The organism is Veillonella parvula, from assembly GCF_024461875.1.
GTDB classification, from domain to species: domain Bacteria; phylum Bacillota; class Negativicutes; order Veillonellales; family Veillonellaceae; genus Veillonella; species Veillonella parvula_I.
On record NZ_JANGAL010000003.1, the window covers coordinates 1 to 115,343 of the forward strand.

Annotated in this window: 101 protein-coding genes, 1 tRNA gene, 1 pseudogene, 2 CRISPR repeat arrays and 1 riboswitch (1 of these 106 running past the window's edge); of the genes and pseudogenes, 87 read left to right on the forward strand and 16 right to left on the reverse strand. The window is 38.2% G+C overall.

The window, feature by feature from the left end; all coding sequences use genetic code 11:
- From NE668_RS05860 to NE668_RS05910, 11 genes are all read left to right on the forward strand, one after another.
- A partial coding sequence (locus NE668_RS05860) for a hypothetical protein (protein WP_256196189.1) occupies positions 1-213 on the forward strand: 213 nt, incomplete at its 5' end.
- Between the two features lie 90 nt (positions 214-303).
- Positions 304-1,569, forward strand: a complete 1,266-nt coding sequence (hydF, locus tag NE668_RS05865) for a [FeFe] hydrogenase H-cluster maturation GTPase HydF (protein WP_227037194.1) — start codon at positions 304-306, stop codon at positions 1,567-1,569.
- A gap of 223 nt (positions 1,570-1,792) precedes the next feature.
- Positions 1,793-2,314, forward strand: a complete 522-nt coding sequence (locus NE668_RS05870; RefSeq protein ID WP_004694397.1) for a DUF4446 family protein — start codon at positions 1,793-1,795, stop codon at positions 2,312-2,314.
- A gap of 9 nt (positions 2,315-2,323) precedes the next feature.
- The gene (locus NE668_RS05875; protein WP_077707865.1) at positions 2,324-3,280 is read left to right on the forward strand and encodes a M23 family metallopeptidase; all 957 of its coding nucleotides are present in this window, start codon (positions 2,324-2,326) and stop codon (positions 3,278-3,280) included.
- Positions 3,281-3,409: 129 nt separating this feature from the next.
- Positions 3,410-3,988 carry a cob(I)yrinic acid a,c-diamide adenosyltransferase gene (locus tag NE668_RS05880; RefSeq protein ID WP_004694402.1) on the forward strand — a complete coding sequence of 193 codons (579 nt, stop codon included), beginning with the start codon at positions 3,410-3,412 and terminating at the stop codon, positions 3,986-3,988.
- Between the two features lie 29 nt (positions 3,989-4,017).
- Positions 4,018-5,157 carry a hypothetical protein gene (locus NE668_RS05885; RefSeq protein ID WP_227037438.1) on the forward strand — a complete coding sequence of 380 codons (1,140 nt, stop codon included), beginning with the start codon at positions 4,018-4,020 and terminating at the stop codon, positions 5,155-5,157.
- 83 nt (positions 5,158-5,240) lie between these two features.
- Positions 5,241-5,618, forward strand: a complete 378-nt coding sequence (locus NE668_RS05890; protein ID WP_004694406.1) for a GerW family sporulation protein — start codon at positions 5,241-5,243, stop codon at positions 5,616-5,618.
- A gap of 280 nt (positions 5,619-5,898) precedes the next feature.
- The gene (locus tag NE668_RS05895; RefSeq protein WP_004698051.1) at positions 5,899-6,357 is read left to right on the forward strand and encodes an OmpH family outer membrane protein; all 459 of its coding nucleotides are present in this window, start codon (positions 5,899-5,901) and stop codon (positions 6,355-6,357) included.
- Positions 6,358-6,632: 275 nt separating this feature from the next.
- Positions 6,633-7,157: a nitroreductase family protein gene (locus NE668_RS05900; protein WP_227037195.1), complete on the forward strand. Its 525-nt coding sequence runs from the start codon at positions 6,633-6,635 to the stop codon at positions 7,155-7,157.
- 369 nt (positions 7,158-7,526) lie between these two features.
- Positions 7,527-7,928, forward strand: coding sequence for a hypothetical protein (locus NE668_RS05905; protein WP_227037196.1), 402 nt, complete (start codon positions 7,527-7,529; stop codon positions 7,926-7,928).
- Between the two features lie 65 nt (positions 7,929-7,993).
- Complete coding sequence (locus NE668_RS05910) at positions 7,994-8,665, forward strand: hypothetical protein (protein WP_227037197.1); 672 nt, start codon at positions 7,994-7,996, stop codon at positions 8,663-8,665.
- Between the two features lie 33 nt (positions 8,666-8,698).
- Here NE668_RS05910 and NE668_RS05915 read toward each other — a convergent pair whose 3' ends face one another.
- From NE668_RS05915 to NE668_RS05925, 3 genes are all read right to left on the reverse strand, one after another.
- A complete protein-coding gene (locus NE668_RS05915; protein WP_004694414.1) occupies positions 8,699-8,986 on the reverse strand; it encodes a cupin domain-containing protein in 288 nt (95 codons plus the stop codon).
- A gap of 233 nt (positions 8,987-9,219) precedes the next feature.
- Positions 9,220-9,885 (reverse strand): hypothetical protein, encoded by a 666-nt coding sequence (locus NE668_RS05920; protein WP_227037198.1) that lies wholly within the window; start codon positions 9,883-9,885, stop codon positions 9,220-9,222.
- A 1-nt stretch (position 9,886) separates the two neighbouring features.
- Positions 9,887-10,843 carry a DUF1858 domain-containing protein gene (locus tag NE668_RS05925; protein WP_004694418.1) on the reverse strand — a complete coding sequence of 319 codons (957 nt, stop codon included), beginning with the start codon at positions 10,841-10,843 and terminating at the stop codon, positions 9,887-9,889.
- A gap of 394 nt (positions 10,844-11,237) precedes the next feature.
- On the opposite strand from NE668_RS05925, the gene sfsA reads away from it, so the two are divergent.
- From sfsA to NE668_RS05995, 14 genes are all read left to right on the forward strand, one after another.
- Positions 11,238-12,503, forward strand: coding sequence for a DNA/RNA nuclease SfsA (gene sfsA, locus NE668_RS05930; protein ID WP_227037199.1), 1,266 nt, complete (start codon positions 11,238-11,240; stop codon positions 12,501-12,503).
- 222 nt (positions 12,504-12,725) lie between these two features.
- Entirely contained in the window at positions 12,726-13,529 is an 804-nt protein-coding gene (locus NE668_RS05935) for a hypothetical protein (protein ID WP_227037200.1), read from the forward strand.
- Between the two features lie 170 nt (positions 13,530-13,699).
- On the forward strand, positions 13,700-16,168 hold the full coding sequence (gyrA, locus tag NE668_RS05940; protein WP_227037201.1) for a DNA gyrase subunit A: 2,469 nt from the start codon (positions 13,700-13,702) through the stop codon (positions 16,166-16,168).
- Positions 16,169-16,246: 78 nt separating this feature from the next.
- Positions 16,247-16,618, forward strand: a complete 372-nt coding sequence (locus NE668_RS05945) for a hypothetical protein (RefSeq protein WP_227037202.1) — start codon at positions 16,247-16,249, stop codon at positions 16,616-16,618.
- Between the two features lie 284 nt (positions 16,619-16,902).
- On the forward strand, positions 16,903-17,946 hold the full coding sequence (locus NE668_RS05950; RefSeq protein WP_227037203.1) for a Fic family protein: 1,044 nt from the start codon (positions 16,903-16,905) through the stop codon (positions 17,944-17,946).
- A 94-nt stretch (positions 17,947-18,040) separates the two neighbouring features.
- On the forward strand, positions 18,041-18,415 hold the full coding sequence (locus NE668_RS05955) for a surface-adhesin E family protein (protein ID WP_227037204.1): 375 nt from the start codon (positions 18,041-18,043) through the stop codon (positions 18,413-18,415).
- A gap of 437 nt (positions 18,416-18,852) precedes the next feature.
- A complete protein-coding gene (locus NE668_RS05960; RefSeq protein ID WP_227037205.1) occupies positions 18,853-20,283 on the forward strand; it encodes a [FeFe] hydrogenase, group A in 1,431 nt (476 codons plus the stop codon).
- 488 nt (positions 20,284-20,771) lie between these two features.
- Positions 20,772-21,920 carry a glycoside hydrolase family 3 N-terminal domain-containing protein gene (locus tag NE668_RS05965; protein WP_227037206.1) on the forward strand — a complete coding sequence of 383 codons (1,149 nt, stop codon included), beginning with the start codon at positions 20,772-20,774 and terminating at the stop codon, positions 21,918-21,920.
- 467 nt (positions 21,921-22,387) lie between these two features.
- Positions 22,388-23,452, forward strand: coding sequence for an AAA family ATPase (locus NE668_RS05970; RefSeq protein WP_227037207.1), 1,065 nt, complete (start codon positions 22,388-22,390; stop codon positions 23,450-23,452).
- A gap of 293 nt (positions 23,453-23,745) precedes the next feature.
- A complete protein-coding gene (locus NE668_RS05975; protein ID WP_227037208.1) occupies positions 23,746-24,612 on the forward strand; it encodes a sigma-70 family RNA polymerase sigma factor in 867 nt (288 codons plus the stop codon).
- A 319-nt stretch (positions 24,613-24,931) separates the two neighbouring features.
- Positions 24,932-25,540, forward strand: coding sequence for a hypothetical protein (locus tag NE668_RS05980; protein ID WP_227037209.1), 609 nt, complete (start codon positions 24,932-24,934; stop codon positions 25,538-25,540).
- Positions 25,541-25,821: 281 nt separating this feature from the next.
- Positions 25,822-27,204: an SNIPE associated domain-containing protein gene (locus tag NE668_RS05985; RefSeq protein WP_227037210.1), complete on the forward strand. Its 1,383-nt coding sequence runs from the start codon at positions 25,822-25,824 to the stop codon at positions 27,202-27,204.
- Between the two features lie 99 nt (positions 27,205-27,303).
- Complete coding sequence (locus NE668_RS05990) at positions 27,304-29,106, forward strand: P-loop NTPase fold protein (RefSeq protein WP_227037211.1); 1,803 nt, start codon at positions 27,304-27,306, stop codon at positions 29,104-29,106.
- Between the two features lie 72 nt (positions 29,107-29,178).
- Positions 29,179-29,895 carry a hypothetical protein gene (locus NE668_RS05995; RefSeq protein WP_256196206.1) on the forward strand — a complete coding sequence of 239 codons (717 nt, stop codon included), beginning with the start codon at positions 29,179-29,181 and terminating at the stop codon, positions 29,893-29,895.
- 110 nt (positions 29,896-30,005) lie between these two features.
- Here the strand turns inward: NE668_RS05995 and NE668_RS06000 are convergent, their stop codons facing one another.
- The 5 genes from NE668_RS06000 to NE668_RS06020 form a co-directional block, all read right to left on the reverse strand.
- On the reverse strand, positions 30,006-31,076 hold the full coding sequence (locus NE668_RS06000; protein WP_227037213.1) for a DUF4917 family protein: 1,071 nt from the start codon (positions 31,074-31,076) through the stop codon (positions 30,006-30,008).
- A 153-nt stretch (positions 31,077-31,229) separates the two neighbouring features.
- Positions 31,230-31,394: a hypothetical protein gene (locus NE668_RS06005; RefSeq protein ID WP_165850987.1), complete on the reverse strand. Its 165-nt coding sequence runs from the start codon at positions 31,392-31,394 to the stop codon at positions 31,230-31,232.
- Positions 31,395-31,399: 5 nt separating this feature from the next.
- Positions 31,400-32,704: a cytosine permease gene (locus NE668_RS06010; protein WP_227037214.1), complete on the reverse strand. Its 1,305-nt coding sequence runs from the start codon at positions 32,702-32,704 to the stop codon at positions 31,400-31,402.
- A 366-nt stretch (positions 32,705-33,070) separates the two neighbouring features.
- Entirely contained in the window at positions 33,071-33,535 is a 465-nt protein-coding gene (locus NE668_RS06015) for a YjiG family protein (protein WP_120055145.1), read from the reverse strand.
- On the reverse strand, positions 33,522-34,202 hold the full coding sequence (locus NE668_RS06020) for a nucleoside recognition domain-containing protein (RefSeq protein ID WP_120055143.1): 681 nt from the start codon (positions 34,200-34,202) through the stop codon (positions 33,522-33,524). The genes NE668_RS06015 and NE668_RS06020 overlap by 14 nt, the downstream gene beginning before the upstream one ends.
- A 198-nt stretch (positions 34,203-34,400) precedes the next feature.
- On the opposite strand from NE668_RS06020, the gene NE668_RS06025 reads away from it, so the two are divergent.
- The 4 genes from NE668_RS06025 (at position 34,401) to dcuC (ending at position 39,301) form a co-directional block, all read left to right on the forward strand.
- Entirely contained in the window at positions 34,401-35,507 is a 1,107-nt protein-coding gene (locus NE668_RS06025; RefSeq protein ID WP_227037215.1) for an amidohydrolase, read from the forward strand.
- Between the two features lie 375 nt (positions 35,508-35,882).
- Positions 35,883-36,569: an IclR family transcriptional regulator gene (locus NE668_RS06030; protein ID WP_227037440.1), complete on the forward strand. Its 687-nt coding sequence runs from the start codon at positions 35,883-35,885 to the stop codon at positions 36,567-36,569.
- Between the two features lie 180 nt (positions 36,570-36,749).
- Complete coding sequence (locus NE668_RS06035) at positions 36,750-37,910, forward strand: M20 family metallopeptidase (protein WP_227037216.1); 1,161 nt, start codon at positions 36,750-36,752, stop codon at positions 37,908-37,910.
- Between the two features lie 29 nt (positions 37,911-37,939).
- Positions 37,940-39,301 (forward strand): C4-dicarboxylate transporter DcuC, encoded by a 1,362-nt coding sequence (gene dcuC, locus NE668_RS06040; protein ID WP_227037217.1) that lies wholly within the window; start codon positions 37,940-37,942, stop codon positions 39,299-39,301.
- 654 nt (positions 39,302-39,955) lie between these two features.
- Here the strand turns inward: dcuC and NE668_RS06045 are convergent.
- Positions 39,956-41,374 carry a sodium:solute symporter family protein gene (locus NE668_RS06045; protein WP_227037218.1) on the reverse strand — a complete coding sequence of 473 codons (1,419 nt, stop codon included), beginning with the start codon at positions 41,372-41,374 and terminating at the stop codon, positions 39,956-39,958.
- A 273-nt stretch (positions 41,375-41,647) separates the two neighbouring features.
- Between NE668_RS06045 and NE668_RS06050 the strand changes: the two genes are divergently transcribed.
- The 10 genes from NE668_RS06050 to NE668_RS06095 all read left to right on the forward strand — a co-directional run bounded on the left by NE668_RS06050 (position 41,648) and on the right by NE668_RS06095 (position 56,734).
- On the forward strand, positions 41,648-42,220 hold the full coding sequence (locus tag NE668_RS06050; RefSeq protein ID WP_227037219.1) for a hypothetical protein: 573 nt from the start codon (positions 41,648-41,650) through the stop codon (positions 42,218-42,220).
- Between the two features lie 8 nt (positions 42,221-42,228).
- Positions 42,229-42,798 carry a hypothetical protein gene (locus tag NE668_RS06055; RefSeq protein WP_227037220.1) on the forward strand — a complete coding sequence of 190 codons (570 nt, stop codon included), beginning with the start codon at positions 42,229-42,231 and terminating at the stop codon, positions 42,796-42,798.
- A 1,096-nt stretch (positions 42,799-43,894) separates the two neighbouring features.
- Entirely contained in the window at positions 43,895-45,115 is a 1,221-nt protein-coding gene (locus tag NE668_RS06060) for a hypothetical protein (protein ID WP_038125637.1), read from the forward strand.
- A 35-nt stretch (positions 45,116-45,150) separates the two neighbouring features.
- Positions 45,151-45,726 carry a hypothetical protein gene (locus NE668_RS06065; protein ID WP_004694483.1) on the forward strand — a complete coding sequence of 192 codons (576 nt, stop codon included), beginning with the start codon at positions 45,151-45,153 and terminating at the stop codon, positions 45,724-45,726.
- Positions 45,727-46,145: 419 nt separating this feature from the next.
- Positions 46,146-50,333 (forward strand): type II CRISPR RNA-guided endonuclease Cas9, encoded by a 4,188-nt coding sequence (gene cas9, locus NE668_RS06070; protein WP_227037221.1) that lies wholly within the window; start codon positions 46,146-46,148, stop codon positions 50,331-50,333.
- A 28-nt stretch (positions 50,334-50,361) separates the two neighbouring features.
- Positions 50,362-51,237 (forward strand): type II CRISPR-associated endonuclease Cas1, encoded by an 876-nt coding sequence (gene cas1, locus NE668_RS06075; RefSeq protein ID WP_123138222.1) that lies wholly within the window; start codon positions 50,362-50,364, stop codon positions 51,235-51,237.
- Positions 51,238-51,241: 4 nt separating this feature from the next.
- Positions 51,242-51,547 carry a CRISPR-associated endonuclease Cas2 gene (cas2, locus tag NE668_RS06080; RefSeq protein ID WP_024061233.1) on the forward strand — a complete coding sequence of 102 codons (306 nt, stop codon included), beginning with the start codon at positions 51,242-51,244 and terminating at the stop codon, positions 51,545-51,547.
- Complete coding sequence (gene csn2, locus NE668_RS06085; RefSeq protein ID WP_024061234.1) at positions 51,544-52,218, forward strand: type II-A CRISPR-associated protein Csn2; 675 nt, start codon at positions 51,544-51,546, stop codon at positions 52,216-52,218. Before cas2 (NE668_RS06080) ends, csn2 begins: the two co-directional genes overlap by 4 nt.
- Positions 52,219-52,282: 64 nt before the next feature.
- Positions 52,283-53,837: direct repeats of the CRISPR family, unit length 36 nt; unit sequence GTTTGAGAGTAGTGTAATTCTGTAAACCTCTAAAAC.
- A gap of 640 nt (positions 53,838-54,477) precedes the next feature.
- Positions 54,478-55,737 carry a hypothetical protein gene (locus NE668_RS06090; RefSeq protein ID WP_227037223.1) on the forward strand — a complete coding sequence of 420 codons (1,260 nt, stop codon included), beginning with the start codon at positions 54,478-54,480 and terminating at the stop codon, positions 55,735-55,737.
- A 460-nt stretch (positions 55,738-56,197) separates the two neighbouring features.
- Positions 56,198-56,734 carry a flavin reductase gene (locus NE668_RS06095; RefSeq protein WP_024061238.1) on the forward strand — a complete coding sequence of 179 codons (537 nt, stop codon included), beginning with the start codon at positions 56,198-56,200 and terminating at the stop codon, positions 56,732-56,734.
- 205 nt (positions 56,735-56,939) lie between these two features.
- Here NE668_RS06095 and NE668_RS06100 read toward each other — a convergent pair whose 3' ends face one another.
- Complete coding sequence (locus NE668_RS06100) at positions 56,940-58,274, reverse strand: hypothetical protein (protein ID WP_227037224.1); 1,335 nt, start codon at positions 58,272-58,274, stop codon at positions 56,940-56,942.
- A gap of 298 nt (positions 58,275-58,572) precedes the next feature.
- Between NE668_RS06100 and NE668_RS06105 the strand changes: the two genes are divergently transcribed.
- The 7 genes from NE668_RS06105 (at position 58,573) to NE668_RS06135 (ending at position 63,830) form a co-directional block, all read left to right on the forward strand.
- Complete coding sequence (locus tag NE668_RS06105; protein ID WP_256196221.1) at positions 58,573-58,821, forward strand: hypothetical protein; 249 nt, start codon at positions 58,573-58,575, stop codon at positions 58,819-58,821.
- Between the two features lie 376 nt (positions 58,822-59,197).
- Positions 59,198-59,641 carry a hypothetical protein gene (locus tag NE668_RS06110; protein WP_174892421.1) on the forward strand — a complete coding sequence of 148 codons (444 nt, stop codon included), beginning with the start codon at positions 59,198-59,200 and terminating at the stop codon, positions 59,639-59,641.
- Positions 59,641-60,240: a DNA-3-methyladenine glycosylase I gene (locus tag NE668_RS06115; RefSeq protein WP_227037227.1), complete on the forward strand. Its 600-nt coding sequence runs from the start codon at positions 59,641-59,643 to the stop codon at positions 60,238-60,240. The genes NE668_RS06110 and NE668_RS06115 overlap by 1 nt, the downstream gene beginning before the upstream one ends.
- Positions 60,241-60,692: 452 nt before the next feature.
- Positions 60,693-61,409, forward strand: a complete 717-nt coding sequence (locus NE668_RS06120; protein WP_227037228.1) for a DUF554 domain-containing protein — start codon at positions 60,693-60,695, stop codon at positions 61,407-61,409.
- A gap of 402 nt (positions 61,410-61,811) precedes the next feature.
- Complete coding sequence (locus NE668_RS06125; RefSeq protein WP_004694508.1) at positions 61,812-62,132, forward strand: HigA family addiction module antitoxin; 321 nt, start codon at positions 61,812-61,814, stop codon at positions 62,130-62,132.
- Positions 62,133-62,218: 86 nt separating this feature from the next.
- Positions 62,219-62,572, forward strand: a complete 354-nt coding sequence (locus NE668_RS06130; RefSeq protein ID WP_004694510.1) for a Spx/MgsR family RNA polymerase-binding regulatory protein — start codon at positions 62,219-62,221, stop codon at positions 62,570-62,572.
- A gap of 484 nt (positions 62,573-63,056) precedes the next feature.
- Positions 63,057-63,830 carry a hypothetical protein gene (locus NE668_RS06135; protein WP_077707822.1) on the forward strand — a complete coding sequence of 258 codons (774 nt, stop codon included), beginning with the start codon at positions 63,057-63,059 and terminating at the stop codon, positions 63,828-63,830.
- Between the two features lie 108 nt (positions 63,831-63,938).
- Here the strand turns inward: NE668_RS06135 and pgtP are convergent, their stop codons facing one another.
- The gene (pgtP, locus tag NE668_RS06140) at positions 63,939-65,261 is read right to left on the reverse strand and encodes a phosphoglycerate transporter protein PgtP (RefSeq protein WP_012864979.1); all 1,323 of its coding nucleotides are present in this window, start codon (positions 65,259-65,261) and stop codon (positions 63,939-63,941) included.
- 513 nt (positions 65,262-65,774) lie between these two features.
- On the opposite strand from pgtP, the gene NE668_RS06145 reads away from it, so the two are divergent.
- Positions 65,775-65,978, forward strand: coding sequence for a hypothetical protein (locus NE668_RS06145; protein WP_227037229.1), 204 nt, complete (start codon positions 65,775-65,777; stop codon positions 65,976-65,978).
- Between the two features lie 279 nt (positions 65,979-66,257).
- On the opposite strand, the gene NE668_RS06150 is transcribed toward NE668_RS06145, so the two are convergent.
- Positions 66,258-66,848 (reverse strand): nitroreductase, encoded by a 591-nt coding sequence (locus tag NE668_RS06150; RefSeq protein ID WP_205112617.1) that lies wholly within the window; start codon positions 66,846-66,848, stop codon positions 66,258-66,260.
- 380 nt (positions 66,849-67,228) lie between these two features.
- Between NE668_RS06150 and NE668_RS06155 the strand changes: the two genes are divergently transcribed.
- The 11 genes from NE668_RS06155 to NE668_RS06205 all read left to right on the forward strand — a co-directional run bounded on the left by NE668_RS06155 (position 67,229) and on the right by NE668_RS06205 (position 79,698).
- Entirely contained in the window at positions 67,229-67,747 is a 519-nt protein-coding gene (locus NE668_RS06155; RefSeq protein WP_008714655.1) for a MarR family winged helix-turn-helix transcriptional regulator, read from the forward strand.
- 154 nt (positions 67,748-67,901) lie between these two features.
- Positions 67,902-68,300 carry a hypothetical protein gene (locus NE668_RS06160; RefSeq protein ID WP_021148759.1) on the forward strand — a complete coding sequence of 133 codons (399 nt, stop codon included), beginning with the start codon at positions 67,902-67,904 and terminating at the stop codon, positions 68,298-68,300.
- Positions 68,301-68,389: 89 nt separating this feature from the next.
- Entirely contained in the window at positions 68,390-69,160 is a 771-nt protein-coding gene (locus tag NE668_RS06165) for a carboxymuconolactone decarboxylase family protein (RefSeq protein WP_008714656.1), read from the forward strand.
- Between the two features lie 9 nt (positions 69,161-69,169).
- The gene (locus NE668_RS06170; RefSeq protein ID WP_004698228.1) at positions 69,170-69,796 is read left to right on the forward strand and encodes a site-2 protease family protein; all 627 of its coding nucleotides are present in this window, start codon (positions 69,170-69,172) and stop codon (positions 69,794-69,796) included.
- A 343-nt stretch (positions 69,797-70,139) separates the two neighbouring features.
- Positions 70,140-70,373: a (2Fe-2S)-binding protein gene (locus NE668_RS06175; protein ID WP_004694527.1), complete on the forward strand. Its 234-nt coding sequence runs from the start codon at positions 70,140-70,142 to the stop codon at positions 70,371-70,373.
- A 284-nt stretch (positions 70,374-70,657) separates the two neighbouring features.
- Positions 70,658-71,806 carry a glycoside hydrolase family 3 N-terminal domain-containing protein gene (locus tag NE668_RS06180; protein WP_227037230.1) on the forward strand — a complete coding sequence of 383 codons (1,149 nt, stop codon included), beginning with the start codon at positions 70,658-70,660 and terminating at the stop codon, positions 71,804-71,806.
- Between the two features lie 254 nt (positions 71,807-72,060).
- Positions 72,061-73,212 (forward strand): lactaldehyde reductase, encoded by a 1,152-nt coding sequence (fucO, locus tag NE668_RS06185; protein ID WP_004694531.1) that lies wholly within the window; start codon positions 72,061-72,063, stop codon positions 73,210-73,212.
- Positions 73,213-73,510: 298 nt separating this feature from the next.
- Positions 73,511-75,055 (forward strand): ClC family H(+)/Cl(-) exchange transporter, encoded by a 1,545-nt coding sequence (locus NE668_RS06190; RefSeq protein WP_008602026.1) that lies wholly within the window; start codon positions 73,511-73,513, stop codon positions 75,053-75,055.
- Between the two features lie 52 nt (positions 75,056-75,107).
- Positions 75,108-75,557 carry a GNAT family N-acetyltransferase gene (locus NE668_RS06195; RefSeq protein ID WP_008602029.1) on the forward strand — a complete coding sequence of 150 codons (450 nt, stop codon included), beginning with the start codon at positions 75,108-75,110 and terminating at the stop codon, positions 75,555-75,557.
- Positions 75,558-75,582: 25 nt separating this feature from the next.
- Positions 75,583-76,377 (forward strand): sulfite exporter TauE/SafE family protein, encoded by a 795-nt coding sequence (locus tag NE668_RS06200; protein ID WP_008602031.1) that lies wholly within the window; start codon positions 75,583-75,585, stop codon positions 76,375-76,377.
- A 498-nt stretch (positions 76,378-76,875) separates the two neighbouring features.
- Positions 76,876-79,698: an FAD-binding and (Fe-S)-binding domain-containing protein gene (locus NE668_RS06205; protein ID WP_227037231.1), complete on the forward strand. Its 2,823-nt coding sequence runs from the start codon at positions 76,876-76,878 to the stop codon at positions 79,696-79,698.
- 284 nt (positions 79,699-79,982) lie between these two features.
- Here the strand turns inward: NE668_RS06205 and NE668_RS06210 are convergent, their stop codons facing one another.
- Positions 79,983-80,090 (reverse strand): type I toxin-antitoxin system Fst family toxin, encoded by a 108-nt coding sequence (locus NE668_RS06210; RefSeq protein WP_227037232.1) that lies wholly within the window; start codon positions 80,088-80,090, stop codon positions 79,983-79,985.
- Positions 80,091-80,175: 85 nt separating this feature from the next.
- On the opposite strand from NE668_RS06210, the gene NE668_RS06215 reads away from it, so the two are divergent.
- Positions 80,176-80,823: a tetratricopeptide repeat protein gene (locus tag NE668_RS06215; protein ID WP_227037233.1), complete on the forward strand. Its 648-nt coding sequence runs from the start codon at positions 80,176-80,178 to the stop codon at positions 80,821-80,823.
- 184 nt (positions 80,824-81,007) lie between these two features.
- The gene (locus NE668_RS06220; protein WP_227037234.1) at positions 81,008-81,907 is read left to right on the forward strand and encodes a DUF3829 domain-containing protein; all 900 of its coding nucleotides are present in this window, start codon (positions 81,008-81,010) and stop codon (positions 81,905-81,907) included.
- Between the two features lie 90 nt (positions 81,908-81,997).
- On the opposite strand, the gene rarD is transcribed toward NE668_RS06220, so the two are convergent.
- Positions 81,998-82,894, reverse strand: a complete 897-nt coding sequence (gene rarD, locus NE668_RS06225) for an EamA family transporter RarD (protein ID WP_227037235.1) — start codon at positions 82,892-82,894, stop codon at positions 81,998-82,000.
- Between the two features lie 160 nt (positions 82,895-83,054).
- A riboswitch (cobalamin riboswitch) is annotated at positions 83,055-83,230 on the forward strand.
- Between the two features lie 290 nt (positions 83,231-83,520).
- Here rarD and NE668_RS06230 point away from each other — a divergent pair.
- From NE668_RS06230 to NE668_RS06260, 7 genes are all read left to right on the forward strand, one after another.
- The gene (locus NE668_RS06230; protein WP_227037236.1) at positions 83,521-85,683 is read left to right on the forward strand and encodes a methylmalonyl-CoA mutase family protein; all 2,163 of its coding nucleotides are present in this window, start codon (positions 83,521-83,523) and stop codon (positions 85,681-85,683) included.
- A 4-nt stretch (positions 85,684-85,687) separates the two neighbouring features.
- Positions 85,688-87,877: a methylmalonyl-CoA mutase gene (scpA, locus tag NE668_RS06235; protein WP_004694550.1), complete on the forward strand. Its 2,190-nt coding sequence runs from the start codon at positions 85,688-85,690 to the stop codon at positions 87,875-87,877.
- Complete coding sequence (gene meaB / locus NE668_RS06240) at positions 87,870-89,123, forward strand: methylmalonyl Co-A mutase-associated GTPase MeaB (protein ID WP_004694551.1); 1,254 nt, start codon at positions 87,870-87,872, stop codon at positions 89,121-89,123. The genes scpA and meaB overlap by 8 nt, the downstream gene beginning before the upstream one ends.
- A 360-nt stretch (positions 89,124-89,483) precedes the next feature.
- On the forward strand, positions 89,484-89,741 hold the full coding sequence (locus NE668_RS06245; protein WP_004698152.1) for a hypothetical protein: 258 nt from the start codon (positions 89,484-89,486) through the stop codon (positions 89,739-89,741).
- A 253-nt stretch (positions 89,742-89,994) separates the two neighbouring features.
- Positions 89,995-90,600 carry a MotA/TolQ/ExbB proton channel family protein gene (locus tag NE668_RS06250; protein ID WP_227037237.1) on the forward strand — a complete coding sequence of 202 codons (606 nt, stop codon included), beginning with the start codon at positions 89,995-89,997 and terminating at the stop codon, positions 90,598-90,600.
- On the forward strand, positions 90,597-91,001 hold the full coding sequence (locus tag NE668_RS06255; RefSeq protein WP_227037238.1) for an ExbD/TolR family protein: 405 nt from the start codon (positions 90,597-90,599) through the stop codon (positions 90,999-91,001). Before NE668_RS06250 ends, NE668_RS06255 begins: the two co-directional genes overlap by 4 nt.
- A 4-nt stretch (positions 91,002-91,005) precedes the next feature.
- Positions 91,006-91,836, forward strand: a complete 831-nt coding sequence (locus NE668_RS06260) for a hypothetical protein (RefSeq protein ID WP_227037239.1) — start codon at positions 91,006-91,008, stop codon at positions 91,834-91,836.
- Positions 91,837-91,903: 67 nt separating this feature from the next.
- On the opposite strand, the gene NE668_RS06265 is transcribed toward NE668_RS06260, so the two are convergent.
- The gene (locus NE668_RS06265) at positions 91,904-92,314 is read right to left on the reverse strand and encodes a CAAX protease (RefSeq protein WP_227037240.1); all 411 of its coding nucleotides are present in this window, start codon (positions 92,312-92,314) and stop codon (positions 91,904-91,906) included.
- A gap of 180 nt (positions 92,315-92,494) precedes the next feature.
- Between NE668_RS06265 and NE668_RS06270 the strand changes: the two genes are divergently transcribed.
- The 8 genes from NE668_RS06270 to NE668_RS06305 all read left to right on the forward strand — a co-directional run bounded on the left by NE668_RS06270 (position 92,495) and on the right by NE668_RS06305 (position 102,277).
- Positions 92,495-93,442, forward strand: coding sequence for a zinc metalloprotease HtpX (locus tag NE668_RS06270; RefSeq protein WP_004698199.1), 948 nt, complete (start codon positions 92,495-92,497; stop codon positions 93,440-93,442).
- 146 nt (positions 93,443-93,588) lie between these two features.
- Positions 93,589-94,884 carry an adenylosuccinate lyase gene (purB, locus tag NE668_RS06275; protein ID WP_227037241.1) on the forward strand — a complete coding sequence of 432 codons (1,296 nt, stop codon included), beginning with the start codon at positions 93,589-93,591 and terminating at the stop codon, positions 94,882-94,884.
- A 230-nt stretch (positions 94,885-95,114) separates the two neighbouring features.
- Complete coding sequence (locus tag NE668_RS06280) at positions 95,115-96,290, forward strand: MFS transporter (protein WP_227037242.1); 1,176 nt, start codon at positions 95,115-95,117, stop codon at positions 96,288-96,290.
- Between the two features lie 191 nt (positions 96,291-96,481).
- Entirely contained in the window at positions 96,482-97,765 is a 1,284-nt protein-coding gene (locus NE668_RS06285; protein WP_008602060.1) for an adenylosuccinate synthase, read from the forward strand.
- A 539-nt stretch (positions 97,766-98,304) separates the two neighbouring features.
- Complete coding sequence (locus tag NE668_RS06290; RefSeq protein WP_004694570.1) at positions 98,305-98,649, forward strand: ArsR/SmtB family transcription factor; 345 nt, start codon at positions 98,305-98,307, stop codon at positions 98,647-98,649.
- Between the two features lie 2 nt (positions 98,650-98,651).
- The gene (dinB, locus tag NE668_RS06295) at positions 98,652-100,124 is read left to right on the forward strand and encodes a DNA polymerase IV (protein ID WP_227037243.1); all 1,473 of its coding nucleotides are present in this window, start codon (positions 98,652-98,654) and stop codon (positions 100,122-100,124) included.
- Between the two features lie 88 nt (positions 100,125-100,212).
- Positions 100,213-100,497 carry a hypothetical protein gene (locus tag NE668_RS06300; protein ID WP_004694573.1) on the forward strand — a complete coding sequence of 95 codons (285 nt, stop codon included), beginning with the start codon at positions 100,213-100,215 and terminating at the stop codon, positions 100,495-100,497.
- A 316-nt stretch (positions 100,498-100,813) separates the two neighbouring features.
- A complete protein-coding gene (locus NE668_RS06305) occupies positions 100,814-102,277 on the forward strand; it encodes a catalase (protein WP_004694575.1) in 1,464 nt (487 codons plus the stop codon).
- Positions 102,278-102,430: 153 nt separating this feature from the next.
- Here NE668_RS06305 and NE668_RS06310 read toward each other — a convergent pair whose 3' ends face one another.
- Positions 102,431-103,312 (reverse strand): hypothetical protein, encoded by an 882-nt coding sequence (locus NE668_RS06310; protein ID WP_227037244.1) that lies wholly within the window; start codon positions 103,310-103,312, stop codon positions 102,431-102,433.
- A 269-nt stretch (positions 103,313-103,581) separates the two neighbouring features.
- On the opposite strand from NE668_RS06310, the gene NE668_RS06315 reads away from it, so the two are divergent.
- From NE668_RS06315 to NE668_RS06370, 12 genes and pseudogenes are all read left to right on the forward strand, one after another.
- Positions 103,582-104,580 (forward strand): 5'-nucleotidase, lipoprotein e(P4) family, encoded by a 999-nt coding sequence (locus NE668_RS06315; protein ID WP_227037245.1) that lies wholly within the window; start codon positions 103,582-103,584, stop codon positions 104,578-104,580.
- Positions 104,581-104,631: 51 nt separating this feature from the next.
- A tRNA-Arg gene (locus tag NE668_RS06320) sits at positions 104,632-104,708 on the forward strand.
- A gap of 466 nt (positions 104,709-105,174) precedes the next feature.
- Positions 105,175-106,331: a CRISPR direct-repeat array (repeat unit 36 nt; unit sequence GTTTTAGTACTCTGTAATTTTTCGCTATGATAAAAC).
- Positions 106,332-106,474: 143 nt separating this feature from the next.
- The gene (gene cas9, locus NE668_RS06325) at positions 106,475-109,669 is read left to right on the forward strand and encodes a type II CRISPR RNA-guided endonuclease Cas9 (RefSeq protein ID WP_227037246.1); all 3,195 of its coding nucleotides are present in this window, start codon (positions 106,475-106,477) and stop codon (positions 109,667-109,669) included.
- A 20-nt stretch (positions 109,670-109,689) separates the two neighbouring features.
- Positions 109,690-110,586, forward strand: coding sequence for a type II CRISPR-associated endonuclease Cas1 (gene cas1 / locus NE668_RS06330; RefSeq protein WP_174892397.1), 897 nt, complete (start codon positions 109,690-109,692; stop codon positions 110,584-110,586).
- 47 nt (positions 110,587-110,633) lie between these two features.
- Entirely contained in the window at positions 110,634-110,927 is a 294-nt protein-coding gene (cas2, locus tag NE668_RS06335) for a CRISPR-associated endonuclease Cas2 (RefSeq protein ID WP_060918928.1), read from the forward strand.
- 9 nt (positions 110,928-110,936) lie between these two features.
- Positions 110,937-111,845 carry a hypothetical protein gene (locus tag NE668_RS06340; protein WP_174892396.1) on the forward strand — a complete coding sequence of 303 codons (909 nt, stop codon included), beginning with the start codon at positions 110,937-110,939 and terminating at the stop codon, positions 111,843-111,845.
- Between the two features lie 38 nt (positions 111,846-111,883).
- Positions 111,884-112,714, forward strand: coding sequence for a DUF6630 family protein (locus NE668_RS06345; protein ID WP_227037247.1), 831 nt, complete (start codon positions 111,884-111,886; stop codon positions 112,712-112,714).
- A 61-nt stretch (positions 112,715-112,775) separates the two neighbouring features.
- Positions 112,776-113,591 (forward strand): annotated as a pseudogene (locus tag NE668_RS06350) (DUF2262 domain-containing protein).
- Positions 113,592-113,611: 20 nt separating this feature from the next.
- Positions 113,612-114,043: a hypothetical protein gene (locus tag NE668_RS06355; RefSeq protein ID WP_227037248.1), complete on the forward strand. Its 432-nt coding sequence runs from the start codon at positions 113,612-113,614 to the stop codon at positions 114,041-114,043.
- 71 nt (positions 114,044-114,114) lie between these two features.
- The gene (locus tag NE668_RS06360) at positions 114,115-114,621 is read left to right on the forward strand and encodes a hypothetical protein (RefSeq protein WP_227037249.1); all 507 of its coding nucleotides are present in this window, start codon (positions 114,115-114,117) and stop codon (positions 114,619-114,621) included.
- Positions 114,622-114,657: 36 nt separating this feature from the next.
- Positions 114,658-115,200: a hypothetical protein gene (locus tag NE668_RS06365; protein WP_227037250.1), complete on the forward strand. Its 543-nt coding sequence runs from the start codon at positions 114,658-114,660 to the stop codon at positions 115,198-115,200.
- A gap of 72 nt (positions 115,201-115,272) precedes the next feature.
- A protein-coding gene (locus tag NE668_RS06370; protein WP_227037251.1) for a hypothetical protein crosses the window boundary here: on the forward strand, positions 115,273-115,343 show its start. The gene runs 736 nt beyond the window's last position; only the first 71 of its 807 coding nucleotides appear in the window; the start codon lies at positions 115,273-115,275; its stop codon lies beyond the right edge, outside the window.

Genomic DNA, 115,343 nt, shown 5'->3' on the forward strand with positions numbered 1-115,343 from the left:
AAAGCAAAAGCAAAAGCAAAAGCAAAAGCAAAAGCAAAAGCAAAAGCAAAAGCAATAGCCGTAACACCAACAATAATAGTAACGATAATAGTAACAACAATAACAATAATAACAGCTATAGCAATTGCAATAGTCGTAATAGTAATAATAACAATCTGCAGTAAAAGTGTAGTCTACGGGCTGCGCTTTTACTGTATTCTAAAGAGATTATAATAAATAATATGATAAGTTATTAGATAATTTATCAGAAGCTTTATAATATATTTTGTAATATATGTGAAGGTTAAGTAACAAGGATAGGTTATGGAACAAACACCTAAGGCAAACCGCATACATATTGCCTTTTTTGGCCGTTGTAATGCTGGTAAGTCTACATTGATCAATATGTTAACTGATCAGCCTGTATCGTTAGTATCCGATGTGGCAGGGACTACAACAGATCCTGTAAGCAAAGCTATGGAAATCTTACCACTTGGCCCTGTGGTGATTACTGATACTGCTGGTATAGATGATACAACTGAATTAGGTGCATTGCGCATGGAGAAAACCGAAGAGGTCGTGAAAAAGATTAACTTGGCTGTTTATGTGCTTCGCACCGATGAAGAGCCAACCTCCGACGATATGCACTGGTTAGGTCTTTTGAAACAAAATAATGTACCTGTTGCACTTTTCATTAATGAGATTAATGCGGTGCCAAACAATTTAACGGAGTCTAAAGCTAGTGTAGGTAGAGATATACTGGGAGAGCGTTATATAGCAGAGCATACGGGTTTATCTGATTTGGTTACTGTCATTGGCTCTGCTGACTTCACATCTGATGCGAAACGATTAGAGTTGCTTGATCTACTCGGTGGGCTAACACCACTTGATGTAGAAGGGGAGCAAACTCTTTTACAAGGTTTAGTTGAAGAGGGGGATACAATCATTCTTGTATGTCCTATCGACAGTGCCGCACCAAAGGGGCGACTCATCTTGCCACAGGTACAGACTATCCGAGAAATTCTCGATCATAAAGGCCTAGCTTTAGTCTGCCAAACAGAAGAATTACCGGCTATGATTCACTCGCTTAAGAATCCCCCTAAAATGGTAATCTGTGACTCCCAAGCGTTTGATCGGGTTGATGAGTTAACACCTGATTCGATTCCGTTGACGTCTTTTTCTATTTTGATGGCGCGGTTCAAGGGAAAATTACAGGATTTAGTAGCTGGTGTTAAGGCTATTAAGAATTTGAAAGCTGGTTCCAAGGTACTTATCAGTGAAGGTTGTACACATCGTCGTCAATGTGATGATATTGGGACTGTAAAAATACCTAATCTTTTAAAGAAGCAAGGCCATACAGATTTACAGTTAGAATTCACTAGTGGGGGAGCATTCCCTAAGGATGTATCACAGTATGATTTGATCATCCACTGTGGTGCTTGTATGCTAACACGCCGTGAGGTGTTACGTCGTATAGAATGCGCTGTTGTACAAGGTACACCCATTGTAAATTACGGTGTACTCATAGCAGCTCTACATGGTATACTAGAACGAGCAATAAGCCCATTTGTTGACGAACTAGAGGGCTGATAAATAGCCTAATAAATATCATTGAAATATGTATGTAACACATACATTTAGATATACATTACATGCTTGTTATATACATTGTTATATAGGTATCGTTTATCTATATTAGATATATTAAATATTAGATATATTAAATTAAATTGCATGCAGTCATTTAACTTTCACAATAGGAGTGGTATAATTAACTGTTGGAGTTTTGATGATTGTATAGGAAGGAAAATACATGTTCGAATCGATTCAACCGTGGATAGGCATGGTTACCATCGTTCTTGTTATAGTGTTATTCGTATATTGTGTAATCTTACACATCCGTTTAGGTAGCTTGAAAAAGAAATACGATTTCTTTATGCAAGGGGAGCATGGTGCGAGCCTAGAGCGTAAATTATCTGTAGAGGTCAGTGAAATTCGCGATGCTGCGAAGGGCCTTGAGTCCTTGTTATCCGAGCAAGTGGCGATCCGCAATATTCAGAGTAATACGATACAAAAAATTGGCTTTATTAAGTATAATGCCTTTGAAAATATCGGAAATGATTTGTCCTTTGCGCTTACCTTGCTAGATGGCAACAATAATGGTATCTGTATCTCTAGTATTTACGGTCGTAGCGAATCTCGTATTTTTAGTAAACCTATTGTGAAAGGTAAAAGTTTAGTAAGTCTTTCACAAGAAGAATTAGAAAGTTTGAACGAAGCGTTGGGTGAGCGTACTAATGAGGAAGCGTTGACGAGCGCTATCGTTTCGAAATAAGGAAGTTTTATGTTGAAAATACCGGCATTCATTTCAAACAAAGTTGAAAGAAATGGTGACAACTGCATATTGACATTAACTACCAAGCAAGCGAAACTCGTTGCCATTATTGGTTCCGTAGTATTGGTCTTGGCATTGGTACTCGGTATTTGGGGCATCGTGCGCCAAGCTGAGATTGTGCAATTACGTCAACAAACGCAATTGCAATCGGAACAGTTGAAATTGTTACAACAAAAAACAGAAGTTCTGGATAAGAAAATTCAAAACTTAAATCAAATTAGTGAAGAGAATAAGCAAATGCTGAAGGGCGCTGAATCTGGCACACCAGCTCAAGGTGGCGGGGATGGTAGCGACCCAAAGCAGGAAGCCGCTGATAATAGTGAAGCACAGACGTTAACAGCGGCACAATTATCGGCTCGACTATCCAAAATGGATAAGGAAGCACAAAAATTGCTTGTTAGTTTCTATACGATGCGCAATATCCTTCGCGATGGTGGCGCACAAGATTTGATGGCATTACAATCCATCAACTTCTCCGCTGGTTCTGGTGGTGCTGTGAATAGTACGACACCTAGTATTTGGCCAAGTAAGGGCGTTATTACATCTCCATTTGGTAGCCGTGTTGACCCTGTTACGGGTGCTATTGGTGCATTCCATGAAGGTATCGATATTGCCGATGACTATGGTTCCCAAATCGTGGCTACTGCGGCAGGGGTGGTAACCTTTGCAGGGTATACAAGCGGCGGTTATGGTAACCTCGTTGAAATCGATCATGGCAATGGCTTTGTTACCCGTTATGGCCATAATAGTGCCGTATTGGTAACGGTAGGGATGAGCGTGAAACAAGGTCAAACCATAGCCTTGATGGGTAGTACTGGTAAAAGTACGGGTGCCCACGTTCATTACGAGGTACGCCTTAATAATACGCCTGTAGATCCTATGATTTTCTTACCAATTAGCAATTAGAAATATAAAAGCTTATATAAGACCTAAAAAGAACTTGTTATGCGTGCATATGTGCTCATAGCAAGTTCTTTTTCTTTCCTTTTGTATATATATATTGTAAAATAAAAGTATATGAATGGAGGTATATCTATGAAGGCCTATGTACAAGTTTATACCGGCGAAGGCAAGGGCAAAACAACTGCCGCAATCGGCCTAGCCATTCGTGCCATCGGCGCTGGCAAGAAAGTCCTCTTCTTACAATTTATGAAATCTAAAGTATATAGTGAGCATACTATTTTACCTACCTTAACAAATTTAACATTAGAAACTGTGGGCAAGCCATTCTTTATCATCAAAGAAGGCATGAAGAGTAAGGATGAACTTGCTAAATGGGGCGATGAAGTCGTTGTCTTTGAGTCTGGTAATCCTCCGAAAGATTATGTGGCTCTCATCGAAAAAGGCTATGAACGTGCACTCGCTGCGATCAGCAGTGGTGAGTACGACCTCGTTGTACTTGATGAGTACAATATGGCTCTCTTCTTTGAACTCATTACATGGGATAAAACTAAAGCTTTACTCGATGCTCGTCATCCAGAAACGGAACTCGTATTTACGGGCCGTGGGGCGCCTCAAGAATTAATTGATGAGGCCGATCTCGTAACGGAGATGAAAGAGATTAAACATTACTACCTGCAAGGCGTAATGGCTCGAAAAGGCATTGAAAACTAATCATAGGAACACCTAAGGAGGTGATGTGGTTGAGTACAGTGGCTATTGTGGCCCTCGTTATTGTGGCCATCATTGTAGCACTCATCTTGACTATCCTACTGGCACCAATCACATATAGCATCGAAATTGATGGGCGGACGCCATATCGTGGCGAGCTGCGTATCAAATGGCTGTGGCGCGTATTTTCACTCCACTTAGCGTACATTCAAAATAAACCATTTTTTAAGGAATTATACGTTTTAGGTGTACTTAAGATCGGTCCTGTGAAAGACTATGAACAATGGCTTGAAAATCGTGTAGATGAAGAATATCAAAAGGTAATGGATGATGACGGCGACATATCACAAGCAGAAGCTTTTGCAAAGGCTATGCAAGGAGGCGGACAAGGTCCAACTGCAAGCTCTAGCGGCACAAGCTTTGATGATTTGAAGAGCGCCCAAGGCTCCGATACAATTTTTGATGATGATGAATCACCAGGAGCGGGGAGCGCACCTAGGGCAAAGGAGCGCATTGAGCGACCTGATGCGGCTTCTAAGGATATGGATGCACAAGCTCGTGCTGAGCGGTATGATTCGATACAACAAGATTCAACGGCTCATATTCAAGATGATGATGAAGTAGTAAGTCATGTTACTTTCAATAGTGACGGATCTATCAAGGAAAAGGTATTTACAAAGGTAAATGATATTAAAACGACTGTGAAACAACGTTTTGGAAAGCCTGATCCCAATGATCCGGTAGCATCATTCAAGTCTGAAATTCCTACATTCTGGTTCATGAAACACTTGAGAAATACAGAGTTGTGGCGTCAGATATTCCTTGTGTCGAAACGATGCTATAACCACTCTAAACCACGTGATATGGTTATAGAGGGCCGATTTGGTATTGGTGATCCGTATCGGATGGGGCTTATTGCATCTATGTTGTATAGCATTTGGCCTGAGCAAGCAGAGTCTATTGAGATAGATTATGTGAACTGGGTAGCTGAAGGCAGCGGCCATATTAAAGGTCGTATGATTCTTGCCGTATTGGCGTGGTATGGTACTAGATTTTTGGTATCTAGACCTATGCGTTCCCTATTGGGTGAAAGTGCTCGTGTCTTCTGGGTTAAACGGAAGGAAGCAAAGCAGCTAGAAAAGCTAAAAGCCGAACAGGGTCAAACAGCGTAAGGATATATAAAGTCAATTGAGTATATGAGCTGTATTATTATAGCTATAATAATAATACTTTCACAAAAAGCGGAGGTACTGTGATGGAGAACAGTAATGTAAAAGAGAATTTGGAAGTCCTATTCGAGAAGTTTAAAAATATGATTAAAGTGGAAACTGTAGTTGGTGAAGCTGTGCAAATCGGCGACACTACGCTCGTTCCATTCGTTGACGTAACCTTTGGCTTCGGTACTGGTACAAACCACTGCACAGCCAATAAAAATCAAGAATCTGGCGGCGGTGGCGGTGGTGCCAAGATGGAACCAAGTGCAATCCTTGTTATTAAAGGTGACCGCATCGAATTGTTCAACATTAAGGGCAATCCTTACAGCAGCAGCTTTGATCGCCTTATCGGTTTGGTACCTGATCTCGTATCCAAATTGAAATCCGATAAATACATCTATTTAAATGATGAACAATAATTCGGTGAATAATAAACCATTATTTGATGACAAATTATAAATAATTGGTGAAAGTTGAAATGCCCACATGTGTGTTCTGAATATGTCTGTATTGACTGCTTTAAGGGTCTCAGAGTATGCTTGTGGGTATTATTTTAAGTTCTAATAACTTTCATAAGTAGTTCATAGGGCTTTATTATGCTATTTATCATAGTCTTGTGAAATTTAGCAAGATTTGCTATAGTAAAAATAGTACACTATTGGATTGTATAGTGACACTTTTAATCGAGGAGGATTTCAGATGAAATTATCTAAAAAATTGACTACCTTAGCTATCGTTGGTGCTATGTCTGCTACTGCTGCAGTAGCAAGTGCTGCTAACATTGGCTTAGTAAATATGAGCCAAGTAGTAAATAGCTACCCTGGCTATGGTGCATTAGATATGAAAATGCAACAAGTAGACGCTCAATACCGTCCACAAATTGAAAAAAAAGTACAAGAAATTGAAAAGATTAAAGACTCTGCACAAGCAGAAGCAGAATTCAACAAAACTGTAGCTCCATTGCTTCAAAAAGAAAACGAAGAAATCAATAAAATTGCTCAACCTATGATGCAAGCAATTCACAACACTGTTGAAGCTATTCGCGTTGAAAAACAAATGGACGTAGTATTGGATGATCCATACACTATTCGTGCTGCTGATGCTAACAGCAAAATCGAAAACATTACTAACGAAGTAATTAGCCGTCTTAAAAAATAATAAGCACGAAACCCCCTAACTGAGGTATCAGCTAGGGGGTTATTTTTTGTATAAGATACTTACTGTTTAACATATATTCTGTCTTGTCTATATACTGTCTAAACGTTACAGTCTAGTTTATGCATTCTTGGTAGAAATAAGTACACTTGGTAGAAGTGGTACAGGATTTTTTCTGGTACATAGCGAACTATTATACTATGAGGATTATATAAAGGATTATATAGGAATTTTCATTAAAATACATTTTAATAAATCCGATAAAGGAGTGAGATTTAATGAAAGATTTTAAAGCGTTAGCCACAGAGCGGTATTCGGTTCGGAAGTTCGATGCTCGACCAGTGGAACAGGAGAAGGTAGATATGTTACTAGCAGTTGCTCGATTAGCACCTACGGCACATAATTATCAGCCACAACGACTGCTCGTGTTAAATACAGAAGATAGCTTAGATAAGCTGAAAGATTGCACTAATGGTCACTTCAATGCACCGTTGGCAATTATCGTTTGTTACGATAATACGGTGAGTTGGAAGCGAGAATACGATGATGCGGATATGGGGGTTGTAGATGCTAGCATTGTGGGATCCCATATTATGTTTACCGTAGCCGATATCGGTCTAGGTACAACGTGGGTTGCTCACTTTGATCCTGCTAAAGTACGCAAGGCATATAACTTGCCTAATAATATCATCCCTGTAGCCATCTTCCCAATTGGTTACCCTCATCCAGACTGTGTTCCTGCACCGGGGCATATAAAACGATATGAGCTTACTATATTTGTTAAATATAATTCTTTTGATTAAATACTGTAAATTTACAACTTATTATAAATATTATAGAAAGTGCTATTTTTGCATAATTATAGAAAATAAAAAATAGGAGTTAGTTGATTAAATAATATCAGCTATCTCCTATTTTTATTATTTTTTAAAAATGAAAAATTAATGAAGTTTTTAAAGCTGATTTAACCATTATTTAGTGATAAATGATATACTAACCATAATAATTAGAAGGGGCGGATATTTATGTATAAGCGATTTTTTGTTAGGTGTTTCTTTTTGACATGTATATTAAGTTCCATTTCTTTCATATCATATGCAGTGTCATTATATGATTTACAACATTCAAATCAATATAAATTATTGTATTCTGATGAAAGTAGAGATTTGTATATGAATTTAAGTTCTATACAGAGCTTACGTTACAATCCACCTTATTATACATTAAAATATCAAACATATTTAATTGATTATAATGAGAGTAGTATTACTTCATCTGATTTTATTGCTAATTATAATTATAATAATTCAATTGAAGGTATTGTTAGGACTCTAAATGTAATAAATCTATCTTTTAATGAGGCAAAATTAGCTTTAAAAAGAGCTAAACTTAAGGATTCTGGTATCATAGGTACTTATAAACTTAATAAAGTATATAGCTTTGACGGTAGTGTAAAGGTAGATTTTAATATTTTAGATGATATTAAATATAAACAATTAGATTATAGCTATGCTAATCCATTTTATATAGGCGCTGCATATGCTTTTGAAAAAGCATATAATAAAGTTTTTTAATTATTATCCTATTTAGGGTATAAGTGTTATATCAAATTAATGATTAAAAAATAAAGGAGCTATTTATGAAAAAGTTAATAGTTATTACTTTGGGAATATTGACTTTAGGTGCTACTGTATTTGCTAATAGTTCTAATGATAATAGTAAAATTGAATTAAGTCATTATGTTGCCAATAATACTCCAGAAATACAATCTAGTCAAAATAAAACTATTTTATCTACATTATCACTAATCGATCAAGAAAGAGCTTTATCAGAATATAAAAAAGGAAAGAAACATTATTATGATTTAGGTAGTAAGGCACCTGGTGGGTTATCTGCATTATTCAAGTCACCAACATTGTTTGTCATAGCGACACCTTATAGTCTTTATCGACATGAGGTGTATGAAGAAAAGCAAAAGTTTATTCCTTTTACTGATGAAGAAAGGGAGGATTTAATTAATCGTAGAGAAGTCTATATTCAAACATATTCTAATCCTTACATGGGTATTCCTACATTAATTGAAAATATGGTTATAAAAAAGGGCGATAAAGTTTATCCTGGACGTCCAGTCGAATTAAACTCTAATAAATATGGGCAGTTATTACGTGAAGGATACTCAAATATATATGCTTTTGATATAGATCTTTTCAATGGTACTGATATGGATTTAATTGCTATTAATGCATCTAATGATAATCAAATTACTATTCATATAACTGCAGAAACATATAAAAAATATCAATGGTATTGATGTTAAATAAAAAGGAGCGCTAAGCGCTCCTTTTTATTCTGGTTTATGAATGAGGTTTACAACGAATTCGCTGTCTTCTACGAGTGTAGCTTGGATGTAGTTGTCGCCGTTAAATTCCAATACTTGGCCTGGTACAAGTACATGCTCTTCAGTTTCATTAAGGAACACTTGTACTTTACCTTTTACAACTGTAAAGATGACATTAGCTTCAGGGTGGTTATGTTTTTCCACCTTTTCACCAGCCTTGCCGCCTTTTTTTACGATTACATAGTTAGGACCTTGGAATAATAAACCTAATTCTTGATTAACTGTGCCTGCCATAATGGACCTCCTAGTTCTAATTTTTATATTGAAAGTTTAATGTAATACATACTATGTTGTATATCTATCTTATAATTGTATTATAAATGATATTGTTTATCAATTCTGTGCTTATGGCTACAGTTTCGAAAATAGTTAAGCTATTGTATAATTTATATAAAAATAGGTATGAAAAAAGGAGCGTAAGTTACGCTCCTTTTTCAGTACATATATCTGAGAGTAGATAGTTTATATTATTTTTTACGAATGGTATATAAACGTGTGCCGTTTTCTTCTGTCGTTACAAGTTCAAATGCTGGATCGATAGCTTTTACAAAGGCCTCGAACCATGTTTGGTAAGCTAATGCCATGAACTTAGGGTCAACGCCCGCTGTACGCCAGTAGCCTGCTTGTAATCTGTGGTCGCCAACCCAGGTAAATTCTTCTGGACTTTCAGAAACCACTTGGTCACCACCATCGCAAGGCATGCCATTTACGTAGAAGTTTTGTAACGCATTGTAAATCGCTGGTGCAGTGTGTTCTTCAAGGTTATCTTGAGCCACAACACCACATGCTTGGCCTTGTACTGCAAAGGCATCTAGAATAGCGGTTACTACGTGTACTGCTTCATCGCCGGAATTTGTGTCGAGCATATCTTTGATGAAAGCTGCTTCACGAACGGAAGCAATATTGATTTGGTTAGCTAACCAGCCGTGAATATTGCCATGGTCGATGATGTTTTCCAAGGGAATGCTTGGATTAATTGGCTCGCCGTATGTATCTACGGAGATGGAGTGTAGTTCCTCCGCCAAATCATCAACAACTTTAGAAGTTTTTTCTAAAATCAAATTTTCACGCTCAACGAGCAATTGAATTTTGTGATATAACCAGTAATGGATGTGACCTAAGAATGCGGACATATTAAGCTCCTTTTCGTGCTGTTTCTAATTTCTCTACTAAATCGTATACATTAAAACCGTGGATTTCTGCGGCTTGCCATAATGGCTCAGCTGTTGCAGATGGGCAACCTAGGCAGCCCATACCAATACCTTGTAATACAGGTACAACATGTGGGTAGGTTTCAACGATGTCGCGAATAATTGTGTCTGGAGTGATAGGGGAACCTGCTTCGAGACGTGGTGCTTCTACTTCAGGATCGTTACCTTGACCAGGCAAGAACACAGCTGGTTCTTCGGATTTGCTTTCAGCTGGAGCCCCTTCAAGGTCGCCCAATACAGCTGCTTTGAAAGCCTCTAAACCAATGCGGTCGATGAATTCGCCCATGCGTTCGATTTGTGCGTTTTCTTTATAGTATGCGATGATTCGATCAACTAATGCAAGAGCTTCTTTTTCTGTTTTAACTTCTGCGATGAGGTCGCCGATGCGAGGATGCGCACCGCCGCTACCGCCAGCGTATACATTCCAACCGTCTACAGTACCGATAACGCCCACATCTTTCATGCGGCTTTCAGTACAAGAGTTTGGACAACCGGACACGCCGATTTTCATTTTACTTGGCATTTCAAGAGATAAATATTTGCGTTCAATTTGCATGCCAAGGTGTACGCTGTCTTGTTTAGCACGTTTACAGAAGGTAGTACCTGGGCAGATTTTTACGCTGCGCACGCGGTTGGACACAGTGTACGCTGGCTCCATGCCAAGCATTTCCCATGCTTTATCTACGTCTTCTGCTTTCAAATTCGTAATCATAATGCGTTGGCTGCCAGTTAATTTAAGAACAGCGCCGAACTCATTCGCTACGTCGATATATTTTTGTAATTGATCTGGTTGAATGAAACCTGCAGGAACGCGAGGTGTAATTGCATAACGGCGTTGACCGTTTTTTATGCGTTGTAAATTTGCTGCAATTTGTGCCATATTAAATCCTTTCTCGAGCCCTCTCTGCGGAGAATAGTGGCTAAAACTACTTAGTTAATCTATAAAACTCTTTATATATTAATTATTTACGCCCTAGGGTTTTGTGAAAGCTTCGCACATATATACGGACAAGTGGGATGAGATCAACTAGGCGATGCCTCATCAAAACCCGGCGTAATGATCAGTATGGGTATTTAGAATACTGACCCGACGCTCTTAGTATAAACCATTTTAACAAACAATAATGTAACTCAAGCTACAAAAATAGAACTTTTTTAATATTAATTATTGATTGTTTACTAACTATCATTATATACGATACTGTTTACAGATGAAACCCAAGGTTACATATCGTATAATAGACATATAGAGTGTTCTTGATGTAGGAGAAACGATGAAAGTCCTTTACGATACTATTTTAAAAGCAACATATATAGGTCGCCCGAACCGTTTTGTGGTGACTTTAGATTTGAATGGTGAAAGTGTACTCGCTCATTTGCCAAATCCTGGTCGCATGTGGGAGCTCTTGTTTACGGGGGTAACGATGTACATCGTGCCTCACGATAAACCGGATGCGAAGACGAAATATCGCGTGGTAGGCATCGAGCGCGATGGCGTTGTTATCATGCTCGATACAAACTACAGCAACGATGTGGCGCAACATTTGATTGAAAATAAATGTATCCCTGGTTGGGAGGAGTGGCGCGTAGTGAGACGGGAATATACGGTTAAACTACATGGCACATCATCTCGATTTGACTTGCTCCTCACCAATGATAAGGGGGATGAGTTTTTACTAGAGGTTAAGTCGTGTACCTTGTTCTCTAAGATGGGAGCCATGTTCCCTGATGCTATTACAGAGCGAGGCCGCAAGCATTTATTGCATCTGAAAGAATTACAAAATGAAGGCTACCACACGGGTGTTCTATTCCTCGTACAATGGGATCAAGCGCAGTGGTTCTTGCCAGATTATCATACGGATTTGGAATTTGCTAAAACCTTTAAAGAGGTGGCACCTTCATTAGATTGGAAAGCTGTGGCTGTGGCGTGGGATGAGACTTTCACCATGCCTACGGTGACACATGAATGTTCCTATCCAAGTAGTATCCTCGACACAGAGGCTCATGATAGTGGTGTGTATGTGATGGTCATGTACCTCAATCACGACCTAGATCTCGAAATCGGTTCTAAAGGGATGATGCATTTCAAACCTGGTTACTATATGTATGTTGGTTCCGCGAAGGCAAATTTAACGAAACGCATTGAACGTCATAAACGAAAACGGAAGAAAATGCATTGGCATCTAGATTACTTCCGCGGTCACTGTGAAATGATAGCGGGCTTGCCGATTCGTACTAGTGGGCGGCCGCAGGCTATGACAACTTCTGCTCAGGAACGGCGTAAAGGTAAACTCTCTGACGATGATTCCGCTGCTCGTGAAAGTGCAGATGTAGATCTAACCAAAATCGACGTAGAATGTGCTCTTGCTGATGCGGTGCGAGCTATTGCGGAATGGAATGTACCGAACTTTGGGTGTAGCGACTGTGACTGCAATAGCCATCTATTCGGAATGAGCGAAAATCCGATACACAATCAATTCTTTATGAATGTAATAGAAAATTACAGGATGAATATGCTAGATGAACTAGTTAATAGGTAATTATTATTGATGGGGCCCGAGAACTATATACGTAATTAATTAAAAAGTGCTATTACCTATCTCTTCGCTCCATAGTGACCTAAGTCGCTCATCAATAGGTAATAGCACTTTTTAAAACACTAGCTATAGAGGTGTCCCATCAATAATAATATAGTCCTATCCATAGTTATCCCAGCATATTCATTCTATAGTTTCTACAAAGAGAGAGGGGAGGTTTTGTGTATGAGGTTGTTTAGGTATGTGTTGTTAGGTATCGTTGGTGTTTGTAGTGTTGTGTTGAGTGGTTGTTCTTTCATTTGGACGACGGAGAATGGTGATCCTGCTACACCAGAGGATATCAAGTCTAGCGTGGAGAAGGAGTTTGCTGTTGTGCATCCGAATCTTGTTCTCCAGTCGTCTGTGGTGGAGAAGGAGAAGCCATTCCAGCGAAATGTGTATGTGTTTTATGATGAAAGTAATGGTATTTCCTTTACTACAAATTCTGTAGTCAAGCGGCCAACATTGCCGGCCCCTGGTGGCGAGCGAAAAAATGATGCGGATTTTGCGTATTCACAAGCGTATTTAGTTCATTTGAATGGTTCGTTAGTGGAACGTGCTAAGCAGTATGGCATACGGATGGCGACGCACGAGGAAGCCTTGGAGCTAGCTAAGTCTAAAGCGACACGTGTAGCAGGTACTAATAAGATATCTCTATTCACATATGATGAGATTATCTTTGTAGACGAATCTGTAAAGGGTGGAGATATTCTAACCTTTATGAAATCTATATATAGCCTGTATAAACCGCAAGACAACCCAGCGTTATTGCACCCTCGTTCTGATAGAAGCGTAGGCTTTTATTATCTACCAAAAGGAGAAGCGGACAAAACAAAAGCTAAGTATTTGATCGCCTTTCGATTTATGGCAAAAAATGATTGGAAAGAAACCATGCTAACAGGTATTGGTAGTACTGGTAACGACACTTCGGCTGTAGAACGAGATTTTGTTAGCATTTTAGATCATATGATACAACATGCGGCTCATTGAATAAGAGATAGAGGTTACTATATTTTATAGAATTAATTACAGCTATGCAACAGTTGTACAATTGGGCCATGTAATGGGAAGGAACTTTTACAAAATATAGCGTTATATACGCAAAAATGCTATAATTATATGATGAATTAGTATCAGTGTTAGTAAAATGAGGTGAGATTGTGGCAGACCAACAATGGTCCCACGGGAATATTCATCCCGTTCAGATTGATAAAGAAATGAAGAATGCGTACATCGATTATGCAATGTCCGTAATCGTTATGCGTGCGCTTCCAGATGTGCGCGATGGCTTGAAACCAGTACATCGTCGTATTTTGTATGCGATGCACGAAACAGGCATGACGCCAAATAAACCGTACAAGAAATCCGCTCGTATCGTCGGTGACGTACTCGGTAAGTATCATCCACATGGTGATAGCTCCGTTTACGATGCGACGGTTCGTTTGGCACAGGATTTTAATACGCGCTACCTTTTGGTTGACGGTCACGGTAACTTTGGCTCCATCGACGGCGATAGTGCCGCTGCGATGCGTTATACCGAAGTACGTATGGCGAAGATTACAACGGAAATGCTTGCCGATATCGACAAGGAAACTGTTGATTTCATGCCGAACTATGATGAAAGCTTGCAAGAACCAACTGTATTGCCAGCGATGATTCCTAATCTTCTCATCAATGGTTCCAGCGGTATCGCCGTAGGGATGGCGACAAATATTCCACCACATAACCTCAACGAGGTATGTAATGGCCTAGCGATGCTCATCGACAATCCGGATGTGACTGTAGATGAATTGATGACTGCTATTAAGGGTCCAGACTTTCCGACTGGTGCACTCATTCTGGGCCGAGAAGGCATCAAAAAAGCGTATTCCACAGGTCGTGGTAGCGTTAAAATGCGTGCTCGTGCAACCATCGAAGAGATGTCTAAGGGCAAGCATAAAATCGTAGTGACTGAGATTCCGTACCAAGTGAATAAGGCTCGCGTTATCGAAACAATTGCGAACTTGAGCCGTGACAAGGTTATTGATGGCATCACAGCACTTCGTGATGAATCTGACCGCCAAGGTATGCGCATCGTTATCGAATTGCGGGCTGATGTGCAACCAGACATCGTACTTAACAAATTATATAAACACACTCAACTTCAAGAAACATTCGGCGTGATTATGCTAGCCCTTGTGGACGGTCATCCTCGCGTATTGAATTTGAAAGAAGTATTGGGTTACTACTTAGATCATCGTCTAGATGTTATCGTACGCCGCACTCAATTCGAGCTTAATAAAGCCGAAGCGCGTGCTCATATCTTGGAAGGCTTGTTAATCGCCCTCGACTACATCGATGAAGTGATTGCTACCATCCGCAGTTCCCAAACTGACGAAATTGCACGCAATGCATTGATGCAAAAATTCGGGCTTTCAGAAAAACAAGCGGTAGCCATCCTCGACATGCGTTTACGCCGTTTAACAGGCTTGGAACGCGAGAAAATCGAAGAGGAATACAAGGAATTATTGGCATTAATCGAAGATTTGAAAGCTATCTTGGCTAGTGAAGCGCGTCAACGTCAAATCATTAAAGACGAACTCGATGATATGAAGAAAAAATACGGCGATCCTCGTCGTTCTGAAATCACCATCGATACGTCCGACCTTGATGTAGAAGACCTCATCGCTGACGAAGAAATGGTTATTACCTTGACTAAACAAGGTTACATCAAACGCATGAACGCGAACGTATATCGCAACCAACATAAAGGCGGCGCTGGCGTTATCGGCATGAAGACGAAGGAAGATGATTATGTAACGCAAATTATGCATGTGCGGACCCATAATACATTGTTATTCTTCACATCTGCAGGCCGTGCATATCGCCTCAAGGCGTACGAAGTGCCAGAAGCAGGCTCCCGCAACTCTCGCGGTACTGCTATGGTTAACGTATTGCCACTCGCAGTAGGCGAATCCGTTACGACTATGATTGACCTTGAACGGGTCCATGAAGATGTAAATTTATTCATGGTCACTGAGTTCGGCGTTGTAAAACGTACAGCTATTGAAGAATACCGCAATATCCGTCGTTCTGGCCTCAATGCAATTAACCTCGACGAAGGTGATCGCTTGATTTCCGTTAATGTAACGACTGGCAACCAAGATATCTTGATTGGCACTAAGTTGGGTATCGCTATTCGCTTCAGCGAGCACGATGTGCGCCTCATGAAACGGGCGGCTCACGGCGTGCGCGGCATTAAATTGAATGCAGGCGACGTAGTTGTAGGCGCTGGTGTTCTTAATACTGATGAAAGTGAAGCACAAGTGTTTACTATCTCTGAAGAAGGTTTTGGTAAACGCAATGATGCGGAAGCTTATACATTGCAAAAACGCGGTGGTAAAGGCTCTAAGAACTTCAAGATTACAAACAAAACCGGTGATGTAGTAGCCGTAGAGGTTGTTCATAACGATGACGAAGTCATGCTTATTTCTGAGCAAGGTAAAATCATCCGCTTCAATATGAATGACATCGCTGTGAAGAAGGGCAAAGCTATCTCTGGTGTGAAAACACAAAACCTCGACGAAGGTGATAAGGTAGCTAGTATTGCTGTTATTCCAGGCGCTGAAATCGAAGAAGAAGTAGAATAATATAAAATACTATATAACTATTAAGTAACCATGGGCGACCATCTTAGATGGTCGCCTCTAGTGTTGAGGAGTTTAAAAATGAAAAAATGGTTAGCTGCTATGTTTGCAGCAGGGGTTTTCTTTGTAGGTGGCTTTAGTCAAGCTAGTGCTGCTGACTGGTACTATATCGATGCTGATGCTGACGATGCGGCATGGTTTATTGACAACTCTTCTGTATATAAAACAGATGATGCGGCTACAGTACTTGTTAAAATTAACAATGTTGAAGGCTTTACATATATCTACACAGTACGAATCGATCGTAAAGAAAAAACATGGACAGAACTTGATACAACAGTATATAGCAATGCTGGTATAGCATTGTTATCCAGTAAACAAGCACAAAAACCTACGAAAATTGAACCGGATACCATGGGGGCGGAAGTTATGCAGGCCCTATGGGGAAAATAATCCAACAATTTAATAGAAGCTGATATTCGCTCTGTCTATTTAGATACTCAGAACGTATAAGTAGCCCCGAACTATCCTGAAAGCCTCCATAGTGACCTAAGTCGGTTTCAGGATATTCGGGGCTTTCTATATTATTAGTACTCTTACAGGGCGAATATCAGCTTTCAAATCTGTTGGATTACACAAGGTAGAGGAATAGAGAATTATTTATTCCCTTATTTTATGGTATAATTTAAGGGAATAGTTTTATTTATAAGGGATTAGAGCGGAATGGAGGTGTGTGTATGCGTCGTTTTGAGTATGGTCAGATTCAATCTTTGTCGTGGGATATGGATATTTTGAGTCTTATTGCGGGGATTTATCGGGCAAATGGCAAGGAGGAGGTTTTGCTTTCACAGAGTCCTGCCATATTAGACTCGCTTGTAGAGTTGGCAAAGGTACAGAGTACAGAGGCTTCAAATGCGATTGAAGGGATTGTGACGACGAGTACACGTCTCCGGCAGTTAGTGGCTGACAAGACGATACCGCGAAATCGGGATGAGCAGGAAATCATGGGATATCGTGATGCATTGAATGTTATCCATGAGAGTTATGATTCCATATCGTTGTCTCGGAACCATATTTTACAGTTGCACAAGATTTTGTATAATTATCAGTTTAATGTTCGTAGTGGGCAGTTAAAGAGCGTACAGAATTATATTAGTGCTACGTATCCAGATGGTCGAACAGAGGTATTATTTACTCCGCTAGCACCTTATGAAACGGCGGAGGCTCTCGATCAGATTTGCGCGGAATATAATCGGGTTGTAGGTAATGGCGAGGTGGAACCACTTCTAGCGATTCCCATTTTTATTCATGACTTTTTATGTATTCACCCTTTTAATGATGGGAACGGTCGCATGAGTCGATTGTTGACGACGTTATTGTTGTATCGCAGTGGCTTTATGGTTGGTAAATATGTGTCCTTAGAGGCTAAAATTGCAGCAAATAAGGACATGTATTATGCGGCTTTACGCGAGTCTAGTGGTGCGTGGTATGGTGAAAGCTCCTGTCCTACGGCTTTCATTCGGTATTGGTTACAAATGTTATTGGCCGCTTATCATGATTTTGAGGACCGCAGTGCTTTGCTAGTAAATAGCGGTTCTGCGATGAATCAGGTGCAAGCTGCCATCGATAGGCATTTAGGGGCTTTCACAAAGCAAGATATTAGAGAATGGTGTCCAAATATCAGCGATAGTGCTATTGAAGGCGCAATACGTTCTCTTGTGAAGGCTGGTCGTATTCAGCGTAAAGGTGGCGGCCGTTCGACCTATTATGTGAAGCTTTAAGATTCGAGTCCATAAGTTTATTTTTCATAAAATATTTAGTTTTTCCTTATATACTAGTTTGTATATTTTTGTATTTTCTTTGAGAGGTATTAATATGAAAAAAACATTGGCAGCTGTTTTGGCAGCAGGCGCATTATTAATCTGCGGTATTGGTAGTGTTGATGCGGCTAATTGGTATACAGTAGGCACTGATAGCAATGGTGTTACTTGGTCTATCGACAATGATTCTGTTAAAAAAGATGATAAAAAAGCGGTAATGGATATTAAAGCGATGGACTACGAAGGGTACCACTACATCGTGACTGAAGAGTTCAATCATAAAAAACGGGAAGTTAAGGATCTTAAGGTGACTCTTTATAACCCACAAGGTTATGTTGTGAAAGAGGAACAAGTTAATAAAAATAGCCGTAAAGTTGAGCCAGGTACGCCTGCGTACGCTGTATTCCAACTTATTTGGGGCGGTAAATAATTGAATCCTACAGATGAGTATAATATTGATTAGTACAGGCTTGTCTAGATTGAATGATTTTGTGAAAGTTTCACTGGCGCACGTTCTTTAGAAGAACGTGCGTTTTTTATGTATAATATAATTTTGTTTTAGCTTTTATAGTATTAACAATTAAGCCATTAGTTTTTATAGCGCTATAAGTAAGTCACTTATTAAGGCACGTTAGTTAACGCTCTTAAGATAGATGAATTATTCATCTTTCTATGGTAAAATGTGATTTATATTACACTTTTTTGGAGATTTTGTGCAAAAGTGTAACAATTCTACATAGTATAAACTTTCACCATATCGTATACTATAGGTAAGATGCAGAAGTATGGCTTGGGCGCAGTGCTCCGTAGTTTAGCATATTTCGCCCCAATAGGTTTGGTAGTTATAGTTTGTTAGAGGAGGTCCTCATGTCTCAATACGAATTTATCGATAAACGCGTGCCGATTGCACTCGACAATCCATCCATTTATCACGACATTTCCAAGTGTAAAAACTGTACGTTATGCCGTCGCGCTTGTGCGGATGTAATGAGCGTTCTTGATTACTACGACCTTGATGCAAACGGCGATGTGCCTGTATGTATCCATTGCGGTCAATGTGCGGCAGCATGCCCATTCGACTCCATGCATGCTAAATCCGAGCTTGAAAAGGTAAAAGCAGCCCTTGCTGATCCTGAAAAAATCGTTGTAATCCAAACAGCTCCAGCAGTTCGTGTATCCATCGGTGAAGGTTTTGGTTATGAACCAGGTACATTCTTGGAAGGCAAAATGGTTGGTGCCTTGCGTAAACTTGGTGCAGACTATGTAGTAGATACTAACTTTGGTGCGGACTTAACCATCATGGAGGAAGCATCCGAGCTTGTAGAACGCCTTAAAAATGGCGGTCAAATTCCTCAGTTTACAAGCTGTTGCCCAGCGTGGGTACGCTTTGCGGAAATCTATTTCCCTGAATTGATTCCTAACTTGTCTTCCACACGTTCTTGTATCGCTATGGAAGCGGCTATGATTAAAACGTACTTTGCAGAGAAAAAAGGCATCGATCCTCGTAAGATCGTATCCGTATCTGTAAACCCTTGTACGGCTAAAAAAGCAGAAACGAAACGGGAAGAAGAAAATGCAGCGGCTCGTTACCACAATGACGAATCTCTTGGCATGGACACAGATATTTCCATCACAACTCGTGAATTCATCCGTTGGATTCAAGAGGAACATATTGAATTCAACACAGTAGAAGAATCTCAATTCGACGACTTAATCGGCATGGAAACTGGCGCATCCATCATCTTCGGTAACACAGGTGGTGTTATGGAAGCGGCGATGCGTACGGCTTATAAGCTCATCACTGATAAAGAGCCACCTCCATACGCGTTGACTCACCTTGAAGACGTTCGCGGTATGGAAGGCGTAAAAGAGGCAACTGTTCAATTGGGTGATGACGTAACATTGTCCGTTGCCGTTGTTCACGGTGGTAAAAATACACGTGACTTCTTGAATGCATTGAAAGACAGCGGTAAACACTACGACTTCATCGAAGTTATGGCGTGCCCAGGTGGCTGTATTGGTGGCGGTGGCCAACCGCGCACTAAATTGCCGCAAGCCGTGAAAACTAAAGAAGCTCGTATCGGCGGTCTTTACGAAGCTGATGAAAACTACAAATGGGTTGCGTCCTATGAAAATGAAGAAATCCAAACATTGTACAAAGATTTCTTAGGCGAACCATTGGGCCATAAGGCACACGAACTTTTACACACACACTACACAAACCGCAGCGCGGTTCTTGGTACTCGTAAAGACGTAACACCTGAAACATGTCCAACATCCCCTAAATTCAAAGGCTAATGATAGCCGATTGTTTAAATATGGTGCAAGTTGGTGTTGACTATGTACCAGTAAACAAAGAAAAATTTAAAGGTTAATAATAGTCGATTACTTAAACAGTAGGCTGTTACGGCAACTCAATGTTTATAAACATATAGTAGCGTTAGCTGTTTAGGGTATAACAACATAAAATAGAAAATCCTACGGGTCATGAGTGACTTGATACTCACGTAGCCTTTTGTTACAGTGCGGTCACTTTTTAAACGATTCGTAGGATTTTTTTATATAATTATTCAAAATTCACATATTTTTACTGTATAACTTTATTATAATAATTCAGTATAAAAAAAATTATTTTATTATGAGGAAAAGATGAATCATTTAGTGTATAATATAAAAATATACTGTACGGATCAAGAGGGGACTTATGGGTGTTGCATTGGGAGAGCAACATAGAAAGCCCATAATATTCATAATATTGCGTAAGCATTAAGGAGCTTTTAGGAGAGATGAACCAGTTTTTTCGGCGGGTCCTGAGTGGCCTTGCCTTACTAGTTGCTGTCGTTGGTACAACTGGATGCCAACATGAGAGTCAGGCAGAACAAGAAACGGTACGAACCGTATCGTACCGTGCCGTCCTGGAGTCCAACAAACCCGTGTCTGAAAAGGTGGACACTTGGATTGCGGCCATGTCCCAAGAGGATAAGGTAGGGCAGCTGATGATGATCAGCCTTCATGGTAGTACGATAGGACAATCTCAAAAGGATGTGATTCGAAAATACCGTGTCAGTGGCGTTATGTTAACGAATGAAAATCTTATTAATAAGAACCAAGTGAAAACTTTCACCAGCGATATCATGCAAACGGCGATAACCTCTAGCATGGTGACACCTTATATTGCGGTGCATCGTGATCGTATATTGCATGGGAATGAAAGTTTCTTGCGGTTGCCGAAGCCCAATCGATGGGGGCAATTGCCTATGGATCGTATCATTAATTTGGCCACGCGATCTGCTATTGAAATGCGGGATATGGGCTTTAACTTGGTTATTGGGCCTAATGCTAACCTTGGCGTACCGAATATGTCCTATACATCTGACCCCACGTGGGCAGGTCATATAAACCTTGCCATGGTGGAGCGTTACCAAATTAATCATATGTGGTCCGCTTATAACTACTTTCCGGCGGTGACCTTAGGGGATGCGTCCTTTGTGTCAGCTAATGAGGCGAAAGCGTATCTCAGCAATAATGATGTGGCCGTCTTTAAACGTCTCATTGCGCAGACGACGGCGAATAGCTATATGCTTGTGATGAGTCACATCCAGATTCCCGCTATCGATAATGAACACTTGGCGAGTTCCTCTAAGCCGATTATAGACGGTTGGCTTCGCAAGGAGCTCGGTTATAAGGGTATCGTTATGACGGACCGTATCGATGTGGGTGCGTTGCAATCCAATCAAAAGATAGGCGATTACGCTGTGGCTTCCATTTTGGCGGGCAGTGACCTCATTCTTGTTGATGCGGATACGATTCATATCGATGAAGTCCATCGTGCGCTGACGCAAGCGGTGGCGGATGGAACGATTTCGACCGAGCGTCTCAATGAATCGATTAAGCGCATCTTATTGATGAAAATGCAAACGCAAATTGATCCATAAGATATTTAGGAATATTAGATTTTGTAATTAGGAATTTACGAATTAGATATTTATAAGTTAGATATTTACTATTAAGAAACTTAGTATAAGAAAATTCAGTAACAATTTAATATGCTTTACATGCAAATGACGTGCTATACCTTTTAGGTAGCACGTCATTTTTAACATATATGGATTAAACTATATAGATTAAAATATATAGTTTAATATGTATAGCTTATCTTATCTTATAATGTATAACTTATATAACCATGCCTTATAGGATATATTGATATCAAAGGTATCTGGGAATAAAGTAATCAAAAGGCCTTTTATGATGGTAAGATAACACGTATCGCATAAAAGCTCTGATTTGATGCGTAAAAAAATTAACATAATAAAAAGCTATGTTAACTATATGAAAAAAAGTTTAATAATGATTTAAAATTATGATATAATAATTTCCGTAAATAGTTGGAGGTGAGTATATGAATTTTGTGGGACGTGCTGAAATTATAGAGCGTATCCAGTCCCGAATTGCAATGGGCCAAATGAGTTTATGTGTTGTATATGGTCCTCATCGCAGTGGTAAATCCTATGTGGCTTCGCAACTTGTACGCCGTCATAAGGCGATATACTTGGCGGGGCGCATGGCCAATGAATCAGTCCATGTAGCTGATATAAATAGAGCTCTTGAGGCACGTTTTGTTCCTGCTAATGCTCAAGATACATTCGAGCCTGTAGAGAGTTTGCAGCAGGCCTTTGTAAGACTTTTTGAAAGTAGTGTGAAAATACCTCAGACTGTGGTGATTGATGATTATCCATTCTTGGTGGAAGCAGTTCCTCAGTTTCCCATTCACTTGCGTGATTTATTAGATACCTATAAAGATACGAGCCGTTTAAACATCATTTTGATGGCGAATGGCATGGAACAGCTCGATGGCCGCATCATTGGCGATCGTAGCCTTATTGGGCCTTTCGTGTCTGAATATCTCGAGGTGAAACCATTTTCCTTAGTGGATATGAAATCCTTGGGCCTTCACTATGCAAAGGACGATTTGCGCACCGTCTTTGCTGTAACAGGTGGTTTGCCTGCCTATGTGCAATACTTTGATAATGGTGAAAGCATCGATACGAATATTATTAATTTGTTCTTCTCAGTAACGGGAGCTCTCTTTGAAGAAACACAGTATATCTTGCATCGAGATATGAAAAATATAACCGGTGCCAATGCTATTTTAACGGGCCTTGCTAGATTGGAAAGACCGTACTACGTGGAGCTTTTACAAGAAAGCCAAATTAAAAGTGGTACGTTCACATCTCGTTTGAACGATCTCATCTCTATGGGGCTCGTGGGCCGCATTCAGGCAAGTAACCGTGGGAACGCGAAGTACGCGGATTACCATTTCACGAATAGTATGTTCCATTTCTGGTACCGCTATGTATATAAATACTGGGGCGATATCGTGCGCGGTTATGGCGCTGATGTATATTATAATCATGTAAAACCGCAGCTAAAGGACTTTGTTCAAGCCGCGTGTATTGCGATGTAATCAGACAATTTCAGATTGAATACTATTACTTAAAGATTGAATACTATTACCCAATGATAGTATATATTTCCTCTAAAAAATGACACCACATTGTGTATGTGGTGTCATTTTTAGTAATAATATATTTTCAGCAATTACCCTTTGAATCTCATACTTATGATGTACTATGGATGAAAATTAAGGCTCAAGTATAACAGAATATAGGGAAATTCCAAGGAATTGCCGATTTGTCAAAACACTCATTCCGCGGTATTGTGTACATAAGCGCTATGCCATGGCAGGAAAGGGGATTTATGTTATATACAAACGAAGAACCTTTAGTACAAAAAACATGTATTAAAACTGCAAACTTACAACATGATAACTATCAGTCAAAAAAATTAGAAACACAGGCATTACCATCTCATTCTTTATTATCGAAAGCTGATGAGTCTAGCCGAAGTATTCCAGAGAAATTGAAATTACAGACCCTCGTCTGTGGTCATCAAGTCTTATCGTCCTTGTCAGACAAGAGTCTCGTGTCCATTTGTCAAAAGCCAAATATGAGGATTCAGACGGTAGGGTATCAACCGTGGTCCGTTGATGAGCTTCGTCATGATGCGGCACAAATTGAGCTCTGTCGTAGGTATCGACCGCTCATCTTGCACTATACTAATCGCATGGGAAACCGTGAGTTCCGCGAGGACGTAGAGAGCTATCTTTGGGCCATCCTCATAGAATCGATTTATAGCTTTGATTTGGAAGGGCCCGTACCGTTCCCAGGCTTTGTGAAAGCTGGCATCATGTACGGTTATATGAGGTACTGGAAGCGGGAACGATTGCGTTATCGCCGTGAAATTCACATCCCAGATCGCACCACCGATGATGGAGAAGTCGCCTTTGGTATGGATATCTTCGCATCTGGCGAGAATGTGGCGGATATGGTGATGAGTGCCGACGAAGAGCATAGACTGCGAGCGCGCCTCGTGTGGGCCTTAGGCAGACTGTCTCCTGACCAACGAGACCTACTGCGCCGTGTCTACGGTGAGTGCCAAAGCTTGGTATCGGTTAGTGAAGAATTGAACTGTAGTCGTCAAGCTATTCAACGGCGCCACGAACGAGCCATTCGGAAGCTGCGCAGGTATTTGAGTACGGACTTTACAGACGTGCGTGTGCATTAGTTATTATAATTTAATTTCTTATTTATATCCTATATATTGCATATTTCTTTTAATCTCGATTAACGAATATACATAAAATATGCAATTCTCAATTTAAATGAGAAAATAATGACACATCAAGGTATATATAACTTTTACAAGATCATAAAGTCTTTAAATATACATAAATTTCTATAGTTTTGTATATATATTTACAAATTATACAGGCTGATATACAATTAAGTCAGCAGCAGATTAAAGCATGCTAATCTGCTTTCACAGAACACGTGTTCATTGTATTGTTGAAAGGAATGTTCCTGATTAGATTGGAGAGGATTCCATGGCAATAGATGATAAACTAACAGATTTGATGGCCGCTCGGCTATCTAAGGGAGAAGATTTGGATTTGATCTATACGAATCCAAAGAATCACATTGTTTGTTTTATTCCTACCTATCAACCTAGTGGTGGGGACAGTACGAAGTGTTATTTTGTGGATGGACGGGAAGAAATGGTCTATCTGCCGATGCGCACGATCACGCGAGAGTTGGCGATGCAGGAAGGGCTGAGACCCAATTACATCATGACCAGCGATGGTCGACGCAGCAGTTATACCGCACCTAAGACCTATGGTCCGCATCTAACCTTTGCTCATATTAAATGTCGCCGCCCTATCGGCAAGGACGTAGTGTACGGCCTCTTTAACGTGGCTATACCCTATGAATATATCGTTACGGAAGGTCCAGAACCCGATACGAGCTATATTCATGTGGCGGACTTTGCACCCATCTTGGTGTACCAATCCCCACGTCATGTCAAACACAAACTGAATGAAGCGATGCTAGAACACTGCAACTACGTGCGAAAAATGCTAGCCCGCATCAAACTTAGCCAAAACTCTCAAGTCGTGGCCGAACTATTTATCGCCTGGAGAGACCTAACGAGATAACTCGTTGGGTGGTGAAAGTAGAAATAGGAGGGTGGAGAGAAATCTAGAAAAGGAGGATAGGCGTATAAGAAAATAAATAGAACTGCGGGAGCAGATAAATTATTGAAAATAAGTTACATATGGCACCTCAATAGAGCTACCTTATATAAGGTGGCTCTATTTTCATATGTTTTTCATTATTTGCATAATTTGTGATATAATATACATAAAATTATATTGATGCAGGGATTACTTCTTATCTACAATTTTGTATTATTTATTGGTATTTTGGGGGAAATATTATGGATAATAATGGAGAAAAAAGATTTATTGTAGGAGATATTGCTGTTTTCTTAATGGCTGCCATTAGTGTAGTTTGGCCGATTATGCTTATTGGGGTTGCAATATTGTTACTTGCTAGATATCATCGATGGGCGATGGTTGAAAATGAAATTTACAAAGAGCATATTTTAAATCAAACTCTTATTCAGAATATAGAAGCCAATCAATCAAAATTGGCTACATTGGAAGAGACTATTGAAAGAGAAAAGGCCAAAATAGAGCATGATATTGAAGCACGTATTAGTGAAAAGAGTACTGAGCTTAATCAGTTGTCCTCTGAAATATCAAAAGTTAAAAAGGAACTAAAAAATAAAAAGCTAGAGGTTGAAAATCTAGAGCCTTTAGTAACAGTAGTTAATATAGATACGGAAGGACTTGAACTTGCTACATCTCAGGAACTAAAAAATATATTATCTAAATATAAGTTAGAAGAAGCTGAATTAGTAAAAAATAATACAGCTGTAGATGCGCTTATTAACGATGATAAAAAGTTTGTAAATAATCAAATACGTCAGATTTTACGTTCATTTAATGCTGAATGTGATTTAGCTATATCGAATGTTACACTTAAAAATATTGATACTATGAGGAGTAAAATCCTAAGATCCTATGAAACTCTAAATAAAATTTATAAATCTGATGGAGTACAAATTACAAAAGATTTTCTTGAAAATAAGTTACAACAATTAATTACAGCTCACGCATATCAAGAAAAGTTAGAGGATGAGCGAGAACAAAAGAGAATTATACAAGAACAATTAAAAGAAGAAGAAAAAGTCCGTCGTGAAATTGAACGTGAAAAAGCAAAAATTGAGAAAGATGAAATTCAATTTAAAAATGAAATTTCTAAGCTAATGAAATACTTACAAAAGACTGATAATGAAGTAGAAAAGACCTTATACATTGATAAGATTAAAGAATGTGAAGAAAAACTTTCTGAGCTTGAAACTGTTAAATCTGATGTATTAAATCGAGAAAAGAATACACGTGCTGGTTTTGTTTATATTATCTCTAATATTGGTTCATTTGGGGAAAATATTTTTAAAATTGGTATGACTAGACGTTTGGAACCTATGGATAGAATTAAGGAGTTAAGTAGTGCATCTGTGCCATTTGAATTTGATGTTCATGCATTAATTTTTTCAGATGATGCACCTACATTAGAATCTATTTTACATAATACCTTTAGAGAATATGAGGTAAATAAAGTAAATCATAGAAAAGAATTTTTCTCTATTCCGCTTGATAAAATTGAAAAAGTTGTGACAGAACATCATAATGCAACTGTACAATGGACTTATGATGCGGCTGCAGAAGAATATAGAGAATCTCTGGCTCAATAAGATATTTTGGGAAAATTAATTATTATAAATAGCTCTACAATAAAAGTTTATACTTATGTAGAGCTTTTATTTATAGCATTATGATTTTTGGAGAGACCTATGAATGATCAACAAATATTATCAGTAATTAAGGATTATATTCAGAATCGTGGCATTAACCAAGCCTTGATGATTAATGGCGAATGGGGATGTGGCAAAAGTTATTTTGTAAAAAATAGTGTAAAAGAATATTTGCGAAAAAATGGCATTTTAGATAATAAAAACTATATAGTATTCTCCTTATATGGGATTAATAATTTAGTTGACTTTAAAACTTCATTTTACGACAAAATTTTTATTAATCAATATTTAGGAGAGTCTAATAAAGCACAGAAAACAAAAAATATTTGTGAACGATTATTTAATTCGGTCTCTAGTACAATCGATACAAGTGCTATTGGAGTACCAGTAAAGATAAATTTAGCCGAATTAATACATAAGAGTGATCTCGTACAATTAGAGAAGTGTATTTTTGTATTTGATGATATTGAACGTTGTGAATTATCTGCTACTGAGTTATGGGGATTTATAAATAAGTTGACAGAGAATAGAGGTATTCCTGTAATTACTGTAGCAAACGAGAATAAAATTTTAGAGAAAGATTCAGAAAATGACAATTATCAAACAGAGAAAGAGAAAGCCGTTTATTGTACTCTTGCATTTTCTTATGAAATAGCTAATATTTTTGATGAATTAGTAAATGAATACGAAGAAAAAGATATCAGAGAATATATATTAAGTAATAAAGAAATTATATTAGAGGAAATTTTTAGACGACAACCTAATAATATTAGGACTCTAAAATTTGTGCTAGCCGTTTTAGTCAATTTATTGAGAGAAATTTATAACTTGGAGAATAAGTCTTTCTTAGAACATAGTGAATTGTATGATAGATTCTTAAAATATATTGTCTTAAGAGCTATACAATATAAAGTTGATCCTAAAGAAGAAATTGATTGGAGAAAAGAGAATTTTGGATTTATTTCTTGGGTAGATGATCCAGATACTCCCGAAAACATAATATGGGGGTTTAAATTTATAGATATTTATATTAATAGCTCATATTTAGATAATCAGTTGTTAAGAGACGCTTATGAAAATGAATTGAAGCTATATGAAGATGCTTTTTTGGCATTTAATCATTTAGCAGACTGGACTCAATATTGTGATGAGCAAGTTTGCGAATGGTTAAATCAATTAAAGGATGAAGTAAAAAATTATAAATATAAAACCTCAATGCTTAGACAAATTTTATGGCGTGTTGCATCGATAAAGCACTATACAACGTTACAATATGATTTTGAAAGCTTTGTTGAGGACATTAAAATAGCATTTTATAGTGACAATGAAATAACCAGAGATATATTGTTACAACAAAATAAAGATGATAGTGTTTATAAAACATATGAAGAGCTTATTAGTCCTTTAGTTAAAATTGCTGATGAGAATTATAGACAACGGTTGGAAAAATTAAATCTATTTAAGTATTTATCTAGCAATCATATGTCAAATATGGAGCTATTAAAATATATACATTCTAATATAAATGAGTATTATAATGCCAAAGAATTCGCCAAATATCTAGGCACAATAGATGAGTTAAAAGGATATTTTATGAGTGCAAGTGAATGTGACATAGATTCTTTTCGAGGCATAATTCGAACAGTGTATTTGCAGATACTTAATATCGGCCAATTTTTGGGGGCTGATAAACCCTATTTAGAAGAAATACTGGTAATAGTTAAAAGCAAGATAGAAAAAGAAAAATATGGAGCGATTATGAAATTCAATTTAGACTGTTTAGTTCATGATTTAAAAAATGCAATACAGGTCTTAAGTTCTAGTTCTAATAATGTTAGATAAATTAAGAAAATCTGTTCAAACTTTATAGTATACAGTCAGTAAAAGTTAGTGATTTATAGTGGATGAAAATATGTGGTGTTAGGAGAAGATAAATTGAGAGATAATATAACTGAAAAAATAATTGATTTTGCTCTTGGTATTTTGGATTTGACTGCTACTGGTGGTATTCCAATATTAAGCTCTATTAAAGAAACAGCCAAATTTATAAAAGATATACCTAATGAGATTTTTTTAATAAAATTAGATTGTTTTATTAAAGCTCTTACTTCAAATGATGAAAAAGGTGTTATATCTTTTAAAAAAATGTATAGAAAAAAATACTTTGATAATGAAGATGTACGATTAGAACATATAAAATGGCTTATGATTAAGATTGACTCATTCAATGAAGAAAAAAAGGCAGAATGGATGGGGATACTATTTAAACAGTATATCGAGGAGAAATTAGATTGGAAACGATTTTGTGTTTTTGTTAATGCACTTGAGTTTTTATTAGTTCAAGATATAGAAACCTTATTATCTTGTAAATTTGAAGAATCGGAATATAATATAGACTTAGATTTAAAAGGAATCTATGAGCAAGCTAAAAACGGAGTAATTGAAGAAAAGAATAATTCTATATTTTTACAATCAATAGAGATTGATAAAGGAATTTATTTGCGATTGCTATCAGTTGGGTTAGCTAGTATTAGTGGAGCGACATTAAGTTTAGTGCAAATGCCTGATATTATAAAGGTACCATTAGATAAAGATTTAGAGTTAATGATAAGGATTTTATCTAATTTCTAGGTTTACATTTAAATACTGATAACAATAGTAACTTATTATTTCTATTGATTATAAAATCAATACGAAAGGTTATATCATCGTATACCTTTGTATTAAGTATTTTATTATTTTTAGTCCGGATTATAGTTTAGCCAGCATCCTTCGTCATCAGCATTAAAGAAGTGTATATCAGTATTATTATTTATATTAGTAATTCTCTCAATTATCTTGGTACATTCAGCATTTATTATATAATCTTCTTTGTGTCCTTTGTGAATAGAAATAAATATCTTAAAGGGATCACTATTATCTTTTAGTATTTGTTTTAAAATGTGTTCATCATTTTCACTTAGTGACCAGCCATAACACACAATATTTTTGGGGAGATTTGGTAGGATTTTTTTATATACATATGTTAAATAGTAATTTTTATATATACCCTTTACTTTTTCATTAGACGAACCTTCACAAATGAATAGTGGATAAAGTTGCGCTGTACTTTCCCAAATATTTAAAATTTCTTGTAAAAGTGTATTGCCTTCAGAGCAACGAATTTTTTGCTCCTCTCCATTGGAATCTACACAAAGTACAATATTTCCATGGGGATAATATAACTTGGTTTTATAGCCATATCTTGTATTTATAACATCTTCATTAAAAGCCAAATTATGTCTACTTGTACTAGCATTTCGGAAAGAGTCTATGAAATCTGTCTTATTTGAAAGAATAATATAATACACTAACAAATCATAATTAAGGTTAATGATGTAGTCGAATTGATTTAAAAACTTATTGAGCTTTAATATACCATTAGATTCGTCCTGTGTTATTGATAGTTCGGTATAATTAGGATGTACACTTCTAATAGTTTCTATTAAGGCAGTTTTTATCTGCTTACTAGATGTAGAAATAGAATTATTAATTATGGGCAGTTGCGATATTAAAATATCAGGTAGAGAAAGTGCATTATTTATTTTTTGTGTTATATCCAGTTGATTTAAAATAGCCTCAAAATTTGAGGTACCAATTTGGGAGAATATTCTTGCAATTTCAGGTGATAGGTATCCTAGTTCCTCAGCTTTTAAAAATAGGTTATTATAATTAAAACTATCTGATAGTGATATACTAGCACCATTCCCTACTATTAGTGCTGTCTCGTTGAAGTCCATACCGGCTGTAAGTTCAGAATATTTTTCTAACATTTTACAAGTCCTTTTATATTAATAATTAGATTTATGACTACTTTTTAGTTGCTAAGAGTTTACTTTAAAAAGAGCCTTTCTTTATTAACTTTACTGTTATAAAAGGAAGGTTCTTTTTATAATATGAGGATGAGGAACTTTTATATTAGTTAATTACGGCTGCCATTTTGAATATCCAAATCCCATCATAATAATGCTCACCACGAGCATGCCGTTACCAAGGGTAATGGCACTTTCACTTGTGGCTAGACAGGTAATAAAGGATCCGATGCCCATAATGATTGTACCTAGTATAGCAGATAGTTTATGAATTGCCATGATAATCACCCTTTGCTTTCACTAACAACATTAGGTTTAACAATATACGTAATGACTGCGTACAGTAAAGCACCGATTACAATCCCGTTCAGCGAAGCCAATCCGAATGGTATGAATTTAACACAGACTAATGCGATGGCCCATGTGATCCATGGAACTAGATTCCATTTTTTGAAAGTCGCTTTGTTGTAATCGATATATTTTCCACGATGAACCAGGTAAAAGTCCGCTAAGATAATACCGCATAGTGGCGGAACGATGATGCCTAATGTACTTAAGAATACAAAGAGAGAGTCGATTTTATACGGCTGCGTCATTGTTGCTAATGCAGAGATTGCAATGAGTACGGCTAGCATAATATTTCGGTTTAGTTTGAAAGAGTTTGCTAGGTTCAATGATGTGGAATAGAGGTTCGCACCATTTGTTGTGAAGATATTTGTAGTCAACAATAATAAGCTTGGGAAAACGAGTCCAAAGCTTAATAGTACGTTGATTAAGTCACCATCATTCATAGCAACGCCTGCGATAGCACCGCAGCTGATCATCAAGGTATTGCCACCCAATAGACCAATTGTGCTCGCTGTAATAACGTCTTTCTTGCTTTTACCATAGCGCATAATATCAGCGATACATGTGGCAGTAGATAAAATCCATGTGCCGATAACGATGGTAATGCCTGAAAGTAAATCGATAGGTTGTAATGGCACATAGTTAAATAATTCTTGCCAACCACCGATTGTTTGAACCGAGCGAGCCGCCGTTCCTAGGGAAAGGAATACGATGGACGGAATCGCAATATAGCCGAATACGGCGAGAGATTTAATGCCGAGAACTGCAAAGATACCCATAATAACGGCGCTGAGCATCATAGCAATGACTTCGCCCGTATAGGAGAGGTTGAATACTTGAGCAATAAAATGTCCATATAAAGCCGCTTGAATAGTGTACCAACCTAGATTGACGATAGGTACGAAGAGAGAGGCAATTCTAGATCCTTCCTGACCGAAACTGTATCGAGTCAAAAGGGCAAAGGTAAGGCCTGTTTTATAGGCGATTACACTCACTAGTCCTGCGATGATACATAAGAAAATATTTCCTAGAATCATGGCTAATAGTAATTCGTTGAAAGTCAGCCCCGCAGCTAATCCGCCACCAGCCATCATACTAGTAACAAGAAAAACGAACCCAGTCCAAACGATGGTGAGAGAAAAGCAGGACTTTCTTGCCTCTAATGGGACAGGCTCTCTAGAGTACTCATTATCTGTGTTTGTATTAACTGGTTCTACAAACTCTAATTTCTCCTTACTCATACATCTATACTCCTTTACGTAATAAAAAAACTACCATGATGTGTTTAAGATTTATATAAGCATGGTAGTAAAGACCTATTATGTAGCGTAAATATAGTGAATTCTTCTAATAAAGGATAGATATTTAATTTGTCATAAACGAATGGTATTTGTCTTCATTAAAACATACGGGGAATGAATATTCAATATGTATACTATGCATATTGAGCAATGTTGAGAATAAGACATATTCTATATTTTAATAGTGATATAGATATTTGGTATTTTGTTAAAAGAATAAAGGCAGTACTATTATATTTCATATTAGTACTGCCTTTTGGTTTGTTTCAGTTATTGTATTAGTTAAAGTATTCTATTGTCTTGATATTATACAAATGCTTTCATAATAACCATGGAAATCAATGCATTTACAACGCTGATAGTCATAAGCATTGGCCAATATTTTTTAGGTACTTCAACTACACCTAGTAATCGGCCCATGTATTGGATTTGGGAGCCCATTAAGAGTAGAGCTGGAGCCAAAATAGTCACTTGTATCATATCAATCGTATTGTTAGAAAGCAAGTTAACTGCAACGCCGATACCAGCAGAGTAGGATAACCACGCTGTTAACAAGATTGTTACGCTTTCACCTGGAAGACCAAATAGAGCCATTGCAGGAGCAAATAGGTTACCTAAAAATGCCATGATACCTAAGATGCGTAATAGCTCGGCAAGTGTGTATGCCATCAATACGTTTGGTAATAAGTTTTGAGTGGCTAGCGTAAAGCCTTTTCGTGCACCACGAATAAATATATCAAATGGATTGTTTGTTTCTTTATTGTTGCTCATCTTTGAAATCTCCCTTGAATACTGTATTAAGTGCGATTCGACATACGGCACCACCAAAGAACTTCATAACAAATACTACGATGAGTGGAAGGATAATTGGTACTGTTAAGTACGCAAAAATAGCAGATCCAATGGCTACGTAGTTGTTAATCATGCCCGCACCGCTATACTGCCATGCCGTCATAATTGTTAATTCTTTACGGTTAACTAGATTGTTGTCATAAAGGTCTTTGGTAATCGCTGCACCTGCATCTGTACTTTGTAAGTCCGTAATCATTGCAAGGCCAGTTAATCCAGGGATACCTAAAATAGGTTTCAATAATGGAGTCATTAATTTATGGGCTGCACGGATTGCACCGTAATGTTCTAAAATCTCAAGTACACCCAATGCCAACATAACTGTTGGTGTTAAGCCCAAGGCAAAGAGGAAACCTGCGCGAGCGCTGACGCCGCCTTCCCCAATAAAGGTATTTTTTGCAGGGTTGACCATGGTACCAAATTTACCAGAAACAGTCGCAAAGTCTAATGCAGAGAGCCATTTAAAACCTTCTACATTGTTAAGTAATCCTGAGAAGAATAGGACTGCTACAGCTAATGCAATATAGCAACCGACAGTCACCTTCTTAGTAAATTGAGTATAGTTTTTCTCATTGTTAGGGTCACTCATGATTTTCAACCTCCTACATAAAACATATAGAGTTATATGATTTATAATTATATAGTAGAGATAATAAATAGTGCAAGAATATCATTTATAAAAGTTATATATATTATTAAAAGTTTTTATTTCAACTGATTTAAAAGCAGATATTTGTGTAGTATAATTAATGTGTTAGACGCTATTCTATAGAAAGAGGTGTTGGCGATGAGTGAAGTATTAAATTTCTATAATTATTTACATACAATTCCTGAAGAAGGTTTTCAAGAGTTCAAGACTTCCGTATTTTTAGCAGAAAAATTGGAAAGTTACGGCTACGATGTAACACGTAAAGTGGGCGGAGAAACGGGCATTATCGGTATCTATGATAGCGGTAGATCTGGTCCTGTGGTAGCGCTTCGTGCCGATATGGATGCGCTTGGTCATATTATCGATGGCAAACATGTATCTCGTCATACTTGTGGTCATGATGGACATATGTCAATGCTGTTGGCTGCGGCTCAAATTATTAAAGAAAAGCAATTAGTAAAACGTGGTAAGTTAAAGATTTTATTTCAACCCGCGGAAGAGCTAGGTTCTGGTGCGAATAGCATGATTAGGGGTGGAGCTATTGATGATGTAGAATACATCTTTGGTGCGCATGTGCGTCCATTTGAAGAAGCAGAAAATGGGCAGGCTAGCCCTGCGATTCATTATGCATCCTCTTGCCGTATGGTCATTGCTTTTCATGGCAAGCCAGCTCATGGTGCTCGCCCTCATTTAGGGATTAATGCTTTGGATGCAGCGGCTCAAGCGGTTAATGCAGTTAATGCTATCCATTTAAAACCAACTGATAATTATAGTGTTAAGGCGACTCGTTTCCTTTGTGACTCTGGCGTAACGAATGCGATTCCAGCGAAAGCGGTTGTTACATGGGATTTACGTGCACAATATAATAAAACGATGGATGAGCTTTGTGCTAAGTTTTTACCAGCTATTGAAGGGGCAGCTGCTTCTATCGGTGCGACTGTTGAGGTTTTGGATTCCTTCCGTATTCCTGCGGCTGAGTTAAATGACGAGGCAACGGCTCTATTAGCTGACTCTATATCTTCTATTCTTGGTAAAAGCAACTGCATTGATCCAATTTACACACCAGGTGGGGAAGATTTCTTCTTCTACACTGTGGAAAAGCCAAGCTTGAAAGCAGGTTTCTTTGGGCTTGGGTGTAATTTGCGTCCAGGTTTGCATCATCCTGACATGAGTTTTGATACAAGTGCCTTAGAAGATGGTGTTTCTATTTGGATCGATTTAGTAGAACGGCTATTAGGAGAATAAGTGTTTATTGCTAAACTTGGAGAAACACATGAGGTTTAATTCGGTTGTAGGGATAATACTTAAAGCTTGGCTATACTGCAATCTTTCTATAAAATTTTAGTTATATTAAAAGAGCCATTAACACAATACGGTGGATTGTGTTAATGGTTCTTTTTGGTGGTAGTGAAATTACGACTTATGCATCTTAGTCATTTTTAAATTCTTTATGAATGTGTTATTGTTATGTTTGTAATGACTTAGTTGCACTATATGTCTTTCAGAGGCATCAAAAGAGATCTAACAGATTATGTATATTGTTAAATTTATCATTAGTTTTAGTAGAATATAGAAACGTATTAAACGGTAATAATCTAGTATGTTTCTTTGGATATGAATATGGTTCAATCAATAGAGCGTGGTATAGAGATACTCAAGTTATTAGAGGTGGGCCCGCTTGGTGTGACCGAGTTGGCGAATGCGACGGCGTTGCCCAAGGCTACTGTACATCGGTTGCTCAAGACATTTGAAGCTCATCATTGGGTTGAGTTTAATAGGGCCAAGAAGTATCAGTTGTCTTGGGGTATTTTGCCGATGGCAAAGTCTTTTCTTACGTCCTTGGATGTGCGAGCTATTGCGCAGCCCTATATGGTAGCAATCCGCGATCAGTTGCAGCAGTCCGTGAATTTGTTCTTGGCGCAGGGCGATTATCGCATTTGTATCGAGCGTGTTGCGGCGGACAAGCCGTTGCGTCACGATATCAAGATCGGCACGGTGTACCCTATCTTTAAAGGGGCGGCAGGCAAGATTTTCGGTGCCTATTTGGCGGATTTTAAGGATACTAATATGAGTGCTGGTGAAAGTGCCCAAATTCGTCATGATGGGTATGTGGTGACTCGCGGCAATCGAGTACCTGATGCGGCATCTATCGCAGTGCCTATCTTCTCCTTTGGTAATAAGCTTGAGGCGGTGATGACTATCTCTGGTCCTATAGGGGACTACACGGAAGAGCGTGTCAAAGAGTATCTATCAGTCATGATGGAATTAGGTCAAACCATTTCCAAACACATGGGGGCGACCTTATAAATTTATTTTTTTTCTTAATTTATGGAATGATGTTCCATTATACGGAACAAATATTAATGTATTAATAGACTAATAATAGAAAGATAGATAAAAAATAGGTTATTAGATACAGGTTTTATAAGGCTTGTATTTGTAGTTATATGAATTTATGTTTTTATAGTGTGTATGTTGGAGGTAGAAATGAGTCAGCTTTTACAAGAGATTGAAGCATTAAGAAAGCCTATGAAGGAGTTAAACGATTTCATTTTTGATCATCCTGAGCTCGGAAATGAAGAGTTTAAAGCTCATGAGTTGTTGACAAATTTATTAGAGAAGGAAGGGTTCATCGTAGACCGTGAGGTGAGTGGTCTTAAGACTGCCTTTAGAGCGGTGTACCACGTAAACGGTGGCGGTCCTAAAATCGGTTTGCTTTGCGAGTACGATGCCCTTGAAGGCTTGGGGCATGCGTGTGGCCATAATTTGCAAGGTCCATCTATTTGCACGGCGGCAATCGCTTTGAAACGCACGTTGCAAGCACCTTGCACATTGGTTGTGTACGGTACGCCTGCAGAGGAAACGGCGAGCGGCAAGCTTGTTATGGCTCGTGAAGGCGTGTTTGACGATTTAGATCTCGCTTTCATGATGCATGGCAGCGATACGACCACGGTAGACGGCAAGTCTTTGGCGCTAAATCTCGTTAATATCAAGTTCCACGGCAAGTCTGCTCACGCGGCGATTGCCCCAGAGAAGGGTATCAGCGCGTTAGATGCGGTGTTGTTGTTCTTTAACGGCATGGAGTACTTGCGCGAGCACGTACCGACTGAGGTTCGCATGCACGGCATTATCACTGACGGTGGCAAAGCCGCGAACATCGTACCTGATTATGCGTGTACCCAATGGTATATTCGTTCCTCTAGTCGCATTCGTCTCGACGAGGTTGTGGCTCGTGTGAAAGACGTGGCGCAAGGTGCGGCTTTACAGGTGGGCGCTACGATGGAATGGGAAGAGGTTAAGGCGTACGACAACAAAGTCAATGTACAGACCTTGAACGATATACTTTTAAAAAATGCAGAAAAGGTAGGTGCCCCAGAGATTTCCGAGCCTCGTAAGGTGACAGGATCCACCGATTTCTCTAGTGTTACGTTCCGCGTGCCAGGTGCATGCTTGCGTGTGAAATTCGTAGGTAAGGGTGTGACGAGTCATTCTCAAGAATGGTTAGATAATGGTAAAAGCCAACTCGCAGAGGATGCTATCATGTATGGCGCGAAGGGCATAGCTTTATCCGTGGAGGAAATCCTTGAAACACCGGGCTTGCTAGAAAAAATCCAAGAGGATTTCAAACAAGCAAAGGAAAACTTTTAAGTATTGTGTTGTGAATGGAGGGAACATGTATGAATTTATTAGTTTGTTTATTGGTTATAGCCATAACGGGAACACTGGTTATTAAGAAGTTTAAAGCACAAACTGTATTGTTATTGGGCGGTCTCATTATGATGTTTGCCGCGTACTTGCTTGGCTATACAACATCTTTTGTAGAAGCAAAAAAGGCTACAGGGGTTCTTTTCTTTGATGCATTTGAATTTATTAATATTACTACTGCTAAAGATGCGGCGAACCTTGGCCTCGTGATCATGACTTGTACTGGTTTCGCGAAGTACATGGACCACATTGGTGCTAGCTCTCGCCTTGTTGTAACAGCCATTAAACCACTTGGTAAAATGAAATCTGCATACCTAGTAATGGCGCTTACATTTATTCTAAATATGTTCATGTCCCTTGTAATTCCAAGTGCTTCTGGCCTTGCAATGCTTATGATGGTGACAATCTTCCCAATTCTTGTACGCTTAGGTGTTAGTCCTGTAGGTGCTGCAGCGGCTGTTGCTACAGGTCACTTGCTCGACATCGGTCCTGCCTCTGCCACTACATTGCTCGTATCCAAAATAGTAAACATGCCTGTTCATGAGTACTTTGTAGATTATCAGTTGAAAGTATATATTATCTGTGGTTTAATGGCTGCTATTGCTCATTTCGTATGGCAAAAATACTTGGATAAAAAGTCTGGCCATGTTCCTACGGAATATGTGGAGGCTCATAAATCTGATGACCTCGAAGTTGGTCCATTACCATATATATTCTTACCATTGTTGCCATTAATCTTTATCCTTGGCTTCAGTGAATATGGTATTCAAGGTGTTAAGATGAATGTAAACCTTGCGATGTTCCTTAGTTTGTTTATCGCCATGGGTTGTGAACTTATCCGTCATCGCGACTTCCGTAAAATGGCGGCTAGCATCCAAACCTTCTTCAAAGGTATGGGCGACCAATTTGCTAACACTGTAACATTGATTGTTGCAGGTGAAACGTTTGCTTTCGGATTAACTTCTTTGGGCATCGTAAAAGAATTCGTTGCTGCTATCCAAGGCCTTGCTATTTCTGCTGATGTAGTAGGTGTTATTGTATCTACAATTATTACAGGTTTAAGTATCGTAATGGGCTCTGGCGTTGCATCTATGTTTGCATTTGCTCCATTGGTTCCAAATTTTGCAGCTGACCTAGGTGGTAATGCGACAACAATCCTTCTCGGTATGCAAAATGCAGCGAGCGTAGGCCGCCTACTCAGCCCAATTAGTGCCGTTATGATTGCTGTAGCTGGTATTGCAAATATCTCTAGCTTCGACCTTGTAAAACGTACAAGTGTGCCTGTAATCGTTACCTTCATTACAAGTACAATTGCTATCTGGATTATTCACTAATTTGAAGTTGGTAATTTATAAATAAATAAGAAAATAGATAAAGGCTCTACCTTATTTTGAACCGCACCCCAAAAATTGTGTCCAATTTTGGGGTGCAGTTCATTGGTTTAATTCTCTAGGAGTTTTTCTTATATTTATCTATATATCCCTATTATTCGTTCCTTATTGTATCGTATATTAGTTCGTTCTATAATAGACCTAGGATAGTTAGATGAGGTTGGGCCTCTCTTCGTTTTTGAAGGGAGGGATAAGCCTATGAGTGATTATGAAGTAATCATGCTCCTGTTACAAGTAATGGCTATTGTCATTGCTTTTGGGGCTTTAATAGCACTTATTTGTCTAGGAAAAGACAAATAGCCCTTCATTTCCACTAATCTGGAGATTAGTATAAAACGAAAAGGCCATTTCTCAAAATCTTATATTTTCCGAGATGAGCCTGACGTAGCTACTCGTCTGACTATCTTCTTATATTATAGTAAGGTTATGATATATCGTCAAATTGTGATGAATGTGTGTATGGCATACAGTTTGATGATGGTATTGTAAAATGAGAAAACTCCTATTGGCTTTCACCGATAGGAGTTTTTGGTTTTATAATTGTAATTTTATAGCACTTTTAAGTCTATTATTAAGTTACAGATTATAATAAATTGATTATATTTCTTTTACATCATCAGGTATAGCCGGAGGAGCCGGTGGTTTACCCATGGCTCTTTCAATGAACACCACAGCCACAAAGACGATAAGGCTGACGATGGAACCGAAGATGATGGACATGATGCCATATGGGTTGCCAACGAATTCCCAGTATACGCCTGCGATGGAGCCGAGCACGATGGACCAAATGCCAGCGCCAGCTGTTGCATTTTTCCAAGTGAGGCCAAGTAGGAATGCAGCGAATGGGCCAGCGGATCTCATGGTGAAAGCAAATACGAGCATCGGAATGATAGCTTTGCTTACGAGGGAGATGATGATGGCGATGATGCCGAGGAATAGTACGCACAGACGGCTGTAATTTGTGAGCTGAGCATCAGTGAGTCTTTTACCAAAATGATGTTCCACAATATCCTTGGTAAATACTGTTGCGGCACCTAAGAGGTCGCCTGCGCCTGATGAAAGCGTAGCCGAAACGACCGCAGCCATAACGAAGCCTGCCATTACAGGAGGCATGAGGTTAAGCGCTACCGTTGCCACCGCATTGTTCGCTTCGATGTTCGGAAACTCAGCCAATGCTACGAGGCCTAAAACCGCAGGAACAAAGGCGAAAAGAGCCATGATAATGCCACAAATGATAGAACCGAGAACGGCCGTCCTTTCGTCCTTCGCTGCAAAGTACCGTTGAACGGATTCTTGGCCGGTGGAGAAGGTCATGAAGTACATGATAATGAGGCCGATGATGGTTTTCCAACCAACCTTTGTGAAGCCTAGCTGTTCAGGTGGCAATTTCGCCACTACCGATTCCCAACCGCCCACATTGTGCAATACGAATGGCACCGCGAGGGAGAAGCCCCCAACGAGAACGAAGAAATGGATAACGTCCGTCATCGTAACGCTCCACATACCGCCGGACATGGTGTAAATTACGAGTACCGCGCCACAGATGAGGATGGCGAGTTCTGTTGAAAGTCCGGTGAGAACGCTAATAATGGTTGCAGTTGCTGTAATCTGTACGCCTGCTAGTGTAATCGTTGCCAGCATGGACAGAATAGAAGTAATGAGATGGCTAGACGCGCCGAAACGACGGCCGATGATCTCTGGTACTGTTGTTGCCATGGCACGCCGCAAGAGTGGTGCGATGAAAGCAACGAGAATAACACCAATCCCTGCAGATACGACATACCAACCTGCAGATAAACCCCAAGAACCATACGCTTTTGCTGCTACACCTACGGTGCTCCCACCACCGATTTCTGTAGCTGCTAATGTACCTGCCGTCATAAGAACCCCAATACGACGACCTGCGAGTAGATAGTCAGTACTATCTTTTACACGAATATGACAATATATGCCGACTAATAAATTCAGTAATAAATAGGCGCAAACAATAACCCAAATAATAGTCAGAGAATCCATATGACACCTCCAAAAATTTACACTATCTAGAGATTCATACTAAATCACCCTTACTACTTGCGGTGCATATATCAAGTATAGTTTAATTATCCATAAAAACTGGGGAAAATACAAAGAGGAGTTTCTTGGAACGTTGGAGAATGTATATATATTAGGAACTAAAATATAAAATTATTAATCATAGGCACAGCCTTATTTACATAGTATACTTATGCTAATAAGACTGTGCTTATTTTATTGAGAGACAAGATTCATTTTTTGAGAGAGGTTTTTATGATTCAACGTATTTTGATGCTAGCTCTTGTGTTGCTGGCTTTCACCATGCCTACAGAGGCAATTACATTTCAGGAGCTGAAGACGTCACCACAGTTTAAGCTTGTTTATTCTCAGTCGATGAATGGGCCCATAGAGAGTGGTGGCTTGTATATCTATTTAAACACTTATTCGATTGAGGCCCTACGCTATGCACCGCCACAGTATTCCTTGCGCGGGACTTACTATATTGTGATGGATACGTCTTATCAATCTATCATCAATGAGAGACAGCTCACCGTGGATTATGATACTAACTATTCGTTAGCGACACTTATTCATTCGTCTCGTATCATGAATCCGAGCCCGTCTATGCTGGCTTTGATTGAGGCTAGTGAAAGTAAGTCTGGTTTAGCTATGACAGGGGTAGATGTAGCGAGATATACATTTGATGGGGCGACAAAGTCAATGCATTATGTAAACGATACGCGTAAGGTCCCACTTAACCGTAATAATACTATTATATATGATATAGCGGATGCTATGTTTGTATCTGTATATCAGCAGCATTTTGATGATATTGTGGCCCAATGAGGTGGATGATGAAACGCATATATTTACTTTCACTATGGTTACTAAGCTGCCTCGTGTTGCCAATGCAAATCCAAGCCGTATCACAAGCTGACTTATTAAACGCAGAACGATTTGAACACATCGATTCGAGTGCTGACTCTGGAAGAGGAGATGGAAAATATTTGGATCTTTCATCTGTTAAGTCTGTAACGGCGCCGAATGGCCATCGTCGTATTGAAGCCGTCATTTATGTTTCCATGCCTGCTGCGAATATGATTCAAGGACTTTCAGTACAATACGATTACCAAATGGATCGTTCTTTGTGCCATTTGATTAATGATCATGATAGAAGTTTAAAACAAGGTGATAAGACCCCATATATCTCTATTTGGCGTGCAAAGCAAGGAAGTTCAGGAATTACAGGGACCGTTAATGATGGCGGTACCTATTACAATAATGGACAAATTCGCCAACAACGTATATATGCAGAAAATCTAAAAGCTATGATTCTACCTGCTGAATTTGGTGATGAAAAATATAAATTGCCTAATTTGATCTATAAAAAGATCTTTGGACTATCTTATGATGATGAGTTGTAATATTTATGTATGGCACTAGAGTGGTTAAAACAGTGAATAAACATAGATTAAAGATAAAACTTGTTTTTGGACTCCTAATAAAGCTTGTACTTTTACTTATTTGGGGAATCTCTATTTGGGCTTTCTATACATTGCTCTATGATCGATATGTATTAGAAGCATATCCATTAAGGGATTATTTGCCAGTATTGATATTTACCTTTGGGAATATTTGGGTTTTACCGTGGCTTATTTTGTGGCATGAGAAACTATATCCAGCGTTTGATAAACCAAAAATTTATTATAGAGTGAAAGCTTGGTACTTTTCTTTGAAAGACCAATCTTTAGTGGGGACATTTATCTTTTATAGTATAGATTTTGTTATAAAGCTAGGGATATTAATGTATGGCACTATTATTGTTTTAGCTATTGTTATTTTTGTGTTTCTTACCTGGCTCCGATTCTGATTATTATTGGACTGATATTTCATTAGCTTTTGAAAGCTCCTAAATACGCATATTAGATTTCTGATATATTTTTAACTTATTTACATAATGTAAAAGCCAAGCTATTCATAGTTAGGAATAACTTGGCTTTTATTAGTTTATTCGTATATTTTTATAATATAATGCTTATTGTATCGCATATTAGTTCGTTCTATAATAGACTTAGGATAGTTAGGCGAGGTTGGGCCTCTCTTCGTTTTTGAAGGGAGGGTTGCTTATGAGTGGTTATAAAATCATTATGATTATCCTTGGGATTTTATCAGTCATGATATCCTTTGGAGCACTTGTGGCGCTTATTTGTCTAGAAATAGCAAAATAGCCCTTCGTTTCTTCGGAAATTAGATAAAACGAAAAGGCCATTTCTACATGTTATTTGTTTGTGAGATGAGCCTGACGTCACTACTCGTCTGACTATCTACTTATATTATAGGGATAAAGGGATATATCGTCAAATGGAGATAAACCTTATATATACCAATTATAGATATATCATACATATACTAAATTATAAAATTATTAATAATAGGCACAGCCTTGTTTACATAGTATACTTATGCTAATAAGGTTGTGCTTATTTATGTTGTAATGTGAGAGAAAAAAGAGAGGGTTTTATGTTACGTAAAAGTTTGATTATCATGGCTGTACTAGCTGCTTTCACCATGAATGTAAGCGCTGTACAGATAGAAGTGCCAGCAGGACAGCCACCTATACCAGGAGCAGATGCGAATATCCCTGCCAATGCCTATGAAAACTATCGGGCCGGTAGCTTGAGCAATGTAGGAGCTAGTGATGTTATAAAATTACATTCTGAATCTAAAAAACGCATGGACATGTATGTAACTGACTGGGGACTAACACGAGATGAAGTCAATCAGATAGCAAGCGATTCGGAGAAGTTGATGGACTTACTTGTTAATGAGTCTGCAGTTGTGTTGTTGCATGATGAGCGTAATAACATTCGGGCATCTGTTCCTGGACTACTATTAGCAAGTAAGTATTACCCAAAACGCAGTGATGGTGAACGTTTATCTATTGTAAGAGAGAATTCCATATTTTTTGCGATTGGTACAAAACAGAATTATGATGATGCATTAGGCAAATTAAAATCAGAGCGAAAAGGGGAGTTTACATATCCGGGTATCACACATGGTAAATGGGCTATTGAAACTGAGTCTTTCGGTGAGAATACGCCTGCTATGGTTGCTGTAGTTGGTTTATTTAATCAACCGAATCAAGAATATATGGTAGGTCTTAGCTACAAAAATCAGCCTGTTACCGGCAAGCTCGAGCATGTTATGAGTAATTATGTAATTCCGTCGATTCGATCGTTAGATGACATGGATCATTATAGTGAAAGTATTCAATGGGATAATTTCACATATCGTATTCCTAAAGGGCTCAAACTAATAGCACAGAAATCGTTAAAGGACTCTGCCGAAATGAGAGACTATCGTGGATCAGGTATCCGACTTATTGTAGCTAAGAAACCTGTAAAAGTAGATGATAAATATATCTATTCATTTATTGACGAGATTTCGGAAATAAAGCCAGAAAGTCAAATCATAGGTGATGCACCTATTCAATCAGCATCTGTTTGGAATAATGGCGTTCCTAGTCTTTTAGTAGATAACTATCAACCAGGAAAAACGTCTTTAATGCATCGATTCTTACGTGATGACAAGAATGTATATATAATGAGCTTAGTTTATATTGATGGGGCTACGCCATATTCTCATATTCAGCTGCGTAATACGGTAGAATATTCTGATTTTGCAAATGTTGAGACACTGCGGAATAAAGTAATCCGTATGCAAAGTAAAGATAAAATGTAATTCAGTTGTTTATAAGATCGTTCAGGAGAGAGAACATGAAAAGAAAATACATGATTACGGGGCTTGTTATCGGCCTGCAATTGGTAAGTGGTTATAGTTATGTGACAGATGCAAGTTGGTTGAGCAAAACGTGGGATCGCCTTGAAACAAATGCAGCGAAACAGTCTTACGATTGGCCGAAAGCTGAGCAGTATACTCATTATGCGGGAGGACAACTTGTAGGTGCTAACTTACCAGACGAGGATATGATGGTTCTTGGTGTTTCATTAGGTAATACCTTTGATAGTGTGAAAGCAAGTTTGGGGCAGCCTACTAAAGAAACTAGTAGAGGACTCACCTATGGTGGTGTTACCTTTGGGAGTTTTAAAATGGATGGTGTAGAGTCAGTTGTTACCTATATGATGATCGAGAATCGTGATGCCACAACACATAGAGGCATTGCCGTAGGCGACTCCATGCGAAAAGTCCTTAATGTATACGGTAGACCTGATTTAGTAGACTCTAATAATCGATGGTTTTATGGGAAATATCGCTATCGTACGGATATGATGCATGGCATACAATTTGAACAAAAAGGCGATAAAGTAAGTAAAATTATGATTTATAGATAATTATATTAGAATAAAAGAGACGAAAAAGCCGAGCTACGTTAAATTTTGAGTAGCTCGGCTTTACTTATAAACATAACTATTTATTAACTTTTATGTACTCGATTATGAGTATAATTATAAGATTTATGAAAAACATATGAATTAATTTATTGTTTTATGCTAAAATGAAGTTAATTATACGGTGTTTGGCGACTTATAGATTATATATCACGTTTAAATAGTAAATTTTGGCAATAAAAAACTCAATTCCGAAGAATTGAGAGTAGGTGCCCTACGTCGGGCAGCCCGAAGGCATTGTAAATTAATTTGTATTTGAACTCGTAATGTAATTCTGTAAACCTCCAAAACTAGTTGGATTAATTATAGTATAGTTAAGCATTTGATGAATGTCAATTATTAATTTCCAAAGGAGAGGACTTATGGAAACGCAAGCATCGAACCAACTTATTTCAAGTCATTTGAAAGGATATCCAATTAAAGATTATTTTGTGGGGTTAGATATTGGTACAAGCTCAGTGGGCTGGGCAGTAACCAATAAGGCCTATGAGTTGCTGAAATTTCGATCTCATAAAATGTGGGGAAGTCGTTTGTTTGATGAGGGAGAATCCGCTGTAGCACGTCGTGGATTCCGGTCCATGCGTCGTCGTTTGGAACGTCGTAAATTACGCTTAAAACTATTAGAAGAATTGTTTGCTGATGCTATGGCACAGGTGGATCCTACATTCTTTATGCGCCTTCGTGAAAGTAAGTACCACTATGAGGATAAAACGACCGGTCATAGTTCAAAACATATTTTGTTTATCGATAAAAACTATAATGATCAAGATTATTTTAAAGAGTATCCTACTGTTTATCATTTGCGTTCAGAATTGATGAAATCTGGTACTGATGATATTCGCAAACTATTTTTAGCTGTACATCATATTTTAAAATATCGTGGTAACTTCCTTTATGAAGGGGCTACATTTGACTCTAATGCTTCAACGCTTGATGATGTTATTAAACAAGCTTTAGAAAATATTACATTTAATTGCTTTGATTGTAATTCTGCTATTAGCTCTATAGGGCAAATCCTTATGGAGGCTGGAAAAACAAAATCTGACAAAGCAAAGGCCATAGAACGTCTTGTTGATACATATATAATTACTGATGAAGTGGATATTTCTGGTAAAACTCAAAAAGAACAGGTCAAGGAGGATAAAAAAAGACTTAAATCATTTGCTAATTTGGTGTTAGGTTTATCTGCAAGTCTTACTGACTTATTCGGCTCTGTAGAGGATTTAGATGAAGATCTTAAAAAGTTACAAATTATAGGAGATACATATGATGAGAGACGTGATGACCTAGCTAAAGTTTGGGGGGACGAGATTCATATTATTGATGATTGTAAATCTGTATATGATGCTATTATCCTAATGTCTATTAAAGAACCTGGCCTTACTATTTCTGAATCTAAGGTAAAAGCTTTCAACAAGCATAAAGATGATTTAGCTATATTGAAATCTTTACTAAAGTCGGATAGAAGCATTTACAATACAATGTTCAAAGTTGATGAAAAAGGTCTACACAACTATGTGCATTATATTAAACAAGGTCGTACTGAGGAAACTAGTTGTAACCGTGAAGATTTTTATAAATACACTAAGAAAATAGTAGAAGGACTATCTGATTCTAAGGATAAAGAATATATTCTTAGTGAAATTGAATTACAAACGTTATTGCCATTACAGCGGATTAAAGATAATGGTGTTATTCCATATCAATTACATTTGGAAGAGCTTAAAACTATTCTTGATACATGTAAATCTAAATTCCCATTCTTAAATGTAGTGGCAGATGGTTATTCTGTAGCAGATAAACTCATTAAAATGCTAGAGTTTCGCATTCCGTATTACGTAGGGCCTTTAAATACTCATCATAATGTAGATAACGGTGGTTTTGCTTGGGCGGTTCGTAAAGCGTCTGGACGAGTAACTCCGTGGAATTTTGATGATAAAATTGATCGGGAGAAATCAGCAGCAGCTTTTATCAAAAACCTTACTAATAAATGCACCTACCTTTTGGGTGAGGATGTGCTGCCCAAATCATCACTTTTGTATAGTAAGTTTATGTTGCTTAACGAACTTAATAATGTACGTATTGATGGTAAACCATTAGAGACAAAGGTAAAAGCGCATCTTATTAAGGCCGTATTTAAGCAAGACCATAAAAAAATGACCAAAAATCGGATAGAGCAGTTTTTAAAAGATAATGGTTATATTTCAAAAACTCATAAACATGAGATTACAGGTCTTGATGGAGAAATTAAAAATGATTTAGCCTCTTATCGTGATATGGTTCGTATTCTTGGGACTAATTTTGATGTATCTATGGCTGAAGACATTATTGCGGATATAACTATCTTTGGTGAAAGTAAGAAAATGTTGCGAGAAACATTGCGTAATAAATTTTCTTCGCGCCTTGATGATGAAGCTATCAAAAAATTGTCAAAATTAAGATATCGAGATTGGGGCCGTCTTTCTAAGAAATTACTAAATGGTATCGATGGTTGTGATAAGATTGGAGACGGTACTTCTGTAACCATTATAGAAGCAATGCGTGATTTTAGCTATAACTTAATGGAACTATTAGGCGATAAATTTTCCTTTATGGAACGTATTCAAGAAATAAATGCTAAATTAACAGAAGATCAAATCGTGAACCCTCATGATATTATCGATGATTTAGCGCTTTCACCTGCTGTTAAACGTGCGGTATGGCAAGCATTGCGCATCGTTGATGAGGTTGTACATATTAAAAAAGCTTTACCGGCTCGTATCTTTGTAGAAGTAACACGGTCAAATAAAGCGGAGAAAAAGAAAAAAGATTCCCGCCAAAAACGATTATCAGATTTATATGCAGCGATAAAAAAAGATGATGCATTATTAAGCGGACTTACGAACGAAGAGTTTGGAGGGCTAAAATCAGGACTAGCTAAATATGATGATGCGGCGTTAAGAAGTAAAAAGCTTTATTTATACTACACTCAAATGGGCCGCTGTGCTTATACTGGTGAAGTTATAGATTTAAGTCAGTTAAATACAGATAACTATGATATTGATCATATTTATCCTCGTAGCCTTACCAAGGATGATAGTTTTGATAACTTAGTGTTATGTAAACGAACTGCAAATGCTCAAAAATCAGATACATATCCAATTAGTAAAGAAATTCAAAAGGCACAAAAGGCATTCTGGATATTCTTAAAACAACAAGGTCTTATTAGTGAACGGAAATATGAGCGTCTTACTCGCATTACACCACTTACAGCTGATGATTTAAGTGGCTTTATTGCTCGTCAACTAGTAGAAACTAATCAATCTGTTAAGGCTGCTACAACATTGTTGCGTCGTCTTTACCCGGATATTGATGTAGTCTTTGTAAAAGCTGAGAATGTAACGGATTTCCGCCATGATAATAACTTTATTAAGGTCCGCTCATTAAACCATCATCATCACGCTAAAGATGCATATTTAAATATCGTAGTAGGTAATGTGTACCATGAGAAATTTACACGTAACTTCCGTGCATTTTTCAAAAAGAATGGGGCTAATCGCACATATAATCTGGCGAAGATGTTCAACTATGACGTCAAATGTACTAATGCTAAAGCTTGGGATGTAAAAACAAGCATGGATACAGTTAACAAAATGATGACTAGTAATGATGTTCGTGTTACGAAACGATTGCTAGAACAATCTGGTGCCTTAGCTGATGCAACTGTATATAAAGCCACTGTCGCAGCGAAGGCTAAAGATGGCGCTTATATTGGAATGAAAACAAAATCCAGCGTATTTGCAGATGTAACTAAATATGGTGGCATGACAAAAATTAAGAATGCCTATTCTATTATTGTTCAATATATTGGTAAAAAGGGAGAAGTTGTTAAAGAGATTGTGCCACTACCGATTTATTTAACAAATCGAAATATAACAGATCAAGATTTGATTGATTATGTAGCCTCTATCACTCCACAAGCGAAAGATATCTCTATTATTTATAGAAAGCTATGTATTAATCAACTTGTTAAGGTTAATGGGTTCTATTACTATTTGGGCGGGAAGACTAATAGTAAATTCTGTATTGATAATGCGATTCAAGTCATTGTTTCAAATGAATGGATTCCATACCTCAAAGTGCTTGAGAAGTTTAATAATATGAGAAAAGATAATAAGGATTTGAAGGCAAATGTTGTATCAACAAGAGCTCTTGATAATAAGCATACGATAGAGGTTAGAATCGTAGAAGAGAAAAATATAGAGTTCTTTGATTACTTGGTAAGTAAACTTAAAATGCCTATATATCAAAAGATGAAAGGGAATAAAGCAGATGAATTATCAGAAAAGGGATATGGTTTATTTAAAAAAATGTCTTTAGAAGAACAGAGTATTCATTTGATAGAGCTTTTAAACTTATTAACAAATCAAAAAACTACTTTTGAAGTTAAGCCTTTAGGAATAACAGCATCTAGATCAACTGTGGGGAGTAAAATAAGTAATCAAGATGAATTTAAAGTTATCAATGAATCCATTACAGGATTATATTCTAATGAAGTAACTATAGTTTAAAACGAATGTGTTAGTATTAGGGGTTATTATGAGTTGGCGTACGGTAGTCATAAGTAGTCGTTCTAAGTTAGATTTTAAAATGAATTACATGATTATTCGCAAAGACTTTGAGACGACTAAGGTATATATTGATGAAATATATATGCTGATTGTTGAATCTACGGCGGTGAGTCTCACCGCCGTACTACTAAACGAGTTGATTAAGAAAAAAGTGGCTATTGTGTTTTGTGATGAGAAACGGAATCCAGCCAGTGAGCTTCTTCCGTTACATGGTAGTCACAATAGTAGTAAACGATGTTTTGAACAGGCTGAATGGTCTAAAGAGTTGAAAGCTTCTATATGGACAGAAATTGTACGACGTAAGATTATGAATCAAGCAGAGCTATTACAGCATCAGGAGTTAGTTGAAGCAGATTTACTATACCAATATCTTGATGAGTTGACTCTAAATGATGAAACTCAACGTGAGGGGCATGCTGCAAAAGTATATTTTAATGCTTTGTTTGGAAAATCATTTTCTCGTGAACAGGATAATGCTATTAATGCAGCACTGAATTATGGATATGCGATATTGCTTTCTGCGGTAAATCGAGAGATTTTATCGTTAGGTTATATTACTCAGCTAGGTCTTAATCATTGTAATCAATTTAATCCGTATAATTTAGGTTCTGATTTGATGGAACCGTTGAGAGGCTTTGTTGATGCGGTTGTTATCAAGTCGATACCTACAGAATTTAATCGAGATGTTAAATTGTCACTTATAGAATTACTATCTGAAGATGTAAAAATTAATGATACTATTCAGACATTTAGTGTTGCTATTCGCATTTACTGTAAAAGTGTATTTGATGCATTGCGGAATCAAGATGCTTCAGAGATTAGGTTTATAGAATATGAGCTATAGATTTATGAGAATACTAGTGATGTTTGATCTACCGACGTCGACTTCGGAAGATAGAAAAGAATATAGGAATTTTAGAAAGTATTTAATTGTATCAGGATTCCTCATGTTACAAGAATCTGTGTACTCAAAATTAGTTCTTAATACAACTAGTGCCAACATTATAATGGACCATGTACGTAAAAATAAGCCACCTAGTGGTAGCTTGTTTATGTTAACTGTTACAGAAAAACAGTTTTCAAGAATGGAGATTGTAGTAGGAGATAAGCAAAGTGAGGTTATAGACTCAACGGAGAGGGTGCTCGTGATATGAAATTAATGTATCAAGATTCTATATTGGACTTTGAGATATTTCATGATAAGGTAACCGTTATATCTTTTGAAGATTGTAAAGCTTTTCGACATATGGTTACAGAGCTCGATATACAGTGTGATGGTGGTGAAGGGCCTTGGATCTTAAACGATAATAATAAAGCTTTTAGTATAGATAAGTATAGCCATATGATACTTAATCCATTATATGTAGATGTAAATAGTAAAACTTTATTAACTAAATTACAAAACCAACTATCTAAAGACGCTTTATTGATGACTGAAGAGGTAGCGGATATTGTAAATCGACTTCATGCCTTTTACTATTCTTTAGAATTTGGATATCCTTTATCAATCCAACATAAACTTGAAATTGGTACTGCTGAACTTATTAAGTTAGGTAGCTTTAACTTTGAGTTTAATCGTACAGGGGATATTATGGATTTCATGTCCTACATAGAAGTGGTTGATACATTATTATCTCCCATGGTATATATTATGGTAAATCTAGATTTAGTTTTAAATGATGATGAGATTAATGCATTTTATCACAACATGTTGAGTAGACAATTACGATTAGTTTGTTTAACGACAGGATCTTTTGTTAAAGAAAATCTTGATAAAAGTCTTATTAATGGGTATATTTTAGATAATGATTTTTGTGTTATTTAAGGAGTATACAGAATTACACCTGGTGGTAGCCCGAGTTACTCTTGAGCCTCAAATTTAATTTGGGGTTTGAGAGTAGTGTAATTCTGTAAACCTCTAAAACTTCTATGATGAATTAGAATATAAAGCCTGTGTTTGAGAGTAGTGTAATTCTGTAAACCTCTAAAACTATTGTCTTTTAATTCTTCCATGTCTAAAGAGTTTGAGAGTAGTGTAATTCTGTAAACCTCTAAAACTCACATATTGGATTAAGTATTAACGATGTAGTTTGAGAGTAGTGTAATTCTGTAAACCTCTAAAACATAAAAAAGAGGTGAGATCGTGGCAGCTAAGTTTGAGAGTAGTGTAATTCTGTAAACCTCTAAAACTTTCTTTCTTTTCCAATGTCTCTAGAATGTGTTTGAGAGTAGTGTAATTCTGTAAACCTCTAAAACGATATTTTGTGCGAATTCACCCGGACTATCGTTTGAGAGTAGTGTAATTCTGTAAACCTCTAAAACCACCCCCTTTTCTATTTGATATACTTGCGAGTTTGAGAGTAGTGTAATTCTGTAAACCTCTAAAACTAAAGTAGAGGTGATGCAATGCTAAAAGCAGTTTGAGAGTAGTGTAATTCTGTAAACCTCTAAAACATCACTCTTATTCACATAATGTACATCGCTGTTTGAGAGTAGTGTAATTCTGTAAACCTCTAAAACCTGCCGTTGTGGCTCTTACACCAACACCTTGTTTGAGAGTAGTGTAATTCTGTAAACCTCTAAAACCATCTGTTCACGTTCATGAAATGTGCCACGGTTTGAGAGTAGTGTAATTCTGTAAACCTCTAAAACAAACTTTGGAGTGAACACCTTGTATGGTTCGTTTGAGAGTAGTGTAATTCTGTAAACCTCTAAAACCGCCATATCCTTTTTGTAACCATACATGGAGTTTGAGAGTAGTGTAATTCTGTAAACCTCTAAAACTGGAACATATGTGAAATGTCCACAGTCCTTGTTTGAGAGTAGTGTAATTCTGTAAACCTCTAAAACGAACTTGATGCGGTTAAGGCAAGATTATCTGTTTGAGAGTAGTGTAATTCTGTAAACCTCTAAAACTAATAGGTTCTTTTCAATCTGCAGTCTTTGGTTTGAGAGTAGTGTAATTCTGTAAACCTCTAAAACGTTGGCTTCATCAGATACATAACCACTAATGTTTGAGAGTAGTGTAATTCTGTAAACCTCTAAAACGCTGTATATCATTCATATTGTTATTTCCCCGTTTGAGAGTAGTGTAATTCTGTAAACCTCTAAAACCCCTTATCATACTGATATCCGACTGCATTCGTTTGAGAGTAGTGTAATTCTGTAAACCTCTAAAACTCATTAATGAGGAATAAGCTCAAATCTGTAGTTTGAGAGTAGTGTAATTCTGTAAACCTCTAAAACTCCGTAGAAGTGCTGAAAGGGCTGCCTGATGTTTGAGAGTAGTGTAATTCTGTAAACCTCTAAAACTGAAATAATTAGACACCCTTTACCTAACGCGTTTGAGAGTAGTGTAATTCTGTAAACCTCTAAAATGCGATTGGGATTATGCAAAACTAGCAGAGGGTTTGAGAGTAGTGTGATTCTGTAAACCTCTAAAACGAGCAAATTAGATCCTTCTTTAAAGATTTGGTTTGAGAGTAATGTAATTAGAATTTAGTAGATTATAAATTTGTGAAATGACATAAAAAGCCGAGCTACCTTGTTTTAGTAGCTCGGCTTTATTTGTTAATTTATATATTTATATAATATGATGCTTATTGTATCGTATATTAGTTCGCTCTATAATAGATTTAGGATAGTTAGACGAGGTTGGGACTCTCTTCGTTTTTGAAGGGAGGGATAAGTCTATGAGCGATTATGAAATAATCATGCTCCTGTTACAAGTAATGGCTATTGTTATTGCTTTTGGGGCTTTAATAGCACTTATTTGCCTTACAAGAAGCAAATAGCCCTCCGTTGCCTAGTGTAACTAGATAACTGAAAGGCCATTTCCTAATGTTTTACTGATTTAGAGATGAGCCTGACGGCACTACTCGTCTGACTATCTACCTATATTATAGGGATAAAGATTTATATCGTCAAATTGAGATAAACCTTATAAATATCAATATAGGTAAATCCTATATACTAAATTATAAAATTATAAAATTATTAATCATAGGCACAGCCTTATCTGCATAGTATACTTATGTTAACAAGGTTGTGCTTATTTATTTTATAAAAATTGAGAGAGGGTACTATGTTACGTAAAAGTGTAATTATGATGGCACTAGCAACTGCTTTCACCATAAATGTAAGTGCTGTACAGATTGAAGTGCCAGCCGGACAGCCACCTATGCCTGGGGCGGATGCGAGTATTCCTGCTAATGCGTATGAAGATTATCGACATATTAATAAGGTGGCGGAGCAAGAGGTAGAGTCATATATTCAATTTGTAGAATCGAAGTCTGTAAATCCGGCATCGAAACTGGATAAGTTATATCGAGAACGGTCTGGTTTTGTTAAGGCTTCGGAGCTTGCAGATTATTCGCAGTCTACAGTTGTGTTGCTTCATGAAGGGGATAAGAATATCAGATTATCCGTACCAAATGTTAGCTTACGGGGTGATGTTGTAGAGTCTCCATCCGGAAAACAAGGGCCCTTGTTTGCTGTTCGAAGCCTTAGTGCGTTTTTAGTTGTCGGTCCACCGCATGCTAAAGAGCTTAATAAATATTCTGAAAGTAAAGGAAAATATATGTATCCAGGATTACGGAACACATCTTGGAAGCTCATGTCAAATAATGCCCATGTAATGTATACGGAATTTACACCAAATGATACAAATACATCTTATGGCATTACCTATGGCGGTTGGGTAAATACAGAGGATCCATATCAAGATAAAGCGCCTGAAGTGGTGATGAGTAATTATATTATTCCATCTATCGAATCATTATCTGGATTAGATGCTTATACTAATATTGAGCATTGGGGTAATTTTAACTATCGTATTCCTAAAACGGCTAAGCTCATCAGTGAAACTGTGGAAGACGAGACATATGATGTAAGAACCTATGAGGATACAGGATTTAAAATGCGGGTAATACGTAGCTTAATCAAGAAAGAAAAGCCAGATGTAACGATTATTAAGATCCCAACATTTTATTTTTTACATAAATATAATGATTTAGACACACCTACACAGTATGCAGTAGTATGGAACAATGGGATTGCAGGCTCTTTAGTTGATTCCTATAAGCCTAATAGTGAATCCTATCTTCGTCATGTTGTGAGAGATTCTGTATACGTTTACAGTTATCGTATTAATTATGATGAAAGTAAAACATCTTATACACATAAACAACTGAGAGATATGATCGAATATGTGGGCTTTGATGATGCGGCAAGATTACGAAAAGAGCCACAATGGCGAGAAGAAGGGTCTTATAAGGAGAAACTTGAAGAGAGCCCAGTATTTATACCGTGGTATATGGAATGGATTAATATATTAACTCAATAAGAAATGTAGTTTTAAAGTTTTTATGGTGTAAGCGATTACCGCCAGCTTTTAATTCATAGAATTAGCTCGGCTTTTATTATTGTATTCATATATTTGTATAATATAATACTTATTGTATCGTATATTAGTTCGCTATATAATAAGCATAGGATAGTTAGACGAGGTTGGGCCTCTCTTCGTCATCGAAGGGAGGGATAAGCCTATGAGTGATTATGAAATAATCATGCTCTTATTACAGGTGATAACTGTGGTTATTGCTTTTGGAGCTTTAATAGCGCTTATTTGTCTCACAAAAGACAAATAGCCCTTCGTTATCTTAGATGATTCGATAACTGAAAGGCCATTTCTCAAGCTTTTTTGTTTTCAGAGATGAGCCTGACGGTATGACTCGTCTGACTATCTACCTATATTATAGGGGTAAAGATTTATATCGTCAAATTGAGATAAACTGGAGGTTCTTATGAAAGCATTTGAAACAAAGGATTATAAAGCTTTTACCATGTTTGAGAATCGTTGGGCTCTTGTTACGGCTGGAATGCTTGATGATTTTAATACATGTACGGTTAGTTGGGGCAGTATGGGCAACATATGGGGCCCTAATGGTGGCGATATATCCACTGTGACGGTGTACATCCATCCAGCGCGTTACACTCAAGAGTTTATGGCTAAATATGATACTTTTACAGTTAGTTTCTTCCCTGAAAGCTATCACAAGGCTCTTGGTTATTTAGGTTCTCATTCTGGCCGCGACGAAAATAAGGTGGCAAATTCTGGCCTAACACCAGTTGTGGCAGGCGATGGGGTAACTTTCAAAGAAGCAGAGTTAACTTTTGTATGTAAAAAGCTATATGAACACCAATTCGATGAAGCCTATTTGGCAGAAAAGGTAAAAGATTATTACGCATCTAATCCTGCTGTATATACACAAGCTGGGCATGATCGTTGGGAACCACATTATATGTACATTGGCGAAGTAGTTGACGCCATAGAGGACTAGTCTGTCCACATAACAAATGAAGACATACATACAATTCTTTGGGATACCGTGAATGCTGCATCTTAACTAAGTATATTTTAGTTTTCTAGTACTAAAAAAGTCGAGCTTCTATCGTTTAGTTGCTCGACTTTTGTTAGTTAATTTATATATTTGTATAATATAATGCTTATGAAAGCTATTTTATAATGGTGTTGATATAAATCGTCTATGCTTCTGGAAATAGAACGTGTTCTTGCATTTTAAAACTAGGATTATTGGTAGAGTCAAAGAACTCAATCATATTTCGTAATTTTTGAACCTCTTTAGCATGTAAAAAACTTGGATAAAAGATGATATAGGTAAAGCTATAGGTCCCATCATAGGAGTTAAAGGTTAGGATGTGATCATCCTTATTAGGTTCATAGCTGTGTATGGATAGACCAGGGATGTTATTGTTCCATACAACTGAGTAATTGATATAGTCTGATGCTGATGGATGGTAACGGTAAATATCCCAGAACGTATTTAAATCAGTTTTAAAATTGTAATGACCGTTTATAACAAGTTCGTGCGCATATGGGTTTCTAGGAACATTGTCAGTAGAAACAAAGAATGTTATATCTCCTTTTTTGTAGTATCTAATATCTTGGTGTTCAGAGCCCTTACTTTCACCTTCGTATATGGCGTCTTTTGGTACGCGGTATTGTACACCGTTTAAGCTTTCTATGCGTGAATATTGATTTAATTCATTTAGGTTTTGTACAGAGGGAAGCACATAATTAGCCAATAATTTATCTGTAGGAACCTTGTTCAGGACGGGGTTGTTATCATAATAGACAAATCCTGCGTGATATAAGGGATGACGCATGTTATAGCCCTTAAATTTAAAATTGATCGTGTCGATGGTGAGCGTTGTTTTTTTACCGTTTTTAAAGTGTGGCATCTTCATGCTATCCCAAGTGCTGTAGGTAACAGTAGGATATGAAAATACAGTGCCCTTTATATCAGAAATCTGTTTGGAGGACTTTCGTTTCGCATTGTCTTGCAAGAAATTACGGACGTCTTTGTCTGTTAGCTTTTCATAAGCTATTTTGGTGTTGCGCCAGTCGTAATCTTTAAAATCTGCGTAGTCAATTTCTAAATTGAGACTTCCATTATTGGTTAACACTCGATAGTCCTCAATGGTTCGACTTGGATTTTGGTAACGTCCTATATGATAATCACTTTTTATGCCCGCTACTGGGAATGAAAGGCGAATTTGGTTGTATTGATCATGAACGGAAATGACCGTATTATGGTAATTTTGACCGCGATATGTAGAGGCTGCTTTAGTATACTCAATTTCGTTTTTATTAATACCGTTAGCCTTGTCCGTTAACTTTAATGTTTTCACATAGTTTGCTACATCCTTTTCAATATCAGGGTTCGTGGTTTGGTAATTTATGTAGGCATCCTTGGAAAACTTAGAATCTGCACCAGGAATATTAACATCGATGGCTCCTATTGGGGATAATATAGTGCTCATGATGAAAGCACACGCTAATAGTGGTAGTTTAGTCATGGTGGTATCTCCCGTTTACATTTCTATATTTATTAGTATTGTAGTAATCCGTAGGTTATGTCATTAAGTATAATTATATAACTAAATGAATATATTTTTAAGTGACATGGAAACGTGTTTTGTTTACATTCTACTACTCCCTATGGGGCATGAGTGCTTTTTTTATAGGTATTGTAGCGTTAGGTTCTGATTTCAGTGTGATTATGTTAATATTAGGTCTATAGGTTATTTGTAGTTTGAGAGGTTAGGAGAGAAACGTGATGAGCTCACTTATGGGGGCATCAAATTTGGACATTCTTTGATGCAAGATAGTCGTCCTATCGTATGGTATATGATTGTCAGCAATCGTGATGCCGTGACTGCCCGTGGCATTGCTGTTGGCGATTCCTTGAAAAAAGTGATGGACATCTATGGCCGTCCTGATTTTATAGACTTTAATAATCGATGGTTCTATGGATATCTACGCTATAACAGTGACAATATTGTAGGTATATTTTTCGAGCACAATGGCAGCAAGGTGACGAAAATTATTATTAGTGACAACTAAACTGCTTTTATTAGTGAAAGTCTTAATACATACATGCAGCCCTTTATCTATTAAAATGGATAAAGGGCTTTTTAGAGTGATAAAATAGAGCGGATGGCTTATATAGTGACTTCTTTTGTTAATCAGTACTATAAATAGTGTAAATTGATAAAATTTTTATAAAATATAATCCCACAAGAACTGCAAAATCTGATATAATATTAATATGAAAATTGATGTATGTAAGGACTAAAAAATGGTGTGTATGAAGTGATTTTCTAACCTAGAAAATCGCTATGTCCTTGGTATTCAGTCGATATAATCGGAATGTCGTATATATGAAATGACTACGCAAATGCGTAGTTTTTATTATTTTTTGTTTGGTGTAGGTAGTCCCATGAGTGTAGTGAAGCCCTTATTATGGCTATTAGAACCGTATATCGTATACAAAGCCTATTTGTGGGGGGCCCGTTTCATGGCACAACCCTTCACGTGGGAAGGCGAATTAGATTGGTTTGCTTTTATGCTAACCCTATTGCTCGTCATTGATGTGGTGGCGTTGCCCTTGGTGATCTTCTATTGCCCTGGTTTGAATCCTGGGGTACGTGTTCCAGACTGGATTCGCCGTTTAGGAACGCCTATTTACACCGTCCATAATTGGCTTGATAGTAAAGTAGGTGGCGACACATCTACACCGATTGTATGGCTTCGTAAAGCTTTGCATTCCTTGCTTTTATTCATTTATTATTTAGTGCCATTTTATGTGGGGGGGCATCTCGTAATGGGCCTCGTAGTAGCGCTCATGTATGACGTCCTCGTCTGGGCGCATGGAGGTGTGTGATGACGACTTGTGAATGGCCGACGACGCCTTTATATCAGGATTACCACGATTACGAGTGGGGCCGACCAATTCATGATGACCAACATCAATTTGAACATCTTTGTCTTGAAAGTCTCCAATGTGGTCTCAGTTGGCTTACGATTTTGAATAAACGAAACATCATTCGAGAATGCTTTGATCATTTTGATATTGATGCGGTGGCTGCTTATGGTGAAAGCGATATTAAACGCATCATGCAGACGAAGGGGATGCTTAAGCATCGTCCTAAAATTGAAGCTATTATCAATAATGCTGCTGCTTTTAAACGTATTCAATCTGAATTTGGTTCGTTTTGTAACTATATTTGGGGATTTACCAATCATAAAACGATTATTTATGAAAATCATCCAGAAGGTCATTTTCCTACAAAGAATGGTTTATCTACGCGGATTAGTAAAGACTTAAAGCAGCGGGGCTTTAAGTTTGTAGGTCCTGTTACGATTTATTCGCATCTACAAGCTAGTGGCCTCATCAATGATCACGGTAAAGACTGCCCTTGCTTTAAGGAGATTAATAAAACAGCAGATATCGTACGGTTACCTGTAGACGATGAAGCATAAGGGAGATAAGTATAAATTAGTTAACAATAGTTTTTGTGCATACTTGTGTTTACATAATTGAATTTGTTGTTATGTGGAATTGGGTGTACACTAAAGTCGATGAGGCGATAGCGACTCATCTCATGTCGGCCCGCTTTATATATAAACACATATACTCTCTCTCTCCTAAGCGGGTCTATCATTAGTTCTCTCTCAACGCTATAAACTATACAGAGCCTCTATCTTTATTGGATAGAGGCTTTTTGCTGTATATAATGCTATAAGAGGAGCAATGCTGTAGTATGGAGACCTATAGTAGCATTAATCAGGCTATATGTATGGGCCTAAAAAAAACTTTAATTAATCCATTTTCAACTATATATTTTATACCATATAAATTGATTTGTTTCGATATAGTTGTTATACTGAAGTAAATTGATAGTGTTACTTTCACAATTAAAGAAGGGAAATATATGATTGGTTTGGGAACGGCCATTAATGTTGGCCTCATTATAGCTGGCAGCCTATGTGGCCTCGCGTTTGGTCGCTTTATGAAAGAAAATTTAAAGCAAACGCTCATGATTGTGAGCGGTATTATCGTGCTTCTCCTCGGTATGAGCGGGGCCATGCAGTATATGCTCGTCATTGTCAATAGATCTCTACAAACAACGGGCCCTCTATTGATGATTATTAGCATGGTTGTAGGTGCCGTTATTGGCGAAATTATCGACCTTAATCATTGGATTACTGTATTTGGTGACTGGGTGAAAGCTCGCACTGGCAATGCGGGTGATCCAAAGTTTACGCACGCCTTTATCACGGCATCTTTGACGTTTACCGTAGGTGCTATGGGTGTACTTGGTTCCATTCAAGATGGCCTTACTGGAAATTATCAGACATTACTTTTAAAAGGCATCCTCGACGGCATCATCGTTATGGTTATGGTATCCTCTATGGGGAAAGGGGCGCTGTTCTCCTTTATTCCAGTAGGTATTACGCAATGGCTCATTACGGCTATGGCACATATTGCGGCGCCGTTGATGACACCTAGTGCTATCGATAATTTATCCTATGTCGGATCTATTCTAATTTTCTGCGTTGGTATCGACCTCATCTGGCCTGGTAAAGTACGTATTGCAAACCTTCTGCCAGCCATCTTCGTGGCAATGGGACTTACATTTTTGCTATAACTAGTATTATAAATAATACATAGATTTTTATAAGAGACCTATATTCTCTCAACCTTTAATATGTATTTTATACATGATACGGTCGAGGATGTAGGTTTTTTTACTTTTTAAAATTAATTTAGTTGAAGTGGGAATTAATGATAGTTTTAATTCAATTATAACGATAGGGTAAATTGATTACATTCCGAAATAGGTGGCCAATAGAGTCATCGCGAGTGTAGGATTTAGATAATGTTTTATAGAATCTTTTTACCAAAATTGTTTGTAGAATAATTTTAATTTTATGTATAGTTATTATTCAAGTATATGTTATTGAATTATACCTGTTAAACAGGTATAATCAAAGGAGAGATTCTATGATTATCGGATTTGTAGATTATCATTAATAGAGAGGAAATTAATATGGAAAAGTTTATTCCTACACCTACCATTAGTGAAATATTAAAAGAAGAGTTTATGGATCCATTAGGACTATCTGCATATCGATTGGCTAAGGATATACATGTGCCTGTTTCACGGATTCAAGAAATATTGAATGGTACACGATCTATTTCAGCAGATACATCGTTGCGTTTAGCGAAATACTTTGGTGTTTCGGAAGGGTATTTCTTGCGTTTACAGATGGATGTTGATTTGCGTACAGCAAAACTTAGTGAAGGGATGGATGAAGTATTATCCTCTATTACACATTGTGCTTCATTAGAACCCGTAGACTGTCAATAAGAGATTGATAGTTTTCGATGTGTTTGGTACAATTATCTTAAATTAGTAAGTTGTTACAACATTGAATATTGATATAAGGAGAACCTATGTTATTCGTTGAATATCCTAAATGCACAACATGCAAAAAAGCAAAGAAATTCTTAGATGATCACAAAATTAAGTACACAGATCGTGACATCAAGTCCGAAAATCCTACAGCAGAGGAAATCGCTGCTTGGTATCCACAATCTGGCAAGGATTTGAAAGCATTCTTTAATACTTCTGGTATGATTTACCGTGAACAACAATTAAAGGATAAATTGCCGAACCTTAGTGAAGAAGAAAAACTAGCTTTATTAGCATCTAATGGCATGCTTGTAAAACGTCCTATCTTGGTTCTTGAAGACAAAGTACTCGTTGGATTTAAAGAAGCAGAATGGGTTGAGGCGTTGAAGCTCTAATTTCATATTAGTTAACCGAAAGAACAGGTCCCTAAAAGCCTCCATAGCGAGCTAAGTCGTTTTTAGGGACCTGTTCTTTCTACTTTTTTAATAAAGAAATTAGAGCTCACAACTAGGACCTATTAAAATAGCCTACAAAGCGAGCTAAGTCGTTTTTAGAGATAGGTCCGTTCCTTTTTTATACAATATGAAATTAGAGTAACAACTGGGGCTCTCATTTATCAAAAATTTTGATTTGTATATAACTTATATATTTTGTATAATATTTACACAATAGATATACCCCTATGGGTACTATAAAAATTTAGAATAGAAACAAAAGGTACTTCAGATCGGTAGTTGATTACTATTAGGTTAATATTAGTACGATATTAACACAAGATTAGTGTCATATTGCATGGGTGTACCTTACTATTTAATAAATTGTTTTGTATTTTATTTCCGGATTAAGTAAGGCCGGTATCTCATTTATAGAGAGGTCTATATGAAGTTTTTACAGTCTTTATCAGCGCAGGTTTCTCTGCGTACGCAGGGGGCTATTTTGGCACTCGGCTTGTTATTTATTATATTAGATGCGCTTACGGAGCCTATGAACCCAGCTATTGATTTGGCGTGGGTAACGGTCATCATTTGTGGCTTGCCATTGCTCATTAACAGCGTGCAAAGTATTTTGGATCATTTAGAGATTCATGCTAATTTTCTCATCGTGATAGCCATGGTGGCGCTTATTGCGATTGGAGATTACCATACGGCGGCTTATGTAGGACTCATCGTACATGGTGGCTTTTTCTTAGAGCAGCTTATTACGGGTGACGTACATTATACATTGGATGATGATATGTTGCCGACCATGCCTACACAGCTTGTAGCCTTGCGTCAGGGCATTAACAATTATTCATCTGTTATTGTTGTGGCTGTTATGTTGCTTTCCATGGGTTCCTATGCATTGACGCAGAACTTTATGCATACCATTACATTGCTAGTTATCCTTTGCCCATGCTCTTTGGAACTCGTTCTTGTGGCACTCATGATGGGTTCTCTCGTAGATGAAAACTCTCCAACAGCGGGGCTTTCAAAAGAGGCAAAACAATGCCATTTGGGCCTACTTATCGTGTCCATAATGTTCCACGTTGCCATCATCGGTGCTGGTGTGTTAGGATCTATCAATCCAGTAACAGCTGCTGCATTACATGGCTTGGCTCGACTTGGTCTCGTGTATAATTTGAAAGTATTAAACGGTTCCTTGTGCGTCGCATAAATAATTAAACTCCCCTAGTAATCATAAGTATTACTAGGGGAGTTTTGTATATACAACAGTGAGTTGTACAGTACGTATTTATACATTACGTATTATACAGTACGTATTCTATTGTTGTCCTTTGTCTCCAAGGGTGAGGAGTAGGAATACGATGGATAGGATACATGCACCAACGAGGGCAATGAAACCACCATCCCAACCGTAGAGGTCAACCATGAGACCCATGAAAGCACCAGCACCGGCAGAACCGATGAGGTAACCAAGAAGGCCTGTAAGGCCAGTAGCTCCACCTGTTGCTACGCGTGGCACCATATCTGCTGCTTGAAGGCCAATCATCATAACAGGACCGTAGATGAGGAAGCCGATAGCGATGAGTGCTAAGTTATCGATGAGAATATTGCCTGCAGGGTTAAACCAGTACACGAGAATCGCCAAGATAACGAATAGCATGAAGCAAATTGTAGCTGGAGCACGACGGCCGCGGAATACGCGGTCACTCAAGTAACCACTTACGAGCATGCCTGGAATACCAGCCCATTCGTATAAGAAGTAAGCCCAACGGGAACCTTCTTTTGTGAAGCCTTTCACAGCGGTTAAATAGGTCGGTGCCCAGCTAACTACGCCGTAACGGATGAAGTATACAAAAATGTTTGCAATCGCAAGATACCATAAGTATTTATTATGCAAAATATATTTGTAGAAGATTTCTTTGAAAGTACTTTTTTCTTCATTTGCTGTATGTGTATGAACTACTTCATGTTTGTATTCTTCGATAGGCGGTAAGCCACAAGATTGAGGCGTATCTTTCAACAATACAAAGGTAATAATCGCTAACACGATAGAGATAAGGGCAGGGAAGAAAAAGATACTATGCCATGTACCGAATAGGTAGATGCCAAGCGTAGCAAGAGGAGCGATAATGCCGCCACCTAGGTTGTGGGACACGTTCCACCAAGACCACCAAGCACCGCGTTCGGAACGGGAGAACCAAGTTACCATGTTTTTCGCATATGGAGGGTAGCCCATACCTTGGAACCAACCGTTTAATAAGGCAAGAACACACATGATAGGAATACTGCTCATAACACCTGGTAAGGTGCCGAATAATAACATAACTAAAGCACTAAGCAATAGACCTACTGTGGAGAAGTATTTTGGGTTAGAGCGGTCAGACGCATTACCCATAACAAATTTACTTACGCCGTAAGCTACGGATAAGATGGTCATAACTATACCAAGATCCGCTTTGGTGTAGCCGTACTCAGCAATCATGTACGGAACAGCTAAACTAAAGTTTTGACGGATCAAATAGAATGTAGCATAACCAATAAATGTACCTGCAAAGACTTCGCGACGAAGACGTTTGTAGGTGGAATCGATTTGCGCCTCAGGTAAACGTTCAATATGAGGAGCAGGAGAGAAAATCGACATCGTTACACATCCTTTCTACAACATGTCATTTGTAATAATACCATGTTGGGTATGTAGTCGACTATACTTAATTTTCTATTATAATAAATAGTTATTAGGAAACTGCATTATGGATAGCATTGATTAGGGTGAAATAGTATTGAATAGATTGAGAATCATCAGAATATCTTTTATGTAAAAATCATTAAATTTGCGAATATATATATGAGTAACTGTTCATACATTTGTGTAATGAGGCTATGCATGAATAATATAGCCTCAATAGATCCAGTATCTATCTGTGTTTTTTAATATATATGAATGATTGTACATATTTTGTTATTGACACAAATATACCCATATGGGTATAACATAACCATAAGATATACCCCTATGGGTATAAAACAATAAAAATGGTAAACAGAACGATACATAACATGTTTGCCCTTAAGGTGTTATATACATGAACGCATGTATGTAGACCATAATTAATGTGTACATATCATTATATATAAGCTTTCACAGGAGGTAATTATGGAACGGTGGAGCAAAATAGCAGAATGGTTCGATTTGAATCGTGAAAAGATTACATTAGTAGCCGGCGGTATCGGCGTAGTATTTAGTGTATTAGGTGTTCGTTTAGGCTTGCCCTTCGACTGGGCTTGGTTCACAATAGTATTGTGTGGCCTTCCTATCGTGTGGGGGCCCTTGTTCATAACGGAGGGAGCCTTCTCGTAGTTGCAAACTCTGCATTACTGTTGCGTTGGGCTTACAAATCTAATTACATAGTAGATGATGATCATTCCGTTCTCATGAACGCAGCTCGTAAACGTGTGTTTGAGGCTTAATAGTAGTTCATTATAAATATCAGTAAGGAGTGTGTGTATCGATTTGATTACTAAATCGATGAGCGTTAAAAAATAATATAGTCAATAAAAAGCGCTATCTATCCCTAAGGAAACTCAAATAGAGTTGTGGGATAGATAGCGCTTTTGTTTTATATATTATGAGTCTCAATTAATCAATGTATGTTACAGGATAGCCTTTTGGCTCGATTTCGCGGCGATTAAGGCCATTTGGTAGGTCTGGATAGCCGATAGCGAGGCTAGCGTAGACTTTTTCGTCTTCGCTAAGACCTAGTTCACGCATTTTAGCTTGGATGCGTTCATTATCTTGAAGATGACGGATTTGGTTAACCCAGCAACTACCAAGGTCAAGTTCATTGCAAGCAAGCATCATATTTTGCATAGCACAAGATACATCAGCAAAGTTATTAGCATAGTTTGCTTTACTAGCTAATACGATGAGCACAGGTGCATTATAGTGGAATACAAATTTGCCTTCGGCGGACATCTTAATGATATTCACCATGTAAGGTAAAGTATTTTCTGTAATCGGCATTTTGCCGTATTCTTCTTGAATGAGTGTTACTAGTTCTTGAAGCACATCTTGGTTTGTAATGACCATGAAATGTGTTAATTGTGTATTACCGCCGGATGGAGCGCGGCGACCAGCGTCGAGTACTTGGTCAATAAGTTCTCGAGATACTTGATCTGCTTTAAATTTACGTGTACTATGACGAGTTTTGATGCACTCTAAGGTGTTCATATAGGCCTCCTATTATAAGTTAGCTTTGATATAGAATTTCTTTTATTATACTACAAGGAAGGACCTAGTAGGGGGCGTATTTTTACTAAGTCATTTATTAGGAGACGGTCCTGCAACGAAAAAAGATTTCATTGAAAACAGAAGTTATAACTTTCTAATTTGATATCAAATAGACTTATAAATAAAGTAACAATTTTATGGTATGATTTTTACCCATAAATTCTATAGAAGTGCCTAATTCTTAACGAATAAGAAAATAAATATTAATTAATTGACAAATTTAAAAATATCTGTTCAAAGTAGGCTTTTTGCGTTGACTGTTTACCGTAAAATTGTGTACAATTAATTAGTAGACAATTGTGTGCATATGGAGGTAGAATATGGCAGAAATTGGTGTACTCGAAGGGTACAAACATAAAGAAGATGTTCCTGATTCAGAATATTTAAGATTGGAAAATCAATTGAGCTTTCCACTTTATGTAGTGGCGAAGGAAATTGTTAATGCATATCGTAATCACTTAGATCCTTTAAATTTGACATATACTCAATACATCGTAATGATGGCATTGTGGCAATATGGTGATTTATCAGTTAAGGAATTGGGCCAAGTATTGCGCCTTGATTCCGGTACATTAACACCACTTTTAAAGAAATTAGAAGCCAAAGCATTTTTGAAACGTAAACGTAGTCGTCAAGATGAACGCGTAGTTATGGTAACCCTTACTGATACGGGCAAAGAATTACGTGATGTAGCTGTTCATATACCACGCCGCTTGGCTGAAGCGTCAGGTCCAATTTTTGATGTAGAAGAGACACGTCAATTGCGTATGTTGCTCAATAAATTACTAGAAGCAATCGATAATGCAAACGCAAAAACAGCAGAGAACATGAAGGGCTAATTTGATACAACCTCATATGCATATATTCTGTAACCTTGGAAATCTAAAAATTTTATTAAAAATGTGATATACTATACCTATAGCGTATTGTATTCAGGTCATGTGAGAGTATGACTGATTCGTGATTTGCCCTCGTGGCACAAAGGAGAGCATTATGAATAAAAATTTATTAGGTGCATTTGTATTAGCCGGTACATTATTAGTAGGTGGTGTTGCAAACGCAGCAAACTGGAATGGGTTAGCTAACTATCCAGAGGTTCCAAATAGTGCAAATGGTACAGAAACGTATTTCTTTGATAAAGCATCTGAGTTTAAAGGTATCGATAGCAGCCGTAACCATGTATTTGGTGTTAATGTAATTAATATGCATAATAACCAATACGGGGAAGCTACATTGTTCAAATATCTTGTTCATCCAAGCTTACATACTGTATATCGTTACGCTCCAGATGGTCAAGTTTACCAAATTCAACCTGGAACAAATGAGTTCAATATGTTCATGGCTGCTTGGAAAGAAGTATACGGCACAACTTTCGAATTCCCAGCGTTATAATTTGATGGCCCGTATCGTAATAATTACATAACTATTGCTGGTGAAAGCTCCTTTTGGGCTTTCACCAGTGTTGTTTATGGAGGTTTTTTATGTCTAAATCTGAATTTGCTCAAGCCTACACTGAGCGTATGTTCCCTGATATTGCAGCCCCAGCAGGTTATATTGATCCAGAGTTTGAAGTATTGTTTGATAATTTTGCCTTTGATGAAGTCATCACCGAAGAAGGCCGTAATGTACCGGCAAAAGATCGCTTCTTAGCCATTCTTGCAACATTAGTAGGCGCCTCTGCTGTTGATGAATATGCATTAATGCTACCGGCAGCATTAAACTTTGGTCTTATTCCTGATGAAGTGGTAGAGCTCATTTATCAAGCGGTACCCTATCTTGGCATCGGACGTGTGCGCCCATTCTTTAAGGTGACCAATAAGATTTTTGACTATCGAGGAGAAGCTATTGTTGATCCATCTCGTAGCACGATTACTGGCGAGTCTCGTCTTGAAAAAGGCGTAGAAAAGCAAGTGGAAATCTTTGGCGAGCCTATGCGTAATTCTTACCAAGAAGGGCCAGAAGATATTCGTCACATCAACAAATGGCTTGCCAATATGTTCGGCGATTACTATACGCGTAAAGGCCTTAGCGTGGCTCATCGTGAAATGATTACTTTCTGCTTCCTTGCGGCTCAAGGTGGCTGTGAAGCTCAACTCAAGGCTCATGTAGAGGGTAATTTGAACGTAGGGAACAGCAAACAATATTTGATTAACATCGCATCCCAATGCGTGCCGTATATCGGCTATCCTCGTACCTTGAATGCCCTTCGTTGCATTCAAGAAGGTTACACCGCATGGGAAGCTAAACAATAAAGGAGTTCTATGTTTGATTTAAATCCAGTTCAGATATTAGCAAGTATTCCTGCTATTATGATCGTTTTTTCTATCTTTGGATATGCAGAGGCGAAGGTAGCAACTTGGTTTGGTGATCCAACGCCGCGTCTGGCGGGACGCCTCACATTGTCACCAATGGCGCACCTTGATCTAATTGGTACCATCTGTATTATTCTTGTTGGCTTCGGTTGGGCAAAACCTATGTCAATTAATCCATCTTACTTTAAAGATCCACGACGTGATATAAGCTTGCTTGCTTTTGCAGGTCCTGTGGCAGGTCTTATAGCAGGCTTCATATTCACCTTTATATATATGCTTCTTGGAAAATTAGGCCTCATGGAGTCCCAAGGTCTTGCCATGGTTATGCAATATATTATTTTATATAGTATTGGCTTATCAATCTTCTGTTTGATTCCGTTCCCACCATTGCCTGGTTTTAATATTATCTTGCCGTGGTTGCCTACAGAGTGGCAGATGAGATATTACCAATTAGGGATGCTTAATTTATTATTCTTTATCATCCTTATTAACACACCCATTATTTCCATGGTTATTCGTCCATTACAACAAACGATATTTAAAATCTACTTTGCCATTATTGGGCTCATACTATAATTATATTTTGTGAAAGTTTCTACCATAAAGATAATATCTTTATGGTAGTTTTTTTATAGTTTATAGATAGATTTAGCTTATCTTTACATATAATGTATTTGTAAATTTTTTTCGTTTTTTATAGTAACAATTTTACTTTTGACTGTTCTTTGGATTTTATATTAAAAACTATCGATATAGTTCCTCAATTGTGTTATAATAAATACAGAAATCGTAAATTTTCGATATAGCAATATTATAGTGCATCACTAGATATTGTTGATATAGTAAATCGATACACTAAATCGATACACTAAATTGATACTGTATATAGATATTCAAGTGAATAAATGAGGAATTACATATGAATTTTGAAGAAAATCAAGTGCCAGAGGCGATTCTGGACAAGCTTACAAAGGTGTGCACATGTCGTAGTATTACGCGCAAAACGATTAAAGAAGCCATTTTAGATGGTGCTCATACATTTCCACAAGTAAAAGAAGCAACTCGTGCTGGCACGGGCGCTTGCGGTGGCAAAGGCTGTGGACCTCGTATCGTAAAGCTCTTAGCGGAAATGAAAGAGCAAGGCAAAATTTAATTTGCAAAATGTAACATACACATTTTACACATCCAAAATGTAAGATACATAGTTTATACTCTAAAATGTAAACTATAATGTTTACACAACAAAAATGAAACATATAAAGATTGTTATTTGATTCTCTCAATGGATATACCCGTTGGGTTTTCGAGTAACAATCTTTTTGTTTTGTAAGATGCATGTACTATACTGCTGCTTGTCGTGTATTGATTATGTTGGGCTCGTTTATATTTTTTGATATACTATACATATTACTTTTTAGAGATTTAAGGGAGGTATGCATGTTTCGACGTTTCGTAGCAGCCATTATGATTGGTGCATTAGCAGTCACAACGGGTTGCGGTTTACATAATCCATTTACTTCAAAGGCAGAGCCTGTGACCTATGAGTCCGTGGCACAAAGCGAGCTTTCACCAGAGCAAAAGGTGGACAAGTTAGTGGCTAATATGTCCGATGCAGACAAGGTGGGCCAATTGTTGATGATTGGCATTCACGGCAAGACGTTGAATGATGATGCTAAATTCATGCTCAACGAGTACCGCGTGGGGGGCATCATTTTGTTTGATCGAAATATGGAGTCCAAGGATCAAGTTAAAACGCTCATTGCAGATATTAATAAGGCTGGTAAAAGCGCCGGTTTAACGCCATTGTTCCTCGGCATCGACCAAGAGGGCGGTGCAGTAGCGCGCATGGATGATAAGCTCATCAAGGTTCCTCCCGCTGAGGAGGTAGGCAAAATGCCCGTTGAGCAAGCTGTATCCTTGGCAAAACAGTCTGGTGCAGAACTAAAAGACTTGGGCTTTAACATTAACTTTGCTCCTGTGGCGGACTTAGGATTAACCTATGGTCGCTCTTATAGTACGAGCCCTGATGAGGTCGTTCGCTATGCAGGCGCCGTTGGCAAGGCTTACGATGAAGCGGGCTTGTGGTATTCCTATAAGCACTTTCCGGGCATTGGTAAGATCGATGTAGACTTGCACGCGGATACAAGCATCGTTCCTGTATCTAAAGAAACATTGCTTTCAGAGGACACAAAGGTATTTATAGACCTCATCAAACAGTCTAAACCAAATACCTATACAATCATGGTGTCTCATGCGATGTACCCACAAATCGATCCAGACCATCCTGCTAGTTTATCGAAAGCAATCATTACCGATTGGTTGCGCAAGGACATAGGCTATAATGGTGTTGTGGTAACGGACGATATGGACATGGGTGCCCTCGCAAAACACTATACCTTTGGTGATATGGCAGTGCAATCCATCCTCGCCGGCAGTGATATCTTGCTCGTATGTCACGAATACGAACACATGCAAGAGGCTTATAACGGTCTTATGAAAGCCGTGAAAGACGGTCGTATCTCGAAAGAACGACTCGACGAATCGGTGAAACGGATTTTGCTTATGAAAATGAATAAAATTTCTTAGAATTTCTTATTTTAAGGAAGGAATTTTAAGAGTATATCACGAATATAGACAGTGGAAATACTATTCATGGACGGCGAATCTGAGTTGACACTTAATGGAGACAAACTTTAGAATCGTTACAATAGAAAAATATATAGTGTATACATAACGTGCTATCAAGGATTTTATTAAACCGATAGAGAATTAATAAGTAAAGTGATTCTCTGTCGGTTTATTTTTTTATTGTATAGTTTGTTTTGTTAGGAGTGAAGTATATGGCTCGCAGAATAATGTTGAACGGTACGTCCTATTTTGGACAAGGCGCGATTCAGGAGATTGTGAACGAAATTAAGAATCGCCATTTCAAAAAAGCCCTCGTTACATCTACGCCAGATTTATTTGAATTTAAAGTGGCTACAAAGGTTACGGATTTGCTTGATGCGGCAGGTATTGCTTATGAAGTCTACGACGGTATCAAACCAAATCCTACCATCGAAAACGTAACGGCTGGTGTTGAGGCTTGTAAAGCGGCTGGCGCCGATGTTATCGTTGCTGTTGGTGGCGGTAGCCCGATCGATACAAGCAAGGCGATTGCTACTATTATTACGAACCCTGAGTTCGCCGATGTACGCAGCCTTGAAGGTTTAGCGCCTACTAAGAATCCGTGCTTGCCAATCATCGCTGTTACTACTACATCTGGTACGGCTGCAGAGGTTACTATCAACTACGTTATTACAGACGTTGAAAAGAACCGCAAATTCGTTTGCGTTGATCCTCATGACATCCCAATCGTTGCCATCGTGGATCCTGATATGTCCGCGTCTATGCCAACAGGCCTTTGCGCTGCCACAGGTATGGATGCCCTCGTACACGCCGTAGAAGGTTATATCACAAAAGGTGCGTGGGAGCTAACTGATATGCTCCATTTGAAAGCTATAGAAATTATTGGTCGTTCCTTGCGTAGCGCTGTGGCTGGCGATTATGCAGGCCGTGAAGCCATGTCTTTAGGTCAATACATCGCGGGTATGGGCTTCTCCAACGTTGGCCTCGGCATCGTTCACTCCATGGCTCATCCATTGAGTGCTGTGTACGATATCCCTCATGGTAAGGCTTGTGCGATGCTGTTAACAGCAGTATTGAAATTCAATGCCCCTGCTACAGGTGAAAAATATCGTGAAATCGCTCGCGTTATGGGCGTTCCTAATGTAGATGCTATGGATGAAGCAACCTATCGTCAAGCGGCTATCGACGTAATTCAGAAATTAGCTGATGACGTAGGTATTCCTAAATCTCTTAGCGAAGCAGGCGTAAAACGGGAAGACATTCCATTCCTCGCTGAATCTGCTTTCAACGATGCATGTACTCCTGGTAACCCACGGGATGCCTCTTTAGAAGAAATAATCGGCATCTATGAATCCATATTCTAATTAGCGTCTTTACATATTTCAAATGCCTCCGAATGTGTAAAGAAAATACATTTACACACTTGCTTAACAAAACTAGCCATCTCTTTTTAGAGGTGGCTAGCTTTGTGTTTAAAGCGCTATCTATTGTTTTGTGATTCAGACCTTTGATCTCGTGTTCCGTGAGAAAGCTATTTTTATACGTAATCCTTTCTTGAAAATGGTGGTTTACATAAGTATACTAAGGATATGAATGCATAGTTCGTGTAGACCTATGTCGGCAGAGGAACGGTTGGTTTTGGTCACTGCTAAGGAGGATGTTATGAAATTATGGAAATTTAATAAGCGTAGTTCTACCTTGGCAGATATGTCCATGAATCGAGTGCTCTTAACGGAACTCATTGCAAAGGGTGCTCTTGTTGGGGTGATTGCAGGTTTTTTTGGGGCATCATATCGCTATTTGATACTTGAATCAGAGCATATCAGGTGGCATTTGATGGATGGTATTACTATGGAATGGGCCATAGGTTGGCTTGTGGTAATGGTCATTTTTGCGTTTATTGTAGATCGATTGCTCGCATGGGCCCCATTGTCTGGTGGTTCTGGTATCCCGCAAATTGAAGGGGAGATGTTAGGTCTCTTTGATATGAAGCCCTATCGGACGCTAGTATCTAAAATGATTGGTGGCGTACTGACCGGCTTTGCAGGATTTTCCGTAGGTCGTGAAGGGCCAGCCGTACAGATTGGCGGCTCTGCTGGGAAGATTGTGTCCTACTGGATGAATTCGGGACTACGAGAACAGCGTATTTTGACATCCGCAGGTGCTGGGGCAGGCTTAACAGCTGCCTTTAGTGCGCCCGTATCGGGGGCGATGTTCGTCTTTGAAGAGGTACATAAAAGCTTTTATCCGTATCTCGTTGTACCAACCTTCGTGGCAACTTTGATTTCTAACTATATTACAGTTAGTATCTTTGGACTTACACCAGCGCTGGGCTTTACGGTGACCTCAGGGGTTCCTCTTGAATATTTCCCGATACTACTCATGGTTGGTGTTATCATGGGGCTATGTGGTGTGTTATTTTGCCGTATGATTTTTGCTTTCAAGAGGTTCTTTGACTGGCTCAAATGTTCTCGATTCTTGAAATTAGCCCTTACCTTTGTGGCAGTGGCAGCCATTGGCTTTGATTCGCAGCTCCTCTTGGGTGGGGGCAATGACCTTGTGGGTCAGCTTGCCTTTCAATCTCATGGCGTATTGCTCTTAGGTGGCATCGTATTAGGCAAGATTTTACTTACCACCTTCTGCTATGGCAGTGGTGCTCAAGGGGGCATATTTTTGCCCATGCTCGTAATTGGTGCTGCAACAGGTGCTTTTTGTGAAAGCTTACTTTCAACCTTAGGACTTATTTCTCCTGATTTTGTACCACAGTTCGTTATCTGTGCCATGGGAGGTATGTTAGCGGCCGCTATGCGGACCCCAATTTTGGCGATTTTGCTCGTTCTTGAAATGACGGATAGTTTCTCTAATATTTATGCTATCGGTATCGTTACGCTCGTGGCCTATCTTGTGGCGGAGCTTTTAAAAGAACCGCCGATTTACGATTCCTTGTTGCAAGCCATGAGTGGTCAAAGCAATCTAGAATCTGTACAAACCTTCTTTCAAACGAAGGTGCCTGTGGTGGCAAACTATACGGATGTACAGCTACAAGACTTGGCATTGCCAGATGGTACATTGATCGTAAGTATTCGCCGTAATGGTACCTACATTGTGCCATTAGGCGATGTAAAACTCGAACCAGGGGATGAATTACAAGTCTCTTGTGAGCGTGGCCGATTGAAAGCGGCTAAGGAGTTTTTCCAATCAAATTAGTCATTATATCTAAAGCTAATCGTTGATTCGTGGTATATATTAGGAGTAGTTTATGAAAATTGTGAAAGCTACTGAGTCAGATGTATTGGATCTGTACCGTTTGCAATTGCTTACATTTGAAAGCGAAGCGGAGATGATTGGAAGTCGAATGGTTCCTGCATTGATGGAGTCGGAAGAGGAGTTTAACGCTACTTTCACCCAATGGCATACCTATAAACTAGTAGATGATGGGGGAAGAATCATCGGAGGTATTCGCTATCAATATGACGATGGCGTGGTAGAGGTCGGTCGCTTGATGGTGCATCCAAACTATCGGCAACAAGGGTTGGCTCGGAAGTTATTAGTTTTCGTAGATGAACAATGCAGTCAAGACCGGCGTGTATTATATACATGTACGAAAAGCTGGATCAATATAAAGTTATATACAAAAATGGGGTATAAAGCCGTTAGAGAAATACAGGATGAAACGGGATTATCTTTTGTATATATGGAGAAACAATAATTCAAACGGCATGGGAGGTCTTAATGTGATTGATAATATAGTGGTATTCTATATATTCTTTACCATAGTTGGCTTTTTAGCAGCTATGATTGGTACCATCATCGGTGCCGGTGGAGGACTTGTTTTTGTGCCTCTTTTTATGTATTGGTTCCCTGAGTGGTCTCCGTCCATGATTGTAGGGACGTCACTCTTTTCTGTTATGTGTAATGCTATTTCTGGATCTATAGCATATCTGAAACAAAAAAAGGTATACATTAACGCTGCTATTGTCTTTAGTTTAGCTACCTTCCCAGGCGCTATTTTAGGGGCCCAAATGTCTGGATGGTTCTCCGGTAAGGGATTTATGTTTGCCTTTGGATGCTTTATGCTGTGTGCATCTGTATTGATTGGTTTTAAAAATTTTAGAAAAGGGGAACGAAAGGAAGAGTCTCTGACTCTTGAGCAGTTGAGCTATAGCAAACCTATCGGTATTAGTATTAGCTTTTTTGTTGGCTTTATTTCGAGTATCTTTGGTATCGGTGGTGGCCTCATCCATGTGCCGGCTTTGATTTATCTCATGGGCTTTCCTACCCATATGGCAACGGCTACAAGTCAATCTATTCTCGCCGTATCAACAACGGTGGGGGTTATTACACATTTAATTGAAAGCCACATCATATTTAGTATTGCTATCCCTACTAGTATTGGCGCTATCTTTGGTGCTCAAGTAGGTGCTCGTATTGCAAAACGTCTCAAAGCAAAAGCTATCCTCGCCCTCATGAGCATAGCTGTCTTTGCATTGGCGGTACGCCTCATTCTTAAATCTGGTATTTTGGGATAATATGGTTTTATAATTAATCTATCTTTAATAAGCATAATTTAGTAAAGCTCTCTAATGGTGATTCGTAAGCGTTTATCATTAGAGGACTTTCTGTATTTTCAGCATTTTATAAAAGGGTATAACTAAAAGTCATAGAGAACTATAAATGAGAATGAAAAATTTAAAATATATAAATCATACTATTTTTATGCATAATGTTAGTAATGTATTTACTATAGAATTATAGGTAGTACGAATCGTTATTTAGAGAGGTTTTAGCATATAATTACTGACTATATCTATACATGCTTAATAAATAAGGATTCTTGATTGTATATGAGGAAAAATGGGTACATGATAATGCTAATGAGATGTACTTTCAACTGAGGAAATAAAAAGGTAATGCATATCGATTTTTATTAGAAGAGATATAAATTATGCATAATTATAGTGAGGAGAATGAGAACGGCGTATACTAAAAGTAATAGATTCCTTAAGAAAGGATAGGAGGAAATAGAAGTGAGTACACTTATTAGAGATTATGAACGTTTTGCCAAGGAGGCAAATGAGATTTGTAAAGGTCGCGTATACACCGATCATTTACGTCGTTATGCATATGGCGTTGATGCGTCTTGCTATAGCTATTTACCAAAGGTAGTTGTTAAAGCTGAAGATGAACGAGAAGTAAGACGACTTATTCGTTTGTGTCAACAATGTGGGACACCATTTACATTCCGTGCGGCCGGCTCCTCCTTGTCTGGTCAATGCTCCAGTGAAGATGTGCTCATCGTATGTAATGATGGCTTCAAGAAAATGGAAGTTATCGATGATGGGAAAGCCTTGAAATGTGAATGTGGTGTTATCGGTTCCGATGCGAATGATTTATTGAAACCGTACAACCGCAAAATTGGTCCAGATCCTGCAACGCTTGCCACCGCATTAGTGGGCGGTATTTTGAATAATAACTCCTCTGGTATGTGCTGTGGTACGGCGCAAAACTCTTATAAAACAATTCGGTCCATTCGCGTTGTATTACTAGATGGCTCCATCCTTGATACGTCTGACCAAAAGAGCATTGATCAATTCCTTAAAGAAAAACCTCAAATGGTAGAGGATATCTTACAATTGCGCAAGGATATCTTGGCCGATGAAGAATTGACACACTTGATTCATCACAAGTACAAAATCAAAAATACCACAGGTTACGGCTTGAACTCCCTTGTTGATTTCGAAGATATTATCGATATCATCAACCACTTGTTCATCGGTTCTGAAGGTACATTGGGCTTCGTATCTGAAATCGTGTACAATACTGTTGAAGACGTACCTTACAAAGGTTGCGGTCTCATGTTCTTTAAAACATTGAACGATGCATCTCTTGCGGTTGTAGCATTGGCTAATATGGGTCGCGATAAGGTTGTAGCTGCGGAAATGATGGACTATCAATCCCTTAAGGCCGTTCAATCGCTAGATAATGTGCCTGAATTTGTTCGTGAAGTTCCTGAAGGTACAAGTGCTATCTTGTTCCAAACTGAAAGTTACTCCAAAGAAATTGTCGATGAAAACTTAGCTTTCATTAAAGACAAATTGAAAGATATTCCAACGGCTATCCCAAGTCTTTACTCTCAAGATCCTAAAGAATACGATTCCTGGTGGGCAATCCGTAAAGGTATCTTGCCAATCGTTGGTGGTCAACGTAGAAAAGGCACCACTGTTATTACAGAAGACGTATGCTTCCAAATCGAAGATTTCACGAAGGGTATCGAAATGCTTACCGAATTATTTCACAAATACGATTTCGTAGATGGTGGTGTAATCTTCGGCCATGCGTTATCTGGTAATGTTCACTTTAACATTACGCCTGATTTCAGCGATCCTAAAGATACTAAGAACTTTGGCGATTTGGTAAAAGAAATGTCCGAACGCGTTTCTGGCTTTGGTGGTTCTTTGAAAGCTGAACATGGTACAGGCCGCATGGTTGCACCGTTCATTGAAATGGAATGGGGCCGTAAAGCATACGAAATCAACCGTCGTATTAAAGCTATCTTTGACCCTGAACGCATCTTGAATCCTGATGTTATCATTACTGATGACCCAGATGTGTATAAGAAAAACCTTAAAGCTCAATGTGTTATTGATGATGCTTTCACAATCTGTATGGAATGCGGTTTCTGTGAAAAACATTGTCCAAGCCGCAATTTAACATTGACTCCTCGTCAACGTATTGCATTATTGCGCGAAACGAAACGCCTTGAAAACGAAGGTAATTTCACATTGGCTGCGGAGCTTAAAAAAGGCTATGAATACTTTGGTGTAGATACTTGTGCTGCGTGCTCCATGTGTAAAGGCCTTTGCCCACTCAGCATCGATACGGCTCAAATTGCATTATCCATGCGTCGCATCGATCCTCCAGCACCAGAATTGGCTAAGAAGATTTACGATAATTTCCCTACTACACTTCAAATGGCTCGTGCCGGCGTAAGTCTCGAAGGTATTGCCGGTTCTATCGTTACGCAAAAAGCGATTTCCAAGATTACAGAAGGCTTACATGGTGTAACTGGTATTACTCCGTACATTCCTAAGACTACGCCTAAGGCCAACCGTTACAGATTGAGAAGCCGCATTAAACCGACTAATTTTGAAAAGGTTGTATACTTTAGTACCTGTGCGAACCGTGCGTTCAAACCTAATCAAGGTTATGACGATGAACGTAGCTTGCAACAAGTAGTGGAAAGCCTTTGCAACAAGGCCCATATCGATATTATCTACCCTGAACATATCGAAAACCTCTGCTGTGGCTTGAGCTTTGAAAACTACGATGACGTTCATGAGCGTGCTGTGAAAGACTTACACGATGCATTGATGAAAGCATCTCAAAATGGTAAATACCCAATCGTGATTGACCATAGTGCATGCTTTAATCATGCATTCAAACATATGCCAGACTTAGAAATCAACGATATTTCTGAATTCTTGTGCAAATACGTTGTGCCTCATCTCGACATTGAAAAATGCGATGAACGCGTAATTGTACACAAACAATGTAAGATCAAATCCTTGAATAAATCTCAATATATTGAAGATTTGGCTCGTCTATGCACAGACCATGTATTCAACATTAAATCCTTTGCATGTGATGGCTTTGCTGGTCAAAAAGGGTTCTTCACACCAGAACTCAACAAATGTGCTACCAAAGACCTTGCAGCTGAAATCGCTGAATACGGTGCAACACTAGGCGTAAGCTCCAGCTCCACCTGTGAAATCGGCCTTGGCGAAAACGGCGGCATCCCATTCATTGGTGTTGCATTCCTATTGGACCGTTGCTCTAAGGCTAAGAAATAAGTCTTGTATATCTATTGCTATTTACGTTAATGTTGCTAGTAGTTTACACTAAGGTTACTAGTAGGTTGGGTTAAAGTAACTGGTAGTTTATGTTAATGTTGCTTTAATATTGCTCGTAAATTATGTTAAAACTACTAATAGTTTTTAGGAGTTTTATGAGATTTATTGCTAATTCTTTATTTTTCTAAGAAATGTGGTATACTAAACGTAGGTAGTAGAGTGTATGAAATTACCTGCAATATAACCAAAAAAAAGGACGAGTGGCAGCTCGTCCTTTTTCTTGCTTATTTTTTGTTTTTATTGTTAAGCCAGTAGCTGTAGGTAGTTACAACTAAGGCAACAATAATAGGGGCAAGCAAGGTGCCCCAGAGTGCATAAAACAGCTCCTGCAATATACCACCTCCTTTCGGGAGGTATTTTATATTATATCATCATGCTATGGAGTCTTGTATATAATTAATGATTGGAGAATTTCTAATGAAGAAGGTTGTGCTTTTCTTTCTTTTAATAACAGCCCTTACGGGATGTGGATTGAATCAAAATACGAATAGTAATAAAACAGAATCAAATGCAACTAGTTCTGCTACTGCAACTGGTTTCTCTACATCTGCTGCGGGAAACAGCCAAGCGACTACCAAGCAAGATGACCATCTAATTACAGCAAAGCAAGCCTTATCTGCTGGTGAGTACACGAAAGCCATAGACGAAGCTACAGCATCCATTAAGAATAACGCTAATAATGCAGAAGCCTATTCTGTACGTGGCTTTGCAACAGCATTAAACGGTGATGCGACTAAAGGTTTGACAGATACTAAAAAGGCTTATGATTTAGACCCTAATAATGTGGCCAATTACTATAATATGGCTATGGTTTATAAGCTACAAGGTCAGTTAAACGATTCTAAACAATGGTTTGAAAAGGTATTGGAAAAGGACCCTAGTAACACCTGGTCTGTGTATGGTATTGCTACCATTTATGCAGACAAAGGGGAAGATACTAAGGCCCTTGATTGGCTAGAAAAGGCTATAAAAATTGATCCTTCTGTAAAAGCTGTTGCAGCCGAACAAGACCATTTTGAACGCTTTCACAATAATAGGCGATTTAAAACATTGGTTGGGTTATAGTTTTTAAATCTATTGAGCAATTAATAATACTATTAGAGTAGAAATGATGTTTCCTGATTCTATTAGTCGCTTGACAAAATTGATACATGACTTTTATATATTAATCCTATTCATAAAAATCATATTAGTATATAATTAATATGTATAAATTAGGTTGTGTATTGATGAAAGGAGAGGATTCATCATGAAACCATTTGGTAAAAGGGTAGTAATGGCTGTGTTGTGTGCGGCGACATTGACATCCCCATTTTTTTTGAGCGGTTGTAGTATGTCAGAGTTATGGCAGGGTACTGAACAGAGCCGTAAGGAAATTGCGCAACGGTCTGAGCAGGATCAGGTGCAGTTATTTAATCAATATGTGAAAGCTGTAAGTCGATACAATCGCATGGCTGTCATGTTTGATTATGCGAATACGCCAACTCTTAATGAGTTAAAAGCGGGGCAGCATTTAACTGTATTTAGTGCACCAAACTTTAAGCAGCTACAAAAAGAATTAGAAGAGGCTAAGCAAGCAGGTATTCCGTATGATGAAATGAAGGAGCCTTTAGATAAGTTGCTTTCAAAATTGAACGAAATTACACCGGTAGCGGAAGAACTCGATGCATATTATAAATCTAAAGGGTATACCACAGATAATTATGCTAAGGAGCAACAATTAGGCCCTAAATATGTTCAATTGTATGAACAATTTGTTCCTATTTATGCTGATTTTGATAATGTTATGCATAAAATCAATACAGACCGTTTGCAACAACGGTTGCAACAATTGCGTGATGCAGGCAAGAAAAATGCTGCTGCAGCACAAGAGGTTCATTTGCGACTTACTGCGGTCCTGGAAAAGATCGATAGTGAAAAACAACTAGACGTAAATGCTATCAATCAAGAGTTGCAATCTATTGGTGATGTATCAAATGGTATTACTAGTCCTAAATATGATTCTGTTAAAACCTCTGTAAACTCTACAATTGGTGCAATCCGTACCTATATGGGTTCAAAACAAGATAATGACTATAATCGTATGATTGAGGCCTATAACCATTACATTTCTAATCTGAATACGACCAATATGAATGAGTTAGATTAAAATAAGTTAGATTAATACGTTTATATAAAAGAAAGCTGTATCAAATGAGAATGTCATTTGATACAGCTTTTTAGTTGATTAGTAGATGTATTACTTTTTAAGGCTAATGCGCGTTGTAATTTGGCTTGATAAGGAGAATAATACTAAGGCTATCCAGATACAACCGAAGGCGATTATCTGTGGTGTGCCAAAGCTTTCACCAAAGTAAAAGATGGCTAGCAACAAGGCAATGGTAGGGGATACATATTGCAAGAAGCCTAGTAGGTTGAGCGGCAATAGCTGCGCACCATAGGAGAATAGCACCAATGGGACAGATGTAGTTAGACCGCAGGCTATGAGCAACATGGTCGTATACCAGTCTGTGCCGAAATAGGACCACACGGTATTATCGACCATGGTCGTATATAGTAAGGCTAGCGGTGTTAATAGCCAGGCCTCAAAGGCGATGCTCGTAAAGGGAGAGATGAGTAGTTTCTTTTTTACGGCCCCATAGAGACCGAAGGAAACGGCGAGAATCATCGATACTAATGGCAAGGATCCCACTTGATAGGTGAGTAAGGCGATGCCGATGGTAGCGATGAGGACACTCAGCTTTTTCGGTATAGATAGAACCTCTTTAAATAGGATGATACCTAATACTACATTGAAGAGTGGGTTGATGTAATAGCCAAGGCTCGTGTTCATAACTTGATTATTAGCGATGGCCCAAATGTAGGTGAACCAGTTTACACTGATGATGACTGCCGCAACTAAAAGTAGGAATAGTTGTGAACGTTGTTCTTTTAGTAATTGAAAGTCCTTTTTGAATTGTTTAAAGTGTAGGCCAAATACAACGATAGCCATGCAAACACCTGACCAGATAATGCGCTGTGCCAGTATATTATACGGTGAAACATGGTTTAATAATGCCCAATATAGAGGGAGTAAGCCCCAAATTATATAACAACTAAGGGCTGTGATTAACCCTTTTTTACTTGTATGCTCCATAATGCCTCCTCGTGATAGTATTTATTATATCACTGATTCTCAAGTCATGCGTTTTAGTTATTGCATATGATTTTCAGTTATAACTTTGATTTTGGCACTTATGATTAAATGTTATGTTCATTGACTTTGTGCATATTGTTACACTATATTGGACTTAGAACAACGAATATAGAGAATAGGTGTCGCAAGACTTAATAGAGAAATCGGTATAAGCCGATGCGGTCCCGCCACTGTAAGGATGAGTCTGCTTTCATACATGTCACTGGAGTAATCTGGGAAGGCGAAAGCGAGGTGATGATCCCGAGCCAGGAGAACTGCCTATTTGATAATCACCGTTATGTACCTACGAGCGATAGGAAGGGGATTGGGGTATGCTGGCTACAGTATTTTTTAGTGTACCTTTCAATAAGAAACCTTACGTGTCACTTTAGGTGGCACGTTTTTTATTGCCCTTAGAGTGGATGTTGAGTATAGGAATCAGGTTTTATAGATATTAAACAGATGGACACATTTTGAGGTTGATGTGGTCCAATAAGATAAAGCTCGAGTGATTCATATATCTAACAATTCGCAGGTACGGTGCGCTGTTTCTCGGTATGGTTTCGAGTTGAAAAGGAGGCACATATATGTCTGACAAAAAGACTTCAAAGGATGCTGAACGCGATTTATTAGCACCTGTATCCTTTGATGAGTTTAAGAAACCTACGTATGAACAATGGCAGGCCGAGGTTGAAAAAGCGTTAAAAGGTGGCGACTTCCATAAGAAGATGTTCACTAAAACCTATGAGGGAATTACGTTACAACCAATTTACACGCCTGCATTGCATGGAGAAAAAATTCCAAAGGGTGTATACCCTGGGGCAGGTGAGTTCCTACGTGGCACAAAGGCAAGTGGTTATATTAAAGACTCTTGGGGCGTATCCCAATATGTAGATGAATCCTTTCCTAAGGATGCTAATCATGCAAGTTTATACGAAATTGTAAAAGGTGGCACCATTCACAATATTCGCCTTGATGAAGCAACACGCCATGATCAAGATGTGCAAGTAGGCGCAGCTGTTGGTATCGGCGGTACGTCTCTGTCTACTATGGATGATTGTAGCCAATTGATTGAGCGTTTTAATTTAAAGGAAAATCCTTTATACATTGAAACAGGTGCTTCTGCAGCTATCTTGCTCGGTATGTTAGCCGCTACGGTGAAAGGCTCTAAAAAACAAACCTCTGACTTAAAAGGTCTCGTTGGTGCAGACCCTATTGGTGTTTGGGCTAAAGATGGTACATTGCATATGTCTTTAGATACAGCCTTTGATGAAATGGCACATACTGTTGTATGGGCTAAAGAACAAGCTCCAGAGCTTAAAACTGTACTTGTATCTGGCGATGTATACGCTAATGGTGGCGCTAATGATGTACAAGAGGTTGCGTATGCATTGGCAACAGCAGTTTGTTATGTTCGTCAATTAGCACAAAGGAACATCGATATCCATACTATTGCTAAAAGCATGATGTTTACATTCTCCTTGGGTGCAAACTTCTTCATGGAAATTGCTAAATTACGTGCATTACGTGTGCTTTGGGCGCGCATTATGGAGGCCTTCGGTGCAGAAGAAGCTGACCGTGCCGTTCATGTACACGGCAGAACATCGGCTTTCACAAAAACTGTATACGACCCATATGTAAACTTGTTGCGCAATACAACACAAGCATTCTCTGGTGTTGTAGGCGGTTTGAATAGCCTTGAAGTATCTCCATTTGACCAACCAATTCGCAAAGCTGACGATTTCTCTCGTCGTATTGCCCGTAACATCCAAGTGATGTTGCAAACTGAGTTCGAGTTGCGTCAACCAGTAGACCCTGTAGGCGGTTCCTGGTATGTGGAAACATTGGCTGCTGAATTATGCGAAAAAATTTGGGCTGAGTTCCAAACTATTGAGGCTAAAGGTGGTATTGTAGCAGCTTTGAAAGAAGGCTATCCACAAGCTCAAGTTAAATCGGTTCTTGATGAACGCTTCAAAAACCTTGCATTCCGCAGAGATGTGGCTGTAGGTAACAACATGTATGCGAACATGACGGAAGAATTGCTTGATCCAAAACCAGAAAATCAAGAAACATTGCGTCAAAAACGGGTTGCTCAAATCGAAGAGTACTTAGCGAGTGCGGAGCCAGATGCGGTTGTGAAAGCACAGGCTACCCTAGAAGCAGGTACTACAGAGCCAGGCGCTTTGATTGGCCTTATTGAACTCGGTGCATTACAAAAATTAACAATACGTCAAATCCGGAAGGCTTTAGATGCTGGCGATATTGCTTCCGAAACAATTGAATCCATTGCAGCTCATCGCTGGACTGAACAGTTTGAAGCACTTCGCATGCGCACTGAGAATTATAAACAACGTACGAAAGATAATGTGAAGGTATTCTTGGCTAACATGGGCCCAATCCCTCAACATAAACCTCGTGCGGACTTCTCCACAGGCTTCTTCGAAGTAGGGGCTTTTGAAGTTATCAAAAATGATGGCCATGAAACAACGGCTGATGCGGCGAAAGCTGCTCGTGAAAGTGGTGCTGATGTAGTTGTTATCTGTTCTACAGATGATACCTATCCAGAATTGGTACCACCACTCGCTAAGGAATTGAAAGAAACGATGCCGCATGTAACGGTTATTTTAGCAGGGGCACCTCCTAAGGACTTAGAACCTGTATACCGTGAAGCTGGCGTGGACGACTTCATTTCTGTTCGTGCAAATTGTTACGAAATCTTGAATACGTTACAAGATAAGAAAGGGATGTGAGCTCATGTTTAAAAATCCAGACTTCTCCTCTCTTGGCTTGGGATCTCAGACAGCAACATCTCGCGATGCATGGCTTGCTGAACTTCAAAAAGAAACAGGAAAAAGCTTTGAAGATTTATATAATACAACAATGGAGCAAATCCAACTAAAGCCTCTCTATACAGAGATGGATTATGAAGGAATGACACACCTTGACTATATGGCAGGTGTACCTCCATTCTTGCGTGGACCTTATTCCACAATGTATGTTACTCGTCCTTGGACAGTACGTCAGTACGCTGGTTTCTCCACGGCGGAAGAATCCAATGCATTCTATCGTCGTAACTTGGCAGCGGGCCAAAAAGGCTTGTCTATCGCCTTTGACCTTGCTACTCACCGTGGTTATGACTCCGATCATCCTCGCGTAGTAGGTGACGTTGGTAAAGCGGGTGTTGCGGTAGACTCCATCCTCGACATGGAAATTCTATTCTCTGGTATCCCTCTTGATCAAATGTCCGTATCCATGACAATGAACGGCGCCGTATTGCCAGTAATGGCGTTCTACATCTTGGCTGGTGAAGAACAAGGCGTAGATAAAAAGGTTATGGCTGGTACAATTCAAAATGATATTTTGAAAGAGTTCATGGTACGTAATACCTATATTTACCCTCCAGCTACATCTATGCGTATTATCGGTGATATCTTTGCGTATACATCCCAGTACATGCCTAAGTTCAACAGTATTTCCATTTCTGGCTACCATATGCAAGAAGCGGGCGCTACTGCAGATATCGAATTAGGTTACACATTGGCCGATGGTCTCGAATATATCCGTACCGGTGTTAATGCAGGCCTTCATGTTGACCAGTTCGCACCACGGTTGTCCTTCTTCTGGGCAATTGGTAAAAACTACTTCATGGAAGTGGCAAAAATGCGTGCGGCTCGTATGTTGTGGGCTAAGATTATCAATAGCTTCGGCTCTGAAAATCCTAAATCCATGGCACTTCGTACACATAGCCAAACATCTGGTTGGTCTTTAACAGAACAAGATCCGTTCAACAACGTGGCTCGTACATGTATGGAAGCGATGGGTGCCGCGTTAGGTCATACGCAATCTCTACATACAAATGCGCTTGACGAAGCCATTGCGTTGCCTACGGACTTCTCTGCACGTATTGCGCGTAACACTCAGCTTTACATCCAAGATGAAACTAAGGTATGTAAGGTTATCGACCCATGGGGCGGTTCCTACTATGTAGAAGCGTTGACTGATGAATTGATTCGTCGCGCTTGGGGTCATATCCAAGAAATCGAATCCCTTGGCGGTATGGCGAAAGCTATCGACACAGGGCTTCCTAAGATGCGTATCGAAGAAGCTGCCGCACGTCGCCAAGCTCGTATCGACTCTGGTCGTGAAGCAATCATCGGTATCAATAAATATCGTCTAGATAAAGAAGATCCATTGGATATCCTCGACGTAGATAACACAGCTGTACGGGAAGCGCAAATTCGTCGTCTCGAACAATTGCGTGCTAACCGGGATGAAGAAAAGGTTCAATCATGTCTTGAAGCGATCACAAAGGCTACAGAATCGGGTGAAGGTAACTTGCTTGCCCTTGCACTTGAAGCGGCTCGTGCTCGTGCATCCTTGGGTGAGATTTCCTTTGCTGTTGAAAAGGTATGCGGTCGTCATAAAGCGGTTATTCGCTCTATTTCCGGTGTATACTCCAGCGAATTTGAAGATGACGATGTAATCAAAGAAGTACGCCAAATGGCAGATAACTTTGAAGAACTCGAAGGTCGTCGCCCTCGTATCATGATTGCGAAGATGGGCCAAGACGGTCATGACCGTGGTGCCAAAGTTATCGCTACATCCTTCGCGGATATGGGCTTTGACGTGGATATCGGACCTTTGTTCCAAACTCCAGAAGAAACAGCACAAGATGCGGTGGATAATGACGTTCATATTGTCGGATTTAGTTCTCTTGCGGCGGGGCATAAGACATTATTGCCTCAACTTGTAGAGGAACTCAACAAGCGGGGCCGTGGAGATATTTTAGTTGCCATCGGCGGCGTAATCCCTGCTCAGGACTATGAATTCCTACGCGAACATGGCGCAGTGGCTATCTTTGGCCCTGGTACAGTTTTGCCAGTAGCGGCGAAAAAATTACTAGAAACATTGACTAGTCACGTTCAAGACGAGTCTCATGACTGATAACAAACGGCCTACTCCGGATGAATTGCGCAATACACAGGACGCAACTTTCACCACTGGTGAAGGCAAAGCCCCTGAATTAGGTGTAAAAAACGCAAGCACCGAGGGTAGTACCTATCGTCCCGACTGGGTGCCAGAAGAAGCGAAGAAAGATGATACTTACGCGTGTCACGTAATGAAAGGCGTCAAGGAAATGCATGACGGCCTCTTATCTAGTTCAGCTCATCTGGCTCCAGCGGTACGTCCCGTACAGCGGCGAAAGAAATTGACTGTCGCTGATTATGTACGCGGTATCGAGCAGGGGGACCGCGTTATACTTTCACGGGCTATCACATTAGTAGAAAGTAATAATAAGGACCATTTCAAACTAGCTCAACAGGTGTTGCAAGCCGTATTGCCTCGCACGGGCAAGGCATTGCGCATCGGTATTACTGGTGTGCCTGGGGCTGGTAAAAGTACGTTTATTGAAGCCTTCGGTAACATGCTCATTGAAGCGGGTTACAAGGTTGCCGTACTGGCTGTAGACCCTACGAGCCAAGTCACAAAAGGCAGTATCTTGGGTGATAAAACGCGGATGGAAACGTTGACGAAACACCCAGAGGCTTATATTCGTCCATCGCCAGCTGGTGGTACACTAGGCGGTGTGGCTCGTAAAAGTAGAGAAACTATGCTACTTTGTGAGGCTGCTGGGTACGATATTATTCTCGTTGAAACCGTTGGGGTTGGGCAAAGCGAAGTTACCGTGCGTTCCATGGTAGACTTCTTTATGCTCATCGTTTTAACGGGGGCAGGCGATGAATTGCAAGGCATCAAAAAAGGCGTTATGGAACTTGCTGATGCTATTGTGGTCAACAAGGCTGATGGAGATAATCTCAAACGAGCACTCATTGCTCGTAGTGATTACGATCGGATGTTACATTATATCCGTCCAGCTACGGAAAAATGGAAGACTCAAGCCTATACATGTTCAGCTGTTACAAAGGATGGCCTCGATGAATTGTGGGATGTTATCCAAGAGTTTACTGAACAAGGCAAAGAAAATGGGGTCTTCTTAAAACGTCGTCAAGAACAATCCCTCCGTTGGGTACGCGATATGATTGACGAACACTTGCACAACCTATTCTTTAACAATGTAGTCATTCAAGGTCGCATGGGCGAAGTCGAAGCCGCTGTCTTAGACGGTGAAATGAGCGAATCTCAAGCCGTTGAAGAACTTATTGGCGTTTTCGATAAGTCTTTACAATAAGTAGATCGGTAAATACATATTGTATTATTAAATATAATCGTATTGCTAAATATATATTAGATAAGCCGGCATAACTTATCTTAATACGCACTCCACTAGCAATCGTATGCATTTCGATATAACTACAGATGTATTTGTAAAAGGCATAGTATCAATGTTCACTGTTGGATTTGGACCAATAGTAGTTGCATACTATGCCTTTTTCTATGTCATAATAACTAATTGCGACTAATTATTTGCTATTAATTGTCTAATAAAAGATGATTAATATATAAGTTCATCTTTTTAAAATGCAAAAATCAGTGTATAATTAAGTTATATTATTTATTAATCGTTTAATGTTACGAGAGGGGCATTCAAATGAACAAAAAATTATTATTACCTGTAGGTGTAGTCGTTCTAATTATTGGTATTGCGATTCTATTATTAAATCCAGATCCAGGGGCGGCTAATTTGGAAATTGCGAGAAATGCTACAAATGCTCAAGCGGCAGCAAAGGCGATTTCTGAGAATAACCAATCTTACACATTGTGGTATTCTATTGGTATGTTCTGTAGCGGTTTAGGCATTGCACTGTCAGTAGGTGGCTTCATTGTAGGCTTTATTAAAAAAGACTAATCTATTTAGGAACGCATAAAAGGCTGTACTAGAATGTATATCATTTCTAGTGCAGCCTTTTTGTATTTTAATTTTATCCTGTGGACTTTAGCTAGCTTATGTCTATCTAGCGAATTAGTCTATATTTATCTTGCAAGTTATCCTATATCTATTTATGTTGTGGTTTTACGCTCTATATCTGTTTTCGGTGGGATAAAACGTGGTATAATTAACCCGGATAGAGCCTAAAGGTATGTGGCTTTTGGAGGTTAGTATGAGTAGTATAGCGCATTTATTTGTAGCTGGTGGATTTGTTATGTATCCGCTGGTGATTTTTTTACTGTTTACCTTGATGATTGGCATTGAACGTATCTTTCTATATCGCAAGTTTACAAAGGACTTGCGCCGTTTTAATAAGGTCTTAGAGAAGAATCAATCTTGGATTATGTTACCAAGTGTTTTGGAACGGGATACAGAGGAACTTGGTTCTTTATTTGCCCGTGCTATCCGCAGTGCAAAGAATTATAATGGCTTGGAAAACCGCCTTCAAGATGTGGTGTCGTACGCCGATGAACGTTTAAAACGAGGCCTTAGTTGGCTCAGCATGGTTGTAACAATGGCTCCGTTGTTGGGGTTGCTGGGGACGGTCCTCGGTATGATCCGTGCGTTTGCTGTGGTAGGTGGCGATATTGGGGCTCCAACCATTATTACAGGCGGTGTTTCTGAAGCCTTGGTGGCAACGGCTACAGGTTTGACCGTGGCTATTATTGCCCTTGGCTTTCACAGTTACTGTGCAGCAAAGGTCAATAATTCTGTAGCGACATTAGAACATGAATGCGGCAACATCCTTGATGCGTACAATGAGGAACATGATATATGAGACGACGCACATTAGGGGTTAAAAAAGAGCCTACTATCATGATTATTCCCATGATTGATATCGTATTCTTTTTGTTGGTATTTTTCATGGTAGGCACGCTGTATATGAATACAGAGCAACAAATTCCGCTAAATTTACCATCTGCATCGACGTCTACGGCGAAATCTATTGAACCTATCACCATTACCTTGACTACAACGCACACGCTGTATATCGATAATCAGGAAATTTCTTCGGATCACTTGGCGCAAGAGGTCAAATCTATCGTTGCACAAGCACCTCAACAAGCCTTTGTTATTCGCGCCTCAAAAGATGTGTATTATAACGATGTTATTGAGCTTTTGGACATGCTCAAGGTGAACGGTGCTAAATATATTAGCGTCGCTACGGAACGGAAGTGATTCCATGTTTGAATCACATTATCTGAAACCTTTTATTGTATCTTTAGGCATTACCATCATGCTTATCTCTGGCATGGGGCTTTCCTTGCGTGGCATCGTTGGAACCGGTGTGGCTTATGATGCCGCAGAGGTTAGCTTTCATCTGCCTGAGGATAGTGAAAGTGATGCGGAAACTACCGCTATTGAGCCTATACCTAAGGATAAGCCACCGGTTGAACCTCCGACTCCAGAAGGGCCTGCGCCTAAGGCAGATCCTCTTGTAACGGAAAATACAGGTGATGAAAGTGCTCACAATTTAAATGCCAATAAGACTACATCTAATGCTCGTCGCGAATGGGCCGTTCCAAAGGCCATAGAATCGGAAACGACTAATAATGAACAAGCTGTAGTTACGGGTGGAAATGATTCCAAGGATGGCAAATCCTCTAAGCCTGACAATGCTCCTATGGGTAAGGATATAACATCTGATCCGAATGCCAATGGAAATGGTTTTGCCGAAGCTAGTGATTTATCCTTCCTATCTGATCTTGCGTGGGGGCTCCTAACGCCAGGGCAACAAGCGCTTTTACAAAAGTCGGATATCAACCCCCAAGAATATTTAAGAACTGTACAAGAACAGGGGAAGGGGTCAATCGTAACAGGTAAGGTTGTAGTGCGCGTTAACTTTGATGTTAATGGACATGTCATCGTAGGAGAACATACACCGCTCATCGCAGAAGATGTGCCGCAACCAGTCAAAGAGGAAGCAATGCGCATCGTTAAAAGCAGTGGTTCTATTATCAATCGAAGAGGGGAACCTGTATATCTAGCAGTTCCTGTTGTTTTAGGACAATAAAGAGGCATATCTTACATACATTAGTATGGGATATGCCTCTTTGTTATGGTTGTAATAAATGATTGTATTAATTTTGATTGGTAAGCATCGTTTTTGTAGAGTTGAAGACGGCTAGATATACGATGGCGCCGCCGATGAATAATGTGACTTGCATAGGGGTGCTGAATTGATCAGCTCGCCACAATGCAAAAGCGTAGAAGAACATGGTAATCAACATGATGAGAAATGCGATGATAACGCGTACATTTGTGTTTACTGCCAAGGATGTAGTAATACGCGATTTATTCGTCATTACGTAAATTAAAGATACTATGATGTCTGCCGTAAAGATGGAGAAGATGAAGTTATAATCAAACTCGCCAAAAAGGACTACCGCCAAGCCGATAAAGCTGAGCCCAAAGAATAGACGTAATAGAATACCTATAGTATTAGATTCGTTGCGCTGTGCGCGGCGTTCCTTACGATTTAAAGTTGCCATGAAAGCCTCCCCCATAGTAGAAATGTTTGTTACTATTAGTATAAAGCTCGTGTATAGATTGAGCAATTATTCGCAGTACATTTAGTCTGTATGTTTATTATATATCACAATGTATAGCTATGATATAGTATTGATTAATTTATTACTATATAACTATATGAGAAATTAGAGTGAGAGATTATGATTCAAGTTATTCTTACCTATATTGTTAATGTTATTATTGTATTTGTATTTTTTCCTATTTTAGAATCTGTAGTTCAATATGTGTATCCGTTTTCATGGGACTGGCTTATAAAACCGCTACATTTAGTGGATAAGCTCGATGTATATATTATTATATCCTTTGCGTTGCCTATTATTGTGGCCATCGGATTATTTTTGCCACCTTTTAGTTGGATTGTCCATGTATTGCAAGGTGAAAGAAAACCAAATGCAGAAGAATCTGAATATATTGAACCGCTGTTTGAGGAATTATGTGCATTTAGCGGTGTAGCACGTAACTCACTGATATTGCGCATGCGTACAGATGAGGAAATTAATGCCTTTGCATCTGGATTAAATCACATTACGATTTATACAGGAGCCTTGTATTCGTTAGATAAACGGCATTTATTAGGTGTTCTTGCCCATGAATTAGGCCATTTACGACATCGTGATACTATCTATTTAACCATTACCTATGCTATGGATCGACTAGGGCAATTAATTTTAAATCTTGTAATATATCTAAATTTTGCTTTAAATATACTGGCTATTATACCAATTGTTAATATCGTAGTACGTATTATTCAATTAATTCTTATCGTTATGATTGCAATCGTGAAATATGTACTTCTATTACCGAAGTGGATTACCTATTATTTTGATAGCCGTCGTCGAGAGTATGCTGCTGATGCCTATGCCGTTTCGATTGGTTTGGGGCGGGAGCTGCGTGATGGTCTAGTTTCATTAGGACTTGCTACTGAACAAATTGGTATTCTAGAGAATGGTGAATTATATGATTGTGAAAGTACAGGATTTTTCAGTCGCTTGTTTATTACTCATCCAAAAATGATTAAGCGAATACAACGTATCAATGAAGGGATAGAGGTATATAATCTCAAGCAAAGTCTTAAAGAAAATCGTTAAAGTGATAATTAATTTAATAAACACGAACGATAAGTAAAATTAATATAATTATCATTCGGAAAATTTAGCTCCGTTCGTTGAATGGAGCTTTCACATATGGTACAATAATCCTATAAATCTAGCTTTTATCATGCAAAGGAGACATCATGATACCACGTTATACACGAGAAGAAATGGGCCATATTTGGAGCGAACGCAACGAATTCGACACAATGTTATTGGTGGAGACCCTCGCATCTGAGGCACAAGCTGAGTTGGGCGTTATTCCTAAAGAAGCGGCGAAAACAATCCGGGAAAAGGGAAATTTCGACGTTGAGCGCATTCATGAAATCGAAAAGGAAACGAACCATGATATCATTTCCTTCGTAACAGCAGTGGGCGAATACGTAGGTCCTGAAGCGGCTAAATACATCCATCTTGGCCTTACCTCTACAGATGTGAAAGATACGGCGCTTGGGTACATGATGAAACAAGCCTGCGATATCTTAATTGGTGACTTAAAGCGTTTGCACGAAGTATTGCGTCGTCGTGCAGCTGAGTTCAAATATACTCCTATGATCGGTCGTACCCACGGCATCCACGGCGAACCAACTACATTCGGTTTGAAATTGGCGTTGTGGATGGCAGAGGTAGAACGTGATATTGAACGCATGGAGCATGCGCGTAAAAGCGTTGCCGTTGGTAAATTGTCTGGCGCTGTTGGTACATACTCCAATATCGATCCATTCGTAGAACAATATGTGTGTGAAAAATTAGGCCTTGAGCCTGTTAAAATTGCTACGCAAGTGGTGCAACGTGACCGCCATGCTGAGTTGTTGTCTACCATCGCTGTTGTAGGCGGTACATTAGACAAAATCGCATTGGAAATCCGTCACTTACAACGTACAGAGGTACGCGAAGCAGAAGAATATTTCAGCCCTAAACAAAAGGGTTCCTCTGCGATGCCTCATAAACGCAACCCTATCACATGTGAAAGAATTTGCGGTATGGCTCGCTTGCTTCGTGGCTATGCACAATCTGCTTACGAAGATCAAGCATTGTGGCATGAACGCGATATTTCTCACAGCTCCGTGGAACGTGTGATCTTGCCGGATGCGACAATCGCATTAAATTATATGTTGCACCTAACAATTCGCACCATTGATAAATTGTTGGTATACCCTGAAACCATGCTTAAAAATCTTAACCTCACAGGGGGACTCGTATTTAGCCAAACAATTTTGACACACCTTGTAGATAAAGGTGCGGTACGTGACGAAGCATACCGTTGGGTTCAAAAACATGCTATGGAACGCTGGCTTGAAGGCAAAGACTTTGCAACAGGTTTAAAAGCTGATGAAAATATTAAGAAATACATGACTGATGAGGAAATTGATGCATGCTTCGATCCATATAAATTGCTAAGACATGTAGATACAATCATGGCTCGCTTTGGCCTATAATTGTAGGGTACTTCCCACATAACATATGAAAGACTAGGGTAGGTATAGACCAACAAGCCTATGGTACATGCAGTAGGTGTTGGCTATATCTACCTTTTTTGTTTTGAAAGCAATATGCCATTTTAGATAGAAGTATATTATTTTAACAGATAATTATAAATTAGTTTTCTAGCAGGCTTTTATATATTCGTCTTACATTAGGAAACCATCTATTTGTTTTAGGAGGTTATATGAAACGTATTATACGGAAGTACGGACCGCCTATTTTTCACTGTATTAATGACTTTGGTCAAGGTTCGCTGGCGGCCCTCATACCGTTTTTTATCGCTAACTTTGGCCTTAATTATTATCAATCGGCTTCCATCATTTTCTGTAATACCGTGGTGGCTTCCGTGGCACAGCCCGTATTGGGCTATGTGGCAGATCGGTGGCGCGTACCCTGGTTTATTCCCGTTGGGTTTACGGTGACTCTTGTGTCGATTAGCGCTATGGCATTGGCTACGAGTTACGAAATGATTCTTGCTTTGTCGCTCTTGGCCGGGGTAGGGGCCGCGTTATTCCATCCCGAGGCGGCTCTTCTTGTAAATTGTACGCAATCTCATGAAATCGGTAACGCCATGGGCCGCTTTGCAGTCGGCGGCAGTGCGGGCTTTGCGTTGGGACCCTTTATTGCTGGTGGTGTTTACGTCTTTGGGGGACAATTCCTTTGGGTATTTACGCTTATCGCGCTACTTGGTGTATTGTTATATCTCTATGCCTTTATGGGTGAGGGTGAAGCTACCGATGATACTGATATTGCTGATTCTGCTGATACTGGTAACCGTGAAAGCCGTGCTAAGGTTCTTAGTACCGGTACAAATGATTGGGTGAGTTTCGGTAAGTTATTTTTTGTGATTGCTTCTCGATCTATACTCTTCTCTGTATTGGCTATCTTTATTCCTATTTTGTATATTACTGTTATTAATGGTGAAGCCGGTGCATCTAGTTTGGCCCTTACTGCGTACTTCACGATGGGGGCAGTCCTTACCTATATGGGTGGTGCCTTATCTGACCGTTTGGGCTTCCTAAAAACCGTGCGCTTAGGGTATCTTATCTTCTTGCCATCTGTACTTGTATTTATCTTTGTACCTAATATATGGGGCTTCTTTGGTGCTATGATACCGATGGCTTTTGGTGTATTCTCACAATACGGACCAATTACGGTACTAGGTCAAAAATACCTTGCAAAAAATGCAGGCTTTGCATCAGGTATTACGCTAGGTCTTGGGATTACCTTAGGGGGCCTTGTGGCACCTTATGTAGGACATCTAGCAGATATCTATGACGTACAAACGGCATTGATGACCTTGATACCGGTAGGTGTTATAGGCTTATTGATGAGTTTTTGGTTAAAAGAACCAAAATGACATCTCTGTAATAGAGTAATAGAGCCATATTAAAGACGTGATGGCAATCCATCCTTAAAAACTTTACAGAAAATAGCGCATGCATTTGGAAAGAAACTAAAGATTGAATTTGTATAAATACTTTCACAGAATCCGAACATTGTTGTATAATGATATTGAATTATTTAGACTTTCATATGGAGGATATAGATATGGCAACTAGTATGGTTATCGGCACTCAATGGGGTGACGAGGGGAAAGGTAAAATTGTTGACTGGATCGCAGAACGTGCGGATGTTGTGGTGCGCAGTCAAGGTGGTAATAACGCGGGTCATACTGTTGTAGTTGATGATAAAGCGTTTGCACTTCGCCTTTTACCAAGTGGTATCTTATACGATAACAAACAAAATATCGTGGGTACTGGTGTTGTTATCGACCCTAAAGTTCTGCTACAAGAAATTGAAGGTCTTGAAAAGCAAGGCAGATCTGCTAAATCCCTTCAAGTTTCCAATCGTGCACATGTAATCATGCCATACCATATCGCTCTAGATACTGCGGAAGAAGCATCTAAAGGGGATGCTAAAATCGGTACTACTAAAAATGGTATTGGTCCTTGCTACGCTGATAAAATCAATCGTATTGGTATCCGTATCTGCGATTTGTATGATATGGAAACATTTAAACAAAAATTAGCGTACAATGTAGAGTTCAAAAATAAAATGCTTACTAAGGTATACGATGCTGAACCTGTTAGCTACGATGAAATCTTAGCGGATTACATCAAATACGCTGAAGCCTTGAAACCTTATGTAACAGATACTAATGCGGCTGTTCTTAAAGCTGTAAAAGAGGATAAAAAGGTATTGTTCGAAGGTGCTCAAGCTACTATGCTCGACCTTGATCATGGTACTTATCCATTTGTAACATCCTCTCATCCAATCGCAGGTGGCGCTTCCACAGGCGCTGGTGTGGGGCCTAACTACTTGAAAAACATCTTTGGCGTTGTAAAAGCGTATGCAACACGTGTTGGTGCAGGTCCATTCCCTACAGAGCTTCTTAACGAAACTGGGGATAATCTCCGTGAACTTGGTCATGAGTTCGGTACTGTAACGGGTCGTCCTCGTCGTTGTGGTTGGTTAGACCTCATGGTTGTAAAATACGCAGCAGGTCTTAATAGCCTTGATTACTTAGCTATTACACGGTTGGATATTCTTGATACCTTTAAAGAATTGAAGATCTGCGTAGGTTACAAATTGAATGGTAAAGACGTAGAAGGGTTTCCAGCTAACTTAAAAGATCTTGAAGCCTGCGAAGCAGTTTACGAAACATTGCCAGGTTGGGAAACAGATATTTCTGGTATCCGTGAATATGATAAATTGCCTGAAAATGCTCGTAAATATGTAGAACGTATTGCAGAAGTAACAGGCGTGCCTTTAGGCATTGTATCTGTTGGTCCTAACCGCAGCCAAACTATCGATCTAGTAAATGTATTCTAAGCTATACTAATTTGATATAATAGAAAATTTGCATTTGGTAGCATTGATAGAGTGTTATATATTTTAACATTTTTCGCTATGCAATCGATTTATAGAATTATACAGATTAGACCCCTCACAGAGGGGTCTTTTGTATTGAATGGATGCAGAATACAAACGTGGATCCTCTATATCTAATCCTTTAGGTTGCTACAGTAGTGCGGTATATCGAAGTATGCTTTATAGTTATTAAAGTGTGAGCATATCGAGAAATATATAACAAATAATAGAGTGTAATTGTTATATATACAGAAAAATGTATATTCAAATAAACCTATCAAATGAAAAATTGTTTAAAATATTCATTTTATACAAATAGCTACGTGCTTAAATTAGTTTATAATTAGGCGAAATTTACTTATCTATAATTTTTTTGTATTCATAATAAATTATTAAGATACAAATATAAAGAAAAAAATAGATTTACATTAAGAAATAGTATATAATAGTACCAAGAAGTAGATTGATATTTTTTGATAAGGATCTGAGGAGTTAAAGATATGGTTGAAGTTTCTTACGAACGTTTAGCGACGATTTTTAAGGCATTAAGCGATGAAACAAGATTACACATCATCGATATGTTGTCTTGCAATGAATTATGTGCAGCCGATATTTTAGCGAGCTTCAATTTGTCTCAATCTACGTTGAGTTACCACATGAAAATCTTAATTGATGCAGGTGTAGTTAACTCTCAACGTAATGGTTTATGGACGCGTTACTCCATTAATGAAGCTACATTTGCAGATATTTTAGATATTCTCCCTCAATTATACAAAACTAAAGATGAGTGCATTTGCGCGCAAATTAAATACTGCCGCATTTCTGAGCACGAAAAAGAAGCGTAACAATGAGACGTTGGATTATGCATGTTGATATGGATGCATTCTTCGCGTCCATAGAACAACTGGATCATCCAGAGTATAAAGGCCACCCCGTAATCGTGGGTGGTCTTTCTTCACGTGGTGTCGTAGCTACCTGTTCCTATGAGGCCCGAAAATTTGGTGTTCACTCTGCGATGCCAATATCGAGGGCTAAGAAACTCTGTCCTGATGGGATTTATGTATATCCTCGAATGGATCGCTATAAAGAGGTGTCGAACCAAATTTTTTCCATTATGAAAGAATTTACCCCTTATATTGAGCCTTTATCTATTGATGAAGCCTTTCTTGAAGTGAGCGGCATGTCCACCATGTATAGCGGCCCCAAAGAGCTAGGACGAGCCATTAAAGATCGTGTATTCGAGAAAACAGGACTTATTATTTCTGCAGGCTTAGCACCCAATAAATTTCTTGCTAAATTGGCCTCTGATTTAGATAAACCTGATGGTCTTGTGGTCATCCCATACGGTCGTGAAAGAAAGGTGCTGGCTCCTTTGCCTATTAAACGTATTTGGGGTGTTGGTCCTCGGACAGAGAAAATTTTGAAAGCCGGTGGCTTTCACCTGATGCGTCATATTCAGTCTTTGCCTGATGAAAGTAGTTTAATTCCTCTCGTGGGTAATCAGGCAAAGCGCATATGGGAACTGGCGAATGGTATCGACGATAGACCTGTTGAAACAGATCGCAAGATACAATCAATTGGAGCTGAGGAAACTTACGAAGAAGACCTCACCGATGGCCGTGCTATTGAATTAGAATTTAGGTACTTTGCAAACCGTCTATCGAAACGGCTTCGGAGGCGTAACCTTCATGGACATACTGTATCTATTAAGGTTCGGTATGATGATTTTACCACCGTATCACGGCAGAAGCGGCTAGATACACCATCAGACCAGGAACATGTATTTTTCGAAACAGCATTGATCTTGTGGAATAAATTGATGCAGGATAAGACGAGTAAGCGGCCTAAAGAGTCTAAGAAAGATACGGAACCGTTAGGGGCCACTACAAAGGTAAAGTCTACGAATTTTAAATGTAGTAGTTCTAAAGGGATTACCTGTATGGATCCGCCTGGCCCTATACGACTATTAGGTCTTACTGTGAGTGGCCTCGATGAGGAGGTTCCTATGCAGGATAGTCTCTTTGATTCCCCACAGGATGAAACAGAGGACAAGCTTGCTAGTGTGTTAGATTCGTTAGAGTCTAAATTTGGTGAGACTGCTGTTATGAGTGGCGCATTATGGCAGCGCTTTCACGGAGACAATGGAATACGCAGAAAACGGTCAGAGTTGAAAGCGGCCGTAGATGCACAGCTTGGTCAAGAGGATGGGGTATCTACTAAAGTTGATGCAGGCTCGACTAAAGCAGCTAATCGGTCTATAATTGCAGATACACACGCATCTATTGAAGGACCTAAAAAGACCATCAAAAAGGACTTATAAAGTTTATATTGAATACTTTCGCTAATATAATTGTTCATGTTACAATATGGGTGTAGTGTTAATAAATTACCGCAAGAGAGGTATAGATATGAGTTTATTTCGTGTGGCCATCCATTATGGCGTAAACAGTAATGGTTTCTTATCTTATGATACAGAAACAAAAACAGTGTCCGTAGATTTACCTGAACAAGAGTGGGTTGATAAGGTAATCGCTTACTTAAATAATGAACATGCTATTGAGCATGCTACAGGTCTTGATACGTATGAACGGTTGACCGTAAAACCATTAGAATCTTTGGATAACCTTAAGTTAGCTTTAACACGTATGTGGGAAGCTATCGACGTACAAGTTGACTGGAGCCGTCCGGCATAAATTGAATGAAAACACCTTGTGATCTACAAGTTAGTAGAAACAAGGTGTTTTTTGTTTTGCGTATTTTTGTAGGTATATCTTAATAGGTTTTAAATATATAGCATTGAAATTCTCATTTTAAAATTATAAATGATATCGTGTATACAAGATTTGTAAAAGTTTAGGGTTGTTATGTTAAAAAATTTGTGATATTCTAATTACATATTAATGGATAATAATTATCAATTAATAATTTTTATCGTAATTAAGATGTATGATTTAAAAATTATGTAAAGTAAATTACTTTCATTTTGATCTCTAAGTAGGAGTTTGTAACATGAATAATGAAAAGAAACTAACAACAGCCTTTGGTGCTCCCGTACCAGATAATCGCAACTCTGCTACAGCAGGTAAACGTGGTCCTGTATTGATGCAAGATGTTTGGCTCATGGAGAAATTAGCTCATTTTGAGCGCGAAGTGATTCCTGAACGCCGTATGCATGCTAAAGGATCCGGTGCATTTGGTACTTTCACAGTAACCAATGACATTACAAAATATACGAAAGCAAAAATTTTCTCTGAAGTAGGCAAGCAAACGCCGTTATTCGTGCGTTTCTCCACAGTTGCCGGGGAGCGTGGTGCGGCCGATGCAGAACGCGATATTCGTGGCTTTGCCGTAAAATTCTATACAGAAGAAGGAAACTGGGACCTCGTAGGTAACAATACACCTGTATTCTTTATTCGCGATCCATTGCAATTCCCTGATTTGAACCGCGCTGTAAAACGTAATCCGAAAACAAATCTTCGCGATGCGACAGCAAACTGGGATTTTTGGACTAGCTTGCCAGAGGCAATCCACCAAGTAACAATCGTTATGAGTGACCGTGGTATTCCTAAATCTTACCGTACAATGCATGGTTTTGGCAGTCATACATACAGCCTTATCAACGAAAACGATGAGCGCGTATGGGTAAAATTCCATTGGGTTTGCCAACAGCCGATTGAAAATCTTTCTGATGCTGAGGCGGCTAATGTGGTAGCTAGTGACCGTGAAAGTCACCAACGTGACCTCTTTGAGGCTATTGAAAGAGGCGATTTCCCGAAATGGAAATTATGCATCCAAGTGATGACGGAAGAACAAGCTAACAATATGCCGTATAATCCATTCGATTTAACTAAAGTATGGTATCATGACGAATTCCCATTGATTGAAGTTGGTGTGATGGAACTTAATCGCAACCCAGAAAATTATTTCCAAGATGTAGAACAAGCTGCATTTGCACCAACAACTATCATTCCAGGCGTATCTTTCTCTCCTGATAGAATGCTTCAAGGTCGTTTGTTCTCCTATGCGGATGCGCAACGCTATCGTCTAGGGGCAAATTATTATCAAATCCCTGTTAATGCCGCTAAATGCCCTGTAAATATCTATCATCGCGATGGTCAAGGTCGTATAGATGGAAACCATGGGTCAACAATTGGGTACGCACCAAATAGCTTTGGTGAATGGGCTGAACAACCAGAATTCAAAAATCCTCCTCTCGATGTATCTGGTCCAGCTTACCAATATGACTTCTATGAAGACGACTCTGACTTCTTCACACAACCAGGTAAATTGTTCCGCCTCATGAGCCCTGAACAACAACAAGCCTTGTTTGATAATACCGCAGCGGCTATGAATGGTGTACCTGATTTCATCAAAGAACGTCATGCAAAACATTGCTACCAATGTGATCCTGCTTATGGTGAAGGCGTTGCTAAAGCCTTGGGCATGAACATCGACTTTAGCGATGTAAAATAAGATTAATGATACTATTTAAACAATATTAAAATAGTTTATCTAAACAATACTAACGCGATAAAAGAACTTCCTTAAACTAACACGAAGCCCCTCCTTGCTATGTAGCTCATAGTAAGGAGGGGCTTTTGTTGTGGAGAGTGTATTTAAATATTACTAATCAAATTTTTTACTTGTTAGGTCTTGATACATAAGCTTAGCAATTTCATATTGTGGATCACCCGGTTGTAGCTGGTGTGTCGGTAGTTTAAATACGGTTTCAGCTATTTCACTTTTCTTGATATCGATGCCCTTTACATCTTCAGAACGACTTATGGAAATCGTATGTGTTGTTGGATTTATGAAGTATGCATTTACATCGATGCTGAAAGCTTTGTTTTCGTCTTTTCTCATGATTGTACGTAGAATCATGGCTGAAATAGCAGTAGTACCATCTTTTTCACCTAATAGCTGCTTAGATGTATAGTCTACATAATCTGCATAGACATAAATATCGCCGGGTTTGGCCTTGTCATAATCTTGTGTGTAGGCCTCTACTAAACGTAAATCGAGTTGTCTCCCAAATGGTTGAGAGAACATTTCGCTTTGTAATGCTCGTGTTTCATTAACAGGTGGATATATAGGTATTGCTTTTAAACCTTTTAGCATATCCGCGCGAGTTTCATTTTTTCGTTTAGCACGACGTTCTGCACTGACCTTGTCTAAGCGTTCGCGCTCCTTTAACATGGCCTTTTCCTGTTCTTCTTTAGTTTTGTAGGTCTTTACGGATACAACACGGTTACCGGTCATAGTGACTGTTGAATAGATGGGCTTATCTTTAGTAGGTTTTCCCTTAGAAGCAGCAAGAGCAGATTGGATCATAGCTGGTGTTGCACTTTCGATAGATTTTTTCAGCTCTGGAAAATTGGAGTAATCCATATCAACCGTAGCAGTATCTGTGTTTTCAGTAGATTGTACAGGGGCAGCTGCATATGCAGATGATATAGCTAATACAGCTAATAGTGAACTGGCAATAATTGATCGTTTACATAGTTTCATTACATATACCTCTCTTTAGTAAGAAATCTCTAATACCATCAATAGCTGTATTATAGCATAGTTTTTGCATAGATAGATTTAAAACCGTACTTATTAACTCCTAAAAGAGCCTAAGCAACTACCTGAATCGAATCGATTTATGGTATGGTGCATAGGCTCTTTTTTACTTTCAGAAATATACAAATTTTAAAAGGATTTTAGTATAACTATGTAGAATTATATGATGTGTTGAATTTGCACGAAATGTTACATGTGAATAGGAGGCAGTTATGAAATCTAGTAGTTTGGCATGGTATGTGATGGTGGCTTGCATGGGAGGAAGTCTTTGTCTTGGATCCGTAGTACAGGCGAATTCTCCAGCGACGGTGAAAGCAAATAACTTTGTTCCCTCAGATATTGTAATGCAGGCTCAACCGGTTCAGCCTGTTACAGCAGCTAAGAATGATAAAGTTAGTGCTACAGCAAATCATATAGTAGCTAATAATGCAGTAGCTAATAATGTAGTAGCTAATGATGTAGCGGCACAGGAAGCCCTCAAGCAAAAACAACAGTACCAAGCCGAAACTGAAACGATGGGCTTGCTATGGATGCGCACCTCTGCAGAGTACAGAGCGTTGGCGTATCAAGGGTACAATGTGGCAATGAATGCCGTTAAGATGGCCGTTACTGATCCATCTCATCAAAGAAAACCTTTAGCTATCGTTCTTGATGCGGACGAAACTGTAGTGGATAATACCAAGTTGATGGGTGAAAGCATTGTAAATGGTAATGGTCGTTTTGATGCTCCTTGGTGGCGTCAAGCCGTGCATCAAGGAAAATCGCAAGCCATGCCTGGAGCCGTTGAATTCCTAAATGAAGTACATAAACAAGGGGTAGAAATCTTCTATGTTTCAAACCGCTACGCACCTGTAAACCTTGACGTAACGATACAGAATTTTAAAGAACTAGGATTCCCATCTGTCGATAAAGATCATGTACTACTATTCGAAAAAGACTCAGACAAACAACCACGCTTTGATATGATTGCTAAAAAATATTATGTCGTTGTATACATGGGCGATAACGCCGGTGATTTCCCTATTGGCACAAAAGGTAAGACCTTAGCTGAAAGAAATGCCATCATCGACAATCATAAAGAGGACTTTGGTACTACCTTTGTCGTATTCCCAAACCCTGCCTATGGATCCTGGGTAAGTTCTTTAGCGAAAGGCTATCAAAACCTAAGCCCAGAAGAACAAAAACAAGTGAATAACCAATACCTACAATAATAAGGATGTCTTGCGTATACTTTATTAAAAACGATATAATAAAGTATACATGCGTCTATAGCTCAACCGGAGAGAGCGTCAGTTTCCTAAACTGTAGGTTGGGGGTTCGATTCCCTCTAGGCGCACCAGAAGGATAGAGCTGCAGTTTCGCCTTAATACTCGTGAGAATCTATTAAGGTAGGGCCTTATGCCGAAATCAAAGGACACAATTTATTGTGTCCTTTTCCTATTTTAATCATATTAAAACTATCTTTTTATCAAGATAATAGTTGAGTAATTATGGTTATTTAGTAAAAATTAAAACTGATTGATGAATAAAAATTAGAAAAGCTTGACATATAAGTAATGCTGATATATTATGTAATTAGATTTTACCATAGCGAAAGGTTACAGAATCTACTAAAATAAGACTTTATGTCGAAATCACTACTTTTAAGTAGTTATTAACAATAGTATATGTAAATTGAGTTAGTAGTACATATTACTAATGTTTTTTGTGTGAAATTTTGAGCACGGGTCTTATGATCTGTGCTCTTTTTGTTTATTGATTTATTATAGCGAAAGGCTACAAAAGTGCTTAACTTCGTTGTTGGGGTTTTAGTACTCTGTAATTTTTCGCTATGATAAAACGCGGTACAGATGCTGCTCGTGATAAACTTTGTTTTAGTACTCTGTAATTTTTCGCTATGATAAAACCTTCGAACTCATCCCAGGACTCAATAGGTGTTTTAGTACTCTGTAATTTTTCGCTATGATAAAACCAAGAGCCCTTCGAGATAGTGCCCGGTGTAGTTTTAGTACTCTGTAATTTTTCGCTATGATAAAACAAGTTGGATGCAGAAATAGAGATTGATATAGTTTTAGTACTCTGTAATTTTTCGCTATGATAAAACAATTACTAATTATTTACCAGGGTTTTTGTAGTTTTAGTACTCTGTAATTTTTCGCTATGATAAAACTATCAAGCTTTATTATGGATAGCGCATATAGTTTTAGTACTCTGTAATTTTTCGCTATGATAAAACATCCGCATTATTCAGTTGGCTCATAGAATAGTTTTAGTACTCTGTAATTTTTCGCTATGATAAAACCGAACGCTATAGCATCTACCGCCGATGAGTGTTTTAGTACTCTGTAATTTTTCGCTATGATAAAACTCTATACCAGATAAAGCAACTATAACCAGTGTTTTAGTACTCTGTAATTTTTCGCTATGATAAAACGTTCGCCATCTTTGACTTTGCGAATACCATGTTTTAGTACTCTGTAATTTTTCGCTATGATAAAACAAAAAGAAGAATGTGAAGATTGCCCTGCATGTTTTAGTACTCTGTAATTTTTCGCTATGATAAAACTCAATTCGCCGAATGTTGGTGCAATCGTAAGTTTTAGTACTCTGTAATTTTTCGCTATGATAAAACTCTATGAAAATCTAGAAGATTATATCTTGTGTTTTAGTACTCTGTAATTTTTCGCTATGATAAAACTCACCACATCAACAGATATTGAAGTGAATGGTTTTAGTACTCTGTAATTTTTCGCTATGATAAAACATCAAGTTGTAACTTTAGGCGGCGGCCCATGTTTTAGTACTCTGTAATTTTTCGCTATGATAAAACCATCATGCTTACAACATCATTGCTCACATTGTTTTAGTACTCTGTAATTTTTCGCTATGATAAAATTTAGCACAGAGCTAGGTAGGTGGTTTTTTTGTTTTAGTACTCTGTAATTTTTCGCTAAAAAATACCATTAAGAACGTCCATGTACACAGAGGTTTAGTACTTTGTGATCGTTGCTTATGATAAATTTAGAATAATAGAAGAGAATAATTTTCTAATTATTATAATTTTATGTATTAAATAGGATTAATAATTTTTAGGGGAGGGTATATATGGGATATATACTAGGATTAGATATCGGGGTTGCTTCTGTTGGTTATGCAATAATTGATGAAAATTATAATGTCCTAATTAGTGGGGTAAGACTATTTCGTGAGGGTACGGCAGAAGAGAATGTAGCACGCAGAGGGTTCAGAAGTATTCGTAGAAGTATGAGGCGGAACCGTCATAGATTGGATCGACTAAAAGAACTCTTGTCGAGTGCACTAGGTGTGAGTGGAGATCAATTTTATACAAATCTCTATGAAATTAGAGTTAGAGGACTTAGTAATAAGCTTTCGCCTGATGAATTGATTGCTGCAATCATTCAATTGGCTAAACATAGAGGTATATTTTATTTAAGTCCAGAGGATCTTGCGACTGAGGACGGAAGTAACCAGAGTTCAGCAGATATTATTCGAACTAATGAGAATAAGCTTAAAGATGGAATATATCCTTGCCATGTTCAATTAGAAAAGTTGAATACTACGGGAAAAGTACGAGGCATTGAAAATAAATTTACTCATGGATCATATCGTAGTGAATTAATTAAACTTCTTGAAGTTCAATCATCATTTTATCCAAAATTAAAAGGGATAATGGATGAGGTTTTATGTATATATGATTCTAAACGTGAATATTATGAGGGGCCTGGTAGTTATAAAAGCCCCACACCTTATGGGAGTTACCAATTAGATGAAAGTGGCAATGTCATTAAGATTAATTTGATTGATAAAATGCGTGGTACGTGTACGTATTTTCCTGATGAATTAAGAGCACCTAAATGGAGCTATAGTGCATGCTTATTTAATTTGTTAAATGATCTAAATAATTTAACGATTCAAGGTGTGAAGATAACTGAAGTTCAGAAACAAGAGCTGATTAGTGAATATGTAAATAAAGGTAAATCGGTAACGATTCCTGCTATTGCAAAAGTATGCAGTGCTAAAAAGGAAGATATTTTTGGTTTTAGAATAGATAAGTCGGAAAAACCAATTTTTACAAAATTTGAAGGATACAATGAGTTATTAAAAATCGCAAAGTCTGTAAGCGAAGAAGATGCAATTGAAGGTAAAAAACAGTTAGTAGATGATATATCTGAGATTCTAACTAAAGAAAAAAGTATAGATGTGCGTGAAAGAAAATTAGTAGATGATTTAAATTTATCTACTAGTTTAGCCAAAGAAATTGCAAAATCGGGGGGCTTTACTACATATCATTCTTTATCATTTAAGGCTATTAATTTAATTCTAGATGATTTATTGAAAACTAGTAAGAATCAAATGGAATTATTTACGGAGGCAGGCATAAAACCATATAATCATAAATTTTCTCAAAATTATCAGTTAAGTGCTAATTTATCTGATTGGATTGTATCACCTGTTGTTAAACGCTCTATTAATGAAACCATTAAGGTATTTAATGCATTGCGTAAATATCTTAAAACCCAAAATGGTGATGATACTGAGTTTAGTGATGTAGTAGTTGAATTAGCACGAGAAAAGAATAGTCAAGAGAAGAAAGATCTGATTAAGAAAATTCAGAAGGCCAATGAAGAAAAACGTTATAAAATTATGGAACTTGTTAAAAACAGGAAACTTACAAGTGCAGAGTTTGAACGTATTAATTTACTGTTAGAGCAGGATTTTAAATGTGCATATTCTTTAGCGCCTATAGAGTTATCTGATGTGTTTAAAGCCGGCCTTTTAGAAGTTGATCATATTATTCCATTATCTATATCTCTAAGTGATGCTCAGTCTAATAAAGTGCTTGTCTATCAAGGAGAAAATCAAGCGAAAGGACAACGGTCACCATTCCAATATTTCAGTAGTGGTAAAGCAAAAATAACCTTTGAAAGATTCAAAGAATATGTTACTAAAAACTTGAGTTTTAGTAATGCTAAAAAGAGAAATTTACTATATCTTGGAAATCCAGTTGAAGATATGAAAGGATTTATTGATCGCAATTTGGTCGATACACGTTATGCATCTCGTGAAACCTACAATTTATTAAAATCCTTTTTTGATTACCATAATATAAATACCAAGGTTAAAGTTATAAACGGTTCTGCAACAAGTTATTTTAGAAAAAAAGCGTATCTATCAAAAAATAGAGAAGAGACATATGCCCATCATGCGCAAGATGCTATGATTATTGCTGGTTTTGCAAATACGAAACTGATGAAATTTTTCTCGAAAATAGGTGCCTTTTCTGAAAGTTTGAACAATAAGGATTCTATTGTAGAGGTAGATGGCAATATTATAAATTCTGAAACGGGCGAGGTATTAGAACAAGAATTATTTGATAAATCAGAGAATGTATCTAACTATATTCAGTTCTTAAAATGTATTGAAAGTATAGAACCGTTATATTCTCATAAGGTGGATCGTAAACCTAATAGAGCTTTATATGATCAACAGATAAAAGCGACTCGAAGCTTTGTTGAAGATAATAAAGAAGTAACCTATATTATCACTAAATATAGCGATATTTATAATACTGGAACTGGTAATTCTGGCAGTAAACTAAAAAAAATGATTTTAGAGTCTCCTGATAAGTTGTTGATGTATCATCATGATTATAAAACTTTTGAGATTTTTCTCAAGATTGTAGAACAATATGTGGAAGAATCTAACCCATTTGCAGCCTATAAAGAAGATCATGGACCAATTCGTAAGTATTCAAAAAAAGGAAATGGACCAATTATTGAATCGGTTAAATTCCGAGAAAAGCAGTTAGGTTCTCATCGTGTTAATACAAAACAGCAGGGGAATAATAAATCAGTATTTTTGAAGATAAAGAGTTTGCGTACAGATATCTATCAAGAAGGAAAAAATTATTTAGTATTAAATGTACCATATGATATGGTTCAGTTTATAAATGGGAAGTATTTAATTAATCAAAGCCAGTATTATAAGGCTAAAAAAAATCAGAATATCTCGGAGGATGCTAAGTTTGTTACCTCTCTTTATAGAGGAGATTTCATATCTTATGAATATAAAGGTGAAGTTTTAAGTTGTATATTCAAATGTATGAATAGTGAGAAAGAACATAAAGTAGAAATTTCTTTTATAGATAGACCTACAAATAAACAAGTGCGATTATCAATAAAAACCTCTATTAAGAACTTAACTAGATATAATATAGATGTATTAGGTAATAAATATAAAGTTACAGATGAAAAATTAGAGTTTGATGTTACGATTTAATGTTGCAGGGAGTGCACATTATGGGTTGGCGAACAATTATTATTGAACAGAGTCAGCAAGTTTCATTACATTTAGACAACTTAAAAATAAAAATGCTTGAAGGGGACTATTTAGTCCCCTTACAAGATATTAGTATAGTTATTTTTAATAACTATAAATTAAATGTTACAACGCAACTATTATGTAAGATGAGTCGCTATCAAATTTGTGTAATCATTTGTGAAAAGAATGGATTACCGTCTGTTGTTATGAATCCTATAGCAGGAAATTATGTAACATTTAAAAATCAAGAAATACAACTGAATATGAATCCATCTAGACCAGGTGATTTGTGGAAAGCAATTATTGAACGTAAGATAAATAATCAAATGTTTGTTTTAGATCATTATTCATTGTCATTAGATACAATTGAGATAATGGAATCTTTAAGAGATACAATTCAGCCGTTTGATACGGAAAATCATGAAGGTATTGCTGCAAAAGTTTATTTTAAAGCTTTATTTGGTATTGATTTTATACGTGATAGAGAAGAGGGGGATCCTATCAATAATGCTTTGAATTATGGATACTCTATTATTAGAGCCCTTATGGCAAGAGCATTAGCTGCTAAAGGACTTATATTATCAATAGGGATAAAACATCATAATATATATAATCACTTTAATCTCGTTGATGATTGCATGGAAATATATAGGCCCATCATAGATGATTGGGTCTATTCTTGTATTTATGTGCCTGAAGTTTTGTTTTCAAGAGATATAAAACTTAATTTAATTACTATGCTTTCTGAGCGTACAGTACGTCATCAAAATATATCTTACTCAATAGCAGATTCAATGAATAGATTTGCAGATAGTCTCGTTAGATGTATGACTGATGATAATGAAGTATTAGATTTACCATTATTAGATATATGATATTGGTGTGTGAAATGAATAGGTACAGAATGGTGAGAGTATTAATAATGTTTGATTTACCTATGGATGATACTGTTGCAGTTCGTCATTACACTCAGTTTAGGAAGTTTTTGATACGGCAAGGGTATTTTATGATTCAGTATTCTATTTATTGTAAGATTATGCCTAATCGGGATAGTATAAAGTCTCATATTGAATATATTAAGCGCTATTTACCGCCAGATGGAGCTGTATATGTTTTGCAAGTTACAGAGAAGCAGTATCAAGGTATGAAACTATTAACTGGAAAGAAACAAATTATCGAAGAGAAGTTAACGATTGATAAAACTATCATTTTCTAGGAGGCGTCTATGAATGGTGAATTGGTATTATCAGGATATAGACTTTTAGAACCAGTCCATATTAATTTACAGGCTATAACAATTGTAGTGCCACAAGATGATTTTAGGACTATGCCGGTTATATTTGATTTTATAGAACGATATTTTGATAAAAGGAGATTCTCCCAACAATACCCATTTAATACATTGAATCTTAATAATAGTGTATGTAGAGATGATGAGTTTGAAATTTTATATATTCCTTCAAGAGTAGATTCAACAGAGCTTTTTAAGATTGCAAAAAAGAGTTTATTGGGTAAGATAACTGAGAAAATCTATAAAGAAGTTTCAATATCTGAACGGGAAAAATGCTTTAATCAGTTGAATTCTGTAATACTTTTGCCAATTAATGAATTGTTATCTCGTTATAATTTAATATGCGAGAGTAATATGAATGATTTTTGGAGTTTTAGTAAGATTATAGATGTACTATCTAATGATATGGAAATATATGGTACGTTTGATGAACGATCGCAGTATGATTTGAAATATATGCTGGTAGATTTGTTTGCTGAACTAGATATAGGAAAGAAGAAGCTACTCCTATTAGATTTACCTGAACAAGGCTTATCAACAGAAGAATTTCACTCTTTGTTAGACTATCTTAATAAAAAATGTTCAAATATTGATAATGTTATAGTTTATACGCAATCTAGTGCTATTACTAATATATTTGAGAAGCCCTTATGCTATCATATAGTTAAAGATAATCAAATATGGGGAATGGATGATTACGATGAAATTGAAGTTTTATTGCTAGAGGATAGTGGATCTATAAATTTACTGGAGAAAGAGCGCCAATTTATACAAAGTTTGTTTAATCGTAGTCTATTTGAAACAGAGTATAAAGAAATTAGTGATTTATTTTTTTGTAAATAAGCTGGAATTATAAAATATAGTAAATAAAGTGAGTATATATGAGTATTTACAATTGGATTCAAGAAAAACTATTTGATGATTACGAAGAATGGCGTTTGAGGTGCCCTGATTATAATCGAAATGGTTTTAATATAGTAGGAATAGATAATACCCTAAAGGCTATGCATGATGGGTTTTTCATGTATATAGAATTGTATCCACCTCATGCCATCGATGGTTGCACTGCTATGAAAGCGCGTGTAGGAAAAACGCCTGATGCAGTAGATATATTCTTAGATATAGATGGTAAGACGTATCGTATGGCTGATGTAAGTTATCCTGATGCAGTGAAGATGATGCGGGCCTTTGTGAAAAAACGCAGAGTACCTGATTGTAGTTCATGTGTAGAAGTAGCGTATCTAGATATCGATCAGATGAAACTGACATTTACAGAGTTAGCAACGTTGTTGCTAGGCGATGCTAAACAAGCTAAATCGTTTATGACCAAGGCTAAGTTGCGTTCCATGGAAGCCTTAGAAGATAGTTGGTGGAATCTCTATGAAAAATTAGTAGCTAAAGGATATGCCGTAGAGTTAAGCTGTAAATGTGAATTAGAGGATTTTATTCATAATGTACAGAAATTAATACGTAACAAGTCTTTAGATACTAGTGAAGGTCTAACTATTGACCCAGCAGCATTAGATGAAGGTCAAGTCATTATGGACTGGTGTGCTGATCTTAATTCTAAATGGGAAAACTATACGTTAGCAGGCATGGATATTGGAACCGATAGCTTTGTGCTCATGGTGCTTTCAAATGAGGAATTCAAAACAGCCCAAGAACTAGCGAAAGAACTATTACATAGAATCGATGTAGCTGAGCGATTATGATGGTGTTAGGTTATAGACTAGTTATATATTTGCTTGTATGTGATAAATAGGAGAGAGTTATATGAGTATCGTACGTCTACCAGAATATGAAGCAGAGTTTGAGCCGGAAGTGTTTGAAATCTATGCATTGCCGCGCAGTGATGCAAATGGGGCTAGTCCTTATTTAGATAAGTACCATAGACCACTGGTGTCCACCGATGCTATCTTAGATACTCGAACTGACGTGCTTGACCGTAGCGAAGGCATTTTGACGTGGATTATTGAGGGTCTTGACGATAGATGGGGATATTCTTTTGAGCCTTATGGGGTCTATAAATTGTTAGTTAAGAAAGCAAAACCCTTAGAGGACTTGGGCTATATGCGCCCGTCTTGGAATAATCGTTAGTATGTGCTTGAGGTATTAGAGGAGCATGCTAAACATAGCGAGTTAGAGGCCTTGTCGGCGTATTTGAAAACCCCTAAATACCTTCATACCGACAGGGATGACTTCTTGTTAAATCGAGAGTATCAATATTACACAGCGAGAATTGATGATTATGCATTCACCCTTGATGTGGATGAGGGCTCTGATGAAAGCTGCACCATAGCATTGGCTGCTTTCAATACAATCGATAATTTCAAAGCATTTGAACAACGAATTAGTACCTATATTAGTGAAAAATTGCTAGACCTTGCTAATGATTGGCTCGACAATGATGACCAGTACCCGATTACATCAGACGTATTTGCCAAGCGTATTACGATGGGCGAATTGGCGTTTCGCAACGATGGCACCATAGAGGTATATTATGACGACGATGATATCTTCTGGGGGCACTGTATCATAGCCCATATTGATGCGGATGGGAACCCTGTTGATGCAGATATTGCAGGATAATCAATTAATGGAGAGTCCTAATGAGAAAATCGGAATTAATGACATTATGGAATGTTGAAAGCTGGTCTGAAGAACCGTATGGCGTTTACTTTGTATCTCGCCGATTGGGCATTAATCGTTTAGAGAATGTAGGAAAGGCCTTTAAAAAACTTAATATTAGTTGTACCGGTTATACTGAAGATGATGTACTTTCACTATCAATATGGGAGCAATTATATGTTCAATTAGATGAATTAGACCAACTGGCGAAGGGGCTCATACAAAAGGGAATACCGCAAGAAGAGTCTGTTGTACTAACGCTAACGGATATAATGCTGGATAAATCAGGTTGTTACGATGCATTTGCACTAGGCTATGATGTGGGAGAATCCTCAGCAGGACATCTATATGTTTTGGTTCCTTTTGATGAAAACTTTACGGCTCAACAAGATGTGATATACGAAACCTTATAGAGTTGTTTTAAAGTGGTGATACTGGTGTTGTATTCTACCTAAAAATATAAGTGATATGCAGGAGAGAGACTATGGAAGATATATATAAATTAGTCAAAGATTTCTTCAGTCATGATATGGATTTAGATGATTTATTTGATTCCGAAGCTATCATCTGGATTGATTGGCGCGAGGATGACGAAGATGTGGTGCGTTATTTCAATGATATGATAGATGAGCCTATCGATATTCAAACCGTTAGTAATGGCAAGCCCTATGGTGACGATATTATGCTACAAAAAGGCGATAAAGAACTCTTAATTCCTTACGGTGATGAGAAAGATTGGGATGTGACCATCAAATACTTCAACGACTTCGTTAAACCTGATTATGAGGTGCGTTGGTTTGTTGAAAGCCTTGGAAATGATACGCTCGGATTTACCGTGCTTTCAGGGGCAGAATGGTCCAAATTAGACGATGAATTTGGGGCGGATACGGTTCGCTACTATTTTGAGCCAATTGATCTTGAAAGTAATATGTTTAATCTCGACATGGATGAAGTTTCTGCATTATTAGAATTACGAGAAAATAATAGATGAAATAGAGAGATGAGAGAATCAATAAGAGGGAAGAATATGGATTATTTAAAACTATTGTGTGAAGATTCTAGCTTGGCAGCAAATTTTGATGCTCTATTTGATTTCTTTTTACTCGATGAACCTACAAAACGTGATGAGGTAGAGGGGCGATGTACCTTTTCTGTGGACGGAGTAGCTTTTGCTCGTGATGGTGCCGGTGGTGAGTATCATCAATTAAAGGATGGATCAATCGGATATATGAGTAGCGAAGGTGAATGCGGTCGCATAGCTGAAAGTATAGACGATTTAATTTGTTTATTGGTGTATAGCATTTGCTGGCATGACTATTGTGACTCTAGCCAATATACGGATGTAGGAATTCTTGAATCGTATGCTAAGGAGCGATATGCTCAAATTACATCTTATACAGAAATGGACGAATGGGAAACAGTTGTTAAGGCGCTAGGCATGCCTTCTGAAGCAAACTTGGCTGCTGTACTGCAAAAGTTTTACGATGCGGCACATCGAGAACCTGTATACCAAGGCTTTTACCATGAAGAAGATGGTAGTATTACGGCTTATGAAGGTCTATTCTTTTAATATGTAAAATGGGAAAATAATCAGCAATAAAAGAGTGTTTCAAGAGGTTTTGTGTTGTAATAGGAGAATCGTATGGCAATTGATGGAGTAAAGATCATAGACAGCGATGACGGTCATGATATTTATAATGCTATTGTTGAGCG

Coding starts and splice junctions, on each gene's coding strand:
- NE668_RS06020 (WP_120055143.1), bottom strand. CDS start 34,202: ATGAGTGACCCTAACAATGAGAAAAACTATACTCAATTTACTAAGAAG.
- NE668_RS06285 (WP_008602060.1), top strand. CDS start 96,482: ATGGCAACTAGTATGGTTATCGGCACTCAATGGGGTGACGAGGGGAAA.
- NE668_RS06360 (WP_227037249.1), top strand. CDS start 114,115: ATGGAAGATATATATAAATTAGTCAAAGATTTCTTCAGTCATGATATG.
- NE668_RS06155 (WP_008714655.1), top strand. CDS start 67,229: ATGGCAGAAATTGGTGTACTCGAAGGGTACAAACATAAAGAAGATGTT.
- purB (WP_227037241.1), top strand. CDS start 93,589: ATGATACCACGTTATACACGAGAAGAAATGGGCCATATTTGGAGCGAA.
- NE668_RS06150 (WP_205112617.1), bottom strand. CDS start 66,848: ATGAACACCTTAGAGTGCATCAAAACTCGTCATAGTACACGTAAATTT.
- csn2 (WP_024061234.1), top strand. CDS start 51,544: ATGAAATTAATGTATCAAGATTCTATATTGGACTTTGAGATATTTCAT.
- pgtP (WP_012864979.1), bottom strand. CDS start 65,261: ATGTCGATTTTCTCTCCTGCTCCTCATATTGAACGTTTACCTGAGGCG.
- NE668_RS06125 (WP_004694508.1), top strand. CDS start 61,812: ATGGAAAAGTTTATTCCTACACCTACCATTAGTGAAATATTAAAAGAA.
- NE668_RS06365 (WP_227037250.1), top strand. CDS start 114,658: ATGGATTATTTAAAACTATTGTGTGAAGATTCTAGCTTGGCAGCAAAT.
- NE668_RS06170 (WP_004698228.1), top strand. CDS start 69,170: ATGTTTGATTTAAATCCAGTTCAGATATTAGCAAGTATTCCTGCTATT.
- NE668_RS06260 (WP_227037239.1), top strand. CDS start 91,006: ATGTTTGAATCACATTATCTGAAACCTTTTATTGTATCTTTAGGCATT.
- sfsA (WP_227037199.1), top strand. CDS start 11,238: ATGAAAGTCCTTTACGATACTATTTTAAAAGCAACATATATAGGTCGC.
- NE668_RS06055 (WP_227037220.1), top strand. CDS start 42,229: ATGAAACGCATATATTTACTTTCACTATGGTTACTAAGCTGCCTCGTG.
- cas9 (WP_227037221.1), top strand. CDS start 46,146: ATGGAAACGCAAGCATCGAACCAACTTATTTCAAGTCATTTGAAAGGA.
- NE668_RS05875 (WP_077707865.1), top strand. CDS start 2,324: ATGTTGAAAATACCGGCATTCATTTCAAACAAAGTTGAAAGAAATGGT.
- NE668_RS06220 (WP_227037234.1), top strand. CDS start 81,008: ATGAAACCATTTGGTAAAAGGGTAGTAATGGCTGTGTTGTGTGCGGCG.
- NE668_RS06165 (WP_008714656.1), top strand. CDS start 68,390: ATGTCTAAATCTGAATTTGCTCAAGCCTACACTGAGCGTATGTTCCCT.
- hydF (WP_227037194.1), top strand. CDS start 304: ATGGAACAAACACCTAAGGCAAACCGCATACATATTGCCTTTTTTGGC.
- NE668_RS06265 (WP_227037240.1), bottom strand. CDS start 92,314: ATGGCAACTTTAAATCGTAAGGAACGCCGCGCACAGCGCAACGAATCT.
- NE668_RS06090 (WP_227037223.1), top strand. CDS start 54,478: ATGTTACGTAAAAGTGTAATTATGATGGCACTAGCAACTGCTTTCACC.
- NE668_RS06250 (WP_227037237.1), top strand. CDS start 89,995: ATGAGTAGTATAGCGCATTTATTTGTAGCTGGTGGATTTGTTATGTAT.
- NE668_RS06110 (WP_174892421.1), top strand. CDS start 59,198: ATGAGTGTAGTGAAGCCCTTATTATGGCTATTAGAACCGTATATCGTA.
- cas9 (WP_227037246.1), top strand. CDS start 106,475: ATGGGATATATACTAGGATTAGATATCGGGGTTGCTTCTGTTGGTTAT.
- NE668_RS05945 (WP_227037202.1), top strand. CDS start 16,247: ATGAAAAAATGGTTAGCTGCTATGTTTGCAGCAGGGGTTTTCTTTGTA.
- cas1 (WP_174892397.1), top strand. CDS start 109,690: ATGGGTTGGCGAACAATTATTATTGAACAGAGTCAGCAAGTTTCATTA.
- NE668_RS05960 (WP_227037205.1), top strand. CDS start 18,853: ATGTCTCAATACGAATTTATCGATAAACGCGTGCCGATTGCACTCGAC.
- NE668_RS06025 (WP_227037215.1), top strand. CDS start 34,401: ATGAGTGAAGTATTAAATTTCTATAATTATTTACATACAATTCCTGAA.
- NE668_RS05890 (WP_004694406.1), top strand. CDS start 5,241: ATGGAGAACAGTAATGTAAAAGAGAATTTGGAAGTCCTATTCGAGAAG.
- NE668_RS06065 (WP_004694483.1), top strand. CDS start 45,151: ATGAAAAGAAAATACATGATTACGGGGCTTGTTATCGGCCTGCAATTG.
- NE668_RS06175 (WP_004694527.1), top strand. CDS start 70,140: ATGAATTTTGAAGAAAATCAAGTGCCAGAGGCGATTCTGGACAAGCTT.
- NE668_RS06310 (WP_227037244.1), bottom strand. CDS start 103,312: ATGAAACTATGTAAACGATCAATTATTGCCAGTTCACTATTAGCTGTA.
- NE668_RS06115 (WP_227037227.1), top strand. CDS start 59,641: ATGACGACTTGTGAATGGCCGACGACGCCTTTATATCAGGATTACCAC.
- NE668_RS06030 (WP_227037440.1), top strand. CDS start 35,883: ATGGTTCAATCAATAGAGCGTGGTATAGAGATACTCAAGTTATTAGAG.
- NE668_RS06160 (WP_021148759.1), top strand. CDS start 67,902: ATGAATAAAAATTTATTAGGTGCATTTGTATTAGCCGGTACATTATTA.
- NE668_RS05950 (WP_227037203.1), top strand. CDS start 16,903: ATGCGTCGTTTTGAGTATGGTCAGATTCAATCTTTGTCGTGGGATATG.
- NE668_RS06355 (WP_227037248.1), top strand. CDS start 113,612: ATGAGAAAATCGGAATTAATGACATTATGGAATGTTGAAAGCTGGTCT.
- NE668_RS05900 (WP_227037195.1), top strand. CDS start 6,633: ATGAAAGATTTTAAAGCGTTAGCCACAGAGCGGTATTCGGTTCGGAAG.
- NE668_RS06280 (WP_227037242.1), top strand. CDS start 95,115: ATGAAACGTATTATACGGAAGTACGGACCGCCTATTTTTCACTGTATT.
- NE668_RS05955 (WP_227037204.1), top strand. CDS start 18,041: ATGAAAAAAACATTGGCAGCTGTTTTGGCAGCAGGCGCATTATTAATC.
- NE668_RS06010 (WP_227037214.1), bottom strand. CDS start 32,704: ATGAGTAAGGAGAAATTAGAGTTTGTAGAACCAGTTAATACAAACACA.
- NE668_RS05985 (WP_227037210.1), top strand. CDS start 25,822: ATGGATAATAATGGAGAAAAAAGATTTATTGTAGGAGATATTGCTGTT.
- rarD (WP_227037235.1), bottom strand. CDS start 82,894: ATGGAGCATACAAGTAAAAAAGGGTTAATCACAGCCCTTAGTTGTTAT.
- NE668_RS06180 (WP_227037230.1), top strand. CDS start 70,658: ATGTTTCGACGTTTCGTAGCAGCCATTATGATTGGTGCATTAGCAGTC.
- NE668_RS05970 (WP_227037207.1), top strand. CDS start 22,388: ATGAATTTTGTGGGACGTGCTGAAATTATAGAGCGTATCCAGTCCCGA.
- cas2 (WP_024061233.1), top strand. CDS start 51,242: ATGAGAATACTAGTGATGTTTGATCTACCGACGTCGACTTCGGAAGAT.
- NE668_RS05920 (WP_227037198.1), bottom strand. CDS start 9,885: ATGTCCGCATTCTTAGGTCACATCCATTACTGGTTATATCACAAAATT.
- dcuC (WP_227037217.1), top strand. CDS start 37,940: ATGAATTTATTAGTTTGTTTATTGGTTATAGCCATAACGGGAACACTG.
- NE668_RS06005 (WP_165850987.1), bottom strand. CDS start 31,394: ATGGCAATTCATAAACTATCTGCTATACTAGGTACAATCATTATGGGC.
- NE668_RS06195 (WP_008602029.1), top strand. CDS start 75,108: ATGAAAATTGTGAAAGCTACTGAGTCAGATGTATTGGATCTGTACCGT.
- NE668_RS06050 (WP_227037219.1), top strand. CDS start 41,648: ATGATTCAACGTATTTTGATGCTAGCTCTTGTGTTGCTGGCTTTCACC.
- NE668_RS06100 (WP_227037224.1), bottom strand. CDS start 58,274: ATGACTAAACTACCACTATTAGCGTGTGCTTTCATCATGAGCACTATA.
- NE668_RS06135 (WP_077707822.1), top strand. CDS start 63,057: ATGAAGTTTTTACAGTCTTTATCAGCGCAGGTTTCTCTGCGTACGCAG.
- NE668_RS06035 (WP_227037216.1), top strand. CDS start 36,750: ATGAGTCAGCTTTTACAAGAGATTGAAGCATTAAGAAAGCCTATGAAG.
- NE668_RS06190 (WP_008602026.1), top strand. CDS start 73,511: ATGAAATTATGGAAATTTAATAAGCGTAGTTCTACCTTGGCAGATATG.
- scpA (WP_004694550.1), top strand. CDS start 85,688: ATGTTTAAAAATCCAGACTTCTCCTCTCTTGGCTTGGGATCTCAGACA.
- NE668_RS06230 (WP_227037236.1), top strand. CDS start 83,521: ATGTCTGACAAAAAGACTTCAAAGGATGCTGAACGCGATTTATTAGCA.
- NE668_RS06215 (WP_227037233.1), top strand. CDS start 80,176: ATGAAGAAGGTTGTGCTTTTCTTTCTTTTAATAACAGCCCTTACGGGA.
- NE668_RS06255 (WP_227037238.1), top strand. CDS start 90,597: ATGAGACGACGCACATTAGGGGTTAAAAAAGAGCCTACTATCATGATT.
- NE668_RS06270 (WP_004698199.1), top strand. CDS start 92,495: ATGATTCAAGTTATTCTTACCTATATTGTTAATGTTATTATTGTATTT.
- NE668_RS05990 (WP_227037211.1), top strand. CDS start 27,304: ATGAATGATCAACAAATATTATCAGTAATTAAGGATTATATTCAGAAT.
- NE668_RS05910 (WP_227037197.1), top strand. CDS start 7,994: ATGAAAAAGTTAATAGTTATTACTTTGGGAATATTGACTTTAGGTGCT.
- NE668_RS06345 (WP_227037247.1), top strand. CDS start 111,884: ATGAGTATTTACAATTGGATTCAAGAAAAACTATTTGATGATTACGAA.
- meaB (WP_004694551.1), top strand. CDS start 87,870: ATGACTGATAACAAACGGCCTACTCCGGATGAATTGCGCAATACACAG.
- NE668_RS05880 (WP_004694402.1), top strand. CDS start 3,410: ATGAAGGCCTATGTACAAGTTTATACCGGCGAAGGCAAGGGCAAAACA.
- NE668_RS06340 (WP_174892396.1), top strand. CDS start 110,937: ATGAATGGTGAATTGGTATTATCAGGATATAGACTTTTAGAACCAGTC.
- NE668_RS06130 (WP_004694510.1), top strand. CDS start 62,219: ATGTTATTCGTTGAATATCCTAAATGCACAACATGCAAAAAAGCAAAG.
- NE668_RS06120 (WP_227037228.1), top strand. CDS start 60,693: ATGATTGGTTTGGGAACGGCCATTAATGTTGGCCTCATTATAGCTGGC.
- NE668_RS05895 (WP_004698051.1), top strand. CDS start 5,899: ATGAAATTATCTAAAAAATTGACTACCTTAGCTATCGTTGGTGCTATG.
- NE668_RS05925 (WP_004694418.1), bottom strand. CDS start 10,843: ATGGCACAAATTGCAGCAAATTTACAACGCATAAAAAACGGTCAACGC.
- NE668_RS06290 (WP_004694570.1), top strand. CDS start 98,305: ATGGTTGAAGTTTCTTACGAACGTTTAGCGACGATTTTTAAGGCATTA.
- NE668_RS06095 (WP_024061238.1), top strand. CDS start 56,198: ATGAAAGCATTTGAAACAAAGGATTATAAAGCTTTTACCATGTTTGAG.
- dinB (WP_227037243.1), top strand. CDS start 98,652: ATGAGACGTTGGATTATGCATGTTGATATGGATGCATTCTTCGCGTCC.
- NE668_RS05915 (WP_004694414.1), bottom strand. CDS start 8,986: ATGGCAGGCACAGTTAATCAAGAATTAGGTTTATTATTCCAAGGTCCT.
- NE668_RS06060 (WP_038125637.1), top strand. CDS start 43,895: ATGTTACGTAAAAGTTTGATTATCATGGCTGTACTAGCTGCTTTCACC.
- NE668_RS06045 (WP_227037218.1), bottom strand. CDS start 41,374: ATGGATTCTCTGACTATTATTTGGGTTATTGTTTGCGCCTATTTATTA.
- cas1 (WP_123138222.1), top strand. CDS start 50,362: ATGAGTTGGCGTACGGTAGTCATAAGTAGTCGTTCTAAGTTAGATTTT.
- NE668_RS05935 (WP_227037200.1), top strand. CDS start 12,726: ATGAGGTTGTTTAGGTATGTGTTGTTAGGTATCGTTGGTGTTTGTAGT.
- NE668_RS05965 (WP_227037206.1), top strand. CDS start 20,772: ATGAACCAGTTTTTTCGGCGGGTCCTGAGTGGCCTTGCCTTACTAGTT.
- NE668_RS06015 (WP_120055145.1), bottom strand. CDS start 33,535: ATGAGCAACAATAAAGAAACAAACAATCCATTTGATATATTTATTCGT.
- NE668_RS05870 (WP_004694397.1), top strand. CDS start 1,793: ATGTTCGAATCGATTCAACCGTGGATAGGCATGGTTACCATCGTTCTT.
- NE668_RS06300 (WP_004694573.1), top strand. CDS start 100,213: ATGAGTTTATTTCGTGTGGCCATCCATTATGGCGTAAACAGTAATGGT.
- NE668_RS06145 (WP_227037229.1), top strand. CDS start 65,775: ATGGAACGGTGGAGCAAAATAGCAGAATGGTTCGATTTGAATCGTGAA.
- NE668_RS06315 (WP_227037245.1), top strand. CDS start 103,582: ATGAAATCTAGTAGTTTGGCATGGTATGTGATGGTGGCTTGCATGGGA.
- NE668_RS06000 (WP_227037213.1), bottom strand. CDS start 31,076: ATGTTAGAAAAATATTCTGAACTTACAGCCGGTATGGACTTCAACGAG.
- NE668_RS06305 (WP_004694575.1), top strand. CDS start 100,814: ATGAATAATGAAAAGAAACTAACAACAGCCTTTGGTGCTCCCGTACCA.
- fucO (WP_004694531.1), top strand. CDS start 72,061: ATGGCTCGCAGAATAATGTTGAACGGTACGTCCTATTTTGGACAAGGC.
- NE668_RS05905 (WP_227037196.1), top strand. CDS start 7,527: ATGAATTTAAGTTCTATACAGAGCTTACGTTACAATCCACCTTATTAT.
- cas2 (WP_060918928.1), top strand. CDS start 110,634: ATGTTTGATTTACCTATGGATGATACTGTTGCAGTTCGTCATTACACT.
- NE668_RS06245 (WP_004698152.1), top strand. CDS start 89,484: ATGAACAAAAAATTATTATTACCTGTAGGTGTAGTCGTTCTAATTATT.
- NE668_RS05980 (WP_227037209.1), top strand. CDS start 24,932: ATGGCAATAGATGATAAACTAACAGATTTGATGGCCGCTCGGCTATCT.
- NE668_RS05975 (WP_227037208.1), top strand. CDS start 23,746: ATGTTATATACAAACGAAGAACCTTTAGTACAAAAAACATGTATTAAA.